The organism is Myxococcus guangdongensis, assembly GCF_024198255.1.
Classification (GTDB): domain Bacteria; phylum Myxococcota; class Myxococcia; order Myxococcales; family Myxococcaceae; genus Myxococcus; species Myxococcus guangdongensis.
In genome coordinates this window covers 173015-285740 of record NZ_JAJVKW010000013.1, presented here as the reverse complement: position 1 = coordinate 285740, position 112726 = coordinate 173015, and the positions used below count along the sequence as shown (strand labels likewise).

The window sequence follows — 112726 nt, the reverse complement described above, 5'->3', positions numbered from 1 at the left end:
AGCGCCAGCGCGGCGCTCCGGCCCAGGCCTCGGCTGGCGCCGGTGATGAGGGCGATGGGGACCTGCTTCGTGGCTTCGGACATGGGCGTATTCCTCTCTTGCCGGGTGACTGCTGGCCTGAGTTGTAAATACGCCCCGCCCCGGGAACTATAGACCTTTTCCCCCTCTACGGACGTCTTCGTTCCCAGGGAACCTGGAGGTAACCATGCCCATCGTGAAGGAGCTCCCGCTGGTGCCCGCGGAGCGCGCGCTGAAGGTGATTGGAGGGCGCTGGAAGATCTTCGTCCTGTACTACCTCTTCGAGGGACCCAAGCGGCTGTCGGAGCTGCGGCGGGTGATTGCCGGCGTGAGCCAGAAGGTGCTGGTGCAGCAGCTGCGCGAGATGGAGCTGCACGGCGTCGTCGAACGCGAGGTGTTCGCGGAGGTTCCGCCGCGCGTCGTGTACACCGCCACCGCGATGGGGCTCAGCCTGCGCCCCATCGTGGGAGCGCTGTGTGATTGGGGCAAGCGCCACGCCACCGAGCTGCGCGCCCTCGATGAGCCGGTGGCGCCCGAGGTCCGCAAGCCCCGCTCCGTCCGTCCGAGCGCGCTCGCGGCCTCCAAGTCCAGTCAACCCGGGCGTCAGTAGTAGTCGCGCAGGGTGAGCTTGCGCTGCTCTCCACCCTTCACCGTGAGGACCACCGTCTGGCCGCCGGCGCGATACCGCCAGCTCGTCCGCGCCTGGTTCGACGCGTCGGGGCCGAGCGGCTTGCCGTCGATGGCGACAATCTCCTCGCCCACCTTCCAGCCCGCGGCCTCGGCGGGGCTCCCGGGCGCCACCAGCTGCACCGCGAGCCGGCCCTCCGAGGAGGGGAGCACGAGCAGGCCGGAGCGGTCCTTGCGGAAGGGCTGGCGAAGCGCCCGGGCATCGGGGACGAGCATCAACGTGTCCATCTGGTAGTCGGTGAGCATCCGGAAGCGCGCGAGGACGCCGAGGCCCAGGTTGCCGAGCAGCCGGTCCGACGTGGAGATGCTGTTGCCGGCGTCGTCGAACACCGTGGGCACGTTCTCCAGCGTGACGCCCGCAAGCTCGATGCGCTTCAACGTCGCCACGTCCCGCTCCCTGAGGCCTCCCACGGCGCCGGACAGCGTCTTGGAGCTGGGCCGGCCCTCCAGCAACCGGGCCTGCTCCCAGTACGCGGGGAAGAGCGAGAGCGCGCCGCCGTTGCCCACGTCGAACAACACGGGGATGGCGGGCCGCCCCTCGATGGAGAGCTGCACCGCGCGCTGACCACCCGCCGACTCCACCAGCGGCAGCCGCACCGCCTTCGCGGGCGGCTTGAAGTGGGCGCGGTCATGGAAGGCGACGCGGCGGTTCGGGAAGTCCACGTCCACCACGAGCTGATGGAAGGCCTCCTTGCCCAGGATGACGGGCAGCGGGTGTCCCAGCATCCGCGCGACGGGGGCCAGGTCGATGACCGCCACCGTCAGCCCCTTCAACCGCAGATTGCCCATCGCGATGTCCACGCCCGACGCGAACTGCGCCTGCGCCTGTCCACCGCTGCCCACCGCCGCGACCTGCCCCTCCGTCTTCAGCCCCAGCGCGCGCGCATGGGCCGTGTCCACCACGGTCATCTCCGCGCCGCTGTCGAGCAGCACCTGCGTCGGCTTGCCGTTCACCTGGGCCGGGATGAAGACGCGGTTGTCGTCGAAGAACTCGAACGGGATGAAGCCCGTGGTGTGGCGGCCGTTCGCGAAGCTCGCCTTGCGGACGTCCTGGGGACGCTCGAACACGGCGGGAGCGATGGGCCCGTTCAGCTCCAGCGTCTCCACCACCGTGCGCGAGTCGGAGTCCACGTTGTCGGTGAACTCCTCCTCCAGGAAGGGCATGCGCACGCCCTCCACCTGCCGCCAGTCGCCCAGGCGCACGAAGCGCGTGACGTTGTTCTCGCGGATGCGCAGGCCGTGGAGGGCTCCGTCGGCGTCATCGAGGAACAGGTCATACAGGTCCTCGTCGCCGAAGGTGACCCGCACCACCTTCCAGGCGCGGCCATCCCGGGACTCGTCCGCGCGCGGCTCGAGCTTCGCGCCGTCGCCGCCTCGCAGCGCACTCCCGAGCTCCAGCGCCAGCTGGTGCCGTGCATCGCGCGCGTCGGTGGACGAGGCATCCTCCACCTGCCCGCTGGCGTTCAGCTTCCAGCCTCCTTCGGGGGTGAAGGCCATCGAGTGGCGCACCACCCCGAAGTCCTCGTCGTGGCGGACGCGTCCGTCCCGATGACTCCAGGACTCCATCGTCCCCTGGAGCCCGGAGGTCGAGGTCTTCCCGCGGACATGGAGGCTCTCCAGGCGCGTGAAGGCGTCCCCGCCGCGCCACGCGAGGTGCCGCTCGATGAGCGTCCGCGTCGCCTCCGCGGTGGCGGTGAGGGGGAGGAGCACGAGGGCCAACAGGAGCAGGAGGTGTCTCATGGGGTGTTTCCGCGCTGGGGGGTGGAGGGCTGGCCCACGAGCTGTCGCAGGCCGGGCGGGCTCGAGCCGACGAGGGAGAAGGCGCGTGACAGTCGCGCGCGCGCGGCCGGGGGCGCGCTCAGCCGCACCTCCGCGGACAGCCCGCTGTGCTGCAGACAGGAGAGGTAGCCGCTGTCGCTCCAGAGGGCCTGCCGGAGGCCCGCGCCGTCCGGGGTGAGCAGCGCGACCAGGAACTCGCGCGCGTCGACCACGAGCGTGAGCTGGGCGCCCGGCCAGCGCTCGCGCACGAACGCCGCGTTGGAGGACAGCACGCAGTCGAAGGGGACCTTGGGCGTCTCGTCGTAGACGAGCCCCGCGATGGCCACGCTCCGGGCGCTCGCCTCCGTGAGCGCCGGGACGAGCGCGGTGAAGGGCGGTGGGAAGAGGTCGAAGAGCACCTGCTCGGTGGCCGAGGCAATCATCGTCCTCGCGCGCTCCATCACCTGCGCGGTGCTCTTGAGATGGTAGATGCGGTCGTCCTGCGCGGGCGTGTGCAGCTTGCGCAGCGCGCTCGCCGCCTCGCTCCTGCGCGTCTCGAAGCCCCGCTGCAGCGCGGCGAGCACCTCGTCCGGGGGCACGGGACGAAACGAGCGCGGCTCGCCTTCCTCCACCAGCACCGCCCCCTTGTGCTCGAGCGACGACAGCGCCTGGTAGATGCTCGGCGGCGCCTTCCCCAGCGCCTGCGCCAGGCGGTACCCGGTGGCCGGCGCCCCCTTCAGCAACTCGCAGTACACCCGCGCCTCGACCTCGGTGAACCCGAGCGCCACCAGCCCTTCATCCGCGTTCATGGGGCTGTTATTACTCGCGGATAATAATAGTCAAGGCGGTGAAGCGGGGCGGCGCCGCTCGCTCGCCTTCCTGGGGGAGGGCTTTCGCGTCCTGGCGCGCCTGCTTAGAGGGGCCCGAGGGCCGCGCGCGAAGCCGTGCCCCGGACTCCCCGCTGTGCTAATCCGTCCTGGCGGTACGGCGGCATCCCACACCTCCCCGGGAAGACACTTCATGGCTGGCAGCAGTCTGATTGCGCTCATCGACGACATCGCGACCATCCTGGATGACGTCTCCATCCTGACGAAGGTGGCGGCGAAGAAGACGGCAGGCGTGCTCGGAGACGACCTGGCGCTCAACGCCCAGCAGGTGACGGGCGTGAACGCGGACCGCGAGCTGCCGGTGGTGTGGGCGGTGGCGAAGGGCTCACTGGTCAACAAGGCCATCCTGGTGCCCGCGGCGCTGGCCATCAGCGCGCTGGCGCCCTGGCTGGTGACGCCGCTCTTGATGCTGGGCGGCGCCTACCTGTGCTTCGAGGGCTTCGAGAAGATCGCCCACAAGTTCCTGCACGGCGCGGAGGACGAGGCGCACAAGGCGGAGCTGCGCGAGGCGCTGGCGAACCCGGCCGTGGACCTGGTGGCGATGGAGAAGGAGAAGATCAAGGGCGCGGTGCGCACCGACTTCATCCTCTCCGCCGAAATCATCGCGATTACGTTGGGCACCGTGGCCGCGGCGACCTTCGCCACCCGCGTCTCGGTGCTGGTGGGCATCGCCGTCATCATGACGTTGGGCGTGTACGGGCTGGTGGCCGGCATCGTGAAGCTGGACGACGTGGGGCTCTACCTCAGCCGTCAGGCCGGTGGCTTCCAGCGCAGCCTGGGCGGGGGCATCCTCCGCGCGGCGCCGATGCTGATGAAGTTCCTGTCCGTGGCGGGCACGGCGGCCATGTTCCTGGTGGGCGGCGGCATCCTCGTGCACGGCGTCTCCACCCTGCATCACCTGGAGGAGTCGTTCACCACCTGGGCCTCTTCGGCGCCCGGCGTGGGCAGCATCCTGGGCGGCCTTGCCCCCATGCTGCTCAACGGCGCGGTGGGGCTGGGCGCGGGCGGCGTGCTGGTGCTGCTCTTCACGCTGGGCCAGAAGCTGGTGAAGAAGAAGTCGTAGCGGCGCGCTCGGAGCCCTCGACGACGCGCGTCAGGTCCGCGTCGTCCGAGGGAGCGCCCCGGTGGTTGCGTCACGCGTGCGAAGTCGGGTGAGCTGCGCGAAGTTCGCACGCTCCACCCCCGAAGTCGGGAGGATGTCCCGATGACGCACGCGCTGCCCCGGCGAATCGCCCTGTGGTCGCTGGCCCTCTTGTGTCTCACGGCAGGCGCGCCGCCGGCCGCGGCCCCCGTCGACACCGCCGCATCGCTCCGCGCGGAGCGCCGGGTTCGGCTGGTGAAGTTGTGGGGCGAGGTCCGCTTCCGGCACCCCTGGGCCTTCTCCCTGCCCGCGGAGTGGGACGCGGCCTTCCTCGCCGCGCTCCCCAAGGTGGAGGCCGCGCGGGATGCGCGCGAGTACGCCGCCGCCGTGCAAGGGATGCTCGCGGTGCTCGGTGATTCGGCCACGCTGGTGGAGCCCGAGACGCCCGTCGTGCGCAAGGATCCCGCGCCGGCGCTGCGCCCGCTCAAGAGCTGGGAGAAGGACGTCCTGGTCCTGGACCTGCGCAACCTCTTGGGGCCCGAGGCCTTCGCGACCTTCCGCGAGCTGACCACCACGCTCGACGTGGAGGCCGCCCGGGCGCGCGCGGTGGTGCTGGACCTGCGCATGCGGGGGCTCGAGCGCCATGGCGCCTCGTGGGTCTTGCCGAGGCTGCTGCCGCACTTCATCGAAGGTGAGCTGAGCGTGCCGGGGCTGCGCGAGGTGGCCCACGCGGGGCTGCGCGCTCAGGACGGCACGGACGGCCTTTATCGCACCGAGCTCGTCGCCGCCTCCAGTGAGCTGCTCGCGGGCACGCCGGGCCGGAAGCCCGCGCGGCTCGTGGTCCTGGTCGATGAGGACTCCGTGCTCGACGTCGCCATCCTGGCGCTGCGCGCCCAGGGCAAGGCGCTCCTGGTGGCCGAGGGCCCGCTGAGCATCGCGTCGCTGAATCACCAGCTCCCCGTGCCGCTGGGCGAGGGCTACCAGGCGCTGGTGAGCATGGACGAGCCGGTGTTGCCGCTGGAGGCGGACGTGAAGCGGCCTTCGCGCGCGACGACGACGGGACCCGACGAGGGGATGCGGCAGGCGCTCGCGCTGGCGAACCGGCCCCCCAAGGCCTCGGCGGCGGCGCAGGTCTCCAGGCCCGTCCCCGCCTGGCGTCCCGAGCCGGCGTATCCGGATGCGCTCCATCCCGCACGGGAGCTGAGGCTGCTCGCGGGGGCCAAGCTCTGGAACGTGGTGCAGTACTTCTTCCCCTACCACTCGCTGCTGAGCCGTCCCTGGGAGGAGCGGCTGCCCGCGCTGCTGGAGAAGCTGGAGGCCGCGAAGGATGCCCAGGCGTATGCGCTGACGTTGGCGGAGGCCGCCACGTGGCTCGAGGACGGGCACGCGCAGATGCGAGGACACCCCGAGCTCGAGCGCTTCTTCGGCTTCCCGCTGCCCATCTGGGTCTCCGACATCGACGGCAAGGCCGTGGTGCTGGAGGTGTTCGTCCCGGAGGCCGTGCCGGGATTGGCCGTGGGGGATGTCATCGAGACCTTCAATGGCGAGCCCTTCGAGGCGAGGGCCCGTCGCTTCGCGCCCTACGTGGCGGTCTCGACGCCGCAGATGCTGCGGGACTTCCGCCTGCGTCGCGCGGCGTCGGCGCCGGACGGCACCGTGTCCACGTTGGGGGTGCGGGGCCCCCAGGGCTTCCGGGAGGTGAAGGGCACGCATCGGCGCGGGATTCCGCCCCAGGCGCAGGTGGGCAGCCCCTGGCGGATGCTGGAGGGCAACATCGGCTTCGTGGATCTGGGGCTGCTGGAGGAGCAGCAGGTGCCCGCGATGTTCGAGGCCCTGAAGGACACGCGCGGCATCGTGTTCGACCTGCGCGACTATCCGCGCGGCACGATGTGGGCGCTCGGGCCGTACCTCGACGTGAAGGGCTCGCGTCCGTATGCCGTGTACGAGTGCCCCGTGGTCCGGGGCCTGCGCTCGAGCCACCTGAAGTCCAGCGACGCCGTGCCTCGACGCCCGGGCCCGAAGTACCGGGGCCGCACGGTGACGCTCATCGACGCGCGCGCCATCAGCCAGGCCGAGCACACGGGCCTCCTGCTGGAGGCCACCACGGACACCGTCTTCGTGGGCAGCCCCACCACGGGGACGGATGGCGACGTCACCCGGGCGGTGCTGCCCGGAGGGGTGTCGTTCTCCTTCACCGGGCAGGCGGTGCTGCACGGCGATGGGCGGCAGCTCCAGAAGAAGGGACTGGAGCCCCACGTCAAGGTGAGGCCCACGCTCGCGGGGCTCCAGGCGGGACGGGACGAGCTGCTCGAGCGCGCCCTGCAGGTGCTGCGCGAGGAGCCTGCGCCGAAGTCCGCCACCCGGAAGGAGTGAGGGCGGCTCTCGCGGCTACTCTTGCAGGTAGCCGGAGGCCTGGATGAAGGCCTTCACCGCGGCGACGTCGCCGTAGTCGAGCTGAATCATCTCCCGGAGGGCCGCGCGCTTGTCGGCGGCCCGCTCGTGGTAGCCCCGGGCAATCTCGTAGCCCACGTAGTAGCCGAGGTCCGACACGCCGAAGGTGTTGGTGGGCGCGTTGTAGAGCCAGTCCTTCGTCGACGCGCCGTCCATCTGCGCCACGAAGTGCTCGCGGACGGCGTCCGCGTGCGCGGGGCCGTAGCGGTACATCTCCAGCGGGGGCCGCTTGCCGGTGACCTGCTCCGCGACGAACTCGGCCACGCCCTCGTAGACGACGCGCGAGGCGAGCACGTCCGCCATGTCGCGCTGCTGGGTGTGCACGTATTCGTGGACGTTGTTCTGGCCGTTGTTGTCGATGGGGCGCGTGGCGAAGAAGGCGCCCAGGCGGGTCTTCATCGGCTCGGGGAGCTCGGACACGTCGACCGACGCGTCCGTGAGGGCAATCTCCGCGCCGATGAGCACCTTGCGGCCGAGCGTCGTCCCGCCGGTGCGCATGGCGCCGATGGCGTAGGTGATGGTGGCGGGCTGGAGCTCGGGGTACAGCTTCCGGAAGGTGGCCAGGTCCTGCTCCAGCGACGAGGCCGCGCTCCGGGCCCGCGCCGTCAACGGGCGGACGGAGGCCCAGTACTTCGGATAGCGGGTGATGACGTCCGCGTAGGCCTGGGCCGTGTAGTCACGCGCCTCCATCAGCGCGTGCAGCCCGGGGCTCCCCGGGTCGATGTAGAGGCGCTGGAGGATGGCGGCGCGCTCGGCGACATCCGGGGTCGCCACCGCGGCGTCGTGGGCCACCCAGAAGCGCTCGATGTCCTCGGTCACCACGGCGGCGGACGCCGCGACGGGCGAGGTGGGGAGGGACGTCTCGGGGGGCTTCAACGTGGGGGCACATCCGGTGAGGAGGGCCGCCAGGACCGCTGTTCTCCACTGCATTCGTTGCTCCAGGAATCCCCTTCGAGGTGTCACCCCTATACCCGGGCTGTGCTGTCTCTGCATGGACGCGCTTCCCGGTGGAGGCGAATCGTGCCGGGGGTGTCAGGAGTTTCGTGGTCTGCTGGCCCTGTCATCGGGAACTTGGAGGAGACATGGCGGCAAGCAAGCGATGGTGGGTGATGGGCCTGCTGGGTGCGTGGGTGGCCTGCCTCGGCTGTGGTGACTCGACGTCAGAGGACGCCTGTGTCGGCCCGCCGCCGGGGGGGGTCGAGTGCAGGACGGGGTGCAGCTACCTGTGCGGACAGCAGTGCGCGGATGTCTGCGCGGCGGGAGGCTGTTGGTCCTGCGTGGCGGGGGTGTGGAGCAACACCGCCATCGACTGCGTCCCTGCGTGCCCCTGAGGGGCGTCATCCCCGAGGCCCATCGTGACGAAGGAGCGCGCCTGCGTCCCTTCGTTTGACGATTTATATGCGCGGTTATATAAGTGGTTAATGGAGAGAGGGCTGGGTACGAGGCTGCGTCACCTGCTGGAGCTGTTGGATGGCGCGGTGGGCGCGGAGTACGAGGCGGACGGGCACACCTATCGGCCGCGCTACACGCCGGTGATGCGGGCGCTCCTGGCGCGGGAGCCGTCGACGCTGGGACAGATTGCCCAGGCGGCGGGAATCACCCAGCCCGCGGCGACGCAGACGGTGACGCTGATGGTGCAGGAGGGGCTGCTCTCGTCAGAGCCGGGGCCCTCCGACGCGCGTCAGCGCTCGATTCGGCTCACGGAGGCGGGGCGGGCGCTGGTGCCCTGGCTGCAGGTGCGGTGGGCCGCGACCGCGGACGCGGCGGCGCGGCTGGACGAGGAGCTGCCCGCGCCCTTGTCGGAGGTGCTCGACGCGGCCATTCGCGCGCTGGAGGCGAAGCCCTTCGGCGCGCGCATCGCGGAGTCGAGGGAGCGGTTGGAGAAGTCGCAGAAGAAATCACGCAAGCCATCGATGCGCTGACAGCGAGAGGAATCATCATGCGGTCTGTTTTTCGTGACGCGAGCGGTGGTGTGCGCAACGGGTGGAAGATTTTGGGCTGCCTCGCGCTCACCGGGGCGTTGCTGGCGGCGTTGTCCTTCGTGCAGGGGCTGTTGCCCAAGTCGGTGCGGTGGTTCTTGCCGGGGGCGCACTGGGCCTTCGCCGCGGCGCTGCTCGCGAGCTGGGCGTGCGTGCGGTGGGAGCGGGAGCCGCTGGCGTCGTTGGGGTTGAAGCTGGATGGGCGGTGGGTCCGTGACATGGTGGTGGGGACGTCGGGCGGCACGGCGCTGCTCGGCAGCGTGGCGGCGGGCGTGTGGCTCGCCGGTGGGTTCGAGCTGACGCGCACGCAGGACGCGGGCCTGGGGCTGGTGCTCCGCGCGGCGTGGATGATGTGGGGCGCGGCGCTGTTCGAGGAGGTGCTGTTCCGGGGCTATGTGTTCCAGCGGCTCATCCGTGGGGTGGGCGAGCGCTGGGCCCAGGGCGTGGTGGCGGTGCTCTTCTGTCTGGCGCACCCGTTCCAGGCCCAGATGAGCGCGAGCACGCAGGCGTTGGCGATGCTCAACACGTTCCTGGCGGGGTTGCTGCTGGGGTTGTGCTACCTGCGGACGCGGAGCCTCGCGTTGCCGGTGGGGGTGCACCTGGGTTGGAACTGGGCGATGAACTGCCTGGGCTTCAGTGTGAGCGGCAACTCGTTCAAGGGCTTCTGGACGCCGGTGTACCTGGACCGCCCGGAGTGGCTCACGGGCGGCGAATACGGGCTGGAGGGCTCCGTCATCGGCGTGGTGCTATTGCTGGTGGCGGTGGTGGCGATGGCGCTCTGGAAGGGCACGGCCTCCGCGGACGTGTCACGAGGCGGGAAGCACGAGGCCGACCAGGCCGTGGGCCACCCAGTGACCTAGCAGCGGGCCCGGCAGGAGGACCCAGAGGCCCGCCGCCACGTAGAGCCATCGTATCCGGAGCGGGGAGCCGCTCCCCAACCTCCTGAAGCCCATCGCGAACAGCACGCCCAGCCCGAGCCCCAACAGCAGCCCCAATCCCAGCCGGGCGAATCCTCCGCCGGCGGTCAGGGCGCCGCCCAGCGTTCCTCCGACGGTGGAGGCAACCAACAACAGGCTCAACATGTCCCACAGGCTCACCATGAATGACCTCGGCGCTGCGAATCATGGCCCCTGACCCGGGTCTAGTTCAGCCCGGGGTGTGAGTGAAGTGGGATGTGCTGGGCGCTCACCCTGTGCAGGGATGGGGCGTGTCGTGCTCGCGGCGTCACAACCCCTGTGCCACGCATTGCACGCCGTGCAGCGGCTCTCCGGGTGCGCGCAATGGGCATACGGATTGCTGTGCGGCCGCCCGTGGCTGGCCGGAGCTCTTTGACCCGGGACGGGATGATGCTTCAGGTGCATGCGCGCGGCTTCGCGGCCACGCTGTTGTGGGGATGGATGGTGCTGTGCGCGGGGTGTGGCTCGGAGGGAGGTGACAGGCGCCCTCCGCCGAAGCCGGGGCCCGAGGTGACGTTGCCGGGAGCGCCGACGGACGTCCAGGCGTTGGCGGGTGTCCGCTCCGCACAGGTGAGCTGGACGGCGCCCAGCTCGAATGGTGGCAGTGCCATCGTGAAGTACACGGTGACGTGCTCCGGAGGTGTCACCACCACGACGACCGGTGCCACGAACGTGGTGGTGTCCGGGCTCGTCGACGGCACGCGCTACACCTTCCAGGTCCGCGCCACCAACGCCGTGGGGGACGGGCCGGAGTCCGGCTCTTCGCCCTCCGTGACGACGCTGTCCCCGCCGGGCGCTCCGCGAATCCTCGACGTCATCCCTGGCAACTCGACGCTGCGGGTGAGCTGGGCGCCGCCCGACGCGGATGGCGGGGCGGGGGTCCCGTCGTATTCCGTCGAGCTCCTCGACGCCGCCACCCCTCGCTCCCAGACGACGATGGACACCGGCGTGGAGCTCACCGGGTTGACGCCGGAGACGGAGTATCAGGTCATCGTCCGCGCGGTGAACGCGGTGGGGATGGGGCCACCCTCGGAGCCCCGGCTGTCGAAGACCCGGTGTGACCACGTCGGCTGGACGAAGCTCCCGTCTGTCCCCGTGGAGGCGGAGCTCCGGGCGCTGGTGGCGGGGGACTTCGACCCGGATGGGAAGCCCGACCTCGCCGGGACCCGGATGGCCGAGACGACCGTGGCGAGCTACCTCGGACAGGGAGAGGGGCGCTTGCGCAAACAGGGCGAGCTCGTCGTCGGCGCGGAGCCCCAGCGACTCCTCACCGGTGATTTCAACGGCGACTCGGTGCTGGACCTGGCGGTGCTCAACACGCGGAGCATGACGGTGAGCGTGCTGCCTGGGTTCGGGGACGGCGCCTTCTCCGCGGGGCGCAGCGCACTCACGGGGGCGGGGCCCTGGTCGATGACGACCGCGGACCTCGATGGTGATGGGGCCCTGGATGTCCTCACCGTCAACACGAGCCTCGCGACGGGAAGCTCGACGCTGAGCTGGATGCAGGGCAATGGATTCGGGTCCCTCACCCGGCAGGACTTCAACCTGTCCTTCGTCGCGCTCACCGTCACCACGGCGGACTTTGATGGGGACGGGCACCTGGATGTGGCGCTCCCCGCGTCGCTCGGCTCCGACGTCTATGTCTACTTCGGCTCGGGGGACAGCAACACGTTCCGCTCCGGCGCTCGCTACTCGGCCCAGAACCAGCCCAAGCACGTGGCGGCGGCGGACTTCAATCACGATGGCAGGGCGGACCTGTTGGTGACCAGCAAGGGCGATGGCTTCAACGCGCCCGCGGTGAGCGTGGGCCTGGGCCGCGGCAACGGCACCTTCGATGCCGCGAAGCGCTTCAACGTGCTGGGCGAGGTCGGGGAGCTGCTCCTGGCGGACTTCGACCGGGATGGCCACCTGGACGTCGCGGTGACGCACGATGCGTCGAAGACCGTCAGCTTCCTACGCGGCCTGGGCGATGGCTCGTTCGCGGCCAGGCAGGACGTGGTCCTGGACGCCATTCCGCGCGGGCTCGCGGCCGGGAACTTCAGCGGTGGTGACAGGCTGGAGTTGATGGTGAGTCAGCTGGGCTCGACGTCCCTCTCGCTGTTGACGACGGCCTGTCTGCCCTGACGTGAAGCTCCGCTCCGGTGCGGTGTGTGCCGGAGCGGAGTCATCCCGGAGCACGGCTTCAGCCCATGTGGCTGCCGTCCCCCTCCTTGTCCCACTGACGTCGCAGCGCGAGCATCGGGTGGGCGAGCAGCCCCGCGATGGAGTCCGCGTAGAACATGCCCTCCGGCGTGAGGTGCGCGACGGGGCCCTCCCTCCGGAGGAGCCGCGCCTCCTCGAACAGCTCGAAGCTGGAGGCGAAGTCCTCGAACGGACTGCTCCCGAAGACGCGCTCGTACGCGGCGCCGTCAATCCGGAGTCGGGCCAGGTTGCGCGTGAGGTGGAGCAGGCTCAGGTCCAGGGGCAGGTAGCTGAACGTGGTGGCGACCGCGCGCTGGTACTCGGTCATGGCGCGGCTGTAGCCGTCGCTCGTCGGTTGGTTCATCCACTTGATGGCGCGGACCACGGGCTTCGGGTCCGCGCGGGTGAAGGTGGAGAGGGCGCCCGGGCCGAAGCCCAGCGCATCCCGGTGCTCGGGGTCGAAGCTCGCGAGCTCATACGTGAAGCGCCGAGGGGTGCTCGCGACCTCCGCCCGCTCGAAGTTGGTGAGCGTGGTCTGCACATAGCCCTGCTCCAGCAGCAGGTCGCGGACGGCCAGCCAGGTCTCCACCGCCTTGTCCCCCGTGGGCATCGCGTCGAGCAGGCCCACGTTCCTCGCCCACACGGTGGGGAGCTTCTCCGTGAGGACCAGGTTGTAGACGCAGACCTGGTCGAGTCCGAGCGAGACGGCCTTGCGCACGTCCTCCAGCGCGTGTTGGAGCGAGGCCCCTGGCAGGTTGAAGAGCATGTCCGCGGAGACGGTGAACCCGCGTCGATGCGCGCCCTCGATGACCCGACGGATGTCGCCCTCGTCCCCGAAGGCGTCGCGTCCCATGCGCTTGAGCCAACCCGGGTCGAAGGTCTGGACGCCCATGCTCAGACGCCGGTGCCGGACGCCGGCCCCCGCCAGCAGGTCGAGGAGGGCTTCGTCATGGAGCAGGAAGTACCGGGGGACGCCCTCGAGCGTGAGCTCCGCGCCGCGCAGGTCGAAGGCGCTCCCGAGCGCGGAGAGGAGGCGCTCGAATCCTTCGGGCGGCGTCAGGTTGGCCGTGCCTCCACCGAAGTAGACCGCGTCGATGGTGCGCGCCTTCAGCGATGGATGCCTTCGGACGGTGCGCTCGATTTCGATGGCGACCTGCTCGACGGTGCGCCGCATGGGGCCGTTGGCGAGCTTTTCGTGGGGAAAGGTGCAGAAGCCGCAGCCCTTCACCTTGGGATTGCAATAGGTGTGGGGAAGCACGCCGATGATGAGCGACCGGGAGGGGTCGACGTCGAACTCGTGGAGCGGGTCATGGGCGACATGTGCTTCCTCCATGACAGGGGCCATGGGGTAGCCCTGCAGCAGGCGATGCCGCTGGGGGCGTGACATCCGGCGTCGCAGCTCGAGGCTCAATTCCTCCCGAGACATCTCGGGGCTGGGAAAGGGGGCGGGGCTCACGTGACATCCTCCAGGGTGACGACACGAAGAAGCGCTGATGCCGAGCAGGGGAACAGGTAATCCACCGAGGACTTCCGTGCCACCGAGTCAGCGCCTGGGACAGGAGGTTCGACGTGGACGGTGACATTTGTCATCGGGTAGAGGTTGCTCCTGGAACCACATCGGGGTGCTGCGTGCGAATCCAGGGGATGACCGGGCTGGCGGTGGTGATGACTGTCGCCCCCTCCGTGCAGAAGAAGTGGAGCGCCAGTCATCTGGAGGGAGGGCGTGGTCCTGTCGTGGAGCTGCTCTTCGACCTGGTCGAGCGCCCCCTGTTCGACATGGCAGCCACCCTCAATCCCGTCGAGCTGCGCGGCGCCGTTCCCGACGCCGAGGCGCCGGAGCTGCGCGCGTTGCTCGAGTCGATGCTCGATTTGACGGTGAAGTTGGGCGGGAGGGGCACGCTGGCGGAGTTCGCCCTCGACGGTGAGGTGCGGTGCTTCCTGTGGGAGGGGAGCCAGCGGGCGCTCCCGGTTCCCCATGAGGACCGTCGGGTGAAGACGGACTTCGTCCTGCTCCAGAAGGACCTCCGGGAAGAGGTGCTCCGGTACGAGCCACCCGAACCCGAGGTGGGCAACCTGCGTTGTTCGTGTGGCGCTCCCGTCTCGCCGGACGACGAAACCTGTCGGGCCTGCAAGCGCGACTTCACCGCGCCGCTGGGCATCGAGTCACGTCCCGAGGACCCTGAGCACCTTCGGCCCCTTCGTACCCGGCTGATGGAGTTGAACGTGCGGCTGCCGGACAAGGACGTGTTCCGGGCCAACGTGTTCCGGCCGAGCAACGCCTTCGAGATGCTGACGCTCGAGGAGCTGCTTCCCGAGGCGGGGCTGGAGCTGACCGAGCCGGGCGAGCTGCGTCGGCGCGTGGAGCTGCTCCAGGAGGTCGAGCAGTGGCCCAAGCGCTACCGTCTCCCCGGAGTGCCGGCCACTTCGGCCTTCGCTTCGTGGTGCGATGCCCTGGCGGCGCTGAAGAAGCCCGCCGTGAGCAAGGTCCTGGAGCAGCTGGCCCGGGAGCAGGAGCCTCGCTTCAAGGAGATCGCCGACATCGTCCCGGATGCGCCGGGCTGGCATGCCGCGGGGGAGCTCAGCTTCAGCTCATTGCCCATCCTGTTCGAGTACAAGCGTGAGCAGATCCTCGATGCGCTGGACTTCGTCCGTCGCTTCGCGGGAGCGCGTGTCGCGCTGTCCGAGCGGTTTCTGGGTGTCTTGCTGCGCATCGCGCCCGAGCGCGCCCTGGAGAAGGAGCGCAAGCCCCACTGAGGCGCGAGAAGCCGGATGTGCGGACCGAGCGCGACGACTGAGGTGTGGCCTCGCCGCGAAGTGGCGGTGGCACCCGCGTAGGGGACTCTCCATGACGACCCTGTCACGAAAGGGCGCGACCCGCTTCACGCCTCCAGAGGGAGCGGACCCTGCGCCCGATTTTGCAGTGAGGCCCCGGCTCATTGTCGAAGGGGGTTCTCATGCGGTGGTTTCGCGCGTTGACACTGGGTGGTTTGACGTGGGTGGTCGGCTGTACCGAGAGCAAGGTCGCGGATGACCTGGACATCGTCCTCAAGGGGCGCGTGGTCGACGAGGCCGGCGCGGCGCTGCCCGAGGCGATGCTGAAGGTCTACCGCAGCGACAACTCGTCGTGTGCGTTCGCGGGGTTCACGGCGAGCTGGAAGTCGGTGAAGGCCCGCACGGATGGCACGTTCGAGTTGGACTTGCTGGGCGCGGACACGCGAAACGGGAGCATCGCGCGCTGCTTCGTCCTCCGCTCGCCGACGCAGCGTGAGGGGCGGAGCGTCTCCGCGGCCTTCCTCATCCAGGAGTCGGAGGTCGCGCTGCCCGTGCTGCAGGAGTGGACCGGTTCGATGTCGGCCACCGAGGAGGCGGGAGGGCTGAGCGTGGGGTTCCGCTCCCTGCGCGCGACGCACGGACTGGAGAGCGATGCGCACGTGCTGTCGGTGCGCCGCTCCCTGCGTGAGGCCTGGCGCGTGTCGGAGGCCGCCTCGCCCGTTCGCTTGAGTGACGCCGTCCTCGAGGACGCGGAGGGGCTGGAGGCCTTCGTCAGCGTCGAGCGTGACGCGCGGGCGGGCTCGGAGTCGGTGCGGGTCACCTACGTCAGCGATGAGCGGGCCCTGCCTCGCCGGACGCTCGTGCCCGTGAGCCGTGGCGCCACGTGCACGTACCTGAACGCGGAGACGCCGTGCCGACTCACCCAGGGAGAGCTGGATGGGCTCGTGCTCTTCCAGACGGGTGTCCAGGAGGTCGTGGTGCAACTGGCGAGGCCCGTGGTGCCGCGCAAGGCGGTGCTGCGCAACTTCGAGGTGTCCGGCGCCATGAGCGAGCTGGTGCTGGAGGGCAGCGCCGACGGCGCCCAGTGGGTGCCCCTGGCCAACCTGCTCGAGGGCACGGGCGCGCGGCCCTTCGTGGAGGTGGACCTCACGGGCACGACGTCCGTGTCCCGGGTCCGTGTCCGCGCGGTGCCGCGCGAGACGACGGGACAGCTGCGCTCGCTGGGACAGCTCTCCCTGTTCGAGTAGCGATGGAGGGAGAGGTGCGCGGCGGACCGCGTCTTGTCATGCTCTGTTAATTCGTGATTTGCGAGAGTTGCTCGGCTGTTGGTGCCAGGCCGGGCAACCCCCTCCGGACCGGGAGCCGAACGTGAAGCCTCCTTTCCTTCGACGTGTCCTCGAGAAGACCCTCGCGACCTCCGCCGGGTCGCTCGCCGTGGTGGCCTCATTGAGTTGTTCGGGGGGTGGGCCTGAGGCGCAGGACGCATCATCCGCCTTGGCGCGGAGCGCGCTGTCGCCAGCCATCGTCGAGCAGGGCATGGTGCCTCCCCTGACGAACTGGAACCTGGCCACGGCCGCCCAGCGCACGCCGAACACGGAGATGCCGTTCTTCGCCGTCGAGAAGTTCGATGTCGACAACTACGCCGACATCATCTTCGAGGAGAGCCTCAACCCGCGCGCCCAGATTCTCCGGCGCTCGCACACGACGGTGAATTGCTACAGCGGGGGCTGTGCCCGCTTCGACGTGCGGCCCGGCTACGTGGCGCAGGGCGACACCGGCATCCTGCTCAACCACCAGAACGGTCAGCGGGCGAACGTGGGCTACATGGTTTATTACGGGCGCGACTGGCCCGCGACGATGCGCGGCGCGGGCCACAAGCACGTGCTGGTCTACGACGACGTCTCCAACGGCGGCAGGAACATCCGGCCGATGGTGACCGAGAGCGGACTCGAGACGAACGCGGGTGCGTACGCCTATCGCGGCTTTCGTGCCTGCAACAACGCCGCGGGCATCTGCGCCGATGAGTTCAGCTCCCACTGGGCGCCGTCCACGCCGACCACGTCGCACGCCTTCAAGATGGAGCAGTTCCTGGAGCAGTGGCTCTACGTGGAGTTCGAGGTCGTCATCGGCGGCCTCAACACGCTCTACATCTGGTCGCGGGACGGGCGGCTCCAGCACCGCATCGGCTTCTGCAACGGCGGAGTCACCACCGAGGGCTGGGACTGCCGCAACCTCAACGTCGCCGCGCAGCCGCTCGACTACAGCCGCATCCTGGCCTACTTCGGAGACCGCCCGAACAACGCCATCACCACGAACAGCTACGTGTTGATCGACAACATCCGCGTCGGCGATGCGTTCATGGGGCCGCCGGCCGGCTTCATCCAGACGCCCTGAGTCCCGGGCGGGGCGCACCGGCCGCCCCGAGGGCCCCGGTGCGCCCGAGGACGTCGTGGCAGCTCAGCTCGCGCGTGTCGAGGGTGCGACGGGGAGGCTCGACAGGATGCTCAGCGCCTCGGGTCCACCGAAGACGGACGCGGGCACGCCGAGGACACCTTGCTCCAGCAGCGCGTCAAACGAGCACTGTGACGTGGCGAAGTAACCGACACAGCGCGAGGCCCTCAGCCCGGGCCTTCGGGAGGTGAGGGCGTCCAGGGCGCGCGCGTGCTCGGCGAGGCGTGCCCGGACCTCGGCGGGACGCGCTGCGTGTTCGGTGAGGGCCGCGTAGCCGATGCGCAGCTTGCCCTCGTCCTTCGGCAGCGGCGCGAAGGCGGCGCGCATGTCCTCGCGCCACCGAGACGGCGTGATGCACAGCCCCGCATGGTCCGGGATGAGCCAGCCCTTCGACAGGGAGACGAGGACGAACGCGAGCTCCTCCTGTATGAGCCGCAGGACCCACGGAGTCGGGGGCGTCGCGTACGCGGAGTCGATGAGCAGCACCCGCTTCCCCGGCTCGGCGCGAACCCACGCTTCCACCTGCTCGGCCTCCTCGCGTCCGGGCTCGCGGCCCCAGGGCTTGAGCGGCTCGCACAGCAGGAGCGCGTCGCAGTCCTCGAGGACGGGCAGGCCCTCGCGCGCGGAGAAGCGAACGACCTGGGCGCCTGCTTCCTCTGCGAGCTGCTGGTACACCGGGTACACATCCTCGGGGACGCCGAGGCGCGCCTGCCGGGACGCGAGCCAGCCGAACAGCGCACGCAGCGAGCGCCGCACCCCGTGACTGACCTGGGTCCGCGCCTTGAGCCCCGCCTCGAGCCCGAGGTGCGAGAGATAACGCTCGGCGAGGTGACACCGGTACGGAGCCTCCGCGTGGGTCGACGGTTCGATGGGGGCGAAGGCGGGCGCGAGGCTCCGGTAGACGTTGAGCTCCGCCAGGTCGATGAGCTCGGGCCGCTTCGCGCGCCACGTGCCTCGCAGCGCGAGGAAGTCCTCGTGTCTCATCCGCGCAGCTCCGAGGTGGGGTCCTCGAGCGAGGCGAGGCAGGCCCCATCGCTCATGAGGTTCCACGAGCGGACCCTCCGGTGCGTCCGCTCCCAGCCGACGGAGGGCTCCGTGTAGGCCGCGACGCGCAGCACACGTCCGGCGATTTCTCCCTCGAACACGGGGCTGCCCCACGGCAGCGCGTCGACCTGCGTGAACCCTCCGGTGTCCATGGCTCGGAGTACCACTTCGAGCGGCACCTGATGCTCCGCGCAGAACTGGTTCGCGGCGCTCGGCGCCCACGTGTTCTCGGAGAGGCTGGAGACGTAGAGCTCCTTGAAGCAGACCTCGTGGAACCCGTCGCGCGCGCTGCGCTCCAGGTAGGCGAGGACCTTGGGGACGTCATCCACCCCACCGCGCTGGAGGACGCAGATGGCGCGGCTGCGCAGCCCGAAGGCCCGCGCGAGCGCCCCCGAGTCCACCGACAGACCCATGATGCGCGCGTCGTCCTCGCGCGTGACGCCGTGGCGACTGACGGCCAGCGTGGTGAGGCCCTCGTCGCGCAGGGCGTGCAGTTGTCCCGCGTCCAGGCGCGCGCCGTTGGTGATGAGGAGCGTCTTCGGGAAGCGCTCGGCGAGGCCGCGCACCAGCGAGCGCAGCTGCCCGGGGGCCAGCAAGGTGGGCTCGCCTCCACCGGTGATGACCGCGCGCTCCGCCCCTCGCGCCCGGGCGAGGTCCGCCCAGTGCAGCTGATGCTCGAGGGACGCGCTGCGCTGTCGTGCCAGGTCGGAGACGCTGGCCTTCGAGAAGCAGAACGCGCACTTCGCCTGACAGGCCTTCGCCACGGGCAGCACCGAGAAGGAGCGAGGGCGGCAGTCGGCCCACGACGCGAGCCCCGTGTCGTCCAGCTGGAACGCCTGCGCGGTGACCTCCTCGTGGAGGGTGGGGCGCAGCGTGCCGTCGTCCTCGACCCACGCGACGCCGCTCAAGGGGACCTCGGGCGAGGGCCATCGCCAACCGATTCCCGTGCCGGTGGTGTCATTGGGACGCATCGCTCGTGTGCCCGACGTCGGCAGCCGGGCGCGCAGCGCGACGACGCGGTCCTTCGCGCGGCCGAGCTTCGCGACCAGCCGCCGCGCCTTCTCGAGCCCCGGCGTCCACGGCTCGTCTTCCCTCAACATGTAGAACGCGTCGGGGAACGTCGACTCGGCGATGGACGCTTTCGAGTACCGCATGCGGTAGCGATCGAATCCGCGGAGCCAGTTCGAGAGCGGAATGAAGGCGACGAAGGCGGTGTCCATGACGCTGTCACTCTCCCAGTGTTCAAGCTTCGTGTCAAATTGACACAAAGCACGGGCCAGGGAGGGAGCGCCTGACAGGTTGCCTTGAGTGTTCGGGTGGGCACCTCTACGGTGGGCGGATGAGGACCGTGGGAGACTGGAAGACGCGGCTGCGTGCCGCGCTCAAGGATGCGTTGCGAGACAGGAACGCGCCGGCGGTGGCGGTGCTGCGGGAGACGCTGGCGGCCCTCGACAACGCCGAGGCGGCGGACCTGAGCGTCGCGCCCAAGGCCGTCACGGGGGTCGTCGCGGGTGGAGTGGAGGGGCTGGGGAGTGGAGACGTGCCGCGTCGGCTCCTGTCTCCGGAGGCGGTGGAGGCCCTCCTCCAGAAGGAGCTCCAGGAGCGACGGGACGCGGAGGCCCTCTACGTCCAGCTGGGCAAGCACGAGGAGGCAACGACGCTGCGGGCCCAGGTGGAGGTGCTCGTCACGTTGCGGGCGGAGCCCACGGGCGACTGACCTGCGTCAGCGCATGCCATCCAGGAGCCCGGCGAGCGCCTCCGGCTGGGATGCGAACGGCGAGTGGGAGGACTCCAGGGACTCGACGGTGAAGACGTTGCCCGGCGTGAGGGCATCGGCCTCGCGAATCATCAGGTCCTGGAGCGCCGGAGCGAGGGCGCGGTCCTGGGTGCAGCGGATGTAGCCGCGAGGAACCCGGCCCCAGCGCTCCTTCGTCGCGCCCGTCTTGGAGGTCCAGAGCGACAAGGGCAGGTCGGGCGTCAGGCTGAGCGCGAAGGGCAGGAAGCCCGCCGTGGGCACGTCCTGGTAGTACGCCGCGCGCAGGGCCTCCAGGTATCCGGCATCGCCGCGCGGGTTGATGCGCACCGCGCCCAGCTTCGCCGGGTCCCCGACGAACAGCGTCTCGCCATAGCCCGTGCGCGCCTCGGGCAGCGCTCCGTAGGCGCTGGCGCTCCCCAGTCTCAGGGGGCAGAACGCGCTCAGGTAGACGAGCCGGTCGATGAGCTGGGGCGCCAGCTCCGCCGCGCGGGTGATGACGGCGCCGCCCACGCTGTGCCCCACGAGCACGGGCTTCGTGCCGCCCTGACGCAGCTTCTCCAGCGCGGAGACCACGGCGGTGGCGCAGTCCTCCAGCGTGATGTCCGCCTGCGCCGAGCGCTCCTCACGGAAGCGCGCCGTGGCGCCTTCCACGTAGCTCGAGGGGAAGCGCGCGTTGAGCCCATGACCGGGCAGGTCGATGGCCACGACGCGGTGGCCCCGGGCGACGAGCGCCTCGGTGACACGCGCCCAGTGGAGGGCGTTGTGCCAGGCGCCGTGCACCAGCAGGAAGGTGCGATGCGGACGCTTGCCCCGCTCGGTCGAAGCGGCGAGGGCACCTCGCAGCGGGAGCATCCCCGCCCCCGCGAGGGCGGTCTTCATCAGGTCGCGACGATTCATGGGTTCCTCACTTGATGGCGCGCACGGGCCGGACGTTGGCGCCGAGCGCGCTGGCGAGCCGCTCCCGGCGCTCCGAGAGCGTGCGGAGTTGTTGGTCGAGCTCCGCCAGTCGCGCGAGGTGGAGCTCGAGCGCTCGCGGACAGATGGCGGCCGTGATTTCACGGAGCATGCAGGGCGGAAAGGTGGAGATGTCCACGAGCGCGAAGCCCTGCCGGATGAAGTGGGCCACCTGAATCACCTGGGACACCGCGTCCGCATCGAAGTCCCGGTAGCCGTTGGCCCGGCGACTCGACGCGAGCAGCCCCGCCTTCTCGTAGTGGCGGATGGAGCGCGCGCTGCAGCCCGTGCGACGGGCGAGTTCTCCGATGTTCATCCGGCTCTCCTGGACTCGAACGCTAGCCCCTGACACCAGTGGCAAGGTCAAGGCCTCCTGTTAACGGGCCGAGGAGCTTTGTGCTGGAGGGGAGGTTGCGCTGGCCGCCTCGCCGTGGTTCGTTCGGCCCAGACGCCCAGGAGGTTCCCGCGTGCTGCAACTGCGCCCCGGCTGTGAGTGTTGTGACCGTGACCTGCCGCCCGACGCTCCGGACGCGTTCATCTGCACCTTCGAGTGCACGTTCTGCGCGGACTGCGTGACGGAGCGCTTGAAGGGCATCTGCCCCAACTGCGGTGGTGGCTTCACGCCGCGTCCGCGCCGGCCCGCCAACAAGCTCGCCATGTTCCCCGCGTCCACGGTGCGGGTGTTCAAGCCGGAGGGCTGCGCTCCACGCTGAGGCGCTGTGGGCCGGAGCCGTCAGCGGGACTTCGGCTTCCAGCGCTCGACCATCAGGTCGATGAGGCACCGCACCTTGGCGGGCAGGTGCGTCTTGCTCGGGTAGAGCGCGGTGATGCGCACTGTGCCCGTCTCCACGGAGGGCAGCAGCGCCCGGAGACGTCCTCGCGCCAGGTCCGCGTCGACGAGGAAGCCAGGCAGGAACGCGATGCCCATCCCGGCGACCGCGGCGTCACGCAGCGCCTCGCCGCTGTCGAGCCGGAGGCGGCTGCGTCCCTCCACGTGGACCCAGGCGCCCCCGTGCTCGCGCAGGCGCCAACGCTGTCTGCGCGCGCGGCTGCTGAAGAACAGGCAGTCATGGCCCGCCAACTCCTCCAGCGTCCGAGGCTCGCCCCGCGCCGCGAGGTAGGTGGGGGAGGCGCAGAGGATGGCGGGGTACTGGGCCACGAGCCGGGAGACCAGGCGCGTGTCCGTATGCGTCGCCTGGATGCGCACGGCGAGGTCGTAGCCCTCCTCGATGACGTCCGCGACGCGGTCGCTGAAGCTCACCTCCGCCTGCACCTCGGGCCACATTCGCAGGTAGTCCCGCAGCACGGGGAGCACCAGCAGTCGGCCGAACGCGTCGGGCACGGTGAGGCGCAGGACGCCGCGCGGAGTCCCCGTGTGCTGGCCGACGCTGGCCTCCGCTTCGTCCAGTGCGGCGAGGACCTGCAGGCAGTGCTCATGGAAGACGCGGCCGTCGTCGGTGAGGCTCACGTGGCGCGTGGTGCGGTGGAGCAGGCGCACCCCGAGCCGTGACTCCAGCCGGGCCAGCGCCTTGCCCGCGGCCGAGCGCGTCAGGCCGATGGCCCGTCCCCCCGCGACGAAGCTGCCCGCGTCCACGACGGCCATGAAGGCGAGGATTTCGTCGAGGCTGGCGCGCTTCATGGGCTTCGTGATTGTAGCGAGCCCATCGCTGGAGTGGGGAATGCCGTTCGTCAATCCTGCCGGTATAGGGGTATGAACTTCACCACTCACAGGAGAACCCCATGCCCGTCACGCTGCTCAATCCCGATGGAATGATGAAGCCGGAGATGTACCACCAGGTGTCCATCGCCACGGGCACCCGGCAGGTCCACATCGCCGGCCAGGTCGCCTACGACGCCGAGGGGAAGCTCGTCGCGCGAGGAGACCTGGCGGGACAGGTGGCGCAGTCGCTGCGCAATGTCGGCATCGCGCTCGCGGCGGCGGGCGCCACGTTCAGCGACGTCGTCCGCTTGAGGTTCTACGTGGTCGGCTGGAAGCCCGAGCAGCTCTCCGCTTTCGGCGCGGGCGTTCAGCAGGTCGCACAAGAGCTGAAGTTCGTCCCGGCGCCGGCCTCGTTGATTGGCGTCAGCGTGCTCTTCGAGCCGGACATCCTCGTGGAGGTGGAAGCCACCGCCGTCCTGCCCTGAGCCGTGACCGCTGGCTCCGGAGCGCAAGGCTCCGTGTCCCTCACGTCGGGAGCACGGAGCCTTCGTGGGCGTCAGCGACTACGAGCGCCGCGCCGCGCGCTTTGGAGCGGCATCGACCTTCGAACTCGCGGTCCCGCCGACATACGCCGCCAGGTGCTTGCCGGTCAGCGTGGCCTTCGCGGAGACAAGCTCCGTCGGCGGCCCCTGGAACACGATGGTCCCACCGTCGTGCCCCGCGCCCGGCCCCAGGTCGATGATCCAATCCGCGTGCGCCATGACGGCCTGGTGGTGCTCGATGACGATGACCGACTTGCCCGAGTCGACCAGCCGGTCCAGCAGCCTCAAGAGATTCTCCACGTCTGCCAGGTGCAGGCCCGTGGTCGGCTCGTCGAGCACGTAGACGCCGCCCTCCTCACCCATGTGCGTCGCGAGCTTCAGCCGCTGCCGCTCGCCACCCGACAGCGTGGTGAGGGGCTGGCCGAGCCGCAGGTAGCCGAGCCCCACGTCGTCCATCCGCTTCAGGATGTCATGCGCGGCCGGCGTGCGCGCCTCCTTGGAGCCGAAGAAGCTCGCCGCGTCCTTGACCGGCAGGTCGAGCACCTCCGCGATGTTGAGCGCGCCCAACCGGTACTCCAGCACCGCCGCCTGGAAGCGCTTGCCCTCGCACTCCTCGCAGAGCGTGCTGACGCCCGCCATCATCGCCAGGTCCGTGTAGATGACCCCGGCGCCGTTGCACGTGGGGCAGGCGCCCTCCGAGTTCGCGCTGAACAACGTGGGCTTCACCCCGTTCGCCTTGGCGAAGGCCTTGCGAATCGGGTCCAGCAGGCCCGTGTAAGTCGCGGGGTTGCTGCGCCGCGAGCCGCGAATCGCGCTCTGGTCGACCGTCACCACGCCTTCCCGGCCCGACACCGAGCCGTGAATCAGCGAGCTCTTCCCCGAGCCCGCGACGCCCGTCACCACCACCAGCACCCCCAGCGGGATGTCCACGTCGACGCCCCGCAGGTTGTGTGCCTTCGCCCCGCGCACCTTCATCGTCCCCGTCGGCTTTCGCACCGAGGGCTTCAAGGTGGCGCGGTAGCCCAGGTGTCGTCCGGTGAGCGTGTCGCTGGCGCGCAGGCCGTCGACCGTGCCCTCGAACACCACCCTGCCACCGGCGGTTCCGGCGCCGGGACCGATGTCGACGACGTGGTCCGCGATTTCGACGACCTCCGGCTTGTGCTCGACGACCAGCACGGTGTTGCCCTTGTCGCGCAGCCGCAGCAGCAAGTCGTTCATCCGCTGGATGTCATGCGGATGCAGTCCGACGGTCGGCTCGTCGAACACGTACGTCACGTCGGTGAGCGAGGAGCCCAGGTGGCGAATCATCTGGATGCGCTGGGACTCGCCGCCCGACAGCGTCCCCGACGGACGGTCCAGGCTGAGATAGCCCAACCCAATCTCCACGAACGAGTCGAGCGTCTGGCGCAGCGAGGCCAGCAGCGGCGCGACGGAGGGCTCGTTCAAGTCGCGCACCCACTCGGCCAGCTCATTCACCTGCATCGCGCACGCCTCGGCGATGTTGATGCCCTTCACCTTGGAGGACCGGGCGGCCGCGTTGAGCCGGGTGCCGCCGCACTCGGGGCAGGGCGTGAACGTCACCGCGCGCTCCACGAAGGCGCGGATGTGCGGCTGCATCGCCTCCTTGTCCTTGGACAGGACCGACTTCTGGATGCGGGGGACCAGGCCCTCGTAGGTGAGGTTCAGGCTCTCGAACTTCACCTTGGTGGGTTCCTTGTAGAGGAAGTCCTCGAGCTCCTTCTTCGTGTACTTGCGGATGGGCTTGTCCGGGTCCAGGAAGCCCGAGTTCGCGTAGATGCGCACCTGCCACCCGTCGGCGTTGTAGCCGGGGATGGTGAGCGCGCCTTCATTGAGCGACTTGGAGTCGTCGTAGAGCTGGCGCAGGTCGATGTCCGTCACCGAGCCCATGCCCTCGCAGCGGGGACACATGCCGCCGGAGAGGGTGACCACGCGCTCCTCGACCTGACCCTCGCCCTTGTCGACGGTGATCTGCCCCGACGCGCGCGCCGACGGGATGTTGAAGGAGAACGCGTTGGAGGAGCCGATGTGCGGCTTGCCCAGGCGGCTGAACAGCACCCGCATCCTCGCGTTGGCGTCCGTCGCGGTGCCGACGGTGGAGCGGGAGTTGGCGCCCATGCGCTCCTGGTCGACGATGATGGCCGTCGTCAGGCCCTCCAGCACGTCGACCTCGGGCCGGCCCAGCGACGGCATGAAGCCCTGGACGAACGCGCTGTAGGTCTCGTTGATCATCCGCTGGGACTCGGCCGCGATGGTGCCGAAGACCAGCGACGACTTGCCCGAGCCCGACACGCCGGTGAACACCGTCAGCCGGCGCTTGGGTATCTCGACGCTCACGTCCTTGAGGTTGTTCTCCCTGGCGCCCCGGACGCGGATGAGGTCGTGGCGGTCCGCGGGATGCGCGGGGGTGGAGTGCTTGGGCTCGGTCATGACAGGGGCACCGACGGCGAACGGGTGGGGTGTGGGGACGACAGGGGCGCGCGGGCTCGGTCAGCCCTGGCTGATGCGGATGAGGTTGCCGGCGGGGTCTCTCACGGCGCAGTCGCGCACGCCCCAAGGCTGGTTCGTGGGCTCCTGCACCACGTCCGCACCCGAGGCGCGCAGCTTCTCGAAGGTCTCCGTGAGGTTCTTGCTGCTGAAGAGCGCGCCGCCCAGCGTGCCCTTGGCGAGCAGGCGCGCGATGGCGTCACCATCCTCCTTCGTGCGCCCGGCGTGCGGCTGGCTCAGGACGACCTGGATGTCCGGCTGCGCGGGAGGGGAGAGGGTGAGCCACCGGAACGCCTCGTGGGAGACATCGCCGATGAGCTTCAGGCCCAGCAGGTCGCGGTAGAACGGCAGCGCCTTGTCCGGGTCGTCGACAATCAGGTGAACGGTCGTGAGCTTGAGGGTCATGGCTCCACTGTGGGTCAACGGGTGGGAGGGTGCTTCTCGAATCCTGCTCGGCGCGGGCGCGTCCGCTCCTTCTGGATGCAGGCGGGCAGCACCTGGTCCTCGGTGTGCTCCTTCGCGCGGTAGTCCGACGGCGGCATGCCCACCAGCCGGGTGAAGCTCGCGCTGAACGAGCCCAGCGAGGAGCAGCCCACCGCCATGCACACGTCGGTGACGCTCTGGTCCCCGCGCCGCAAGAGCGCCATGGCGCGCTCGATGCGCCGGGTCATCAGGTAGGCGTAGGGGCTCTCGCCGTATTCCTTCCGGAAGCGGCGTGAGAAGTGGGCCGGAGACATGGCGGCCTCCCGGGCCACCGACTCCACGGTGAGTGGACTGTCGAACTCACGGTCCATGAGGTCTCGGGCGCGCCGCAGTCGCACGAGCTCCGCGAGCTCGCACGCCACGTCATCTGGGGTGGCCATGGCGCCGGAGGCTACGTCGCGCGAGCGGCAACCCGAAGCCCAAACCCGAGCCTCTCCTGACAAGGTCCTGTCATATTTTAGTATATGCCTTGACGGGTATATGAATCGATGGGTATATATCCGGCATGGAATCCTCGTTCGGAATCATCGCGGAGCCCAACCGGAGGAGCATCCTCAGCCTGCTGGCTGCGTCGGAGTGCTCCGTCGGTGAGATCGAGCGGGAGCTGCGGATGTCGCAGCCCTCGGTGTCCAAGCACCTGCGGGTGCTGCGTGAGGCGGGCTTCGTGGAGTCCCGCGTCGAGGCCCAGCGACGCGTCTACCGGCTGCGGCCCGAGCCGCTCATGGAGGTCGACGAGTGGCTGACGCCGTTCCGTCGCTTCTGGACGGCCCATGTCGACGCGCTCGAGCGCCATCTGGACCGGATGGAGCAGACCTCCAGCAAAGGAAAGAAGCGATGACTCACCGTGCGAAGTACACGCCCGGCCGCGCGGCCGGAGCCCACATCCAGAAGGAGGCCGAGCGCTGGACGCTCGTGCTCGTGCGCGACCTGCGCCACCCGCCCGCGAAGGTCTGGGACGCGCTCACGGACCCCGAGCAGCTGCGGGAGTGGGCGCCGTTCGATTCGGACCGGAGCCTGGGCGCGGTGGGCACCGCGATGCTCACCACGGTGGGCGCGCCCAAGCCGCTCGTCGCCGAGACGCAGGTGAAGCGGGCCGAGGCGCCGAAGCTGCTGGAGTACACCTGGGGTGGGAACGACGTGCGCTGGGAGCTGGAGCCGCGCGAGAGTGGCGGCACGCGGCTGACGCTCTGGCACAACATCCACCGGGGCTTCATCGCGATGGGCGCTGCGGGCTGGCACGTCTGCTTCGACGTGTTGGAGGGGCTGCTGTCGGGCGAGCCGCTGGGTCGCCTGGTCGGCCCGGAGGCGATGCGGTTCGAGGGTTGGCAGCGGCTGCACGCCGAGTACGCGGAGCAGTTCGGAGTCGAGGTCCCTGGACGTCCTTCTTCCCCGAGGAGCGGAACATGACGCGCTCGAAGAGAATCACCATCGGCTTCTGGGTTGTCACCGCGGTGTTCTGCCTGCAGATCGGCTTCACCGCGTATGCGCAGCTGAGCCTGCCGCAGGTGGCGGAGGCGTTCACCCACCTGGGCTTCCCCGACTACTTCCGGCAGGAGCTGTCGTGGGCGAAGCTCGTCGGGGTGTTGCTGCTGCTCGCGCCCGTGCCGGCGCGGCTCAAGGAGTGGGCCTACGCGGGGTTCGCCATCAACCTGGCCTCCGCGTTCATCGCGCATCGCGCGGTGGGGGATGGTCCGGAGGCGTGGGGTTGGGTGGTGGGGACCAGCGTGCTCTGGGGGTTGTCGTACTTCTTCTGGCGCCGTCTGCAGGCGGCGCCGGTCTCGGCCCAGGCGCCGGTGCTGGCCGGAGGTCACTCATGAAGAAGGGAGAGGGGCAGGCGAGCGGGGAGGTCGCGTCGCGACTCATCGACCAGCGCATCCTCGACCTGGAGGACTGGCGGGGGGAGACCCTGGCGCGGATGCGGAAGCTGATTCTCGAGGCCGTCCCGGAGACGACCGAGGAGTGGAAGTGGGGCATTCCGGTGTGGTCTCACAACGGGATTGTCACGACGGGGGAGTCGTACAAGAAGGTCGTGAAGCTCACCTTCATCAAGGGCGCCCACGTCCCCGACCCGACGGGCATCTTCAACTCCAGCCTGGAAGGCAACGCGCGCAGGGCCATCGACATCCGTGAAGGGGAGAAGGTCGACGCGAGCGCGTTCAAGGCGCTGGTGAAGGCCGCCGTGGCCCTGAATGGCGCGGCGAAGAAGAAGGCCCCGGCGGTGAAGAAGGCCGCGCCGGTGGCGAAGAAGGCGGCGGCGGTGAAGAAGGCCCCGGTGGCGCGAAAGAAGAGCGCCGTGAAGAAGGTCGCGACGCCCAGCGGTGCGAAGGCGAAGAAGCGATAGGGTTCGGGGCGTGATGGCGCCCCATCCCCGTCATCCAGGAGTGAGCACCATGGTTGGCAAGACGGCCCGGAAGCCCGCGGCGAAGAAGACCACGGCGAAGAAGACCACGGCGAAGAAGGCCACAGGTCGCAAGGTGACGTCCGCGCCCACGGCGAAGAAGGCCACGACGAAGAAGGCCACAGGTCGCAAGGCGACGTCCGCGCCCACGAAGAAGAAGACGACGGGTCGCAAGGCGACCTCGGCGCCGGCGAAGGCGCCAGTCCTCCTCTCCGGGGGCAATCCGCAGATCGCGAAGGGTTACGGTGAGGAGCCCATCCAGGCCTACATCGCGGCGATGCCGGGCTGGAAGCGCGAGGTCGGTGCCCGTCTCGACGCGCTCATCTCGCGCACCGTCCCGAGCGTGTCCAAGGCGGTGAAGTGGAACTCGCCGATGTACGGCGTCGAGGGGCAGGGCTGGTTCCTCGGCATCCACTGCTTCGCGAAGTACATCAAGGTGGCCTTCTTCCGGGGCACGTCGTTGCGTCCCGTGCCTCCGGGTGAGTCGAAGAGCCAGGACACGCGCTACCTCGACATCCGCGAGGGCGACGCGTTCGACGAGGCCCGCTTCGTCTCCTGGGTGAAGCAGGCCAGTCAGCTCCCAGGCGAACGGATGTAAGTCGTTGCGGTGGTAGAGTCGCTTCCCATGAAGCGGCTCCTCCCCGCCTGCCTCATGGTCCTCGTGGGTTGCGCCACCACGAAAGCACGCCTTCCCGAGCACGCGGCGTTCATCCAGAACGACTACGCCGCGGCGCTCGCCCAGGCCCGGGCCGAGCGCAAGCCGCTCTTCATCGACTTCGGCGCGGTGTGGTGTCCGCCGTGCCGGACCATGGAGGCGCAGGTCTTCGCCGCGCCTGGATTCATCGCGAGGGCGAAGGACTACGTCCTGCTCGCGGTGGATGTGGATGACCCCATCAACGAGCCGCTCCTCGAGCGCTTCCCGGTGGACAACCTGCCCACGTTGCTGGTGCTCGACTCCGAGACGGAGACGCCCGCGCTGCGCTGGATGGGAGGCGCCGGGCTGGAGGATGTCCTGTCGCTGCTCGACGATGCCCAGCGTGCGCTGAGTGCCCAGGTGTCGGGGCCGGAGCTGCTGCTGCTCGAAGGCGACCGCGCCTATGCCAGGCGGGAGCATGAGCTGGCGGCGCGCAAGTACCAGGAGGCGGTGGCGCAAAGCGCCAGGGGTTGGAGCCGCCGGGCCCGGGCGGTGGAGTCCGCGGTCAATGCCCTGTGGAACGCCGAGGCCTTCCAGGCCTGCGCGGAGTACGCGGTGAAGGAGGTCCCCCGTCTCGAGGAAGGGGAACGGGCGGGAGCGGCGAGCACCGCCTACGCCTGTGCGCGCTACGCGAACGAGCCCAAGCCCTGGGCCGCGCCGGCCATGAAGGCGTTGGAGGGCTCCTTCGAGAAGGCCTTCGAGCAGCTCCGGAAGAACGACGCGAAGGAGCAGACCTGGCTCTATGGCTCCATGGCGGACCTGCTCGAGGAGCGAGGTGACAAGGAAGGGGCTCGGAAGCTCTTCGAGGAGTACTACGCGAAGGTGCTCGCGTACCGCGCCGAGGAGACCACGGCGCGGGGGCGTGCGGCGTGGGACCCGCCGCTCTACGGCGCCGCGGAGTCGAGCGGGCACCTGGCGGAGACCCTGGCGCTCTTCGTCCAGACGGAGCGCGAGCTGCCTGACGACTTCTCCGCCAGCGCACGGGTGGCCGCGAACCTTCGAGAGCTTGGCCGCTATGACGAAGCGCTCGCCGCGACGGACCGCGCGCTGAAGCAAGCCCAGGGAGGGCGCCGGCTCGCGGTGTGGCTGAGCCGGGCGCGGACGCTGGAGCGCGCTGGCCGGAAGGACGAGGCACGCAAGGACCTGGAGACGGCGCTCGCGGAGGCGGAACGGCTGCCCAGGATGCAGCGGGAGTTCTCCCAGTACGCGGTGGACGCGGTGAAGGCCGCGCTGTCCGCGCTCGACGCCGGGAAGTAGCGCCCGTGCCCGCCGAGCGCGCCACGTCTTCCCCTGTAGTGGGGAAGAAGCCCTTCGCGGCCCTTTTGTGTCCGTGCGCGGTGCTGAGGAGGGGCGCCCCTTCGCCTGCGGGACGCGCCATTTCTGCACGACGTGTTGGGGGGGGTGCCCTCGCGGCCTACTGTCTCCGCGCTCGATGCTGGGAAGGCGGGCCCGCGCGCTCGCCGGGCGTGCCACCTCGAAGCGTGGTGGGCTGGCGGAGGCCGCGCCACGAACGCTGGCGGCCCGCCGGGGCTGAGTCACGCGCCCATTCGAGCTGGAGCGAGGCGCTACCCGCGCCGACCCGAGACGTGCCTCCGGGTCGGCGCGGATGTCAGCGCGTCAGCGGACCTCGAACTCGTAGATGCGCATCGCGGGTGAGGCGTCCTGCGTCGGCAGCGTCACGTGGAGCCGGATGTAGCGCGCGGACGTCGCGGTGATGGGGTGGGTGGAGACGTTGGCGGTGTTGGCGCTCACCGTGACGGCGGTGCTCCACGTCGTCCCGTTGGTCGACGTCTGGATGGTGAACGCCTTGCTGTTCCAGGTCGCCGTCTCACCGCCGGCCCCCGCGTGCTTCACGGTGAAGCTGCTGACCGTCTGGGCCGAGCCCAGGTCGACATCCATCCACGCCGGGGACGTCAGGGAGCAGAACTTGTCGGTGGTGCCCCCGGAGACGCTGCCGTTGACCGCCTTCGCCGCCGTCTCGTTGCTGTTGCAGGGCGTGGTGCTGCTCGTCGGCTTGTTCAGCGCCAGGTTGATGAAGCCCGTGCCGACGGAGACCGTCTGGCTCTTGCTGTGGCTCGCCCCTCCGTTGTCCGTCACCGTCAGCGTGACGTTGTAGTTCCCGCCGCTCGCATACGTGCGCGCCGGGTTCGTCGCGGTGGACGTGGTGCCGTCGCCGAAGCTCCAGCTGCGCGAGGCGATGCTGCCATCGGCGTCCGTGGACGCGTCGCTGAACGTCGCGGTGAGTCCGCTGACGGTGACACCGAAGTTCGCCACCGGCGGCGTGTTGCCGCTGACCGCGGCGTTGATGGCCGCCGCGTACTGCGCGCTCGTCCCCTGCGCGGAGCACCGCTGGATGTCGTCGTACAGCCACATGAAGCCGCCCGGGATGCCCGCATTGGCCTTCCAGTTGGTCATCTTGGTCTGCACCGACGCAGGGCTGTCACCGGACGCGCAGTTGGTGCCGTGCCGGGACCACAGGCCCGGGCTGACCGTCATGCCCATGGCGGTGTTCCAGCTCGCCGGGTTGTTGCCCGCGCCGCCGTCGTAGACCTGGAGATAGATGCGGTCCACGGCGCTCCCCAGGTTGTTCCGGAGGTTCCGCCAGAACGTCTGCTGTGTGTACGGGACGAAGGCAATCTTGTAGCCCAGCCCAATCAGCATCTGCCCGAAGGTCGTCGTCGGAGCGAGGTCATAGGCGCTCTCGTCGTCGAAGTTCACCGCGTCCGCGCCCGTGATGGACTTCAGCACCTGGAAGTTGCGGTACAGGATGCTGTTGCTCCCGGTGCCGCAGACCAGCGTGGTGCCGCAGCCGGTGGCGGTGCCGTTGACCAGCCTCGCCATGCGCTCGAAGTCTGGGACGCTCCAGGCGCCGATGGACACCTCGATGCGGTTGACGGACGTGGGCGCCCGCTTGAGCGTGGCCAGTCGCGTGGGCCACGCCGCGTCGCCGATGTACGCACCATTCCGGACCACGGGGATGTCGTTGTAGACGAGGTCGCCGTTGTCCTCGATGTGGAAGCTCCACAGAATCACCGTGGTGAACCCCGAGGCGCGCAGGTCATTCATCACCGCGGTGCCCCCGGAGTAGAAAGGTCCACCACCATAGACAGCCGAGTGTGCCTGGGCGGCGGGCGCCATGAGCACGCCCCAGAGCGTGGCGAGGGTGAAGAGCAGACGGCTGGATACATTCGATGGGTTGGATTTCGACATGGAACAATCCTCGGCATGGGAATGACGCGATGGACTGCGATGCGTGTCTGGGCGTGAGAGGCATTGCGCCCGCCCACACCCTCACGTGCTCCAGGTCGCCAGCGTCGGCGACGGCCCACCTTGGGAGGGGCGGGTTCACGGTGTCAATTCAACGTCGAGGATGTCTGGCGATGGTTCGCTGCCGCACGACGTGAGTCCGATGCCCCCGTCTTTTTCCTCGTTGGCGGTTCTCCACGGGCCCTGGTAGGGTTCCGCGCGGGGCGGCTTTGGGTGTGCTTCCTTCTCACTCCTATGAGGTAGCTCATCCGCTCTCCGCCCCGCTTTTCCCCTCTCTCAGGGAGTCACCATGGGCGCCCCTTCGCTCGAACTCACGGGCGATTCCGCCGCGCTGTTGCTCTGGACCACGGGGCTCGTCTTTCCTCCCACGGGACTGGCCTCTGACGGCCAGCTGAAGGCGCGAGAGGAGGCCCTGGTCGCCCTGGACGCGGACCTGGTGGGCGTCGGCTATGTGCTCGCGGGCGAGCTCCGGGAGGTGTTGCTCGCGCTCCCCTCCGAGGCCCTGGCCGCGACCGGCCAGTTCCTCTACGAGAATTGTGCCGCGACCGTGGGCAAGGACCGCCCCTTCGTCCCGCTGTTCCGCGACTTCCCCCAGAGCGTCCCGCGCGACACGCATGAGCTGTTCGTGCAACGCATGCTGTCGTGGCTGTACCAGAACCCCGAGCAGCCGTGCATCCACTGCGGCACCCTGGGCTCGGTGCGCGCGCTGTCTCCGTGCGCCCACCTGGTCTGTGAGCGGTGCTTCGACGGCAAGGACTACTCAGCCTGTCCCATCTGCCGACGACGGCTGTCGCCGACAGACCCCTTCCTGAAGCCCCAGCAGCTCGTGTCGCCCCCCCGGTCCGTCTACAGCGTGCGCCGGAGTCAGCTGACGCGGTTGTCATTGGGCACGGACCCCGAGGCCGCCGCGAGCGGGCTGATGCGGCGACTGGCGTCGCGGTCCACCGTGCTCAGCCCTCGCGACCTGGAGATCCTCAAGCGGCTCGTCTCCGTCTTCGGCCCGCGGGTGCTGGGCTGGCTGCCTCGGCGCATCCCGGTGAAGGAGACCCTGGCGCTCATCGTGGGGCTCCTGCTCCGGGACCCTCGGACGGCGGGAGACGTGCTGGCCGGCGCCGCGGCGCACGTGAAGACCGCCACGGATGTGCTCCGCGTGTTGGTGGCGTGGGCGGGTGGCAACCCCGACCTCTCCGTCAAGGTCCCCTTGAAGAGCCCTCCGCGTCAGGTGCGGCGCGCCGTCCTCCGGATGATGGAGGGCTTCTCCCTGTTGAACCTCACCGAGGACGTCGGTCGCAACCCGGGCCTGTGGAAGGCCTTCGGCGGGCTGCTGCACGTCTTCGAGGAGTGGCGGCGCCATCCCAAGGTCTCGCTCGCGTTCGCCGTGCTGCGCGGGACGGTGCTCTCCGAACAGACGCCGTTCGGCGCGACGTTGCTGGGGCTCGCCCGCGAACATCCCGAGTCCTTCCAGCCGCGCGACGTCGAGGGCGGCGTCGTCGTGGAGTTCCGCTCCTGGACCTCGCGTGTCGAGGAGGCGCTGCGCGCGAAGGTGCTTCCGGACGCGCTGGGGCTGCTCCGACAGCGGCCCGGCGAACTGCTGCGCAGGTTGGACCATGTGAGCCGGCTCTCGGTGGCGCGCTCGGGTGACGCGCGGCTGGAGCCGGAGGTGCTCGCGACGCTCGAGTCCGTGCTGCCCCGGGCCTCGCCCGCGTTGCTGCTCGCCGCCTCGGCGCACCTGCGCAAGCGGCACCAGCCGTTCGCCCGGCGCATCTTCTTCCCCAAGGGCGAGGCCACCCACGCCTGGGGCATGGAGGACCGTCGTCCGCTGCTCCCCGGGGATGTGATTGGCCAGCTGGTGGCGCCGCTGGAGCGGGAGCTGTTGCGCCGGGCGGAGGCCCTGCCGCCCTTCCCCCAGGCGGTGGTCGACGAGGCGCTCGCCGACCTCCTGGTGCCGATGGCGGAGAAGACCGCGTCGAAGGCGCTGGTGGCGGTGCCTCGCGGCAGCCTGCTGCCAGTGCCGGAGGGGAAGACCCTCCGCTTCTTCGTCCACTGGACGGAGCCCCAGAACACGTACGTGGACCTGGACCTGTCGGTGGCGCTCTACGACAAGAACTGGTGGCTGGTGGACCGGTGTGACTACACCAACCTGCGGCTGGACGACGACGCCGCGGTGCATTCGGGGGATGTCACGTCGGGCTCTCCTCCGCTGGGGGGCGCCGAGTTCCTGGACGTGCACGTGGAGCGCCTGCTCGCCCAGGGCGTGCGCTATGCCATCCCCGTGGTCTTCTCCTTCAACAGCGTCTCGTTCGACCGGATGGAGGACGCGTTCGCGGGCTTCATGGTCCGGGACGGGGACGAGGGCGAGCACTTCGATGCGCGCACGGTGGAGCAGCGCTTCGACTTGCAGGGGAGCGCGCAGATTTCGGTGCCGCTCGTCATCGACCTCGTCGAGAAGCAGCTGCGCTGGGTGGACGTGAAGGTCCCTCCCGAGGATGGCTTCCAGAGCGTGGCCCGCTCACGCGGCGGCCTCGCGCACCTGGGCAAGGACACCCTGGCCTACTTCGGCACCGGCGCCCGTCCCACGCTGTGGGACCTGGCGTGTCTGCATGCCGCCGCGCGCAGCCGCACCGTGCACGTCCGGCGTCGGGATGGCTCCGTGTCCGTCCTGAAGCGGGCCGAGGGCGAGGACACCGCCTCCTTCCTGCGCAGGCTGCGGGCCCTCGAGGCGGACTCCACCGCGCAAGGCTTCGTGCCCGGCAAGGCGCCCACGCTCTTCGCGGGACTGACGGATGTGCCCACGCTCCCTCCGGGAAGCGAGGGGTATGCCCTGCGCTTCCTGTACACCTCCGCGGAGGAGGTCACCCGGCTGGGGGCGGGCGACCTGGTCTCCGCGCTGAAGAAGGCGTAGCGGAGCCTCGGTCGAATCAGAAGGTCGGCAGGTCGTTGGCGAGATGGGAGGACAATCCCCCGTCGACGACCAGCGTCGTGCCGTTGATGTAGCCGCCGGACGGGCCCGCGACGAACGCCACCAGTCGGGCCACCTCGTCGGGCGTGGCGAACCTCCCGGCGGGAATCCTCCGCAGCAGGGCTTCACGCAGCGCGGGCGGCGCCTTCGCCAGCATCTCCGTGTCGACGTAGCCGGGGCAGATGGCGTTGCAGGTGATGCCGTGCGCGCCCCACTCCGCGCCGATGGACTTGGAGTAGCCCACCAGCGCGTGCTTGGTGGCCGCGTAGGTGGAGGAGAGCGCCCCACCGAAGAGGCCGAGCGAGGAGGCGATGTTGATGATTCGCCCGAACCTCGCCGCCTTCATGCGCGGAAGCACCCACCGGCAGAGCTGGTGGACGGCGTGCACATTCACCTGGAACAAGGCCTCCCACTCGCTCCGGGAGACCTCGTCGGCGCGGTGGAAGGGCCCACCGAAGCCCGCGTTGTTCACGACGACACCGGGGATGCCCAGCGTGGCCTCGAGCCGCTCGAGCGTCGCGTGCAGCGAGGCCTCGTTCGTCAAATCACACACGAAGGACCACGCCTGGGCTCCGGAGGCACGCAGCCGCTGCTCCTGCCGCGCCAGCGCCTCCGGGTCGCGCGCCAGGAGGACGACGCGCCGCCCCTGCCCGGCGAGCACCTCCGCGATGGCCGCGCCGATTCCCCGGCTGGCGCCCGTGACGAGCGCCAGGTCCGCGTTCGAGGACGGCGTCATCACAGGACTCCCTTGGAGGGGACCAGGCGCAGCTCGTCGACGCGCACGTGCAAGGGCTTGCGGGTGATTTCCCAGATGGACTCGGCCACGTCCTCCACCGACAGCATGTCGGAGGGGCTGAACTCCGGACGCGTCCTCCAGAAGGCGGTGTACACGGCTCCCAAGGAGAGGAGCGTCGCCCGGATGGCGTGGTCCTTCCCCTCTTCGTTCAACACGCCGGTGAGCCCCCGGAGGCCGTGCTTGGAGGCCGCGTACGCGCCATTCAGGGACAGGGTGAGGTGGTCGCTCACCGAGCCGATGTGGATGATTCTCCCGCCGCCGTGCGCCTTCATCCGCTTGAACGCCTCGCGCGCGCACAGGAACGCCCCCGTCAGGTTCACCTCGAGGCTCCTCCGCCAGTCCTCGAGCGACGTCTCCTCGATGGGCGTGAAGGCCCCGAAGCCCGAGCAGTTGACCAGCAGATGAAGGGGCGCCGCCTCGGACGCCTTGTCGAACAGCGACCTCACGGAGTCCTCATCCGTGACGTCCACTCGCAGCGACTCGGGCGACTCCCGGGTCACATCCACGGATGCACAGACGACGCGCAGTCCCTCGGCCCTCAGTCTCTGGATGACGGCGGCGCCGATGGTGCCCGTTCCGCCGACGACGATTGCATTCCGAGCGCGCATGCCGGACGGATACGGACGGTCGTGCCCCGGGACCAGCGTCCTCCCGGGGCAGTGTCCAGTCACGCCGGGGTTCCTCCGCGATTGGCGCGATTGGATTGGGCGCGCAGTGTCGTGCCCGTTACGCTTCGACGATGAGCGGAGATTTCGTCCACCTCGCGCCCGATGTGGGCGAGCGCCTTGCCCGGCTCGGCGCGAACGTGGCCCATGCCACCGCCGCCGCGCGGGTGCCTCCTGTGGGAGCGATGAGCACCGCGCAGTTCTTCCGCTTCTGGGAGGTGCTCGGGGAGTCGTCGCCCGCGGACATCGGCTTGCGCCTCGCGCGCGAGACGCAGGTGCACGAGTACGACATCTCCTCGCTGGCCGCGTTGCACTCACCGGACCTGGCCACGGCCCTGGGCAAGATTGCCCGCTACAAGCGGCTGTGTGGCCCCAAGGACATGGCCGTCGAGACCCAGGGGGGCGAGGTCACCGTCCACACGACCTATCTGCATGCCTCGAGCCCCGCGCCCGCGCGCCTCGTCGACGCCTCGCTGGCCTCTCTGCTGGTGCTGCTGCAGCGCGGGAGTGGCTTGTCCCTGGCGCCCAAGCGGGTGGAGCTTCTCCGGGCCCGCGCGGACGAGCCGATGCTGATGCGCTTCTTCGGCTGTCCGCTGCGCTTCCGGGCGCGGCGTGACGCGCTCGTCTTCGACGCGAAGGTGCTCTCCACGCCCTTCGTCACCCACAACGCCAACCTGCTGCGGGTGCTGCTCCCCAGCCTGGACGAGCGGCTCGCGCCCGTCGAGCAGGACTCGCTCGTCGACCAGGTCCGCTCGGTGGTGGCGCGGCGCATGGCGGGGGAGCGGCCCAGCGTGGCGAAGGTGGCGCGAGAGCTGGCGCTCAGTGCCCGGACGCTCCAGCGTCGGTTGGAGGAGCACGGGCTGAGCTATCAGCAGGTGCTCGATGACGTCCGGCATCGCACGGCGCTGCGGCTGTTGCGCACCGAGCAGGTGGGCGTGGACGAGATTGCCTTCCTGCTCGGCTTCGAGGAACTCAACTCCTTCACGCGCGCGTTCCGCGGCTGGGAGGGCACCACGCCGCACCGTTGGCGCGATTCGATGAGATAGTGGCGCGTCTGGATTTGGAGCGCGCGGGCTCACGCACCATCTTCAGGGCATGACCCAAGACACTTCGCAGGTGTGGTTCATCACGGGCAGCTCGCGTGGCCTCGGTCGCGCGCTCACCCTCGCCGTGCTCGCCGCCGGGCACCGCGTCGTCGCCACCGCGCGCAACCCCGAGTCGCTCGCGGACCTCGTCCACGAGCACGGCGCGCGAATCAAGGCGGTGTCCCTCGACGTCACCCAGCCCGAGCAGGCCGCGCGGGCGGTGCGCGAGGCGGTGGAGGCCTTCGGCCGCATCGACGTGCTGGTGAACAACGCGGGCTACGCCAACATCGACTCGGCGGAGGACCTGGCGCTCGACGACTTCCGCGCGCAGATGGACACCAACTTCTACGGCGTGGTGCACGTGACGCGGGCGGTGTTGCCGGTGATGCGCGCGCAGCGGCACGGGCGCATCCTGCAGATCAGCTCGATTGGAGGGCGGCGCGGCGGCACGCCGGGGCTGAGCGCCTATCAGGCCGCGAAGTTCGCGGTCGCGGGCTTCAGCGAGGTGGTGATGAACGAGGTGGCGCCGCTCGGCATCCAGGTGACCCTCGTCGAGCCGGGTGGCTTCGCCACGGATTGGGCGGGCGCGTCGATGACGATTCATCCCTCGAAGCCCGACTACCAGGGCACGGTGGGCGCCTTCAACGCGAGCGTGAGGGCCCACCCCGGCGCCGCGCGGGGGGTGCCCCAGAAGGCCGCGAAGGCGTTGCTGCGGCTCGCGGCGATGGAGAAGCAGCCGCGACGGTTGCTCCTGGGGAGCGATGCCTATGCGCTGGCCAGGCTGACGCTGCGCGAGATGGGGGAGAGTGACGACGCCCAGCGTGCGCTCAGCGTCAGCACGGACGCGGACGGGCTGCCGGACTTCGCGGACACGGAGGTGGGCCGGCGGATGCTGAAGCTTCACGGCACCTGAGCGGTGGCGTGGGGAAAGAAGGCGGGGACGGAGCGGCCCGAGCAGGAGTTGCCGCCCGGGTGGCCGGGGCGCAAGACGCTCCGCGCACAGAGGCCGAGCCGCTGCCGCAGCAGGTCCAGGGGCTCTTCCAGCAGGGACTCCAGACGTGCGCCCAGGAGGGCGGTGGCGGCGACGCCCCGGACGAAGTCGTGGGCCTGGATGCGCCCTTCGTAGATGTCGCGCAGGTGCTTGTACCTGTCGCGGAGGATGTCCGGGTGCACGGAGGCGGCGGCCAGGAACAGGGCGAGCGCGGAGGGGGCGAGTCCGAACACGAAGGACTGGATGGCGACCTCGTCCGCGTCCGACGTCTCGTAGGCGCCCAGCACGTGGAAGAAGTCGTGGCACTTGTTGAGCCGGTGGACGGCGTAGCGGGTGGGCGTCGCCTCCGGGTCGAGCTCCGACTGGATGGGGAAGAAGTCGGGAGACAGTCGGTAGTGCGCCATGTAGGCCGCGTAGCAACGGCCGAACGAGCCTTCCGGCAGGGTGGCGAGGGCCTCGGGTTCGGGGAGGGCGGGGTCCCAGGACTCGGCATGCAGCGCGCGGAACCCGGGCACCGACAGCAGCAAGGCGTCACTGGCCGCGAGCAGCTCGGGCTGGGTGAGGACGGGGATGACCTCTCCCAGCGTCACGCGCTGGTTCACCAGGTCGCGGGCCTGCTCGATGAGCGTGGTCGGCTCCGCCAGGGGAGCTCCGAATGACAGACGGTCCGCACGAGAGTGCATGCCTTCCCCCCACTTGCACACGATGCGCCACCCTCCCGTTGCCTGTCATTCCGGGGGGATGGGAGGTGTTCGAGGGAGGATGCTTCGGGCCTACACGTCAAGGCGCATGGCCTGACACGTCAATGGGGGCGGGTTGTCGTGTCAGCCGAGGGGCCTGGTGCTCCCGGTCGAGAGTGTTTTCCTCCTGACAGCAGGGATGGGTTTGCCCGCGGTGCATGCTCGCGGTGGCTGGCCGTCGCCCGAGAATTCCCGGGCGAAGGGGGGCGACTCATGGATTTCGTTGCACGTGCGTTTCGGCGCCAGACGAAGCAGGGCGCTCGGGGTGCGTTGACTCTCCTCGGGCATGCCTGCGCGCCCCACCGCTCCAGCGCGGAGGTGGTGGGGTGATTGCCAGCACGTTTTTCGACCTGGTGATTGGCGTGGACATCCATTTCGAGATGGTCCCCACGCCTGCTCTCGTGCCCACCCCCTTCCCGCATCCCTTCGTGGGGATGGTGTACGACCCCTCGGGCCTGGTGACGGGGCTGCTCGTCTCGAATGCGGTGGGCCTGGTGATGGGGTCGCCGCCCACCGGCCCGGTCCTCGTCAACTGCGTTCCCGCGACGAACACGGGCACGGAGGTGAAGAACTCCATGGTGCTCCCCCACATCGTCATCCCGCCCGGGACGATGTGGACCCCGATGCCCAAGGCGCCGAAGCCGAAGATTGGCAAGCACGGGGTGCCGCCGCCGGACCCGCCGGTCAAGCCCGCGGGAGACGCGGTGCTGATGATGGGCTCCAAGACGGTCACCCTCATGGGGTCGAACGCCGTGCGTCTGGGGGACCTGGCCATGAGCTGCAGCGAGCCCCTTCGCCTGCCGTCCTCCATGGTCCTCGCCATCCCCAAGGGCCTGCCCGTGCTCGTGGGCGGGCCGCCCGCGATTGATTGGCAACAGGCGCTGGGCGCGCTCCTGCGCTCCAAGTGGGTGGCCAATCACCTGCACGGGTTGATGTCGCGCATCCGGAACGTGCGGCTGCGAAACTTCCTGCACTCCGCGGTGTGCTTCCTGACGGGACATCCGGTGGATGTGATGACCGGGCGCGTGCTGACGTCCGCCACGGACTTCGAGCTCCCCGGTCCGCTGCCGCTGCGCTTCGAGCGCAACTACGCCTCCAGCTGGGCGGGTCGTGACTCCGTCCTGGGGTACGGGTGGAGCCACTCGTTGGACCAGGCGGTCTGGCTGGAGCGTGGCAAGGTGGTGTACCGCGCGGAAGATGGGCGGGAGATCGAGTTCGACACCTTCGACTTCCCGGACCATGTGATGCGCAAGGGGGACCGGTGCTGGGACCCCTACAATCGCCTGACGCTGAGGTGCCTGGGCGCGTCGCACTGGGAGGTCGAGACGGCCAAGGGCCTCACGGGGGTGTTCGCGCCCGTGCGTGGAGACACCCGGACCGGACAGGCGCGCCTCGTGTCCCAGCGGACGCGGGAGGGACATCACCTCCAGCTCGGCCATGACCAGGATGGGAACCTGGAGTGGGTGACGGACAGCGGAGGGCGCAAGGTCCTCTTCGAGCATGACCCGCACGGCCGGCTCGTCAGCGTCTCGCTTCCGCGTCCACGCGAGCGCGGCTGGGTCACGCATGCGCGGTATGTGTATTCACCCGAGGGAGACCTGGTGGAGGTGCATGACGCGCTGGGGAACGTCACGCGCTGCGCCTACGAGGCGCACCTCCTCGTGCGGGAGACGGACCGGACGGGGCTCAGCTTCTACTTCGGCTACGACGGCCTGGGGGCTGACGCGTACTGCGTCCGGACCTGGGGGGACGGCGGCATCTACGACCACGTGCTGGATTACGACCCGCGAAACCACGTCACCTGTGTGACGGACTCGCTGGGCCACGTGACGACCTACCAGGCCAACGCGGTGAACGCGGTGGTGAAGGTGGTGGACGCGCTGGGCGGTGTCACCCGCTACGAGTACGACGACTTCCTGCGCAAGACGGCGGAGGTCGACCCGCTGGGCAACACCACCCGCTACGAATACGACGCCCGAGGCAATCGCACCAGGACGACGGGGCCGGAGGGCGCCGTGGAGGTCGTGCGGTACGACGCCTCCAACCAGCCGCTCTCGGCCATCGACGTCAATGGAGGCGCCTGGGCATGGCGCTACGACGACCGCGGCCTCTTGTTGGAGGAGGTGAACCCGCTGGGGCAGAGGCGGGGGTTCGCGTACAAGGACGGGCTGCTGACGGCTGTCGACGACGGTGATGAAGCGTCGCGGACGGAGTTTGGCTACGACACCCAGGGCAACCTCGAGCAGGTCCGCCTCGCGACCGGCGCCCAGGCGCACGTCGCCTTCGACCGGTTGGGGCGGCCCGTCCATTGGCGGGATGCGGGCGGAGCCGAGGGGCGCCTGACCCACGACCCGCTGGGCCGTCTGCTGCGCGTGGAGACCCACTCGGGGGCCTGGGAGTGGCGGTATGACGCCGAGGGATGTCTGGTGGAGGAGCAGGGGCCCTCCAGGCATCTCCGGATGGGGTACGAGGGCTACCATCACCTCGCGTGGCGCGAGGAGGCGGGCGCCCGGGTCCTGCTCCAGCACGACACGGAGGGGTGGCTCACGGCGGTCGTCAACGAGGCGGGAGAGCGCTACGAACTCGTTCGGGATGCCCTGGGACAGGTGACGCGGGAGCGGGGCTTCGACGGCGCGGAGCGGCACTATCGCCATGACGCCGTCCGGCGCCTCGTGAGCGTCCTCCATCCCAGCGGGCGCTCGGAGAACCTCCGCCACGATGTCGCGGGGCGGCTCATCGAGGTCACCTACTCGGACGGCGCCTTCCGTCGCTTTCGCTATCGCCAGGATGGCCTGCTGATGGAGGCGCAGAGCGAGTCAGGGTCCGTCGCTCTCGAAAGAGATGTCCTCGGGCGCGTCATTCGCGAGCGGCAGGGGGAGTGCGTCGTGGCCTCCCATTACGCGCGAGGGGGCCAGCGCTTCCTGCTGGAGACCTCCCTGGGCGGGCGCGAGGTCGTCTTCCGCGACGGACTCGGAGAACTCCAGGGACTCCACCTGGGGCAGGCGCACGTCGATGAGCCCGGGGTCCGCTTCGAGCGGGACGAGGCGGGCTGCGAGACGGCGCGGCGGCTCCCTGGGGGCGTCGAGGTGTGGTGGCGACGCGACCAGGAAGGGCGGCCGCTCCAGCGTCGAATCGTGAAGCGGGCGCGGGGCGCCACGCGAGAGCAGCAATCGCTCTCCTATCAATGGGAGCACGAGGACCGCCTGGTCGCCCTGGGGGACGCCAGGTCTGGCACGCGGCACTACGCGCATGACGAGCGGGGCCGCCTCGTGGGCTCCCGGGATGCAGGGGGGAGCGTGCACCGCGGTCTGGATGTCGTTGGCAACCTCTACCGCACCCCGGAGCGGACGGACCGACGGTACGGGGCTGGAGGTCTTCTTCGCGAGGCGGACGGCACCCTGTTCGAGCACGACCTGGATGGCAACGTGACGCTCAAGCGCCTGCCGACCGGGGAGACCTGGAGATACGCCTGGAGCGGCGCGGGGCTCCTGAAGGAGGTGGTACGCCCGGACGGGCTGCGCACGCGCTTCGAATATGACGCCCTGGCGCGGCGCACCCGGAAGCAGACGGTGCACGACGCCGGAGGCGAAGGCGAGTCGACGACGTCCGAGACCCGCTTCATCTGGGATGGTGACGTCGTCGTGCATGAGTTGGTGGACACCGGAGCGCAGGTCACCTGGTACTGGGAGCCGGGGACCTTCACGCCCGTGGCGAAGGAGGTGGGGGGACGCTGCTTCCACGTCGTCTCGGACCACCTCGGCACGCCCACCGAGCTGTATGACGACCAGGGAGAGCTCGCCTGGCGGATGCAGTTGGACATCCTCGGGGTGGGGCGGGCGGACGTGGCGCTGGAGTCCTGCCCCTGGCGTTGGCCGGGCCAGTACGAGGACCCGGAGACCGGGCTGTATTACAACCGGTTCCGCTACTACGACCCCTCGACGGGGCGCTATCTCAGCCAGGACCTCCTGGGGCTGAAGGGCGGGCTGGACCTGTATGGCTATGTGCCGGATCCGCTCATCTGGCTGGACCCGCTCGGACTGCTCTTCGGGCTGTACCAGTTCGTGGAGGGCGGGAAGACATACATCGGGTCCTCGGTGGACACCTTCAGGCGACTGGGTGAGCACGTCCGCGCGGATCGCCTCGCGAGCCGGTCCGCGGCGACGGAGATCGCCGTGGATGTGTTCGGGGCGACGGGCCGGGATGGTCGACGACTCTTGCGGTTGGCGGAGCAGGAGGCCATGGAGGCCGCGGTGGACTCGGGCCTGACCCTCAGCAATGAGATTCGGGCCGTGGGTCGCCGAAGGGCATTCTACGAGCGGCTGCGCAACTGGTACAGGGACGGACAGCAGGGCCCCAAACCTTGTAAGTGAGCGGTGGTCCTCTGCGCGAGGGAGGAGGGCGTCATGGACTTTGTCGACCTGGGCAAGCGAACCGTTCTCGAGGTCGCCGACGATGTGGTGGACCTGGAGCTTCCGCGGCTGGACCGCGGGGGCCAGTACGCATCCCTGGGCGAGAAGCTGCAACGGTTGTCGAAGCTCGAGTCCTTGCGGCTCCACTCCGAGCAGTCGCCAGAGGGCCTCGAGGCCCTTCGAGGGCTGAGCGGGTTGAAGGTGCTCGGGCTCACGGGGCTCACGTCGGACCACGACCTCGCGCCGCTGGCGACGTGTTCGAACCTCCGGACGCTCCGGCTCGTCAGGATGGAGAAGGTCGATCTTGCTCCGCTCGAAGGACTCACCCGGCTCGAGACGCTGGTGCTGTTCGGCTCGGCCAAGAACCTCAAGGCCCTGGCTGGCCTCACGAAGCTGTCTGAGGTCCAGATTCTCTTCAACCCTCGAGTCCCCCTGGAGGTGTTGTCGAAGTCGAAGGGACTGAAGCAACTCAGCCTTCGTGGGTCCAAGGCGACAGGCTGGGAGCACCTCTCGCGGCTCGAGCACCTGGAGGTTCTGGACCTCGGGAACACGAACATCACCTCCATCGGGGAGCTGCCGGGGCTGCCGGGGCTCCGGACGCTGGAGGTCGATGGATGTCGGGCCCTGCACAGCCTTGCCGGCGTGGAGCGCTTCCCTGGCCTGACACGACTGTCCGCCGAGAACCTCAAGAAGCTGGACACGCTGAAGCCCGTGGCCGCGCTGAAGAAGCTGGAGGTCCTCTGGCTCATCGGTACGCCGCTCGCGGAGGGAGATGCAGCCGTCCTCGCGCAGCTCCCGCTCCTGTCGGAGGTCCGTGGCGTGAAGCGGCGGCCGGAGGTGGCCGAACAGCACGGGAGCATCTCCATCCTGAAGGACACGGAGGATGGCGCCCCGGTGTACCGGGTCGACCAGATGCTCGCGCCGCAACTCGAGCTCGACGACCACGAGGAGGTCGAGGAGTGGCTCCAGCGCGAGCTGGGGCAAAGCGCTCCAGGTTCGCTCGAGGCCCTGGAGTTCGACTCGGAGGGGGAGCACCTCGTCGTGCGCTCCTCCTCGCTGGAGGCCCTCCGGACAGTGGCCATGACACTGGACGCGCGGCTGCGGGGCGCTGACGCGAGCAAGCGCGCCGCGCCCAAGCCCCGGAAGCGAGCGAAGCGGTGATGGGGGCCTGCGGCTCTCAGTTCTCCGGGGACAGGTCCGCGGGCAGGCGCATGGAGGACAAGAGCTCGCGGAACACCTGCCAGCGGCGCTCGGGCGAGGTGTCGGCGCCCATGTGGCGCTCGACGTACTGCTTCACCAGGTCCTGGCCCAGGTTGTAGTTGATGACATACGCGCGATAGGCGTCGATGAACGACATCTTCTGCGTCGCCCGCTCCTCGGACACCAGGCCGTAGCGCACGAACCAGTCCCGCGTCGCCTCGCGGCTGAGGTGGCCGTCGAGGTAACGACGCGCGCCCTCGTTGGTCGCATAGGACAGCTTCGCCGCCAGCGCCTCCACGGCCACGTAGGTGGCCGCGCGCTTCGGGTCGAGCCCCGCGAGCGGGAAGAGGACGTCCCGCAGGTACGCCTCCGCGTCCGGGAACGCCACGTCGATGCCGTAGTTCGCGCTGCCCTCGGCGATGAGCGACATGGGCGAGTTGAGCGGATACACCGTCAACTCCACCCACCCGCGTCCGCGCACCAGGTGCTGCTCCAGCAACGCGTTGTAGACGTGGTGCCCCGGATAGCCCTCGTGCGCCGCCAGGTCGATGGCGCGCAGGATGTAGAAGGGCAGGTCCGTGTTGATCTGGATGACGCTGGTCGCGTTGCCCTTGTACCAGTTGTACCCGCTCCACGGCTTGTGGGTGACGTACTCCAGCGTGAAGTGCTCGTTGGCGGGAAGCTCCACGTGCTGGAGCGTGCGGCGCCGGGCCTCCTGGATGGCGACGCGGAAGACCTCGTCCAGCTTCTCCTTGGGGATGACGAACTCGCTGCGGAAGCGGTCCAACCGCTCGACCAGCGGCCCCTGTCCGGGCAGGCGCTTCTCCAACTCGGCGAGCACCGCCTCGAACTCCGCGTCGGTGTGTCCGGGGTCCTTCGCGCCGTAGAGCGCCTGGCTCTCCTCGTCGAACTTCAACTTCTCGCCGGACAGCATCCGCACCCGCGCCTCGAGCGAGCGCAGCTGGGTCAGCAGGAAGCGGTGGCGCATCGCGAGCAGCTCATCGGCGGGCACCGGCGTCGCCTCCACCGCCGCCACCATCGCGGCGGCGCGCGCGGCAATCTCGGGCAGGGGCCGCTTCGTGGCCTCGGCCTCCTTCGCCCATTCCTCCGGTCCGTAATAGGCGTCCACGTAGTTGCCGTCGTGCTGCCCCACGGCGAGGGCCAGCTTCACGTATTGCTCGGCGGAGGCGTCCAGCGGGGAGGGCGTCGTCATGGAGGTTCCTGGGGAGGTCGCCGCACCTCGCGTCGAGCAGGCGAGCGTCAGCGAGGTGAGGACGAGAGCGGTCAGGCGGCGGAGGCTCGAGTGCATGGCGAGGCCCGTTGTAGATGGCCCCGGCCATGAGTTCCAGCGCCCGCGCTCACGAAGGCCAGGTCAGTCGTACCTGTGTGCCTTGTGGCTCCACCGCGCGGATGTCCAGCGTCCACTGGAACCGGCGCGCCAGCCGCTCCACCAGCGACAAGCCCACGCCGAAGCCTCGCTGCCCGGGCTCGCTCCGACCGAAGCCCACCCCCGTGTCGACGATGCTCCACGCCTCGGGCGTGACGCGGATGACGATGCGCCCCTTCTCCGTGTACGCGAGCGCGTTCTTGATGAGGTTGCCCAACATCACCCGCGCCACGGAGCCAGGCAGCGGCACAATGACTTCGTCTCGCGCCTCGAGGACCCACTCCACGTCGCCCCGCGCGAGGTGGTCGCCGTACAGCGCGAGCAGCTCGCGCGAGATGCCCACCAGTCCGCATGTCTCGTCCGAGCGCCCCGTCCGCGCCAGCCAGAGGAGGCCCTCCGTCAGCAGGCCCATCTGGTGGACCGCCTGCCGCAGCCGCTCGAAGGTCGCCGAGTCCGAGGGCGGGTCCAGCTCCAGTATCTCCACCGCGCCCTGGGCCACGGCGAGCGGCGTGCGCAGCTCATGACTGGCGTCCCGGTTGAAGGCCCGCTCCCGCTCCAGCAACTCCTGGATGCGGACATCCCGGGCGCTCAGGGCCTGGGACAGGGCCCGCACCTCGGTGACGACGACTCCCTCTTCGCGCGGCGCCTGGCCTGACTGGACCTGCGCCGCGAGCCGCTCCAGCGGAACCCCCAGCCGCCTCGCGACCAGCACGGAGAGCCCGGCGGCGCCCAGCAGGGCCAGCGCGGCGCTCACCAGCAAGAGGCCCGACGTGCGACGCAACTGGCGCGTGGTGCGGGTCAGCTCCGTCGTGTCGAGGACGCCATAGCGCGTGGGTCCCGTCGATGCGTCCGGCCGCACCGCGACATGGAAGTGTCCACGCCCGGGAGGGAAGAGCTCGTACTCGCCACGGCGCGCGTCCGAGGGCACCTCCGCACGGAGCCACGGCGGCAGGCTCTCGTGGCCCACATAGGTCCTGACGCCGAGTGGCATCGCCGAGTCGGCGCCGCGCCCGTCCATCGCGGTGGCGACGAGCCGCGCGAAGAGGGTGTCCTCGAGGTCGTAGCTGAAGAGCGTGAAGAACGCCCCCATGAGGACCAGCGAGAGCGCCGCGGACGACACCATCGCCCATAGGAGGAGCCCGCGTATCGACCTAGTCCTCACGCGCCTCCAGGCTGTAGCCCTTGTTTCGGTGGGTGGTGATGCAGTCGCCCATCCCCAGCTCGGCGAGCGCTCCTCGCAGCGCATAGACGTGCGTGCGCAGGGCGCTGGACTCCGGTGCGTCGTCTCCCCAGAGCTGATGGGCGAGCGTCGCCGTCGAGACGGGCTCCGGCGCGGACTCCATCAGCAATTTGAGGAGCAGGGCCTCGGTGCGGTTGAGCCGCACGCCGCGCTCGCCACGCCGGGCCTGGCCCGTGTCGGGCTCCAGGGTGAGCGGGCCCACCGTCAGACGTCGCCCGCTCGGAGGCACCGGGCGCCGCGCCAGGGCCTCGAGCCTCATCCGCAGCTCCCGCAGTGAGAACGGTTTGACGAGGTAGTCATCCGCGCCCGCCCGGAAGCCCTCCTCCTTGTCCTCGAGCGTGTCGCGCGCGGTGAGCATGAGGATGGGCACCAGCCGGGCGGCGAGCTGCCGGTAGCGCTGACACAGCTCGATGCCGCTCATCCCCGGCAGCATCAGGTCCAGCACGATGACGTCGTACTCGTGGCTCAGCGCGAGCGTGAGCCCCTGGGGGCCGGTGGCGGCGAAGTCGAGCTGGAAGTCCGCGCCCAGGAACCTCGCGATGTTGGCCTGGAGGTCACGGTTGTCTTCGACGACGAGCACTCGCATGAGCGGGCAGGGGACCTCGGGGAGGCAGGACGGTCGCAGGCTACCCGACGCAACGTCAATCGAACGTCAACCGCGGGTTGACGCCTGTCCGACACAGCGGAGGGCAGGGTGACGGTGAAGCTCACCTCCAGGAGTCCACCATGTTCCGCTGGCTGTCGCTGTGCGCATTGCTGCTGTCCGCCCCCCTCGCCCGGGCCGACGACCCGACGACGTCGTTGGACGTTCGCGGCGCGGATGGAGAGCGCATCCCCACGCGGGTGCTCGAGCCCGAGGGAGGCGCCGCGAATCCACCCATCGCCGTCCTGCTGCACGGCCTCACCCGCCGCAAGGAGGACTGGCTGTCGGACGCGGGGCCCACGCATGGCGGACTCCTGAAGGACGACCTGTTGCGAGCCGGCTACCGCGTCTATCTGCTCGACGCGCGCCTGCACGGAGAGCGGGCGAACCCCGAATCGAAGCCCGGTGCGCTCGCGAAGCTGGCCCACAAGGGCGAGCCCGCGCGGTACCTGCGCATGATTGCCGACACCGTGCGTGATGCCCACGCGCTGCTGTCCGCGGTGCTCGCGCAGGGCAAGCCACCCCGCGTGCTCGTCGTCGGGTACAGCATGGGCGCGCAGGCGGGGCTCCTGCTGGCGGCGCGTGAGCCGCGCGTCACCCACCTCATCACCATGGTTCCGCCGCACATCGACCCGTCGATGGAGGAGGTCGCCCCCTCGCGGCACATGTCGACGATTCGCCAGGACTGGTTGCTGCTGACCGCGAACCAGGACGACTTCGCGCCCGTCGCGGACAGCCGCGCCCTGTTCGAGTCCGCGCCGTCCGTGCGCAAGACGCACAAGACGTTCGACAGCGGGCATGCGCTCCCGAAGGAGTACCTGGACGAGGTGCGACGCTGGCTCCAGCCGGCCCCGCGCACGCCCGGGCGCAAGTCGCCCTGATTCAGTCCGGGCCCGCCTCCCACGACAGCGCGAGCTCGCTCAGCCATGTGACGCCCTGGACCGAGTCCACGCGCAGGTAGGTCTCGCGGAGGGGGACGCTTGGCGTGCGCTCCTTGGCGTGGAGGCGGGCGAAGAGGCGGGCCCAGGAAGGGTCCACGGAGTGCGGCGGTCCGGAGTGCGCGAGCGTGACGCCCCGCGAGGCCAGCACCTGCGCCACGGTGCCGGGTTGGAAGAGGGCCCGCCGCCGTGCGCTTCCTCCGAGACATGTCCGTGGGTGACATGCCCGGAGGGTGGCGCTCCCCCCAGGGGGAGAGTCATGCACGGAGGCTATTGGACGGTGACGGGCGGCGCCTTCTGCGTCATCTGCTGGGCGTAGTCGGACGCATGGTCCCGCATGTAATCGATGGGGTTCGCGAGCACGCCCAGGCCATTCGTCTTCGAGCGTCCCGTGTAGACGAGCTCGCCGCTCTCGTTGACGTAGTGGACGAAGAGGCCCGCGGTGCCATCGGCGCCGAAGCGGTCCGTCTCCACGCTGCCGATGGGCGACCCGTCAGGGCCCAGGACATCCTTCATGATGGGGGAGCGGTACAGGTGCGCGACCGGGATGATGACACCCTTCGCGCCGGATTGTTTCACGTACTCGGCCAGCTCCTTCTTCATCCGAGGCGGGACGATGAAGCGGTCCGAGGCGATGTTCGGGAACGCGTCACACCATTCGCTGTCGCCCTTGAGCTTCTTCACCTTCACTTCGGACGTGTCCTTGCCGTACGCGCTCCAGATGGCGGGCGCGAGGTGGTCTTCGAGGTTGCGATACACCTTGTCGTTGCCCTCCGCCGGAAAGGCGCACGCGAGCATGGGCGTGAGGGAATAGGGGCTGTCCAACGCGTTCCATTTCCCGTCGGTGAAGTAGCGCGGGTTGGATGTCGCGAGGCCGCCGCCACAGCCGGACAGCAAGGCGAGCACGACCGTGGCGCACGATGTGGTGGAAAAGAGGGATACACGGAGAGCGGGCATGGGAACTCCTCGAGCAAGTCGATGAACTCACGAAAAATTCGTGAGCTGCTTCGACAACTCATGGCGCGCCAGGGGTTCCAACTATCTGGGAGGGAGGGCGTGCTCTATCCTCCGCGCGCATGAGTTCCGCATCGACTCCGGAGGCGCCACGCGCGGACATCGACCCGAGCTGGCGCTATCCCGCTCCTCGCCCTGGCCAGGGGACATCGCGGGCCCGCAGTCTGGCTCCTCCTGTTCCTTCCGCTGGTGCTCATCGGTGGCGGGGCCTACGGCATCCGTCAGCGGCGCAAGCAGCACGCGAAGAAGCGGGAGGTGGTCGAGGCGGGCGTGCGGTGTTGGGGGCGGATTCTGAGCGCCGTCCACTGGGGCGAGAGCCCCTCCGTCAACGGCGGGTCGTGGGCGGTGGTTCGACTCACCATCGAGGCCTTCGTCGCTCCCCAGCCATGGGGTGTGCAGGTCCACGCGGTAGGCACCCGGGTGGCGGACAAGGTGGTCCTCGACGCCCAGGTCTCACCCCTGGAGCTCCCGCTCCTCATCCCCGGTCGATACTGCGCGTTGCTGTTGCATCTGGAGGGCACGGGTCACGCGGTGGTCGATGGCTTCGTGACGGCCGAAGGGCGCGTCCTCGGAAGGCACTAGCGCGAGCTCAGCGCGGGAGCTGCGCCTTGACGAAGGTGAGCTTCGGGCTGCGAAAGCCCATCCCCACCCACGCGCCGAGCAGCTTGATGAAGAACGCGACGGATTGGTGTCGGCTGTTGGGGACGTCCGTGGGGAGCGCCGTGCCCGGTGGCAGGTCGGAGGTCATCGTCCGCAGCTCCAGTGGGGGCAGGGTTGCCTCGGGCCAGAGGCCACCATAGAGGCTGAGCCAGTGGCCGTTCTGGAACTCCAGGAACACGGGCGTGTTGCAGCAGGTGGCGACGACGCGGCGGGTCTTCGACTCCGGCGTGAGCCGGAACTCCGCGAGGCGGTCCGTGCCCTGGAGGAAGTGGACGCGGTCCTTGCGGTAGAGCACGAAGCGCGACGCGTCCCGAGGTCCCAGCAGCAGTCGTGAGGCGGGGAGCTTCTGGAGTCGGGCGGCGGCCGTCCGGCAACTGGTGCAACAACACTCGGCGCTGATGATGGGCGCTCCCTCCACGCGCAGGGAGACTTCTCCGCAGGCGCAGCCGAGCGGTGGGGGCTGGGTCATGGTGAGGCTTTCTCCGGAGGGAGTTGCTTGAAGAGGAGGCGGATGTAGCGGTCCAGGTGGTCCAGGCTCTCGCGTGCGAGGGCCGCATCGTTCGCCGCCTTGGCGAGCACGAAGGCGCCCTGAATCACCGTCTGGGTGTGGCGGGCCAGGCTCTCGGCCGTCCAGCCTCCCGAGACGCGGCGCTTGCGCATGGCGGCGGCGATGTCCGCCTCGAGCGTCTGGGCATGACCGAAGATGCTCGCGGCGCAGGCCTCCCGGATGTCGGGCGAGCTCGCGTGGACCTCCTGCGCCAGGGCCCCCACCAGACAGCAGAACTCGGCGGGGCTCCCGGTGATGATGGACTTGCGGAAGGCCACGTACGCGAGGACCCGCTCGAGCGGGTCCGCAGGGGCATGGTAGGGCGCGCTCGCGAAGAAGGCGGTCGTCGTCTCCCGCCAGTGCTCCGCGGCGGCCACGCCGAGCCCCTCCTTGCTCTTGAAGTGATGGAAGAAGGCGCCCTTCGTCACCTCCGCGACCTGACAGAGCTCGTCGACCGAGGTCGCGGCGAAGCCCTTCGCGCGAATCGTGTCGCGCGCGGCCTCGAGCAATCGCGTCCGGGCGTCACCGCGCTCGGGCGCGTGCTTCGGTGGGCGTGGCATGGGGGTGTCATACCGTACAGTCGGTATGACGGCAAGCGGGGCCTCGGGATAGGATTCACGGATGCGCGATCTGCAATCCCACCGGTGGATGTGGGTGAAGGCCCTCCTCTTCGTCGTCATCGGCCTGGTGTCGTCGGCGCTGCTCCTCATGGAGGCGCCCGACTGGCGCGTCCTGCTCCTGTTGATGCTGGCCATCTGGGCCTTCTGCCGCGCCTACTACTTCGCCTTCTACGTGCTCGAGAAATACATCGACCCGTCGTTCCGCTTCTCCGGACTCACCTCGGTCCTGCGACATCTCGTCAACAAGCGATAGGGCGCAATTCCTGCGCGCCTTGGAGTGGATGCGCAAGAATTGCGTGTCATTGCCCGGTGGGCATGGCGCGGATGGCTCGAAGTGGTGATGGTTTTCATTCGAAGGTTCACGCGCCCTCATGAGGCCTGTATAGGTGTAGGGCGAGGTTCCGCCTGCCCACCCTGTTGATAGTGATTGTCATCGCCGTGGCGGTCCTGGTCGCCTTGATTGCGTCCGCGGCGGGAGTCCTGAGCGCGAGCCATCTGGGGCGGCTGGTGTTGCTCGCGGGCCTGGCCATCCTCCCGCTGGTCGTCACCGGCGCGGGTGTCGCCGTGGGCGTCCGTGAGTCCTCCCAGACACAGTTCTGCATGGGCTGTCACGAGATGGAGCCGTACGGGCAGAGCCTCTTCGTGGACAACGCCGCGTCGCTGGCGGCGGTGCACTACCAGAAGCGGCTCATCAGCCGGGACACCACGTGTTACGCGTGCCATACGGACTACGCCCTCTTCGGTGACGCGAAGGCGAAGTTCAATGGGCTCAAGCACGTCTGGGTCCACTACTTCGGCACCATCCCCGAGCGGCCGAAGCTCTATCAGCCGTATCCCAACTACAACTGCCTGCACTGCCACGGCGACGCACGGAGCTTCCTGGAGGCGTCCGCGCACCAGGACATCCAGGCGGAGCTCCAGGGCGGCGCGCGCTCGTGTCTCACGTGTCACGACGTCGCGCACGACCTGGAGGGCGTCAAGGCGCGGAACTTCTGGCTGCCGGAGCAACGCCCATGAGTCACGAGAAGCGCATCCGGAGGGCGGCCCTGCTGGTGCTCGCGGGGCTGTGCGTCCAGCTCTTCACCACGCTGTTCTGGTCACCGCTCACCTTCGTGGTGTTCACGGCGGTGGGCGTGCCCCTGGTGCTGCTGGGGGTGGGCCTCTACGTGGTGACCGTCTGGAAGGTTCTCAAGGAGCGCAAGGCGCTATGAGCACTCCGCCCTCGGGGCCCTGGCGCGCGTGGGCCGTGCTCCATCGTTGGCGCTGGCGGGTGGTGCTCGCCGTGCCGCTGCTCTTCGCGCCGCCCATCCTCGCGGTCAACGCGCCCCAGGACGTCCGGCTCCCTCCGCTGAAGGAACGCAAGACACCGGCGCCGGCCTTGTTCTCGCACTGGGCCCATGATTCGCGGCGTTGCTACAGCTGCCACCCGGGGGTGTTCCCCCAGGCCCCGCTGGGTTTCACCCATCAGGACATGCGCGAGGGCCGCTACTGCGGAAGCTGCCACGATGGCCGCGCCGCCAAGGCACCGAGCTCCATGCGCTGCGAGGCCTGCCATGCGCCTCGCTGACCTGGGCCGGCTGGTGATGGGCGTGCTCCTGGTGGCCGCGGTCGTACCCGCGCGCGCACAGACGCAGGAGGAGCGGCGCCGCAAGCTCCAGGAGCGGCTGGGCATCCAGCGTCCGCCGACGCCGCCACCTGCTCCAGAGGGCAGCGCCGATGCGGGGGCTCCCGACACCTCCGTGACACCCACCACGCCCACGAAGGCGACACCAGCACCGGTGGCGACTCCGTCGGGGCCGCGGACGGGAGGGGCGCCGAAGCCTCGTGGGCCCACCTTCGCCGCCGACGCCCGGCCCATCCTCGTGGCCCGGTGTCTGTCGTGTCATCGCCCGGAGGGCATGGCCGGCAGGTCGAAGTGGGTGCTGCGTGGCGATGGCACGGACTACGAGACCACGCTGCGATTCGTGAAGCTGGACGCAGCCGCGCAGAGTCCTCTGTTGAGGAAGGGGACTGGCGCTGTCCTGCACGGGGGCAAGAAGTCGCTCGCGGCGGAGTCACCGGAGTACGCCACGTTGCTGAAGTGGGTCGAATCCGGCGCGCTCCCAGGACCTTCCCCCGCAGCGACCGTGCCGCCACCGTCGTCGACGGTGGCGACGTCTTCGGGGGCTCCAGCTTCCGCGCGCGTGGGCGAGGAGCCCAAGGCGCCATCCTCGACGGCGGCAACACCTTCGGAGGCCCTCGCCGCCGCGCGCGTGGGAGCGGGGCCCGCGTCGACACCCTCGATGGCGGCAATGCCTTCGGGAGCTCCGACTTCCGCTCGCGTTGGGGAGGCGCTCGCATCGCCACTCTCGACGGCGGCAATGCCTTCGGGATCTCCGACTTCCGCTCGTGCAGGGGATGCGTCCGCGTCGCCACCCTCGACGGGGGCGACACCTTCGGAACCTCCGGATGTCGCTCGCGAGGGGACGACGCCACCTGCGTCGACTCAGGTCGCGTCAGGGGCGCAGCCCGTGCATGCGTCTGCCGTCGCCTCGAACACGCTGCGCTTCGCTCCCCGCATCCACGAGCAGCTCCTCGCGGGATGTGCGAGCTGCCATGCGGCGGATGGGTTCGCCGGGTCCACCCGCTATGTCGCCCACGCGGAGCCCGAGGCCCATCTGCGCACGGTGCTGGCGCTGGTGACGCCTGGCTCGGCCGACACGAGCCTCCTGTCTCAGCGCGCGCGAGGTGACTCGCACCAGGGCGGCGCGGTGTGGGAGCCCGGGAGCGCGGAACTCGCGCTCCTGGCCCGTTGGATTGACGAGGGCGCACGTGGGGCGGAGGCACCATTCGAGGCCCCCGTCGTGGCCACCACCGCTCCCCCGGCGCCGATTCCCGCCGAGCGCCCCGCCGCGTCGTCGGGTGGACCGCCGCCAGGTGTCCAGCTCGGCACCTTCCCCGTGCTCGGCTCGCTCACGCTCAACGGGCGCTTCGACCTCAACTACGAGCGCCTCGGCTACAACGACCAGCCCTTCCAGAAGGGCGCCTCGAACGCGCTACGCAGCTACCACCACTTCCTCTTCCTGACGCGCCAGTCCACCGAGGACCCGGTGACGCTGACGCTGGAGATGTTGTCGCTCCAGTTCTGGGAGGTGGGCTACCGGCTCAGCGGCGAGGACTGGCCGGTGCGGCTCTCCGCCAAGGTGGGCAAGGTGCTGGTGCCCTTCGGCGCGGAGCCGCTGTTCCATCACAGCTATGGCGGCCTCGCGGGCTTCGACCAGAAGGTGTTGCCACCCGTCTTCGCTCGCGAGGGGCTGACCGCGAACGTGCAGCGCCGCGAGGGACCGTTCCTGCTCTCCGCGGATGTCTACGTCATCGCTGGCTATCAGCTCCGGCGGGCCGATGCCGTGCTCAACCTCCAATCGGACTTCGCGCCGTTGGAAGAGACGCGGTTGGGCGTGGGGACGAGACTGGGGGGGGCCTGGGGCCCGCTGAGCCTCTGGTATTCGGCCTACTACAATCCGCTGGGGTATGGCCGGAGGCTGTTCCTCCAGGCGTTGGATGTCGCCTCGTGGCGGCCCCGCGGTGTGCCGGTGCTCGAGCGCTTCTCGTTGGGCGTCGGTCTGCTGCGCGCGGACGTCTCCGGCGGCGAGGCGGAGGGGTACGGCGGTCCGGGCGCGGACTACTACCACTTCGCCAGCTACCTCCAGCTCCGCTTCCATCCCACCGACTGGCTCTACCTCCAGTATCGACAGGGCCTGCGCACCTTCGGCAACCAGCGCGGGCGGATACTCGACACCACCGCGCTCACACGCGAGGACGCCTCCGCTCACAACGTGGGCGCCGTCGCCCGATGGAAGGGCTTGAGCGTGGGCCTCTTCCAGTTCTGGAACCTGGAGAAGGTGGACGAGGTGCCGGACGACTTCACGCGACTGGTGGTGGCGTATGAGTTCTAGGCTCGGACTCCTGCTCACGCTCCTGCTCGTCCCGGGCTGCGCGGACTTCCACCGCGGAGACGCGAGCCCCGACGCGGGCACGCCCTCCAGCGGTGACGGCGGCGGTGGGAGTGACGGTGGTGGAGACGCTCCCTCGTTCGCCACGGACGCGCATCCCTTGCTGCTATCAGGTTGTCAGTCCTGCCATCGCGCTGGAGGCGCCGCGGGCAACACGGGCTTCGTGTTGACGGGCGACGCGGACGCGGACTTCCAGGTGTCGAACGCGCTGACGGATACGGCTGCGCCGGCTGGCAGCCGCCTCTTGCGAAAGGCCGCCGGCGCAGGACACGGCGGAGGGGCCATCTACGCGGACGGCACCCCTGAGTACCAGAAGCTCCTGGCGTGGATCGCTGGAGGCGCGTTGCCATGACCCACACATCTCCCAGGAGGGACCCGATGAGACGAATGACGTTGCTCCTGGCCACCGGGCTGTCCTGCCTCCTCACGCTGGGAGCCTGCGCGAAGCTGGAGGCCGCCAACCCCGGCATCACCACGAGCGGGGCGCATTCGGTCCTGGTGGGACAGACGCTCCAGCTCACCGCCGCCACGCGCGAGGCCACGGATGACGGCTACACGTGGGAGAGCGAGGACCCGGCCATCGCCACCGTGGACGGCTCGGGGCTGGTGACGGGTGTCAGCGTGGGCGAGACGGCGGTGAAGGTCGTCGGGACGCGCTCGCGGTTGGAGGGGCGTCACGCGGTGGTGGTCGTCGGCCCGTCGGCGGGGGATGCCGGCGTGGACCCGTCGCAGGTGCCCTATTACGTGGCCTGGGCGGGCTCGCCGCACGCGGACACCACGGCGGAGGCCTTCTCCCACTGGAATGAGGAGGGGATGGTGCCGGCGACGTGTGCGCGCTGCCACAGCTCGGAGGGCTACATCGACTTCCTGGGCGGGGACGGCTCCGCTCCGGGACGCGTGGACGCGCCGGGCAAGACGGAGTCCGTGGTGCGGTGCGAGACGTGCCACGACGCCGCGGCCTCGCGGCTGACGGCCGTCACGTTCCCCTCGGGCAAGGAGGTCACCGGGCTGGGTGCGGAGGCGCGGTGCATGGTGTGTCACCAGGGGCGCGCCGCGGGGAAGGACATCGACGCGCAGGTCGCCGACGCGGGAGTGGGGGAGGACACGGCCTCGGCGGCGCTGGGCTTCACCAACATCCACTACTACCCGGCCGCCGCCACGCTCTTCGCGGCGCAGGCGGCCGGTGGCTACCAGTACGCCGGACAGGTCTACGACACGCGCTTCCGTCATGTGCCGGACTTCGACAAGTGCAACGAGTGCCATGACCCGCACTCCACCCGCGTCCGGTGGGACGCCTGTGCGACGTGCCATCCGGGCGTCACCGATGTCACCCAGGCGTGGAACATCCGGCAGATTGCCTCGCGCAACCAGGACTACGACGGCGACAACAACCGCACCGAGGGCATCTACTTCGAGATTCAAGGGCTGCGCGACAGGCTGCTCGCCACCCTGCAGCGCTATGGCGCGGAGCGGGCCCAACCCCTCTGCTACGGCAATGCCCATCCCTACTGGTTCCGGGATGGGGACGGCGACGGGACGTGCTCCACGTCCGAGGTCGTGAGCACCAACGCGTACAAGAGCTGGACGCCGCGGCTGCAGAAGGCCGCCTTCAACTATCAGCTCGCGCGCGTCGACCCGGGCGCGTTCGCGCACAACGCGAAGTACATCATCCAGCTCCTGCACGACTCGGTTCAGTCGCTCAACGGCGCGCTGACAGTGCCCTTCGATACGTCGCTGCTGGTGCGCAACGACCCGGGGCACTTCAACGGGGCGAGCAAGGCGGCACGCAACTGGGACGCGAGCGAGACGGTGCAGGCGAGCTGCTCACGCTGCCACAGCGGCGCGCAGGGCTACCGGTTCTTCGTGCAGTACGGCGTGGGGCAGACGGTGCCGGAGACGGCCAACGGGCTGGAGTGCTCCACGTGCCATGAGAGCTTCGCGCCGGACTACGACGTGTTCGTCCCCACGCGCACGTGGCTGCCGGATGGCACCACGGTGAGTCTGCCGGGGCAGGACAACCTCTGCGCGAACTGTCACATCGGACGCGCGTCGAAGGCGACGCTCGACAATGCCCTGTCGGCGGGAGGCGCGCCCCGGTTCCAGAACGTCCACTACATGCCCGCGGCTGGGACGCGTGAAGGCACGCTGGCGAAGGCGGGCTACGAGTATCCGGGCAAGACCTACGCCGGGCGGCTCTCGCACATGGGGGGGGCGCAGTGCACCAGCTGCCATGTCCCCGGCGTGAGCAACCACACCTTCCGCATCGCCGACGTGTGGCGCACGCGGTGTGAGACGTGCCACGCCGACCAGGAGTCGGCGGAGCAGATTCGTAACGTCCACCTCCAGGACTACGACGGCGATGGCAACACGACGGAGTTGCTCCGGGCGGAGGTGGACGGCATGGCCGCGCGGCTGCTGGCCGCCATGCGCGCGGTGACGAGCAACGGCCTCTGCTACAACGGCGACGTCAATCCGTACTTCTTCAAGGACACGGACAAGGACGGCACGTGCAGCGCGACGGAGGCCGTCTCGGCCAACGCGTTCGCGCCGTTCACTCCCGCGCTCGTGAAGGCCACGCACAACTACCAGCTCAGTCGGAAGGACAAGGGCGCGTGGGCCCACAACTTCAACTACGTGGGCCAGCTGCTCTTCGACAGCGTGGAGGACCTCACGGGGGCTGTGCCCGTGAACATGGTGCGCCCGTAGCCCGAGCCAGAAGCCTGTCTCGGGACTTCGAGGTCTCAGCGCGCCGTGAGCGGTACGACGCGCAGGTTCTTCTCCGCGCCTCCGAGCATCATGGTGGTGCCGTCAGGCGAGAACGCGATGGCTCGATGGGAGCGGGTTCCCGCCTTGAATGCGCACCAGCGCCCATCCGTTCCGATTTCGATGACCAGGCCATTGTTGGTGCCGATGACACCCAGGCCGTCCTCGCGGAAGTGGAGGGTGTCACCGCGGGTGCTCGGTCCCGTGGTCATTCCGCGCGTGAGCTTCTCCAGGGAGTGGCGTGAGAGCTCGTCACCGCTCTTCGCATCCAGCACCAGCGTGTCATGGTCCACGCCGTTGCCCACCGTCACCAGTCGGTTCGTCGAAGAATCGAGCGCCATCGCGTAGACCGTGCCTTCCGTGACGAGCCGGGATGGCGGCCGCTGCCAGAGCAACTGCCCGTCGGAGACCCTCACCGCGGAGACGCGGGAGAAGGACGTGGCCGTGTAGAGGAGGTCTTGATCGGGCGACAGCACGGCGCAGGTCTCCTCATCGAGCAGCAGGGACGGCAGCAGCGGCTGACAGTCGAGGGAGGACAGGGAGACCCGAACCATCGACGGCTCCGGCGTCACCAGGGAGGGCACCGCGGTCGCGAGCGCCGGGTCCACGCGTCGCTTCTCCCCACGGGTCACCGCCCCATCTCCAACGGCAATCGTCCAGTTTGGCGACTGCGCGATGAAGTGCTCCTCGTCAATCCAGACGAAGGGCCGCATGAGGGGCAGGGTGTGCGCGACCTGGAAGGTGTGCAGGTCGATGAGCTGACAGGACGCCGCCTGTCCCGAGAACAGCTCCCCGCCCGTGAGCAGCCACCGCCCACCGGGCGAGAGTGCACCGGGGCCTCGCAAGCCAGGCAGCTCGGCCTCGACCTCGAAGCGTGGACCTCCGCGTCGCAACAGCCGACCCAACTGCTTGGCGACGTTGGGCGCTTCGATGACGAGCAGGGTGCCGCGCGGCTCGAAGGCGAGGAACTCGACGTAGGGGACGGTGTCCTTCGCGAGGACCGTGGACGCCGCGCGAGGCGGCGCCGGTGCGAGCTTGGGGAGCAACTCCACGCAGTCGATCAATCGCATGGCCGGGCTATATCACCCGGGTGCGAGCTGGCGGCGCCTTGCGTCAGGGCTTCTCCGAGAGCACCACGGAGAACGGATACCGCTCCTCGTCCCGGAGGTCCGGGTCATACGGCCCGGTGGGTAGGACGGTGACGATGAGGGTCCGCGTCGAATCCGCGGCGAAGCGCAGGAGCTTCGGGCCCGACGCGAGGTCGAGCGTCTCACCATCGGAGTCGGGCGTGAGCCCCGGCACGGCCTGCACGACGAAGCGACGGCGTGCATCGACCGGCGCGGCCAGGGACACGTAGAGGGTGTCCGGAGTGCCAGCGCCCTTCTTCAGCGACAGGTAGCTGGTGCCCAGCATCATCGGGGCATCCTTCGTGACCTGCAGGGAGCCCGAGGCGGCCTCCTGGTCCACGGCCAGCGCGAGCCGGGCGGCCTTCAGATTCTCCAGCCCCTGCGCGAAGTGCTGGAAGTGGCGGTCATCGACGTGGTCGCCCGTGTACCAGCGCCAGCGCGAGAACTCGGGGACGGTGTCGACGTAGCTCGAGCCCTGGTCCGCGAGCAGCGTGTCGAGCGCGTCGACGAAGTCCGGCTCGTTGAGCGTGGGGTCGGCCTCCGCTCCAGGCGGATTGCGGGACGCGAGCCACATGCGTGACACGAACCCGGGGTTGCCCCCGAAGAAGCGGTCCTTCAGGAAGAGCAGATACAGGGACGCGCCATACATGTACCAGGTCTCGTACCCATCATCGCGGTCCAGGGCCCAATCTGGATGGGACTGGAAGTCCTCGAGATAGGTCTTGATGTAGCGATTGGCATACACCTGGTCCGTGAACACGGCGGACATCTCGAAGGTGATGGGCGACTCGTACCAGTCATCCGCGGCCTGTGAGGCGTGCGCCATCTCATGGACGACGGTCTCCTCGAGCTCCGCGCCGCCATAGGGGCCCCACGGGTCCACGACCATGAAGCCGCGCCGGTCGTCATGGGGCGTGGAGGCTTCACCCGAGAGCACGTTGACCAGACAGCTCCGGTGCCCCTTCCACACGAAGACGTCGAAGGCCTCATCGGGGCCGCACTCGCCTCCATCGGTGAGGGCGGGGCGCATGCCCAATCGATTGACGTGGTAGTCCCAGCCCTTCTCCACATGCGCGAGGACCTGTCGCGCCGTCTCGCGCTCCACCTTCTTGTAGTAGTGGACGAGCACCGGCAGCGTCTTCGAGCGCAGCGAGTGGGGGAACATCGCGTCGAAGTCCGCGCGGCCGCAGATGGAGGTGCCCTCGGCCAGCGGGTGGACGTCGTCGGCGGGCTCCTCGGGTGGGTTCGTCGAACCGCAGCCGGCGAGCACGAGCGCCAGCGCAACGGGGCGGGCCCGGGACGCGACGAGGGGAGGTGACATGTCGTGGTCCTCGTGAGGGAAGACCTCCAGCATGTCGGCCGTGCCGCGCGCCGGCCATGGGCGATGGCAATGACTGCTCACCCGTGTACGCCGCGACGGCGCTCCTCGCTGTCGCGGCGCACGATGGGGGGCACGTCGGCGGCGTGAGTCCTCCACGCCCCTGTCCCGGGGTTCAGGTGGGGAAGAGCTCGACGGGCAGCGAGAGGGGACCCCGGACGTTGAGGGAGGGATTCCATTCGATGCGCTCCGTGCGCACCTCCACCCGGTCCACCCGGGCGACGAACTCCTCCAGGGCGACGCGCGCCTCCAGTCGCGCGAGCCACGCGCCGATGCAGAAGTGGGGGCCATGGCCCAAGGAGAGGTGCGGCTGGGGCTTGCGGTCCAGGTCGAAGCGCTCGCCGTCGGGGACGTGCTTCTCGTCGCGAGAGACGGACGCCAGCGACACCAACACCATGGCGCCGCGAGGCAGCGTGACTCCGGCGAGTGTCACGTCCTGGGTGCACGTGCGCAGCGTGGCCGAGATGGGGGGCTCGTAGCGCAGGGTCTCCTCGATGAAGCGGGGGATGAGCGAGGGGGTCTGCCTGAGGCGGGGCAGCAGCTCCGGGCGCATCGCGAACACCCGGGCGCCGTGGCTGAGCAGGTTGACCGTCGTCTCCAGTCCGGCGATGAGCAGCGTGATGAGGAAGCCCACCAGCTCCTGTTGGGTCAGTGATTCTCCGTCCACACGTGCCCGGAGGAGGTCACTCACCATGTCCTCGCGAGGCTCCCTGCGCCGGTCGTCCAGCACCGTCTGGGAGTAGGTCTCCACCGCGTCGAGGGCGGCGCGGCTGCGCGCCATCTGCTCGGTGTCCTCCGGCCGGACGCCGCTGATCGCGATGATGTCGGTGGCCCACTGCTTGAAGTGCGTCTGCGTGGAGTCATCCAGTCCAAGCATTCCCTCGATGGTGTCCGCGGGGATGGCGGTGGCGAGGGTTCCGACGAAGTCCACCTTCCGCTTCTCCATCATGTCATCCAGGTGCCTCCGAGCGGTGGCGCGGATGCGAGGCTCCAATCGCTCCAGGGTCGCGGGCGCGAAGGCCCGGCTGATGAGTGCTCGCAGCCGCCCGTGCTGGGGCGGGTCCAGGAACGGGAGCGAGCGGGTCGTGGGGTTGAGGCGCCCGAGCCACTCTGGTTGGAACGCCATGCGCAGCCCCTCCGACGAGAAGAGCTGTGGCGACTTGAGCACGAACTGGGCCTCGTCATGGCGGGTGACGGCCCACATGCCGCCGGGTTCCACCTGGACGACAGGCCCCTGCTGTCGGAGCGTCGCCAGGTGTGGATAGGGATTCTCGAGGAACTCGCGCGACAGGAAGTTGAGACGGGTGCTCATCGGAGATGGCCTCCATGCCCTCGGGTGGATGAGGCGGCGAAACCCTGTTCGACGCACGCCTGGAGCGCGCTCCTGCGGGGGACGTCCTCGCCCGCAGGGCGCATCAGGTGTCGTCGTGATGAGATTCTTTGTTGAAGGTGTGTCTCGGCTCTGTGTTTGTCTTTGCGGAATCTGAACATGCTGGAGCCGGGTGGATATTGCACAGGAAAGTGAAGGCGACGCAGTCCGCCACCGGCACCTTCCTGGTCCCCGTGCGCGACGATGGCCGCGGACGCGCCCTGCGGGGCGCGCAGCGGGCCTCAGGCGGGGAAGAGCTCGACGGGCAGCGTCCTCGGCCCGCGGACGACGAGGGAGGTCGTCCAGTCGATGCGCTCGGTGCGCAGCTCCAGCCGGCTCACGTGGGGGATGAGCTCCTCCAAGGCGATGCTCGCCTCCATCCGCGCCAGCATCACCCCCAGGCAGTAGTGGATGCCATGGCCGAAGCTGAGGTGCTGCGCGTTCTCCCGCCCCAGGATGAACCTGTCACCTTCGGGGAAGAGCTTCTCGTCGCGGGCCGCGGAGGCCAGGGACACCAGCACCACGCTTCCCTTGGGCAGCTCCGTGTCGGCCACCTTCACGTCCTGCAGACACGTGCGCAACAGTCCCACGACGGAGGGCTCGTAGCGCAGGGTCTCCTCGACGAAGCGGGGGATGAGCGCGGGCGTCTCTCGCAGGCGTAGGAGCAGCTCCGGGTGCAGGCAGAGCATCCGGGCGCTCTGTCCGAGCAGGTAGGTCGTCGTCTCCACCCCGCCGGTGAACAGCACGAAGAAGAAGCTCATGAGTTCTTCGGGAGTCAGGGCCTGCCCGCCCGCGCTGGCCTGGAGCAGGTCGCTCATCAAGTCGTCGCCCGGCGTCTTGCGCCGCGCGTCCAGGGCCTCCTCGACATACCGTTCCATCTCATCGAGCGTCCGACGGCACTGCTCCATCTGCTTCGTGTCCTCCGGGTGGACACCGCCGATGAGGGCGATGTCATGCGCCCAGCGCTCGAAGTGCTTCAAGAGCGCGGTGTCCAACCCCAGCAGCCAGCAGATGACGGTGGCGGGGATGGGCACGGCGAGCGCCTCCATGTAGTCCACCGTCCGTTGCTCCAGCATCCGCGCGACGCGCTCCCGGGTGATGGCGCGGATTCGCGGCTCCAAGCGCTTGAGGGCCGCGGAGGTGAAGTCCCTCAAGATGAGGGTCCGCAGCCGGCCGTGCTGGGGCGGGTCCACGAAGGGCAGGGACTCCGCCAGGGGATTCGTGCGCCCGAGCCATTCCGGCTGGAACGCCAGACGCATCCCCGTGGAGGAGAAGAGCTGCGGCGACTTGAGCACGTGTTGGGCTTCGTCGTAGCGGGTGACGGCCCACATGCCACCCGGGTCCACCTGCACGAGGGGGCCCTGGCGTCGGAGCTCCGCCAGGTGAGCGTGGGGATTCTCGATGAATTCGCGAGAAAGGCAGTTGAGACGGGTCCTCATGATGAGACGTCCTCCAGGTCCGCTGAGCGCTTCCGCGGGGGTGGGTGGTGGGGTTGTCTGGATTGTCTTTGAGGGGTCCGGGCCTGTCGTGGCTGGGTAGGGATTGCCCGGGAAACGACGGGGCACGAAGTCCACCACCGGACACCTCCCGGGTTCCCTTGCGCGGAGCCCTCCCGCGGGAAGTGCGGCTCGATGCGGCCTCGAGGCGCCCGCGCGCAAGGATTGCGTGTTCGGAGGTCCGGTCCCTATCCCTCCCAGTAGCGCAGGTCTCCACGTCGCGCCCTGCCCCCACCCGGGACGTCCTCCCCGATTGACCCTTCACCGCCACCGCTGATAGGACACGGGAGGCGTGTCAATAATGAATATGAGATTCAATATCGAAATCACCCTGGAGCCCCCACCCGCACCCCGTGAACATGCCTACACCTCGTCGCTGGCGTGGCGCCCTCGCGCCGACCTCTTCGTTCTCCGCGCTCGTGCTCCTGTCCCTGCTGTCGGTGGGGGAGGCGCGAGCCCAGGAGGCGGGTGATCCCTCGGGGGCCGCTGTCGCCGCGCCCGCGCCGTCCAGCGGCGTCGTCCCGCCGGTGCTCGTGTCCAAGCCGGAGGCCGTCTATCCGCCCGAGGCCCTGGCCACGAAGGTCGAGGGCGCGGTGAAGCTGTTGCTGACCCTGGACGAGGAGGGCCGCGTCACGCGCGCGCAGGTCGTCGAGGGGCTCGGCCATGGGCTCGACGAGGCGGCCGTGGACGCGCTGGCGAAGGCGCGCTTCACGCCCGCGATGCAGGACGGCACCCCCGTCGCCTGCCAGTTCGAGTTCATCCACCACTTCGTCCTCACCCGGCCTCCCGAGTCCGCACCCCAGGAGGTCGCCGAGACGCCCGCGACCGTGGACGAGGCACCCGAGGCCGAGGCGCCCGCGGAGCCCTCCGCCGAGTCGAAGTCGCCCGCGTTCACGTCGATTGTCCGGGGCAAGGCGACCGAGGCCCGCGTGCTGGTGCGTGGCTCGGAGGCGGTGGATGTCGTGGAGCTGGAGAAGGCCCATGCGCGCGCGGAGGACCTCGCGGAGGTGCTGACGCGCGCCTCCGCCGTGCAGGTCCAGCGGACGGGCGGACTGGGAAGCCGGACGCAGCTGTCGCTGGGGGGCCTCTCCGGCGACCAGGTGCGCGTCCTGCTCGACGGCGTGCCCATCGAGTACTCGCCCTATGTCTACGGGCTCGGGAGCGTCCCGGTCTCCCTCATCCGGCAGATGGAGGTCTTCAACGGCGTCGTCCCGGTGCGGCTCGCGACGGACGCGCTGGGCGGGGCCATCCACCTGCGCTCGGACCTGGCGGCGGCCCAGACGGGGGCGTCGCTGTCACTGCAGGCGGGCTCCTTCGGCAGCTACCGTGGCACCGGCCGGGCGACGTGGCGGGCGGGCGAGCATGTCTTCCTTCGCGCCGCGGGGTTCCATGACCGGGCCCGGAACGACTACCGAATCACCGTCCCCGTGGACGACCCCGTCACGGGGCGGGTGGGGCCGCGCTCCCTGAACCGGAGCCACGATGCCTACCGGGGCTCCGGAGGGAGCCTGGAGGTGGGCGTCGAGTCGCTCCCAGGGCTCGACCGGCTGGTGCTCACCGGCTACCTGGGCCAGTACGACAAGGAGGTCCCTCACGACCCGTTGATGATTCGCCCCTACGGCGCCGTCACCTCCGGACAGGAGAGCTACGGCGTGGGGCTGCGCTACGAGGTGTCTGCCCACGAGCGGCTCAAGGTGCTGGCCATCGCGGGATACAACCAGCGCATCGGCGAGCTGTACGATGTCTCGAATTGTCTCTACGACTGGTATGGCGTCTGCCGGGGGACCCAGGCGCGGGCGGGTGAGATTGCCTCGTCCCCGCTGGAGAACACGCAGAAGCGCCGGGCGCTGTTCGGACGTGTGCGATTGCTCGGGACGCTGTTCGACGCGGAGGACCTGGAGCTGTCGCTCGGCGCCGACGACAGCGAGCGGACGGGCCAGAACGCCTACCTCACGCGCCTGGGCCAGGAGGACCCGCTGCGGATTCCGCTCGGGCTCACGTCTGGCTTCGGGGGGCTGTCCCACCGGCAGACCGCGTGGGAGGGCCGGCTGGAGAACACGCTGTTCGTGAAGGGCTACGTGCAGCGCTTCGACTCCGGGACGAACGCTCGGCTGTCGGAGACCCGCTGGGCGGGTGGCTTCGGCGACACGCTGCGCTTCAGCCTGACGCGCTGGCTGTTGCTCAAGGCGTCCTACGAGCGCGCCACGCGGATGCCCCGGGTGGAGGAGCTCTTCGGCGACGGCGGGCTGCTGGCGGAGAACACGGCGCTGGCCCCCGAGTCGAGCCACAACGCCAACCTGGGCGTGGAGCTGCTCTCGTGGGTGACGCCCGTGGGCCGCTTCGGCGCCAACGCGTCCGCGGGTCTCCGCGACATCGAGAACCTCATCCAGCTGTTCCCCGGTGACACCACGCAGGCCTACGAGAACGTGGACCACGCCCGCTCCGTCTGCGCGCACGCGGGGGTGGACTGGGACGCTCCGGGCGACTGGGTGGGGCTCACCGGGGCCGTCACCTGGCTCCACTTCAAGAACCTGGCGCGGGAGGGGCAGTTCGCGCGCTTCCACGGCGACCGCATGCCCAACATGCCGTGGCTGCAGGCCAGCGGCACCGCGCGCTTCCAGGTGAGCCGGCTGCTCTCCCGCGACGACGCGCTCGTCCTGGAGTGGACCACCCGCGTCGTCGGCTCGTTCGACCGCTCCTGGCAGAGCGTGGGGCAGGGCGGCGCGAAGGCGGGCGTGGACACGCAGGTGCTGCACTCCACCGCGCTCACCTACCGCGCCCGCCACGAGCGGCGGGCGTACTCCTTCTCCTTCAACCTCCACAACCTCACCGACGCCGCCGCCTTCGACCTCGTCGGTGTCCAGCGGCCGGGGCGCGCCCTGTCCGCGCGCCTCACCGTCGACCTCTGAGTCGCTTCGAGTCCCCTGTCAGGAAGTCATCGCCCAAAGGAATCCCGATGAAGCTGAAGTCCGCACTGCTCGCTCTCGCCCTGTTCGCCACCGCCTGCTCGGATTCGGATGACCCGACGCCGACGCCGGATGCTGGCAATCCGACGGACCCCGACGCGGGGACGCCGGATGCGGGGACGCCGGACCCGCTCTATGCGCTCATCACCCAGGTGCCCATCGCCGGTGGCAACACCCAGAGCTACCTGGTGACGGTGGACGACATCCAGGAGTCCAAGACTGTCGGTATCGCCAACGCCATCGAGCTGCCCGCGGACGCGTACATCGTCGCGGGCTTCCCGGGCGCCGGGAAGCTCTTCGTGAGCAGCTCCGCCCAGCCGACGATGACGCCCTACGCGCTCGACGCCTCCGGGAAGCTCGTGCCGGAGGCCGCGCTGTCGTTCGCCAGCCGGGAGGTCAAGGCGACCAACGGCTACCAGTCCCAGCACTACTTCGTCAGCGAGTCGAAGGCCTATTACTTCGACCACGTGAACTACAAGCTGGTCATCTGGAACCCGAAGGACCTGGCCCTCATCGGCTCCAAGGACCTGACGTCGCAGCTCAAGGACGGCGAGTTCACGTTCCGCTATTCGCAGAGCCTGGCCGTCACCGCGGGCAATGACGTCATCATCGCCGGTGGCTGGCACTCGAGCGACGTGAAGACGATTCCGGCGAAGACGGCGTTGGTCATCGTGAATACGCAGACCGACGACGTCACCGTCAAGACGGACACGCGCTGCGGCTGGGCGCGCGACGGCGTCAAGCACACGGACGGGAAGATCTACTACGCCACCGAGTCGCTCGGCGCCGGCGCGCACTTCGTGTCGCCCACGACGACCGCGCCGCCGTGCATGATTCGCTTCGACCCCGCGACGGGCGCGTTCGACGACTGGTTCACCACGCTCGACGCCTTCGTCTCCCCCGGCACGGACGGAGACATCGCGTCCATGCTGCTGCCCGGCGCGCCCGGCAAGGGTTACGTGCGGGTGATGAACAAGACGGCCGCGCAGGCCGCGTTGGATTCCGCGGTGGCGGGTGGCCGGACCTTCCACGGGAGCCATGCGGCCACGGGCGCCTGGTGGAGCCTGTGGGAGGTGACGCTCGGCGATGCTCCGACGGCCACGGCCGTCGTGCGCGACGACCTGGTGCCCACCAACGGCCGCACCATTCCCCAGAACCCGGGCGAGTTCCTGGTGCTGCCCGAGTTCATCAACGACAACGCCCAGACGCGCTTCCGCATCATGACCCCGCAGACGGGCCTGGGTGACGCGAAGACGGTGGTCGAGGGCCAGGTGCGCGGCCTGCTGCGCATCCGCTAAGCCTCGCATCCGTCGTCCAAGGCCTCCGCCATGTCCTGGCGGGGGCCTTCTGTTTCATCGGGGCGGCGATGGCGGCGTCCCCGCGTTTTCTCCTGGAATGGACGGGTTCACCTGATGCGCATCCCCTTGTTCCTCGCGGCGGGCCTCTTGACCGCCAGCTGCTCCTCGGGGCCCACGCCCCGCGCCGATTCGATGGTCCGGGTGGACTGGGCGCCCGTGACGTTGCCGGGCGCGTTCCAGTTCGACCTGGCGTCCACGCACACCGGGCGGACCCACCGGATGTTCGTGGCCATCCCGGAGGGGCCCGCGCCCGCGGAGGGCCACCCCGTCATCTACCTGCTGGATGGGGGCTCGCACTTCCCCACGCTGGAGCGGCTGTCGCGTGCGCTCCCGAGGCTCGCGAAGGGCTTCGGGGTGCCGGCCGCGCCGCCCATCATCGTCGGGTTGGGCTACCCGGGCGACGCGGCGTCGAGCGAACAGGCGCGTGGCGAGGACTACACGCCGCCGGCCCCGGACCTGTCGAACACGGGGGACCGGTTCTCGAAGAAGCAGGGCGGGGCGGACCGCTTCCTGGACTTCGTGAAGAAGGAGCTCGAGCCCGCGCTCGCGGCGCGCCTGTCGCTGGACACGTCGCGCACGGCGCTGATGGGGCACTCCTATGGCGGGCTCCTGGTGGTGCACGCGCTGCTCACGCGGCCCGCCTCGTTCGAGGCGTTCATCGCCGGCAGCCCGTCCCTCTGGTGGAACGGGCGCTACGTGCTCACCGAGAAGCGGGCCTTCGTCGAGCAGCACGCGGCGACGCCGGTGAAGGCGCGGGTGCTGCTCACGGTGGGCGGGCTCGAGCAGACGCCTCGCAAGAGCCAGGGCGAGCGGGGCATGCTCGCCGTCGAGCGGCGGATGGTCGACAACACCCGAGAGCTGTCGGGCGAGCTCTCCGCCCTGGGCGGCGGCCTGGAGGTGCGGTTGTTGGAGTTCCCTGGCGAGGACCACTACGGCGCCTGGCTGCCCATGTTGAGCCGTGGCCTGCTGTTCTTCTCCGCGCCTGTGCTGTTGCCGGGCGCCGACTGAGGTCCGGCAGGACGTCGCAAGCCGGTGCTCGGTGAAGACGACGCCCTCGATGAAGCTCGGGGCCCTGCTCGTGGGGCCCTCCTGGCGGTGCCCGCACCCCGCGCCGCCAACCGCATGATTCTCCGTCCTTGTGGACGTCCCAGGGCGCCTACCAGGGCAGGGCCTGCCGGACATCACCTGTCAGGAGCCCGCCTTGCGGACGGGGTCATTGCACGGCTCCGAGCGACTCGCGGAGCCGTGCGATGTCCCGCGACGGAGGCGCGCCGAACATCCGGCTGTACTCGCGGCTGAACTGGGACGGGCTCTCGTAGCCCACGGAGTGCCCGGCCATCGCCGCGTCCAGGGCTTCGGAGAGCATCAGGCGACGGGCCTCCTGCAGGCGCAGCTGCTTCTGGTACTGCAGGGGGCTCATCGCCGTCACGGACTTGAAGTGGTGGTGGAGCGCGGACGGGCTCATGTGGACGGTGCGCGCCAGGTCTTCGATTCGCAGGGGCGCCGCGTAGTGCGCCTTGAGCCAGTGGATGGCGCGGGCGATGGCGTCCAGGCGGCTGTCGCCCAGGGCGATGCGCCGCAGCCTCGCGGTGTTCTCCCCGGACAACAGGCGGTAGAGAATCTCCCGGGTGATGAGCGGCGCGAGCACGGGGATGTCGCGCGGGGTCTCCAGGAGCCGCACCAGCCGCGATGTCGCGTCCAACAGCGGCGTCCCCACCGGGCCCAGCGCGAGCCCCCGGGCCACGCCGCGGTCCTCGGGCGCGTCCAGCGCCGCCTCCATCATCAGGCTGCTCAGCTGGCCGGGCTCCAGGTCCAACCGGAAGCAGAGGTAGGGCTTGTCCGGCGTCGCCTCGATGACCTGTCCGGTGACGTGGAGGTCCATGGAGGCGACCAGGCACTGGTCCGTCCCATAGACATACACGTCGTCACCGAGCAGCACCTGCTTGCGGCCCTGCGCGACGATGCACAGCGCGGCGGCCTGCAGCGCGTGGAGCTCCGGGGTGGGCTCGGAGGCGCGGATGAGCGAGAGCCGGGGGATGGCGGTGGCGTGGATGCCGTCCGTGGGCGTGTGGCGCTCGAGGAGCGTCGCCAGCGCGGCCAGGCTGGGATTCGGGGCGGGCGCTGGAGGAGGGGCGCGCTTCATGGGGGCAGTCAAACGTCCCGTGCAGGATTAGGCAAGAGCCGGCGAGCATCCGGATAACGCCTCCAGGCCCTCCGTTGAGAAGGTGTGTGTGTCCCCGGTTCCCTCCAGGCGCCGGGCAATCACTCGAGGGACATGCACATGACGACGAACATCCAGGGCAAGGTGGTGGCCATCACCGGAGCGAGCAGTGGAATCGGCGAGGCGGCGGCCCGCCTGCTTGCCCAGCAGGGCGCGAAGGTGGTGCTGGGCGCGCGCCGCAAGGAGCGGCTGGAGGTGCTGGCCGCGGAGCTGAAGGCGGCGGGCGGCGAGGCGCGGGTGCGCGCGTTGGACGTGACGAAGCGCGAGGACGTGGAGGGCTTCGTGCGCTTCACGGTGGAGGAGTTCGGGCGGCTGGACGTGCTCATCAACAACGCGGGGGTGATGCCGCTGTCGCTGCTGGAGATGCTGAAGGTGGACGAGTGGGACCGGATGATCGACGTGAACATCCGGGGCGTGCTGCATGGCATCGCCGCGGCGCTGCCGGTGATGAAGCGGCAGAAGGCGGGGCAGGTCATCAACGTGTCGTCCATCGGAGGGCACGCGGTGAGCCCGACGGCGGCGGTGTACTGCGCCACGAAGTTCGCGGTGCTGGCCATCTCCGAGGGGCTGCGCCAGGAGGTGGGCGGGGACATTCGCGTGACGGTCATCTCGCCGGGGGTCACCACGTCCGAGCTGGCGGAGAGCATCAGCGACTCCAACGCGCGCGACGTGATGCGCGAGTTCCGCAAGGTGGCGATCCCCGCCGACGCCGTCGCCCGCTCCATCGCCTACGCCATCAGCCAGCCGGCGGACGTGGACGTCAGCGAAATCATCATCCGCCCCACCGCGAGCCCGTACTGAAGACGCCGGGGCGTGAGCGGGGACGGGGTCAATTCCCGTCGCTCACGCCCCACGCGTCGTCGAGGGCGTCGACGCCGGTCGTCGCAGGGGCCAGGCTCCGAGACGACCTCCGTGGATGCGAGCTCCAGCAAGGGGACGTTGCCGTGGACCCAGGACCGCGTGCACGTCAGTCATTGAAAGGGACGTCGCACTGACCGATGACCACGCGCTTCGTCAGTCGGACGGTGACGGGCGCCAGCTGGAAGGTCGCGGGCTCGGGACAGTAATAGGCGGGAGGCATGATTCCGCTCGCCTCCAGCGTGACCTCGGCGTGGGTGAGGTACACGCCATCCTCGGGGGCCCGGTCATTGAATAGGGGCGAGTCGCGGTCCCGGGTGAAGGTGACCGTGCCGGCGGAGGCGGCCTCTCCGAAGTCGGTCCGTATCGACAGGGCGATACCAGCGGTCCCGAGCTCGTAGGTGCCGTCGCGCAAGCCCATGGGAATCTGGAGGCTGATGCCGTTGGGGAGGAACCGTCTGTGGTTGTAGCTCCAGGCCACGTTCATGGTGTCGGAGAAGTGGAGGCTGACGCCCTCGAGCGGCTCGAGCGTCGTGTGGTTTTCGGGAGTCCCTCCACACGTGAAGACGACGGACGCGTCCCCGCTCAGGTACTCCGGAGGCAAGTTCTCCTCTTTCTTCACGCACGGCTGCGTCTCGCACGCGAGCAGAGCACACGCACCCACCACGACGAGCCACCCCGCATGTCGCCACATGGCGAGTGATTCTACCCGCCGCGGGGGAGTGCTGCCGTCAAGGGCCCGCAACGTGTGTCGCTGCCTCGACACGGCGCTGACGCAACCAGGGCTCGAAGCGCATGAGCGTGAGCCCGAGGGCTTGCGCGAGCTCGGGTCGGGCGAGCACCGGGGCGACGTTCATGTAGGTCAGCCCTCTCGCCACGCCGGGATGCAGGCCCGCGGCGATGGCCTGCTCGATGCTGCTGGACTGGACGGTGTATGTCTTCCCATCGACGCGGGAGAGGACCTCGGCCAGCTGTCGGGGCGTGAGCACGTCGCCCGCGAGCTGCAGCGTGACGCCATGGAACCGCGTGGGATTCAGGAGCGCCGCCGCGGACGCGTTCCCCACGTCCTCCGGGGCAATCCAGGGGATGGGCCGGTCCGCCTCGAGCACCGTCACCCACCGGTGCCCATCGACGAAGGCGGAGGTGTCCAGCATGGCGTGGTCCATGAAGGTGGCGGGCAGGATGAGCGTCCAGTGCTTGAAGCCGGCGCCCCGGACGCGCTCGCAGGTGGCGAGCTTGTTCTCCCAGTACACCTCGTGCTCCTTCCAGCGGCCCTCCGCCCAACCCTCGATGTGGCGGTGGTCCCCGACGCCGGACGTCGCGGTGTGCACGAAGGTCTCGACGCCCTCGGCCAGCGCGGCCTCGATGAGGTTCTTGCCCTGCTGGACCTCCTTGCTGAAGTCGACGCCCGTCGCGGAGACGATGGGGGACTGCATGGAGAAGACCGCTCGGGTCCCCGCGCAGGCGGCGCGCAGTGACGGGAGGTCGTCCAGGTCTCCCACCGCGATTTCGGCCCCTGCCGCCGCGAGGGCCCGGGCATTGGGGGCCTCCGGATCGCGGACCAGGACGCGCACCGAGGTGCTGCCTTCCGCCAGCAGCGCTCGCGCCGTGGCTCCGCCCTGTCGCCCCGTGGCGGCGGTGACGAGGACAGTCGGGTGACGACGCATCGGCTGCGCTCCTTGGAAGTGGGGTGCCCCACCGTTTTGTGTTCGTGTTGAATACGGAGGGGTCCCCCGTTTGTCAAGGGAACGGGCTTCGGGGGCGTCCATCGCGTCGCGCAGCTCGCGCCCGTCCATTCATGGTCGAGGCGTCGTCCCCCTCGGCCTCCCGTGGCGTCTGCTCCGAGTGGCTCATGGCCACCCATTGTTCCGACCCCCGTCCGCTGGCAATGAAGGAAGGCCTGGATGCATGAAAGCCGGTCGCCGGAGAAAAGCCTTTCAAAATCCCGGGTGCCTGCCTCCATTCATGGGGTGACGTTGCCCATGTCGTCTGGAGGAACACCTTGAGCCTGCTGCTTGCCCTGAGTCTCGTCGCGCCCACGTCGCTTGCCCAATCACCGCCTTCGCCCCGTGATGAGACCGTGCGGGTGCGCATCGAGACGGACGCCCCCGAAGTCAGCCTCTTCCGCGTCACGAGCGAGGGGTTCGGCACCGTCGCCACCACGGACGGCGTGGGCACCGTGGGCATCGTCAACTATCAGCGCGAGTGCACGATGCCCTGTGACGTCACCCTTCGCGACCCGACGACGGACTTCTTCATCGCGGGGTCTGGGGTCACGCCCTCACGACGCTTCACGCTGTTGGACCAGGGGCGGGATGTGTCCCTGAAGGTCGACCCGGGCAGCGCCGGACTGCGAGCCACTGGCTGGCTCGCCACCCTCTTCGGCGTCTCCCTGGCGGTGGTGGGTGGAGTGGTGATGGCCATCGACGGCGCGGAGCCCTCCGATTCCGCCCTTCCGAAGGACAACACCCTGCGCAAGGTGGGCATGGGCTCGCTGATTGGTGGCGGCGCGCTGCTGGCCATCGGGCTCCCCCTCTTCATCTTCAACGGGACGGATGTGAAGCTCGCGCCGAACAAGCTGACGGGGAACGCGGGACTGGACCTCTGATACAGAAGTCACCCGGATGAGCCACCTCCAGCACGCCCGCGTGTCCTCATGACCTCGCCCCTCTTGCTGGGGGTGGTCCTCCCACTGCTCGCCACCGCTTCGCCCGAGCCTTCGTCGGCGCGGTGGGGGCTGCATTGGAACGCGCCCTCGGAGTGCATCCAGGCGGCGCCCCTGGCGCGCGCGGTGGAGGCGAGGCTGGGGCGCTCCGTGTTCGGGTCCCTGCCGGATGTGCTCGTGCATGGCGTGCTGGAGCCGGCGTCCTCGTCGGGGTGGTCCGCGAGGCTCACGCTCGTGGATGCGCGGGGCACCGTCCTGGGCAGCCGCGACATCGACTCCGCCACGCCCGCGTGCGCGGACATCGAGCGTCGGCTGGTGCTGGTCCTCGCGTTGATGATCGACCCGGAGGCCTTGAGTCCCCGGGAGCCCGCCCCGGTGCCCTCCGAGGGGGTTGCTCCTCCCGAGGAGGCACCCCCGCTCCCCGAAGCGCCCGACCCGACGGTGGAGGAGGAACTTCCCATCCAGGCCTCATCCCCGCCGACCCGCGCGGCCCCGTGGCCGGGTCGCTCGACGGTGTCCCTCACCGCGCTGACGACGACGGGGCTCTCGGACGGGCTCGCCTGGGGAGGACGCCTGGGCTGGCGGGGGGCGGGGAGCGTGACGTGGCTGGTGGGGCTCTCCGTGGTGCCCTGGGCCCGCTCGGAGCTCGAGGACGGACGGGTGGGCCTGCTGCTGGCGACACCCGAGGCGGGGGTGTGTCCGCTGGTGGGGGGCGGCTCCCGATGGGAGGTGTCCGCGTGCGCGACGGCGGCGTTCTCGTTCGTGATGGCGGACTCGACGGGGCAGACGGTGGACGAGGTGGACCTGCTCATCCGAGGCGACGCGGTGGCGCGAGCCCAGCTGGAGCTGCGATGGGGGGGCGCCACCGGGTTGCATGTGGGGGGCGGCGCCGCGGTGGGGTGGCTGCGTCCCACGTTGCCGATGACCTCCGCCTGGGAGGGGCGGCTGGGGGCGCCGTGGCGCGTGTTCGTCGAGCTGGGCCTGGTGTTCCGGGGGCCGTGAGGCACCAGGGGGCGGGTAGCGCTTCACCTGGCGCCGGCAAGCTCACTAGAGTCCGCCGGCCCCGGACTCCCGCGCGATGCCCACACCTCCCCAGGCCCTGCCCGCTCCCGATGGGGCGGAACCGCTCGACTTCGAGCGGGTGCATGCCCAGCACGCGGCCTTCGTGTGGCGCACGCTGCGGCGCATGGGCGTGAGGGAGGCGGACCTGGAGGACGTCTGCCAGGAGGCGTTCCTGGTGGTCCATCGCCGCCTCCCCGAGTTCGACCCACGCGCGCCCGTGGCCGCGTGGCTCTTCGGCATCTGCATGCGGTTGGCCTCGGACCACCGCAAGCGCGCGCACGTCCGGCGGGAGACCTCCGTCGCCGAGACTCCCGACGAGGCGCGTCCCCCCGAGCAGCTCGAGTCCGTGGCGCGCACGCAGGCCCGGGCCCGGTTGGACCGCATCCTGGATGCGCTCGACGAGGACAAGCGGGCGGTGTTCGTCCTCTTCGAAATCGAGCAGTGGACCATGGCCGACGTGGCCCAGGCGGTGGGGTGCCCCGTGCAGACCGCGTATGCGCGGCTGTACGCTGCGCGCAAGCAGGTCCAGGAGGCCGTGGCCCGGTTGCAAGGAGGCGAGAGATGAGGACGCCCGAGCCCGTGCGACTCCTGGAGGAGTCCTCCGACGCCTCGCCCGAGCTGCGTGAGCTGTTGGGGTCCGCCCTGGGCGATGGGCCCTCCGCCGCGCAGCTGGCGTCGCTCGCGGCCCGACTGGCGCCGCTCTCGCCGCCTCCGGCTCCTCCGGCTCCCGCACCGGCTCCGGTGGCGCCCACGACCGCGCCGCTCACGGGAGGCGCGACGGTGGCCACGGGCCTCAAGCTCAAGGTGCTCGTGGGCGTGGCCGCGCTCACGGGGGCGGTGGGCTCCTTCCAGGCGGGTCGGGTCTACGAGCGCGCACAGCCTCCGACGCTCGTCCAGGCGCAGCGGGAGACGGCTCCGGTGGAGTCCCCACGCCGCGACGTGCCTCCCGAGGCCGACGCGCCGGCCCCGCCCGTTGTCGAGGCTCCGCGCCCCGAGCCCATCGCTCCCGCGCCCGTCGAGGACCGCGCACCGGCGCCCGCCGCGCCCCGCGTGAATCCACCGCGCCCGCACGACCCCGTGCGCAATCCCGTCGCCGAGCCCCCTTCGGTCGCTCGCGCCCCGCGCCTCGAGGACGAGGAGCTGCTGCTCATCGACGACGCCCACCGGGCCCTCCAGGGAGGAGATGCCGAGGAGGCGCTCTTGCTGCTGAGGAGACACGCGTCCCGGTTCCAGGGGGGCGCGCTCGCGCAGGAGCGGGAGGTGCTCGCCATCGAGGCGCTGGTGCTGCTGGGCCGCCGCTCCGAGGCTCAGGCTCGCGCTCTGGACTTCCAGACGAAGTACCCGACCTCCTCGCACCTCGTCCGGCTCCAGAAGCTGCTGCGTCCGCCCACGCCGGAGTGACGCGGCGGGCCTTCCCCGGAGAACCCCATGCACAGATGCCTCACCGTCGTCGTGATGAGTCTGGCCTTGTCGAGCGGGTGTGCTTCCTCGTCACGCGCCGCCGCGCCCGTGGCCGAGGCGCCGTGCAGCGGGGCTCGGCTGGACATCGATGGCCACGGAATCTGGGTGAACAGCCAGGGCACAGGCAGCCCCGCGGTCGTGTTCGAGTCCGGCTTCGGGAATGACTCCTCCGTCTGGGCCTCGCTCGAGAAGCAGGTCCGTGAGAAGGGCTTCCGGACCTTCGTCTACGACAGGGCGGGGATGGGCAGGAGCACCCTCGACGCCTCGTCCGGATACAGCCTCGACAACGATGCTCGAATCCTGGGCACCGCGCTGGCGCGCTGCGGACTGGAGGGGCCCCTGGTGGTGGTGGGCCACTCGTACGGCGGCGCCATCGGCCTCGTGCTCGCGGAGACACACCGCAACGTCCAGGGCGTGGTGCTGCTGGACGCGGTGGTGCCGGGAGTGTGGCCGCCAGAGGAGGTGGAGAAGAATCTCATTGTCATGCGTGGCCAGTACGACGAAATCCGGAAGCAGGCGCCACAGCTGGCCCAGGTCGCCATCCCCTGGGCGGAGGCGATGCCGAAGACGGCCCAGCGGCTCGACGCCCTCGTGCTCCCCGAGTCGTTGCCCATCATCGACATCGTCGCGGCGAATGGACAGAACACCCCGGAGAGCACGGCGATATGGCGGGCGGCCCACGAGCGGTTCGCCGCCGCCTCGGCGAAGCGGACGTACATCCTCGCCGAGGGGAGCTCTCACAAGGTCATGAACGACAAGGAGCCGATGGTGCTGGAGGCCATCGCCACCCTGGTGGGCGGCGCCCGCTAGCCTCCCGCGCCCCAGGCGACGTCCTCAGTGCGCGGACTGGAGCCCCACGTCTCGGCCGTTCAACGGCTGCACGGGGCGGTTGTTCGGGTTGAGGTGCGGCAGTCGCTCGAAGGCGGCGATCTGCGAGTCGGACAGCTGGATGGGGTTCTTCATCACGAACCACTGGAGCCCCTCGCTGCACGGGGGCGTGGTGAGTGAGCCGGCGTAATGGAAGAACGCGCGGTTGAACGGCAGGAGCGCGCTGGCGTTGATGAGCGCGCCCACCGGCGTGCTCGTCTCACCCTCGTGGCGGGGCAGGTGGCGGAAGGCGGTGAAGAGCGCCGCGTTCACCAAGCCCTCCTCGATGAGCACGCCCACCACGACCTTCGGCGTCCCCGCCGCGTCGGTGTGCACCAGGTGCACCTCGAGCGGGTAGTGCTCGCCGTTCTGGGTGTGCTCGCTGGGGGTGTGGAAGTGGAACTGCGCCAGCTTGTACTCCTGGTGGCCCAGGCGCAGCGTGCTGCCCACGTCGTAGTTGAACTGCACCGTGTGGCCGTTGTTCACCATGCGCACCAGGCTGGTGCCATAGTGGAAGCTGGGCGCCTGCACGTTCGTGTGCGTGGACTCGGAGGTCGACAGCGCCACGGGGGATTGCTGGGCGCCCGTGGAACACTGCGCGCCGCCGGCGACCTCACCCCAGTGCTCGGGGTCCACGGTCTGCGCATAGCCCCAGTGCGCCTCCTCGGCGAGGGCGGGGGTGACGACGAACAACGAGGACAGCAACACGCCCCGAAGGGCGCGCACGGAGAGGGTGCGGTTGTATGACATGGGTGATGAGTCCTTGAAGGAAGACGCCAGGAGTGAGCCAGGCGCCACGACCTCAAAGCCAGGTGCTTTCGAATCCGAACGCCCGCGCCCGGCTTTGTGTCTGTCGTAGCGCTCGCGCCGATGTATTGCCGCAAAATCCGTCTAATGGGTACTGGTTTGTCTTCCTTGAAATAAAGCGAAATGAAACAATTCGTTGACAGAAATGCGCGGATGAATGGAGGTTCATGTTCTGCCATTGCGGTCGATACATGCGACAGGGGCAGGCGGGTTCCAGGCATGGCGACCCTGGGTCTCGAAACGCCCGGGTGACGGCGGCCCTCCGTGGGTGGAGGACCGCGCGCCGTTTCGTGGTTGAATGTGGAGGGCGCCCCCGCTTGTCGGGCGCGTCAGGGTGAGGAGACAGGTGTCGTGGAGCCAGTGAAGCCCTTGCGAGCGGACGGACGGCGCAACCGGGAGCGGATTGTCACAGCGGCCTCGGAGCTGGTCGCCCGGGATGGCGCGCAGGCGTCGCTCGAGGAGATTGCGCGGCGGGCGGGGGTGGGCTCGGCGACGCTGCACCGACACTTCCCGACGCGGCAGGCGCTGTTGGAGGTGGTGTTCCGGGAGGGGGTCGCGCAGCTGTGCGCGATGGCGTCCGCTCAGCCGGGCCGCAATCCCGCCGCGGAGCTGGCGGCCTGGCTGGAGGAGGTGACGGTGTACACCGCGACGCACCGCGGGCTCGCGGCCGCGCTGCTCGCGGGGCCGGAAGGGCTGGTACCCGAGGAGTTGTGCTGCACCGACATGCTGCTGGGGGTGCTGAGCGGGTTGGTGGCGCGAGCGTCCTCGGTGGGGGCGATTCACGCCAGCGCCACGGCGGAGGACCTGTTACGGCTGGCGAACGCCATCGCGGTCGCCAACGAGCAGGATGCCCCCACCGCGCGCCGGGTGCTGCGCCTGGCGCTGCTCGGCATCCGGCCGTGAGGCGCGACTCCGCTCCGACGGAATGATTGTCCAACAGGCCGTGGAACCCGAGCACTACACTCCGGGTCCCATGTCGACCCCTGCTGCAATCGCTGTGTACACGTCGGGTTCGGGGATTCCCGAGCACGTCTCCTTGCGGCCCTGGCGTGGTGTCTATCATCACTGGGATGGCTATCCCACGGGCCTCGGGCAATACCTCCTGGCGGCTGTCGAACGCGCCGGGGGCGATATCCAGGCCGTGGTGGGGCGGCTCATCGATGAATCCCCCTGGGGCTGGTCCACCTGCCTGGGTGGGAAGGACGGGGAGCGCAATCCGGAGGGGAACCCGGGCCCGCCCGTCTCACCGGAAGAGACCGGGAGCGTGGCGTACGTGTATGTCTTCGATGTGGACGCGCGGCGGCTCGACGCGTTCTCGACCTACGTGGGCGAGGACGGCAAGCGGTTCTGCTCCGTGCGCTTCTCACCCGAGGGCACGCCGGACCTCCCCGCGCTCGACCTCCTGCCGGAGGAGCGCGTCAGCGAACCGCCCCTGCCCGGCGAGACGCTCTCGGCCGAGGCGCTCCAGGCGTTCCTCGAGGGCCTGCCCAGGCTCGAGTTGGACTCGAAGCTCCTCCATTGGGTGTCCACCCAGGAGGACCCGGACCAGTGGCTCTCCATCGTCTTCCGGGTGGTCGTCTTCGAGGAGGACAAGGTCCGCGATGTGGTGGAGCGGGAATGGAGGCTCGTGCCTCCCTCCGCGCGACGGGAGCCCCAGCGGGTCCGGAACTTCCTCGAAGCGCTCGTCGACAGGATCGACGAGGAGCCGAGGATGTTCAATGCCTTCTGGATCCACGACCTCGACTCCCTGCGTCGCTCTGGGGCACGTCAACGTGAGACCTTCGTGCGAATCATGAGGGCGCACTGGGCGCGCGACTTCGGCTCCGGGGAATCGGCGTAGACTCCACCCCGCCCGTCCTCCTCGAACCGCATCGGAGTCCTCCGTCCATGCCCCGACTCAAGCTCGACAATCTCATCATCTTCGGCGACAGCATGTCGGACATCGGCAACAAGCATGACACCGGCCTTGGCACGTTCGCCAACGGCGTCAACCTCATGCAGGTGAACGAGCTGGGGCGCTTCAGTGACGGGCGGAACTGGACGGACTTCCTCTGGGAGTGGGCGGGCGGCCAGTCGATGATTCGGGGCGCGGACCCCTTCGACAAGAAGAAGACCGCCTACAGCGAGAGCATGGAGGCGACCAAGGTCCACCGCTCGCTCACCGTGGACTCGAATCAGGACTCGGGCTTCGGCCGTCCCATCACCTTCGTGAACTACGCCGAGGGTGGCGCGATGGGCGCCTCGGACCGGCCCGGCACGGGGCTGGGGACCTTCCGGCAGCAGGTGGACAAGTTCCACGCGCAGCGGGCCAAGTGTCCTCTCGTCGGGGAGACGCTGTTCATCATCTGGTTCGGCCTCAACGACCTGGTGACCAACAAGCGCGACCCGGGGACGATGAAGCAGGTGGTCCTCCACATGTTCGCGCTCATCCAGGAGCTGGAGCGGGCCATGCCGGGCAAGGCGCACTTCCTGCTCATCAACCTGCCGGACCCCGCGGACGCGGCATACTTCGCGAAGAAGAAGCTGGAGCCGACGACGTGGGGATTCACCAAGGGCGCCATGGGCTTCAACGCCGTGCTCGCCCAGTTCGCGTCCACCTATGAGGGGATGCGATTGGTGGACATGTATTCGTTCCTCAAGGGGCTCAATACCTCGCTGGCCGAGCATGGCCTGACGGCGGGAGCGCAGGGCAGCCGGCTCCCCGTGCGCTACCCCCACGTGGGTCCGCTCGCGCCACCGCCGCTCGTGTGGGGCCCGCCCGTTCCCCGGCTCCCGCCTCCTCCCTCCGACCCCGTCCGACTGGACCTCCTCCCGACCGGCGCCCGCACCTTCCAGCAGTACGCCCAACTGCCGCCGACGCCCGTGGCGACGAGCGACAAGAAGCACCCCACGGAGGCCGCCTACCGCGTCATGGCGCGGGAGATTGCCCGCAACATCTCGGCTCGGTTCGAGCTCGGTCAGCTCAGCAAGAGCCGTGAGTGCCGGGGCGTCGTGGTCGAAGCCGCCTGAGCCCGGCGCGAGAGGCGCGTGCGGACCCACGCGGTCCGCCGTGTCTGGCTCACCGCGGCGTGCATCGTCGCTCCTTCCGAGCACATCCTCCGCGCGGCCTCGGCTGCTCGCCTGTGCCTGGGAGCCGCTCTAGAGTCCGCGGGCGCTGGATGACACACGAGGAGGACTTGCATGCGGCACCATGACCTGGGCTCGAAGCTGGCACTGTGTCTGGCGGTTCTCCTGGCCTCGGGGGCGATGGCCGCGCAAGCCCCAGCGGAGCCGGAGGAGGCGCAGCAGCGGCTCCAGCGGCTCACCGCGCTGGGCGAACTCTGGGGGCAGGTGCGCTACCGCCACCCGTGGATGTTGTCGCGGCGCATCGACTGGGACGCGGCCTTCCTGTCGGCGGTGCCGAAGGTGGAGGCGGCCTCCAGCGACGAGGCCTTCGCGGAGGCCATCCAGTCGATGCTCGGCGCGCTCGAGGACCCCGCCACCCGCGTGAAGAGCGCGCGCCCGCCCGCCGCGCTGGCCCCTCCGACACTCCGGCCCCTGTTGGGCGTGGAGAAGGACGTGGTCGTCCTGGACCTGCGCAACCTCACCACGCCCGAAGGCCCACAGACCTTCTGGAGTCTGGGTGAGAAGCTCTGGGGCCCCGTGGGCAAGGCGCGCGCCGCCGTCGTCGACATGCGCGGGCGGGGCTTCGACGAGGCGGCGGCCTGGAGCGTCTCCAACGCGGTGGACTGGATGCTGCCCCTCTTCATCGACGGCGAGCTGGCCGTGCCGGGCACGCGCTCCTCGCTCCACGGCGGCTACAAGGCCCAGACGGGCATGGACTCGCCCTACACCACGGCCTTCAACCAGGACGTCAGCTCGGTGGTGGAGGGCCACGCCGGCAAGAAGTTCGCGCGCGTCGTCTTCCTCCTGGATTCGCAGAGCGTCGTCTCGCCGAAGGTGCTGGCGCTGCGCGCCGCGGGGCGCGCGCTCTTCGTGGGCGAGGGCCCCGTGGCGAACGCGCTGCTCGTGGACACGCAGGACGTGCCGCTGGGCAGCACGCTCGTCGCCACCGTCCGCACCAGTGAGACGGTGTTGCCCCTGGGGCTCGACGCGGAGGTGCCGGCGCGAGCGGACCTGTCCGCCCCGGACGTGGCCTACACGCGCGCGATGGCGCTGGCCAACGCGAAGTCCAAGCCCAAGGGCCCGAGCGCTCCGGCGCGCCCCGAGGCCCAGTGGCGTCCGGACAACGCCTACGCGGAGGCCCCGTACCCCTCGCGCGAGCTGCGCCTCCTGGCGGCCGTGCGGCTGTGGAACGTGGTGGAGCTCTTCTTCCCCTATCGCCACCTGATGGACGCGGACTGGGGCCAGGCGCTCCCCGGGATGCTGAAGCGCTTCGAGGCCGCCCAGGACGCGAAGGAGTATGCGCTCGAGGTGGCGAAGGCCGCCCGGGAGCTGCGGGACGGGCACGTCTCGCTCAGCGGCCATCCCGCGTTCAAGGAGCTGTGGGGTGGCATCGCCGCGCCCGTCGAGGCGCGAGACATCGACGGGAAGGTGGTCATCACGTCGTTGACCAACGCCTCGCTCGCGCAGGGGCTCCAGGTGGGGGACGTCATCGAGAAGGTGGACGCGGAGCCCATCGACGAGCGCATCCGCCGCATCGACGCCATCCACCAGGCCTCCACCGAGGCGGCGACCCGCCTGTTCCACATCTACCTGGCGCTCTCGGGGCCTCCGGACTCGGAGGTGACCTTCACGGTGCTCGGAGAGAAGGGGCGTCGGGAGGTGAAGGTGAAGCGGCCCGCCGCGTTCTCCCGGCCGGAGCGTCCCCATGAGCCCTTCAAGCTGATGGAGGGCAACGTCGCCCTCGTGAACCTCTCGCAGCTGGGGGCCGACGAGGTGCCGGAGGTCATGAAGAAGGTCCAGGACACCCGGGCCGTGGTGTTCGACCTGCGAGGCTATCCCCGAGGCACCGCGGGCATGCTGGCGCCGTACCTCAACGTGAAGCGCGCCAAGACCTGGTCCCGCTTCGAGGTGCCTGTCGTCGCGGGCGCCACGTTGGTGAATGGCCGGATGGCCCTGACGCAGGAGCTGCCCACCGCGGACGTGCCGGTGTACCGGGGCCGCACCGTGGCGCTCATCGACGAGCGCGCCGTGAGCCAGGCCGAGCACCTGGGGCTGATGCTGGAGGTCACCAGTGGGGTGACCTTCGTCGGGAGCCCCACCGCGGGCGCCAACGGGAACATGACGTACGCGGTGCTGCCCGGTGGCATCTGGATGAGCTTCACCGGGATGGACACCCGGCACGCGGACGGCGGTCAGCTCCAGCGCAAGGGGCTCACGCCGCACGTGGCGGTGCGCCCCTCGCTCGCGGGCGTGCGCGCGGGCCGGGACGAGGTGCTGGAGCGGGCGCTGCGGTTGCTCCAGGAGACGCCTCGGCCCGCCGCCGCGCCCATGTCCCGCCCCGTGCAGCGTCCATAGTCGAGCCGAGGGAGCCCTTCCGTTGCATGGAAGGGCCCCCGGGCTAACGGACGGCGGGCACCGGCGTGGGCTCGCGGGAGAGCCGTGCCTCCAGGCGTGTGCGCCACTTCAGCGCGGGGCGCTCCACGCCGTGGTGCAGCGCGAGCGACGCCAGCAGCACCGCCACCGCGCCCGCCAGCAGCGTGAGCGGGTGGAAGGCGTCCAGGCCATAGGGCTCCAGCGCGACGCGTGCCCCGGCCTGCAGGGCCTTGTGGGTGAGGTACACGGTGAAGCTCAGCAGCGCGAAGGTCTTCACGCCGGGGATGCGGGCGCACACGCGGGACGCGATGGGACTCGCCATGGCCACGAGCAGCGCCGCGTAGCCCAGCGACGTCAGGGGGAACGCGAGCATCGTGTGGGCGAGGTAGCGGAAGTGCTCCTCGTTCAGCCAGAACACGACGCCCAGGCACCCAAGGCCCACCCCCGCCAGGAGCCCGGCGCGTGCTCCTCGGGTCCAGCGCTCCCAGGCCTCGGGGCGGAAGACGCGCAGCGCCGCGAGCATCGCGCCACACAGGAGCCCGTCGAGGCGCGCGTACGTCGGGTAGTACAGCAGCGTGTCGTAGCCGCGCCACGCGTCGTCCTCCGGCCCGAGCATCGAGAAGTGCCGCTGCCACAGCCAGGCCCGCAGGAGCATGCCGCCGAGCATCAACCCCGCAGCGCCCACGAGCAGGTGTGCGGCCCGGACGCGTCCGCGCAGCGCGAGCACGGTGAGCGGGAGCACCAGGTAGAAGTGCTCCTCCACGCACAGCGACCACGCGTGGGAGAAGCCATTGAGGCGCAGCCCGAAGTTCTGCGTGAAGGTGAGGAAGCGCCACGCGGGCGTCTCCACCGGACGCTCGCCCCACGCGGGGACGAAGAGGTACAGCGCCAGCACGATGAGGTAGGGCGGGAGGATGCGCAGCGAGCGCCGCAGGTAGAAGCGCTTCAGGGACGGCGTCTCGCCGCGCGACACCGGCTCCAGGAGCTGCGAGCCGATGAGGAAGCCGCTCAGCACGAAGAACAGCTCCACGCCTGTCCAACCGAAGTTGGCGAGCATCCCGTAGGCCTCGTGTCCCTCGGGGCGTGGGTAGTGGAAGAGGACGACGATGAAGATGGCCAGGCACCGGAGCATGTCCAGGCCGGCCAGGTGGCGCGGTTCGGTGGTGTTCAGCGGAGTCGACCTTCAGCGGAGGGGAGGCCCGACTCTAGATTTTTCGAGGTGGGATTTCCACCCACGTTTGACTACTGAAATCCCCGCCTGGCCCGTTGATTCCGTTTCCCTGGGGCGGGACGGAATCAACGGTGCCGGTGCGTCGCGAAGGCTAGTAGCAGAGCCACTTGTTGAAGGGCGGGCGCTGACACTCGCACTCACCCAGGTTGCCGTCGGACCAGGTGCACGAGTTGAACGCTCCGGGGCGACAGAAGGTCCCGACGAGCGCCTCACAGCTTCCGGCCAGCTCCGACGACGACTGCTCGGTGGCCTCGGGCGCCATCGTCTCACCTGCCTCCACGCCCCCACAGGCTGTCAGTCCGAACGCCACCGCGATTGCCAGGATTGCTCGCATGACCATCTCCAGTTGATTCGCGCGGAATGCGCGAAATGCATGGATAGATTAGGCGAACCCTGGCGGGTTGACGACGCTAGGCCCCGTACATCGACTCGATGAGCGCCGAGTGTTGGCGCGTGACGGCGTGACGTTTGACCTTCAGTGACGCGGTGAGCTCGCCGCCATCCACGGTGAACGGGCCGGGTGAGACGCGGAAGGTCTTGATGCGCTCGAAGGACGCGAGGCCCGTGTTCGTCTCCTCGACCAGGCCCTTCAGGATGTCGTGGATTCGCGGGTGCGAGGGGTCGGCGGGGATGCCCTCGCGCCGTGCCACCACGGCGAGTATCTCCGGGTCGAGCGCGAACAGGGCCGTGCAGTAGTTGCGTCCGTCGCCCAGCACGACGGCCTCCTGGACCAACGGGTGTCGCTTGAGCTGGGCCTCGATTTTCAACGGCGCCACGTACTTCCCGCCGCTCGTCTTGAGCAGCTCTTTCTTGCGGCCCGTCACCCGGACGAAACCCTCCGCGTCGATGGAGGCGAGGTCTCCGGTCCTGAACCACCCGTCGTCATCGAACGCCTCCGCCGTGGCCTCCGGACGGTTCAGGTAGCCGCGCGAGATGTTCGGCCCGCGCGCGAGCAGCTCGCCATCGGCGTCCACCTTGAGCTCGCAGCGCGAGAACGCGCGCCCCACCGTCCCCGGACGCACGTCCTCCCTGGGGTTGATGGTCAGCCCGGGACACGTCTCCGTCAGCCCGTAGGCCTCCAGGACCGTGAGCCCGAGCGAGAGGAAGAACAGCTGCACGTCGACGCGGAGCGCGGCGGCGCCCGACAGGAGCACGGAGGCGTGGTCCAGGCCCAGGCGCGCGCGCAGCTTCGCCAGCACCAGCCGGTCCGCCAGGGCCCGCTGCGCCTCCAGCCACACAGGGCGCGCCTTGCCGTGAGTCGCGGCGCGACGTCCCACGCCCAGGGCCCAGTCCAGCATCCAGCGGCGCAAGCCCTTCTCGCCCTCGATGGCGCTCATGACCTTCGCCATCATCTTCTCGAAGACGCGTGGAGCGGCGGGGAAGAAGCCCGGGCGCGAGGCGACGAGGTCCGCGGCCAGCGTGGGCACCGACGACATCACCAGCGGCGCGCCGAAGAAGGGGCCCGCGAACTCCACCATGCGCCCGAAGGAGTGCGCGGCGGGGAGGAAGAGGAACAGGCCGTGCTCGAGCACGTTGTCATCCAGGAGCCGCGCGGCGCCGACGTCCTCGAGCATCGCCAGCATGTTGTCGTGGGTTTGAATCACCGCCTTCGGCGCGCCGGTGGTCCCCGAGGTGTACGTGAAGGTCGCGACGTGCTCGCGTCGAATCAGCGAGGCCCTGCGTCGCACCTCGTCCTCCAGCTCCGCCCGTCGGGCGCGTCCCCGGGCCTCCAGCGTCTCCAGGCTCTCCCAGTCGTCGGCGGGAGCCAGCCCGCCTGGATGGATGACCACCACCCTGGCGCGGACGGGGAGCGCGTCGGGTGCGTAGTGCCGGTCGAAGAAGGTGAAGCCCGCGCGGAAGGCGCGCACCTTGTCGAGCTGGCTCGCGTCGTCCACGACGATGAGCTGCGCGGCGGTGTCCACGTGCATGTAGCCCACCTCCTCGGGGAGCAGGCTCGCGTAGACGGGCACCGTCTTGAGGCCGACGCGCAGGGCCGCGAAGTCGACGAGACACGACGCCATCGAGGTGTTGCCGACGATGGTGATGCACGCGCCGTCGTCCACCGCGCCCGCGCTCAACAACCCCGCCGCGAGGGCCTCGATGCGCGGGAGCAGCTCCGACCAGCGGAGGTCGACATAGGTGTCGTCATGTTTTACGCGGAACGCGACGCGATGCGGCGACGTGTTCGCCCGGTCGAGAATCATCTGGGGGAGGGACGGGTGGGCAGCGGCCATGGGGCCTCCTCGGAGCGGAGCGGGCAGGTGAGCGACGTGCTTCACCGGGCCACGCTAGGTGCGGCGCCAGGAGCCGGCTTGTATGATTCTGCAGATGCGGAGCCACTTGTTGCTGGGCGGAGGTCGAGCGCTCTACGTCGGCCGCTTCCAGGAGCTGCCCCGGCATCGGTTCGCCGCCAACGCCGTGCTCGTGGGATTGGATGATGCGTTCGAGCTCGTCGCGGGGGACGGCCGTGTCGGGCAGCACGAGGCCGCCTTCGTGCCGGGGTGGCAATGGCACGCGCTCGACTTCCAGGGTGGGCGCGCCGCGGTGTTGTTCCTGGAGCCCGGCGTGAGGCTGCGCCATCAGGTCGACGCGAGCGCGGTGCGCGCGGCCGTGGAGACCGCCCTCGGTGCGCGACACCTCGAGCCCTGGACGGAGCTCTTCCAGGAGGCGCTGCATCTGGGGCCCTGTCCGCGGGAGGTCGACGCACGCATCGCGCGGGTCGCCGCGTGGCTCTCCGCTCCCACGGGTGAGGAGGCGCCCTCGGACGCGGTGAGGCTGGCGCAGCGGGTGGGGGCCTCGACTTCGCTCGTCGAGCACCGGTTCAGCGAGCAGGTCGGCGTCCCGATGGGGGCGTTTCGCGCCTGGCACCGGATGCAGGCGGCCGCGGCGCTCGCGCTCCGGGGGCGGAGCCTCACCGAGGTCGCCCACGCCGCGGGCTTCTACGACTCGGCGCACTTCTCCCGGCTGTTCCGAGGGATGTTCGGTCTGCCGCCCTCGAAGGTCTTCACCCACGGCCTCGAGGGGACCTATTTCGAGACGCGCGTCAGCGGTGCGCCGTGAAGCGCCCTCTCGCCATGAAGACGTGCTCGTCGTCGATGAGGACCTCGGTGGCCGCGTCCTTCCGCCACACGTCGATGAGCTCCCGCACCCGCTCGGGCGTGAGAGGCCAGACGTCGCCGTGGGGAGGCTTCTCCACGAGCACCCATTCGTGGACGCGCCCCTCGTCGGGCTGGGGGCCACCCACGGCGTAGATGTCGTCGCGGTCCGCCAGCGGCGCGACGAGGTTGCTGCCGAGCAGCGCCGAGCCCTCGCGGTGCTGGGTGAGCAGCGCCATGCCCCGAGCGAGGCTCGCCAGTCGCTCCGGCGTCGCGGGGCAGTGGCGCGGAGAGGTCTGCGGGGCGGTGAGGGTGCTCGTGAGCTTGCGGAGGTTCGGCTCGTTGCTGGCGAGGAGGAGGACGCCGGTGGAGGCGAGGACCCACGCGGGCAGTCTCCGGGCGCGCAGGACGGGCAGGAAGCCCATGAGGGCCGCGGCGACGAGCGACACGCCGTAGTGGAACCGCCAGGACATGCCGAGGAAGCGGATGCCCAGCATCGGCAGGAGCACCAGCAGCCAGGCCCCGTCTGGCCTCACCCGCTCGCGCCAGGCCCAGAGTCCCAGCGGAACGAACAGCAGCACCAGGGTGCCCATGCGTGACAGGTGGGGCGGCGCCAGCCGGAGCGAGAGGTAGTGCCACCAGCCACCCTCCATGCCCTGTCCCAGCCGGAAGCCGTAGTCCACGGTGGGGCCCAGGAGCCAGGGGCGCAGCCCGTAGACACCCGCGAGCCAGGCCAGTGACAGCGCGCCCACGCCGGCCGCGAGGCGCCGCTCGCCCCGCAGGAGCAGCGCGAGCGTCAACATGATGCCGCCGAACGCGAACTCCTCCTTGCAGGAGAACAGGAGGACCAGCGAGGCGAGCAGCAGCCCCGGGCGGCGCAGATGGAAGGCCACGCCCGTCAGCACCCAGGGCAGCATGGACCACGTGGTGGGGTGGGCGGGGTACTTCAGGGCCTCCACCACGCTGGGGCTCATGAGGAGGAGCGCCGCGAGCAGGACGAGGGCACGGCGGCTCAGCAGTCCCTTCGCGTGGAGCCAGAGCAGGGGCGCCACGGTGAGCAGCACGAAGAGGGCCTCCACGAGCAGCGCGGCCCACATCGGCGGGATGAGCCGCGCCAGCGGATGCGCCACCCAGAGGATGGGGTCGAAGTGGTCATTGAAGATGAAGACCTGGCGCGCGCTGATCCACGGGTTGGGGTTGGACAACGACAGACGCGCTACCGCCTGGGTATAGATGCCCAGGTCGAAGTTCGGGAAACAGGCCCGCGCGGCCTGAAGCCAGACAGGGGCGACGACGAGCACCAACCAGAGGAGGACCACGAGCGGCAGCGCGAGCGGTGCCAGTCGACTCGGTGGGCGCCCGGCGCCCGGCTCAGGTGTGGAGGTGGCCATGGTGGCGGTGTCGAAGGTGTGCTGGCCCGGGGCGGGCATGGGCTCCGCGACGTCCAGCCCGTCGAGTTCGGCCCCGTGAAGTTGACGGTCCCGCGGAGACCTCCGCTAACGCAGCCGGCGACGCAGGCTCAACGGCAGCAGCAGCACCAGGAGCAGCGGCCACAGGCCCGGGCTGGCGCCGCAACCGCCGCTGTCCTTCTCCGTGTCGGGGGTGCCCGTGCCAGGACCCGCATCCGGGGGCGTGCCCGCGTCCGTCACGCCGCCGCCCGCGTCCGGGGTGCCGCCGCCCGCGTCCGGAGTCCCGCCGCCCGCGTCGGGAGTGCCCGCGTCGGGCTGCTCCGTGACGGGCGCGCAGTTGCCCAGCGAGTGCTCCAGCGCTCCCAGCGTGTAGGACCCGGAGGTGGGCCGGGGCCGCTGGCAGAAGTCATCGGTGACGGAGGTCCGGGGAGCGGCGGCGCCCACCAGCTGCGTCACCGGGCCCTTGAGCGTCAGGTCGCCCTTGACCGGCGCCACGTACCAGGACGTCCACGTGCCCGTGGCCACGTTCGTCAGGTTCGTCCCCGCGGTGAAGCTGCCCGAGTCGCGGCTCCGGATGACGGACGACAGCACGTTGCCGTGGGCCTCTCCGGTGGAGGACGCGAAGCGGAAGTCCACGCCCGTCGTGCCGATGAAGGTGTTGAACAACACCTGCGTGCGCGCGGCCCGGTTCAGGTAGACGGCGACATCCGAGCAGTTGGCGACGATGTTGTTGCGGATGATGCCATCCGAGTGCTCGGGGTCACACGGCACCGTCGCGTCGAAGGCCGGCGCACAGAACGCCGCGCCCGTTCCTCCGCCGCCGAAGGACAGGCCGATTCGCGTGTCCGAGGCGGGCTGGTCCCGGACGCACAGGACGCGGTTGCGCTCGAAGAGCCCCCGCTTGCCGCCGCTCTTCATGAAGGCGCCGTAGGAGATGCCTCCCTGCCTGGCGAAGTCGTGCACCTCGTTGTCGCGCACCACCCAGTCGTCCCCCGTGTCGATGTTGATCTTGTTGACGGGCGTCCCCGTGACGCGCGGGCGGGTGTCGTAGATGTCGTTGCGCTCGATGAGCCCGCGGTGCGGCATCTCGAAGACGCCGCTGGCGTTCTTCGTCGCGTTGACCTTGAGCTGGGAGTTGAAGTCGCGCACGCGGCTGTTGCGCAACACGAAGCCCTCCGCGTGGCCGGTGACGTGGAAGGCGTGCTCGCAGTCCTGGTCCCGGGCGCAGATGCCCTCGAGGGTGAGCCCGTCGAAGACCCAGGCGCGCCCAGAGACCTTGAAGCCCTCGGTGGCGTTGAAGCGGATGAGCGCCGCATGTCGGTGGGCCGCGCGCACGGTGATGGGCTGGGCGTCGGTGCCCTCCGCGGCGCAGTTCAGGTTCGCGTTCACCGTGTAGGTTCCATCCGCGAGCACGATGTCATCGCCCGCCTTCGCGGAGGACAGCGCGGCTTGGAGCTCCGCCACGGTGGTCACGTTCTTCGTGGCGGCGGCGCCCGACAGCGGCAGGAGGAGGACGACGAGGGGGAGGGGTCTCATCCAGGGACTCCGAGCGAGGGGGCTTCGAGTCTACCGCGTCACGGGCAGGGCCGTGTCACGCGCGAACATCCGGGCGAGCCACGAGTCCCGCGCCGCGATGCAGGCCTGGGCCAGCGCCGACTGCGGAGCGATGTCGTAGAAGCCGTGGAAGGCGCCGCCCCAGACGTGCAGCTCGCACTCGCCTCCCGCCGCCAGAATCCTGCTCGCATACGTGACGGCCTCATCCCGGAACGTCTCCGCGCCGCCCACGTCGATGAAGGTGGGCGGCAGCCGGCCCAGGTCCGAGGCCCGCGCGGGCGCGCAATAGGGAGAGACCTCCGGTCCGCCGAGCCGCTCTCCCAGCACCGCGCGCCACGCCGTCAGGTTGCTGGTCCGGTCCCAGACGCCGACGCCTTCGTAGCGATGCGCGGAGCCCGTCTCGTTGCGGTCATCCAGCATGGGACATTGCAGCAGCTGCCCCAGCAGCCGGGGCCCCTGCCTGTCCCGGGCGAGCAGGGTGGTGCCCGCCGCGAGCCCGCCACCGCCGCTGCCGCCGAAGATGACGAGCTGGTTGGGATTGAAGCGCAGCCGCTCCGCGTTCGCCGCCATCCACTCCAGGCCCGCGTAGCAGTCCTCCACCAGCGTGGGTGCGGGATGCTCGGGCGCCCGTCGGTATTCGACGCTCACGCAGACGGCGTCATGGCGCAGCGCCCAGTCCACCAGGGGCCTGGCTCCCGCGAAGCGGGTCCCCATCACCATGCCGCCACCGTGGATGTGGAAGACGGCGGGCCCCGCCACCGAGTGGCCCTTCCGGGAGATGACGGAGACGACGATGTCGTCCCCTTGATAGCCGGGGATGGTGTGGTCGACGCAGTCCACCTGCGCGTCCCCGATGAGCGCCTCCCGCGTCACGTGGCTCAGCTGGCGGAAGTGCTCGAGCTGCTCCAGCGTCATCTTCAAGGGGACATACCCGGCGAGCGGGGCGAGGAGCGGGGCCAGCTGTGGGTCGAAGTCGGGATGAGTCATGCGTGCTGCATACACCGAACCGCCCGTGGAAAGCCCGTAGCCCCGTCACCCGGTCCAAGTGGAAATTGCTCCACACTGAGGCTGCCCGGTGGTGGGGCTCCCCCGCATCCCGGGGCAATGGCAGACGGCGACTTCGCTCCCGCGTCGCCCCCAACTGGATGCATCCGACACTGGTTTGAAGAGAGCTTGTCCAAGCTGGGAGGCAACCACAGCCTATGCGCGCAGAGCTCACTGCTCGCGAACCCATGTCAGCGCTGTGCTGAACACGCGAAAGACCACGGAAAGGACTTCCTCCATGCATCAGCTCCCTCTCGAGAAGGCGGGCTTCCACGCCGGGCACGTCCACGAATGGCGGCTTCGCCCCGCCGCGAACACCCTCACCTCGCTCTCGGCTGGCGACAGGCCCGCCTCCTTCAACCAGGAGAAGCACTTCGCGGGCGCGGTGTCCGCCCGGCAGGAGCACGTCTCGGAGAACTATTGGATTGGCCTGTCCTTCCGCATCCCCGGCGAGCTGGACCTGCCCGCGCTGGAGGCCGCGCTCCTGCACTTCGTGAAGCGTCACGAGGTGCTGCGCTGCGGCTTCGAGCAGCTCGTCGCCGGAGACCTGCGCTGCGACGTGATGACGCCCGCGGAGGTCCGGCTGGAGCGCACCGACATCGGTCACTTCGCGACAGGCGAGGCCGTGACGGCCCACATCGAGAACACGTTCAACCGGGACATCGACACGCTGTCGTGGCCGTTGTTCTTGATGGGCGTGGTGGTGGAGGCGTCGCAGGCCACCGTCTACATGGGGTTCGACCACATCCTGTGTGACGGCCTCTCCCTGGTGTACGCGGTCGAGGACGTGCAGCGCGACTACGCCGCCCTGTCCGAGGGGCTGACCCCGGCGCCCCATCCGGCGGGGAGCTATCTCGACTTCGGGGATGTGCAGCGCCACCGGTACTCCAAGCTGACCGCGGACAGCGCGGAGCTGGACTACTGGCGCGCGTTCATCGCGGACGCGGGGGACTTGTTCCCGCACATCCCGCTCGAGCTGGGCATCGAATCCGGTCGCATGTACCCGGCCGTCAACAACACCGTGCGGTTGCTCGACGACGCGGGGGCCCAGGCGTTCGAGCGCGTCTGTCAGCAGCGCGGCACGAAGCTGTTCATCGGCATGCTGGCCGTCGTCGGCATGGCCCTGCGGGACATCTCCGGCAGTCAGGTGTACCGGGGGTTCATGCCCATCGCGGAACGCAAGGACCCCCGCTGGCGCAAGTCCTTCGGTTGGTTCGTCAACACGCTGGCCATCCGCTTCCCCATCGCCGATGGGATGAAGTTCCCGGAGGTCGTCGAAGGGGTGCAGGCGGGCTTCGAGCAGCTGTTGCGCAACGTCGACGTGCCCTTCGTGAAGGTCTGGGAGCTGCTCGCGCCGCAGTACTTCCACCTGCGGACGTGGCCGTTCCCGGTCAACTTCTTCTCCTTCCTCGACTACCGGAAGCTCCCCGGCGCGGACATGCTCCACACCTGGCAGCCGAAGACGATTCCCGAGTCCTCGCACTCCAACACGGGGAACATGTGGTTCCTCCGCAACGCGGACGGGCTCTACCTCCACTCCATCATCTGCGACGTGCCTCAGAGCGTGGACGCGTTCGGCCGCTACCACGCCGCCATCGTCTCCACGCTGGAGGAGCTCATCAGCGGCTCCGTCCGAGGGGGCGTCACGCCCCGGGGAAGCGGTCAGCCCTCCGCCACGCTCTAGCGGCGAGTGGGCGCGCTCAGCGGGTGGCGGTGATGTCCGAGGGGAGGGGCTTCAGCCCGGCTCCTCCTCGTAGCAGACGCCGACTTCACGCAGCTCGACGGTGGACCACTCGGCCGCGGGACATCGGCTGGCGATGGCGAGCGCCTCGTCCCGGCTGGCGCAGTCGAAGAGGACATAGCCTCCGACGACCTCCTTGGATTCGGCGAAGGGGCCATCGCGCAAGGTGCGTTGTTGGTCGCGCACCTCGATTCGGACGCCTTCGGAGACGGACCGGAGAGAGTCGCTGCCCTTCCAGAGTCCGCGCGCCTGGAGGTCCTGGACGAAGCCGATCATCCGCTCCATCTCGCGGCGCCCTTCCTCCGGCGTCCGGCTCCGCTTGCGCTGGCTGTCCTCCATGACCAACAGCATGTACGTCATCATCGACTCCGTTCGTGGGGGCCCGCAGCGTCCTCCATCCGCCTGTCGGGCCGAAGCATTTCCTTCCGCTCGGGAGCGCTGGACTCGGGCGTGGGGGGGGCGCAAGGCTCGTGGGATGCCCCTCGACAACCTCCTGCGCATCCACGACCCCGAGTCTCTCGCGAGAGGGGAGCGGGTCTTCAGCCCCGAGTTCGCGGCGATGAGCCAGCGGGTGCTGCGCGTCACCGAGCTGACGTCGCGCCTCAACGTCCTGCCGTTCGAGGACGAGGCGGGCAAGGCGGCGCTGTTCGAGAAGATTCTCGGGAGGCCGCTCCCCAAGCGGGTCACCCTCTATCCGCCCTTCTACACGGACCATGGGCTGCGGCTGGAGCTCGCTGAGCGCGTGTTCATCAACCAGGGCTGCACGTTCCTCGACTACGCCGGCATCCGGTTGGGCGAAGGGGTGATGGTGGGCCCGAAGGTCACCTTCATCACCGTCAGCCACCCCGTCGACCCGGGAGACCGGCGGCTGTTCCTCACGGGCGCGCCCATCGAGGTGGCCGAGAACGCGTGGATTGGCGCGGGGGCGATGATCCTGCCCGGGGTCCGAATCGGCCGGGACGCGGTGGTCGCGGCCGGCGCCATCGTCGCCGACGACGTGCCGGACGCGAGCCTGGTGACGGGCGAGAAGGCCACGGTCCGCCGACGGTGGTGATGCCAGGGGCGGAGGTTCGACCCCGGCCCGCGCCTACTTCGCGGCTTCGGGTTGGAGGGCGAGCCATGCGCGCCACGCCTCGGCGGTCTCGTGCTGCTCGCCGGAGAGCCGCCGCAACACTCGCATCGCGGCGTCGCGATTGATGGGCTGCTGGAGCGCGGACATCGCCACCAGCGACTCCCCCAGTTGCCGGATGAGTCCCGCACGCTGCGCCGTCAACGTGTCCGCCGTCAGGTCCTCCAGCAGGCACGACAGCAGTTACACCGACTTGTTGCGGTCCGTCGTGGTGGGCAGCGACACCGCGTCCACCACCGGGGCCAGGTCCATCACGGGCTGGGACGCGGCCTCCTGCGTGGCGGTCAGCGCGCGCTGCGGCAGCGACACCGCCGCGTCCAGCTGGCCCGCGAGCGAGGCGCAGCCCGCGGAGCGGTAGAAGGACTCGGCGCGCTCCGCCGCGTCCGTCTCCACCTCGGCGGAGGCCTTGAATCCCTCGGCGCACGCGTCGAACGCCAGGGACTCGTAGGCCTGATTCGCCTGGGCCGACAGCTGTTGCGCCGTGGCCCCTTGCCTGGGTTCGGGGGCTCCGGTCCCGCCCGTGGAATGGGCACAGCCCGCGTTGAACGCAACCACGCCCAGCGTCATCAGCCATGGCATGGTGAGGCCTTTCCAGCCCGGGGGCAGGCTCCCGCGGGGAGTCTAACCGCCCGTGGCCTGGGTGAAGCGTCGCAGCGGATCCCAGACATAGCGCTCGGTGGGGGTGAGGCTCACGTGGGTCAGCCCGTGCTCGGTGACCAGGCGCGCGAAGCGCTCGGAGACCACCCGGACACCGGGGAGGCCGCGAGGCTCGAAGACGTCGTCGCCGTTCCAGCTCTCCGGCTCCAGGGTGAAGCCGTTGATGCCGTCCGTCCCCACGGCGCGGCAGGTGTCACAGGTGAAAGGCCCGGGCCGGAGGATGTGGCTGTGGGCCTCGTCCACCCGGGCCGAGCCGAAGGTCGCGGTGACGGCGAGGTAGCGGGGCAGGGGGGTGTCCTTGCCCTTGGAGGCGCCTTTCGCCGGTCGGACGCGGAGGACCTCCACCGGCTCGAAGCCCTTCAGGCCCGTGAGCCCCGCCGCGCGGAAGGCGTCCGCGAAGCGCTCGGAGATGATGACGTCCGAGCCCACGCCGCTGGACGGGATGAAGTCACCAGGGGCGTCTCCCAGCAGCTTCAGCTCGACGCGGTGGGGCGCGCGCCACGTCCGCATGCCGATGAAGCCCCCGCACGCCGGGCACGTCGGCGCATCGCCCCGCTCCTGGTCCTCGACCGTGGACAGCTCCGTGTCGTGAGGCGAGCCCCGTTGGCTCGTGAGGACGAAGAAGGCCGGTGCCGCGTCAGAACCCATGGGGGAATCGCTCCTTCAGGTCCTTTCGATCATAGACGTCATGCAGGTACTTCTCGAACTGCTTCGTGGTGGCCTGGGGGTTGCGTTGGAGCCACTCGACGACCTCGTCATCCACCTTGCGATGCCAGTCCTGATAGCCGCGGTGGGCGGGGAGGTCGACGGCCGTCGCGACGAAGCGGGAGTCGCGGCCCTTGTACTTCCCCTTCAGGACCGGGTGCTTGTCCAACTCGCGGGCAATCTTGTTGGAGATGATGTGGTGGACCTGCCCCGTGGGCTTCGCCTTCTGGGCCTCCGCCTCCTCGCGGGCCTGCTTCTCCTCGGCCTTCTTCAGCTCCCGGGCCTGCTTCTCCTGGTCCTTCTCCAGCTCCTTGGCCAGCTTCGGGTTGGATTTGCGCAAGGCCTTGCAGGCGGATTCTTTCCCCTGCCTGCAGTCGCACGCGTCGCGGGCTTCCCCTGGAGCACAGCGCGCGGCGGAGAGCATGATGATGAGCAGCGTCGTCAGCACGGCATGTTTCCTTTCCCCTCGTGACGGGTGGGCCTGTCGAGAGCGCGCCTCCCGTCCGTCGCGGGAAAGACTGCCATGCCCACCGTGTGGGTGTCATCACCCAGGAGACGGGGGTCAGAAGTGTGTGTGCTGTCATCCGGGACACCCCGGCGGGTGCTGTCACGATGGCGGGGTCGCCCAACCTGGATCTGTCTGGGTTCGGCGGATAGGCTTCAGCCCGTCATGGTCGGCGCATGGCGAGGTTCATCAAGACATGGGAGCCCTCGTGAAGAGCAAGCTGATGGTCGCGACGCTGTGTCTCAGCACCCTGTTCAGTGCCTCGCCTGTCGAAGCCAATGAAGCGGTGACCCGGCCCATCCGGGACTGGACCGGGAGTGGGACCGTCGACTTCTACGACGTCTTGTATTACAATGTCTTCATGTTCGACCCCATGCTGGGGTACAACGAATGGCCCCGGGATTTGACGGGCGGCTATGCGTACAGCGCCTCGAACTGCGCGGCCTGCCACAACTGAGGAGGGCAGGCCGGCAGGGGGCGACTCACTCGAAGGTGATGATGAACTGCTCCCACGCGCCCACGGCGGTGCGGTCGATGTTCACGATGTCGCCGCCGCCGAACTCGGCCACCATGTAGTAGGTGGTGAGCAGGCCGCCAATCTCCAGGGCCACGGAGTCCCCGGTGTTGATGGGGGTCAGGATGTTTCCGGAGCGCTTGGTGATGCGGAAGGACTCCCACTCGCCGGGCGCCGTGGGGGTGGCGTTCGTCCTCGAGCCGCCGCCATTCAGGGCCTGGATGTAGTTGCCGTTGTGCGTCTGCAGGTAGACGGTGTCGCCGGACATCAGCGAGTCACCGTTGCGGTCCATCAGCCGGAGCCGCTCCCACTCGCCCACGGCGGTGCGGTTGGCGTTCACCGTGCCGCCGCCGCCGTTCTCGGCCACCACATAATTGCCGTTCGAGGCGCGCAGGCTGATGGTCCGCGAGTACATCCGTGCCACGGAGGCCGCGTCCGTGATGCTCAACGCGTCGCGCTGGCCAATGGCCTGTCCGCCCAGGGGCTCGATGGTGGGCAGCCCGTTCCTCGAGAACGCCGTCCTCGAATAGTGCATGATGGAGCCATAGTCGTAGCCCAGGATGTCGTCGCCGTCGGCGATCTGCTGGTTGAAGTTGCCCTCATAGCCGGGCGTGACGTTCTCCATCCGGACGACCACGTAATTGTTGCGGTCTTCGCGCGACTGCTCGTGCCAGAGGCCCAGGGCATGCCCGATTTCATGGATGGTGTTGCCCGTGCTGCACTCGTTGGCCAGCCATACCCCTTGCGCTCCTCCGATTCGCCCGACGTGGGCGCTGCACCCCGTGCTGGTCTGGAAGCGGATGTAGTCCGGATACAGCGCCGCGTTGAGCGCGGTGCGCAGCACGAAGCGCAGATGGGTCCGGGCCTGCCAGTGATTGATGGCGTCCGTGATGCGCCCCTGGTTCGGCACGTTCGCGTCGATGGTGTAGGGCACCAGGTAGTTGGGCCAGCGGAAGTTGGCCCCGGTGATGCCCACGCCCTGGGCGTGGACCCCCGAGCCGTCGAGACCTCCCTGGGCCGCGACCTTCTGGCGGCGGGTCTCCATCTCCTCCACCGTGCCGAGCACCATGTCTCCCTCGAAGAGGGCCAGGCCCTCCACCTCGGCATACTTCACCGGCGTGAGCTTGCCACCCGGGGTCCAGGCGTAGCCCTCCCGAAGGGGGGACTCGGCCGGCACTCGGGCCTGCTCCGGATCGACGCCGGGACGCGACTGCAAAGTTTCATCACCGCAAGCGGCGAGAAACAGACACGAAACGAACAGCCCTGCCAGGACAGGCTTCGAATGGCTTCGCATGGTTGATGCCCCCTTTTTGCGCACCCTTTGGATGTGCGGCGGGACTCATACCATTTGTGAAGTGTTGTTCAATATGCCTTTGAGTGCGATTCGCGGGGGTGAGCCCGCACCCTGGGGAAGAAAGAGCGGCTCGCGCGTTTGCCTGTCTGGAAAAGCAAAGGCTCTTTTCCGGGGCTCCGCGTCCATCCTGGGTGTGGAAATTCCAATCGCAATCGACAGCAGAGGGAGTCAAACCATGAAGCGAGCGTCCATCGTTTTTCCGGCGGTGATGGTGGCGGTCGGGTTCGCCAATACGGCCCTGGCGGCGCCCATCACCGTGAACGGTTACGTCTGCGCGGCGACGTACACCCGGCAACCCAATCTCACGTATGGCCAGGGTTATGTGGTCGTGCAGGTGAACACCGGGGCGAACTGCACGGGGAGCTTCGTCGGCAACTACTACTACCTGGGCGCGAGCGCCTCCTCCGCGGGCTACCAGTACAGCGAGGCCGAGCGTCTGGGGCTGTTCGAGCGCGCCACCCAGGCGGCGACGCAGGGCACCCGCGTCACGCTGTATGTGGAGGGGGCCGGCATCGGCATCCTCGACACGACCTACCGCGGCAACTGACGTCGGACGGGCCCTGTCTTCCTCGCGCGAGTCCTGGCGTGCTGGAGAGGGGCGCCTCCACCTTCACGCTGTCGCCGATTCAAATCGGGTGAGGCGCCTGGGCGCGGACCCCCTCGGTGAAGCCAACCGAGAGGGTCCCTGCTCATGACAGGCGAGACTCACCCTTCTCCATGACATGTGGAGCAGGCGATGTTCCGACTGTAGATGGTGGTGCCGCCTGGCGTGGTGGGCCAGGCGGGATCCGTCCCGACCCGGCGAATCCAGATCTCATATCGCCACATGTCATACATGTCGATGTTCCCGTCCCCGGTCCAGTCTTGGATGGGCCAGAGGACTGTCTCGTTCGCCATCGCTCGAGGCACGGCGAGTATGGAAGCAATACCCACAGCGGCAACGACAAGATGCATCTTCATGATGGGAGACCCCGCTCGTGAATACAAAACAGGCCCATCAAGAATAACTGGAAAATCAATTTAAGCAACCAGGGGCGCTCCGCACCCGTGCGTCACGAACCTCGGTTTAGGATGAGGGGATGGGCAACCACGTCACGAGCCGACTCGAACCCGGCGCCCCGGACCTGCGCATGAGCAACGGGCTCACGTCCGTGTTCTTCGACGTGCTGTCGCTCGCGGCGAGCCATCACGCGCGCACGCCCTGGGAGCTTCGGTTGGCCCAATGGCTGGTGGAGCACGACCAGGAGCGTTGTGGGCTCGGCGTGGTGGGCTTTGACGTCTCGGAGCTGGGCTGGGTGCTGGAGTCCTTCGAGGCGCAGCGGCGCTTCCTGCTTGAGCTCGTCGACGCGGCGCTCGCGAAGGAGGGCTGGGAGCGGCTGCCCTTCCAACCGCTGGAGTCCTCTCTCTTCCCCGCGCTGCTGTGGTTCCGGGCGCGGGTGGAGCGCTTGCCCCGAGGGGACATCCCGGTGGAGGAGGGCACCTGGATTCCCGAGGACCCGCCGACCTGGGGCCTCTGCGAGGTGCACCGCGTCCACCTGCACGCGCTCGGTTGCATCCTCTGCAACGACGCGCCCCTGGATGCGCCGCCCACGCAGGCGCCCCACAGGACCTCCTCCTCCTAGGACGCGCCGGGGTCAGGTCCGCTCGGTGAGGCGGTTCAAGAGGTCCAGGTCCTCGGCGCTCAAGGAGAGCGAGGCGCTCGCGAGGTTCTCCTGGAGGTGGGCGGGGGACGACGTGCCGGGGATGAGCAGGATGTTGGGGGCGCGGTGCAGCAGCCACGCCAGGGCGACCTGCATCGGCGTCGCGCCCAGCCGCGTGGCCACGTCGTCGAGCGTGCTCGACTGCAGCGGGGTGAAGCCGCCCAGCGGGAAGAACGGCACGTAGGCCGTCCCCGTGGCGGCGAGCTGGTCGATGAGCGCGTCGTCCTGTCGGTGCGCCAGGTTGTAGTGGTTCTGCACGCAGACGATGTCGACGAGCTTGCGGCCCTCGGCGACCTGCGTCGGGGTGACATTGCTCAAGCCGATGTGGCGGATGAGTCCGCGCCGCTGGAGCTCCGCGAGCGCGGTGAGGGGCGCCTCGAGGGAGCCCTCCGCCGGGCCCTCGGCGCTGAACATGGCCCGGAGGTTCACGACCTCCAGCACGTCGAGCCCGAGGTTGCGCAGGTTGTCGTGGACCGAGCGCTCCAGGTCCGCGGGGGAGGACGCGGGCTCCCAGGAGCCTTGGGGGCCACGCACCGCGCCCACCTTCGTGGCGATGACCAGCCCGTCGCGGTACGGGTGCAGCGCCTCGCGGATGAGCTCATTGGTCACGTGCGGGCCGTAGATGTCGCTGGTGTCGAGGTGGTCGACGCCCTGGTCGATGGCCTCTCTCAGCACGGCGAGGGCGGCCTCGCGGTCCCTGGGCGGACCGAAGACGCCGGGACCGGCGAGCTGCATGGCGCCGTAACCCACGCGGCGGACCGTGTGGGAGCCGAGGCGATACGTGTTGGAGCTGGGAGGCATGGCGGAGGCCCTGGGGCTGGAGGTTCGCCCTTTCTCTAGGGCCGCCACCGCTGCGCGACAATCGGTGGCAATGGGTACGGGCTGTGCGAGAATCCGCACAGTCATGGATGAGTTCGCGGACCTGACAGCGTTCAGGGCGGTCGCTCGCGAGGGCGGATTCCGCGTCGCGGCGCGGGCGACGGGCAGCAGCGCGTCCCGGCTGGGAGACGCGGTCCGTCGGCTGGAGGCCCGGTTGGGTGTCCGGTTGCTCCAGCGGACGACGCGCAGCGTGACGCTGACCGAGGCGGGGGCCCGGTTGCTCGAGCGGCTCGAGCCCGCGCTCAGCGAGGTCCGCTCGGCGTTGGACGTGGTCAACGACTTCCGCGGCCGACCGGCGGGGCGTCTGCGGCTCAACGTCCCCATCGCGGCGGCGCGGCTGGTGCTGCCGCGCATCGTGCCGCCGTTCCTGGCGAAGTACCCCGACATCTGTCTGGAGGTCATCGCCGAGGAGCGCCTGGTCGACGTGGTGGCCGAGGGCTACGACGCGGGCATCCGCTACGAGGAGCGGCTCGCGCAGGACATGGTGGCGGTGCCCATCGGTCCGCGCGTCCAGCGCTTCGCTGCCGCGGCTTCGCCCGGATACCTGTCGCGCCGTGGGCGCCCGCGACATCCGCGCGAGCTGCTGAATCATGACTGCCTGGGAGGGCGCTTCACGAAGGGGCCGCTGCACGCGTGGGAGTTCGAGCGCGACGGGGTGACACTCCACGTCGACCCGAAGGGCCCGCTGATCACCGGTCTCGGGACGACGACGGACCTGGCGGTGGCGGCCGCCGTCGCGGGGACCGGAATCATCTACGACTTCGAGGACTGGCTTCGTCCTTCTATCGACCGGGGCGAGCTGGTCCCCGTGCTCGAGTCCTGGTGGCCGAGCTTCTCCGGGCCGGTTCTCTACTATCCCGGCCGTCACCACCTCCCGACGCCGCTGCGTGCGTTCATCGACTTCGTCCGGTCGATGAAGACCTGAGTGTGCGTCTCGGTGGGTCGCCTCTCGGGGCCGGGGTGACCCCAGGCGGGAAGCCTCAACCGAGGATGGGGAATCCACTCTCCCGCAAATCGTGCGCGGATGCGCGTGTTTGACATTGGCGTGACGCAGGCGGGCGCAAAACCTGCGTTGAGAGTGTCTGTGCTCAGGTGCTTTGTAGTGTGCATATTCTCAAAGTCGGATTGTCCGGGACTGCTCGCCCCTCCTGTCTGACAGGGCAGAAATTCATCTGGTATTGCGCGAGTTGCGAGCGTAGAGAGAGATCGCCCAGCGGCGGAGTCATGGGTTGTTGTATCCGTTGCCCGGGCATATCGGTCGCAAGGTATCTCGCTGATTCACATGGATGCGTGGGCGCATGCCTGGTGTTGGGCGTGTATGTCTTTTGCTGTTTCTAGGGTGTCTCCGGTCGTAGTCGGAGACAGCCCGGATGCCAGTGAGGCAGGGAATGGAAGAGCGGGTTGGCGACGTCGACGGGCTGCGGGCGTGGCTCGCGGTCGAGTTGTCGTCGTTGCTGGGGCGCGATGCGGGCGAGGTGGGCCTCGCGACGCCGTTCTTCCAACTGGGCGTCGATTCGCTGGTCGCGCTCAAGTTGATCTCCCGGCTCTCGCAGAGGTTGGGCAGGCCGCTGTCGCCCACGCTCATCTGGGAGCATCCGACCCCCGCGGGGCTGGCCGCCCATCTGCTGGGGCGAGACGTGGAGCCGAAGCCCGGCTGGGATGCGCCCACCCAGGAGCCCTCCGAGCCCGTGGCCATCGTCGGGCTGGCCTGCCGCTTCCCCTCCGCGCCCGATGCCGAGGGCTTCTGGCGGGTCCTCCAGGAGGGCGTCGACTGCGTGACGGACGCGCCCCCGGAGCGCTGGGCGACCTCACCAGGGGCGCGGGAAGGGCTTCGCGCGTACCCCGGTGCGTTCCTCGATACCGTCGACCGGTTCGACCCGGGCTTCTTCGGAATCTCGCCCCGTGAGGCGGGGCAGTTGGACCCGCAGCAGCGCTTGATGCTGGAGCTGTCGTGGGAGGCGCTCGAGGACGCGGGCATCGCGCCCGGGACGCTGCGGGGCTCTCGCACCGGCGTCTTCACCGGGCTGGTCTGGCGCGACTACGCCGACCTCCAGACGCTCCAGGGGGCCTCCGCCTCGCTGCATACCTGCACCGGCCACGCCGGGAGCATCGTCGCGAACAGGGTCTCCTATGTGTTCGGATTCGAGGGCCCCAGCCTGGCCATCGACACCGCCTGTTCCTCGTCGCTGGTCGCCATCCTCGAGGCGTGTCGCAGCCTGCGCGCGGGCGAGTCGACCCTGGCGCTCGCGGGGGGCGTCCAGCTGAATCTCTCTCCACGCACGCTCCAGGCGGTCTCCGCCTTCGGTGCCCTCGCGCCGGACGGGCGGTGCAAGACCTTCGACGCGCGGGCCAACGGCTACGGACGCGGTGAGGGTGCGGGTGTCGTCGTCCTCAAGCCCCTGTCGCGCGCCCTGGCGGATGGGGACTCCATCTACTGCGTCATCCGTGGCGGCGCGGTGAACAACGACGGGGCCAGCAACGGGCTGACGGCCCCGAGCCCCAAGGCCCAGGAGCAGCTGCTGCGCGCCGCCTATGGCACCTCGGGCGTGGACCCCGCGCGGGTGCGGTATGTCGAGCTGCACGGGACGGGAACCCCGCTGGGGGACCCGATAGAGGCCCGGGCCCTGGGCGCCGTGTTGGGCGGGGCGACGCGCTCCTCCGGGCAGCCCCTCCACGTGGGCTCGGTGAAGACCAACATCGGGCACCTCGAGGCCGCCGCGGGCGTCGCGGCCGTCATCAAGGTGGCGCTCTCCATCCGGAAGCGGCGGCTTCCGGCGAGCCTGCACTTCGAGCAGCCGAACCCGCACATCCCGTTCGATGCGCTGAACCTGCGCATGCAGACGGAGCTCACGGCGTGGCCCGGGGACGAGGGGCCCGTGCTCGCGGGCATCAGCTCCTTTGGCTTCGGGGGCACGAACTGTCACCTCGTCGTCGAGGAGCACCTGTCGGGGCCCCGGCGGGCCGCCGGGCCCTCCTCCGGCGCGCTCCGCCCTCGGCCGATGCTCGCTGGAGGGCCGAAGAAGGTCGCGTTCCTCTTCGCGGGCGCGGGCTCGGCGTGGTGGGGCATGGGGCGGGAGCTGCTCGCCATGCAGCCCGTCTTCCGTGCCCGCTTCGAGGCCTGTGACGCCGTGTACAGGGGGCTCGGCGGGGACTCGCTCGTGGAGGCGTTGCTCGCGCCGCGCCACCGCTCGCGCTTCGAGCGGGGCGAGGTGCAGTTGCCGGTCGTCCTCGCGCTCCAGCTCTCGCTCGCGGCGACGTGGCGGGACTGGGGCGTCGAGCCGAGCGCCGTCATCGGCTACAGCGTGGGCGAGTGGGCCGCGGCGCACGTGGCGGGAATCCTCACGCTAGACGAGGTCTTCGCGCTCGCCCGCCACTACATCCAGGTCCAGCGGAGCGTGACGGGTGGCGCGGGCATGGGCGTGGTGGCGCTCCCCGCGGCCGAGGTGGAGGCGCGCCTTTCCGCCGGGTCGGGGAGGATTGCCATCGCCTCGGTGAACAGTCCCCGGTCCACGGGCATCGGTGGGGAGCCCTCGGCCCTCCAGGACTTCGCCGCGCGGCTGGTGGCGGAGGGGCACTTCGCGCGCACGGTGGAGATCGACTTCTACGCCCACATCCCCCAGGTGGCGCCCCTCGCGCCGCTCTTCCTGGAAGGGTGCCCGGCGCTGCGGCCACTGCCGGGGCGCATCCCGATGGTCTCGACGGTGTCGGGCGCCTTCGTCGACGGTGTGTCACTGGGGCCCGGGTACTGGACCGACAACTTCCAGGCGCCCGTGCGGTTCGCCGACGCGGTGAAGACGCTGCTCGACTCCGGGCACGAGGTCTTCCTCGACGTCAATCCGCATCCCATCCACGCGCGCGCGGTGGAGGAGAACATCGCGGCCCACGCGGCGACGGCCACGGTGGTGCATGGCCTGCAACGCGGCGAGCCGGACCTGGACGGGCTTCATCGCGCGCTCGATGTGCTCGCTTCCGCGGGCCACGCGATTCGTTGGGAGCGGGTGTTCCCGGAGGCCCCCGCGCCGCTGGCCACCGATGTGCCCGCCGAGTTGTTCGTGCTCTCGGCGAGGACCGAGCCCGCGCTCCGGGAGCAGGCCCGTCGCGTCGCCGGGCAGCTTCGCGGCGCGCCCACGCCTTCGCTCGGGGACCTCTGCGCCACCGCGGCGCTCTGGCGTGACCACCATGCGCACCGGTTGACGATGGTGGCCCAGTCGCGGGCGGCGCTGGAGGACGGGCTCGAGGCGTTCGGCCACGGTGCGCCTCCGAAGGCCTTCCAGTCCCTGGGCGTGGTCCGGCAGGGCGAGGCGCCGCGCGTGGGCTTCGTGTTCTCGGGGCAGGGCGGCTTTCCCCTGGGGGAGAGCACCCGCCTGCTCGAGGAGGAGCCCCGCTTCCGGGAGATGTTCGAGCGCTGCGACCTGGCGTTCCGCGCGCGCACCGGTGGCTCGCTCGTCGAGGCGATGGAGGTTGCTCGGGACGGGGCTGTCCCTCCTCGCACGGAGGTGGAGCAGCCGCTGCTGTTCGCCTTCCAGGTGTCGCTCGCCGCGCTGTGGGCGGCGTGGGGCATCCGTCCCGACGCGGTGGTGGGGCACAGCATCGGAGAGGTCAGCGCCGCGCACGTCGCGGGCGCGCTGTCGCTCGATGAGGCGATGGCCCTTGTCGTGAGCCGCAGCCGCTTGATGGGGAAGACGGCCGGGCTCGGAGGCATGGCCACCGTGGCGGCCTCGCTCGAGCGCTTGTCTCCGCTCCTCGCGCCGCATGGTGACGCGCTGTCGGTCGCCGCGCTCAACGGCCCGGAGGACATCGTCGTCTCGGGGGCGCGCGCGTCGCTGGAGTCGCTGCTGGACGGCCTCCAGGCGCAGGGGATTCGCTTTCGGCTCCTGAACGTCGACCATGCCTTCCACAGCGCGCAGATGGACGCGCATCTGGCGGAGCTCGACGACTGCACGCGGACGCTCGCGCCGAAGGCGCTGGTGACGCCGCTGTACTCCACCGTGCGGGGCGGGCGCGTCCTGGACTCGGAGCTCGACGCCGACCACTGGCGCGCCAACATCCGACAGCGGGTCCTGTTCGCGCCGGCCCTCCAGGCGATGCTCGCCGACGGCTGCCGTGTCTTCGTCGAGGTCTCCCCGCATCCGGTGTTGTCGCAGTCGCTGGCCCGGACGTTGGAGGCGTCGGGGGTGGAGGGGACGGCGGCGCTGTTCTCCGCGCGGCGGGACCGCCCTCCTCGCGTCACGATGCTCGCCGCGTTGGGGGCGCTCCACACGTTGGGGCGTGAGCCCTCGTGGAAGGGGGTCTTCCCTCGGGGTGGCCGACGGGTGGCGCTGCCGTCCTATGCCTGGCAGCGCGAGCGCTACTGGTTCGACGTCGCGCCCGGCGCGGCGCCAGGCACGGTGCATCCGTTGTTGGGGCGCGCGGTGGAGGCTCCTCACGGTGAGGCGCGCTTCGAGTCCTCGCTTCGGGCGGACCGCGTGCGGCTGCTCGCTGACCACCGGCTCTACGGCACGGTGGTGGTCGCGGGCGCGAGCATGGTCGGCATGCTGCTCGACGCGGCCAGGGGACTCTGGGGGCCGGAGGGCTGCCGCGTCCAGGACGTGCTGTTCCTGAGTCCCATCGTGATGGAGGACTCGGAGGAGCGGGTCTTCCAGGTGTCCATCTTGGCGGGTGGCGACTTCCGACTGTCGACCCGGCCCACGAGCGACGACGCGGAGTCTCCTCGGTGGACGCTGCACGCCACCGGACGACTGGAGCGAGGCGCGGAAGAGCCCTCCTCGGCCGAGCCGCTCGCCGGGCTCGAGGCCCGCTTCGCGCCGCTCGCGTCCATCGAGCGCTTCTACGACGGCATCGACCGACAGGGGTTGGTGCTGGGTCGCCAGTTCCGCTGGCTGGAGGCTGTCTCCCGGGGCGAGCGCGAGGCGCTGGGGCGGTTGCGTCTGCCGGAGGCCGGTGATGGCGCGGAGGACTACCGGCTGCATCCGGGGCTCATCGACTCGTGCTTCCAGGTGCTGGGCGCGGTCTCCGGCTTCTCGTCCATCGACGGGCTGGCCTTCGTTCCCATCGGCATCGACCGGTTCGTGCTCCACGGGGCTCAGCGTCCGCGCTTCTGTCACCTCGTGCTTCGCTCGGGAACGGGCGCGGTCGATGAAGCCTCGACGGTGGACCTGCGGTTGCTGGACGAGGCAGGTGGGGTCGTGGCGGAGGTCCGCGGCCTGACGATTCGCCGGGCGCCCCGGGACACGGTCCTGCGACGCGACACGGGGGCGGCGCCGCTGCACTTCCAGGTGGAGTGGCAGCCGCGGCCCGTGGCGGCGCTGGCCTCCACCTCGGAGTCCCACTCCTGGGTGCTGCTCGCGGACCAGGGTGGCTTCGCTGAGTCGCTTGCCCGACAGCTGGAGCGTCATGGTGCGCGCGTGGAGGTGGTCTCCACCGGCCTCGCGCGTCCCGAGTCTCACGGAGAGGGCCTCACTTACAGCCGCGCGCATCCAGACGCTGGCGGGGAGGTGCCCTCCGCTGTGCTCGAGCTTCGTGGCGCGCGCGTGGAGGCGAGCTCCTCCGACGACCTCGGGCGTCCTGGGACTCGCGTGGAGGCGAGTTCCTCTGGCATGGACGACGAGCGGCGCCTGCTCGAACGCCTCGATGCGCTCGGTGACTCGACACAGGCTCGCGTCGGAGTCGTCGACCTCCGAGGCCTCGATACGACTGCGCCGCTCGAAGGTTTCGAGCGTGCTGTCGGGCTCGTGAAGCTCCTGGCGTCCTGCGGGGGTGGGACTTCACCGCGCCTGGTCCTGGTGACGCGGGGCGCGCAGTCGACCGGCGCGGATGTTGGCGACATCGCCATCGAACAGTCGCCGCTCTGGGGCTTGGGCCACGTGGTGGCCCTCGAACATCCGGAGCTGCGCTGTGTGCGCATCGACCTGGACCCGGCCGGAGCCGCCGATGACGCGGCGCTGCTCGCCCAGGAACTCTCGTTGTCGCACGACGAGGACCGCATCGCCTTCCGCTCGGGTCGTCGCCTCGTGGCCCGGCTCATGCGCGCGCGGCTTCCGCGCACGCTCCGTCCACCGCCGCTCGTTGCCGACGCCACGTACCTCATCACCGGAGGGCTCGGCGGTCTGGGGCTCGAGGTCGCCCGGTGGATGGTGGACCGGGGCGCGCGTCACCTGGTCCTCATGGGCCGCCGCGCGCCGGAGCCGCTCGCGCAAGCACGCGTGGACGCGCTGCGCGCCGCAGGGGCAACCGTCACCGTGGGCCAGGGAGACGTGTCATCGCGCGAGGAGGTCGCGCGGGTGCTGGCGGCGTGCCGCGCGTCGATGCCGCCGCTCCGAGGCGTGGTGCATGCCGCGGGAGTCCTCGACGATGGGCTCCTGGTGCTCCAGGACACGGCGCGGATGGCCCACGTCCTCGCTCCCAAAATCCAGGGGGCGCTCAACCTCCACCTCGAGACCCTCGAGTCGCGCCTCGACTTCTTCGTCCTGTTCTCCTCGGTGAGCGCCGTCTTCGGGACCACGGGGCAGGCCAGCTATGCCGCCGCCAATGCCTTCCTCGACGCGCTGGCCCATCACCGACGCGCCAACGGTCTGACGGCCACGAGCATCAACTGGGGGCCCTGGGCCGAGGTGGGCATGGCCGCGCGCCTGTCCGCCGACGCCGGCAGGTCCTGGTCCGGCTTCGGGCTGGGGATGCTCGCCCCCGCCGCGGCCCTCGCGTCGCTGGAAGGCATCCTCGGCGCCGACCTCACGCAGCCCGTGGTCGCGGCCGCCAGCGCGCGCCCGGTGCGCGAGGGACTCCCTCCCTTCTTCGAGGTGCTCGCGCCTCGTCGCGCCGAGCCCACCCGCCCTGCGCCGCCCTCGGTGGCGTTCGTGGGGGCCTCGCCCCGTGAAGCCCGCGCCCGATTGCTCTCGCTGCTCCAGACGCAGGCGGCGGACGTCCTCGGGCTGTCGTCCTCGTCGCCCATCGACCCTCGTCGGCCGCTCCAGGAGCTGGGGCTCGACTCCCTGATGGCGTTGCAGCTGCGCAACGCCTTGTCCGCCGCGCTCGGTCGGCCCCTGCCCGTCACGTTGTTGTTCGACCACCCGAGCTTGGAGCAGCTCCTCGACTTCCTGGCGCGTGAAATCCCCGCCGCCGACAAGGTGGCCTCGGAGCCGGCGCCTCGGACCGTGAAGGCCCGCGGGGCGGCCGTGGACGGCGCGGAGCCCATCGCCGTGGTGGGCATGTCCTGCCGGCTGCCCGGGGGCATCCGGAGCCCGGAGGACTACTGGCGCCTGCTCGCCGACGGGGTGAACGCGGTGCGCGAGGTGCCCGCGTCGCGGTGGACGCTCGACGACTGGTACGACGCGGACCCGGAGGCCCCGGGCAAGACGTACTCGCGGCACGGTGGCTTCCTCGACGACATCGACGCGTTCGACGCCTCGTTCTTCGGCATCTCCGGCGCGGAAGCCCGGTCGATGGACCCGCAGCAGCGGATGTTGCTGGAGTTGAGCTGGGAGGCGCTGGAGCGCGCGGGGATGGCGGTGGAGCGGCTCAAGGGCACCCCCACCGGGGTGTTCCTGGGCATCTGCCTGAGCGACTACGCGCTGCTGGAGCTCAATGCCTCCGATGCACGCGGCATCAACGCCTACTCGGGCTCCGGTGGCGTGCTGAGCGTGGCGGCCGGACGCATCGCGTACGCGCTGGGCCTGGAGGGCCCCACCTTCGCCGTCGACACCGCCTGCTCCTCGTCCCTGGTCGCCACACACCTCGCCTGCCAGAGCCTGCGCGAGGGGGAGTGTGACGTCGCGCTCGTGGGCGGCTCGAACCTGCTGCTCTCGCCGCGCATGACGGTCTACTTCTCGAAGCTCAAGGCGCTGTCCCCGGACGGTGCCTGCAAGGCCTTCGACAGCTCCGCCAATGGATATGTGCGGGGAGAAGGCGCGGGCGTGGTGGTCCTCAAGCGCCTGTCGGAGGCGCTCGCGGCGGGGGACCCCGTCCTCGCCGTCATCCGGGGGACGGCCGTCAACCAGGATGGCCGCTCCAACGGGCTCACGGCGCCGAGCAGGCCCGCCCAGGAGCGCGTCATCGAGAGCGCCCTGCGCCAGGGGGGCGTCGCCCCGCTCGACGTCGGCTATGTCGAGGCACACGGCACGGGGACCTCGCTCGGGGACCCCATCGAGGTGCAGGCCCTCGCGGCGGTCCTCGGTCGTGGACGCCCCGCCTCCTCGCCGCTGGGAATCGGTTCGGTCAAGACGAACCTGGGACACCTGGAGGGCGCGGCGGGAATCGCCAGCCTCATCAAGGCCATCCTCGCGCTGGGACAGGCCGAGCTGCCGCGCAGCCTCCACTTCAAGGAGCCCAGTCCCCACATCCCCTGGGCCGAGCTGCCCGTCGAGGTGATTGCCGAGCACCGCGCGTGGCGTGTCCCGGACGGAGCGCGGCGCATCGCCGGGGTCAGCTCGTTCGGCTTCAGCGGGACGAATGCCCACGTGGTCCTCGAGGAGGCCCCGAAGCGTGAGCCTCGCGCGGAGGCCCCGGCGTCCCTGGAGCGCCCCGAGCTGCTCGTCCTGTCGGCCCGCTCCGCGGAGTCCCTGCGCGAGGCCGCGGGGCGCCTGTCCGCGACGCTGACCGGAGAGGGGGGCGCGGCGTGGCGCGACCTCTGTTACTCCACGAGCTGTCGTCGGAGTCACCACGAGCATCGGCTCGCCGTGGTGGCTCGTTCCCGAAGTAGCGCCGCGGAGGCGATGGACGCCTTCCTTCGTGGCCTGTCGCATCCGGATGTCACGTCCGGCTATGCCCTTCCCGGCGCGGCTCCCAGGGTCGTCTTCCTGTTCACCGGACAGGGAGGGCAGTGGTCCGGCGCGGGGCGAGCGCTCCTCGAGGAGGAGCCCGTCTTCCGCGAGGCCCTGCGGTCCGTGGACGCCGTGCTGATGAAGCTCGCGGGCTGGTCCGTCATCGAGGAGCTGCAACGAGAGCAGCCCCGCTTCGAGCTGGCCCACATCTCCCAGCCCGCGCACTTCGCGCTCCAGGCGGCGCTCGTGGCGCTGCTGCGCTCCTGGGGCGTGGAGCCCGACGCGGTCCTGGGGTCCAGCATCGGCGAGGTGGCGGCGGCCCACGCCGCGGGAGTCCTCTCGGTCGAGGACGCGATGCGCATCACCCTCGAGCGCAGCCGCATCCTCGCGGCCATCGCGGGGACCGGCGCGATGAGCGCCGTGGAACTCTCCGAGGCCGAGGCCACCGAAGCCATCGCGAATCATGGCACTCGGCTGTCCGTCGCCGCGCTCAACAGTCCGACGTCGGTGCTCCTCTCCGGTGACGCGGAGGCGATGGAGGAGGTGCTCGGCGCCCTGTCGGCGCGAGGGGTCTCCTGTCGTCGGCTCGGCCTGGACTACGCGTCGCACAGCCACGCGGTGGAGCCCCACCTGGAGGCGCTGCGACAGGCGCTGGAGGGCCTGGCCCCACGGCCCGAGTCGCTCCCCATCTTCTCCTCGGTCAGTGGGCTGCGCGCGGAGGGCCGTGACTTCGACCGCGACTACTGGGCCCGGAACCTCCGACAGCCCGTGCGCTTCGCGCCCGCCATCTCCGCGCTCGCGAGCGAGGGCCATTCGCTGTTCGTCGAGATTGGGCCCAACGCCGTCCTGTCGCGTCCGGTGCAGCAGTGCTTCCAGCAGACGGGGCGGAGCGCGACGGTGGTGTCCGCGCTGCGGCGGGGAGAGGCCGAGCGCCACACCCTGCGCGCGCTGCTGGGCGGCCTGTTCGTCGCGGGCGTCTCGCCGGCGTGGGAGCAGCTCTTCCCGGAGGGCGGAGCGTTGGTGGCGCTGCCATCCTACCCCTGGCGCAAGGAGCGCTACTGGGTCGCGAGCCCGTCTCCCGCCGCATCGAGGCCCGCTTCCACGCAGGAGGCGTTGCCCCTTCATGGGCGCCGGGTGCGCTCTCCGCTGGCGGAGACCTTGTTCGAGG

At 69.8% G+C, this 112726-nt stretch carries 99 protein-coding genes (2 of these 99 cut by a window edge); 54 read left to right on the top strand and 45 right to left on the bottom strand.

Translation table 11 applies throughout. The features are described 5' to 3' along the window. On the bottom strand, nt 1–83 hold the 5' end (the start) of the coding sequence (locus LXT21_RS34040) for an SDR family NAD(P)-dependent oxidoreductase (protein ID WP_254042393.1). The gene continues 688 nt to the left of window position 1, outside the view; 83 of the gene's 771 nt are visible here — the first part of the coding sequence; it begins with the start codon at nt 81–83; its stop codon lies beyond the left edge, outside the window. 122 nt (nt 84–205) lie between these two features. On the opposite strand from LXT21_RS34040, the gene LXT21_RS34035 reads away from it, so the two are divergent. Next, the gene (locus tag LXT21_RS34035; protein WP_254042392.1) at nt 206–628 is read left to right on the top strand and encodes a winged helix-turn-helix transcriptional regulator; all 423 of its coding nucleotides are present in this window, start codon (nt 206–208) and stop codon (nt 626–628) included. Here LXT21_RS34035 and LXT21_RS34030 read toward each other — a convergent pair. Both LXT21_RS34030 and LXT21_RS34025 read right to left on the bottom strand, forming a co-directional pair. Beyond that, nucleotides 622–2445, bottom strand: a complete 1824-nt coding sequence (locus tag LXT21_RS34030; protein ID WP_254042391.1) for a retropepsin-like aspartic protease — start codon at nt 2443–2445, stop codon at nt 622–624. The genes LXT21_RS34035 and LXT21_RS34030 overlap by 7 nt on opposite strands. Further along, nucleotides 2442–3272, bottom strand: a complete 831-nt coding sequence (locus LXT21_RS34025) for a TrmB family transcriptional regulator (RefSeq protein WP_254042390.1) — start codon at nt 3270–3272, stop codon at nt 2442–2444. The genes LXT21_RS34030 and LXT21_RS34025 overlap by 4 nt, the downstream gene beginning before the upstream one ends. Before the next feature lie 211 nt (nt 3273–3483). On the opposite strand from LXT21_RS34025, the gene LXT21_RS34020 reads away from it, so the two are divergent. Both LXT21_RS34020 and LXT21_RS34015 read left to right on the top strand, forming a co-directional pair. After that, a complete protein-coding gene (locus LXT21_RS34020) occupies nt 3484–4413 on the top strand; it encodes a DUF808 domain-containing protein (RefSeq protein WP_254042389.1) in 930 nt (309 codons plus the stop codon). Between the two features lie 141 nt (nt 4414–4554). Beyond that, complete coding sequence (locus tag LXT21_RS34015) at nt 4555–6804, top strand: S41 family peptidase (RefSeq protein WP_254042388.1); 2250 nt, start codon at nt 4555–4557, stop codon at nt 6802–6804. A 15-nt stretch (nt 6805–6819) separates the two neighbouring features. Here the strand turns inward: LXT21_RS34015 and LXT21_RS34010 are convergent, their stop codons facing one another. Further along, nucleotides 6820–7812 carry a hypothetical protein gene (locus LXT21_RS34010; RefSeq protein WP_254042387.1) on the bottom strand — a complete coding sequence of 331 codons (993 nt, stop codon included), beginning with the start codon at nt 7810–7812 and terminating at the stop codon, nt 6820–6822. Between the two features lie 152 nt (nt 7813–7964). On the opposite strand from LXT21_RS34010, the gene LXT21_RS34005 reads away from it, so the two are divergent. From LXT21_RS34005 to LXT21_RS33990, 4 genes are all read left to right on the top strand, one after another. Next, on the top strand, nt 7965–8213 hold the full coding sequence (locus LXT21_RS34005) for a hypothetical protein (RefSeq protein ID WP_254042386.1): 249 nt from the start codon (nt 7965–7967) through the stop codon (nt 8211–8213). 90 nt (nt 8214–8303) lie between these two features. Next, nucleotides 8304–8804 carry a MarR family winged helix-turn-helix transcriptional regulator gene (locus LXT21_RS34000; RefSeq protein ID WP_254042385.1) on the top strand — a complete coding sequence of 167 codons (501 nt, stop codon included), beginning with the start codon at nt 8304–8306 and terminating at the stop codon, nt 8802–8804. Between the two features lie 17 nt (nt 8805–8821). Then, nucleotides 8822–9721, top strand: coding sequence for a CPBP family intramembrane glutamic endopeptidase (locus LXT21_RS33995; RefSeq protein ID WP_254042384.1), 900 nt, complete (start codon nt 8822–8824; stop codon nt 9719–9721). Between the two features lie 483 nt (nt 9722–10204). After that, nucleotides 10205–11941 carry an FG-GAP-like repeat-containing protein gene (locus LXT21_RS33990; RefSeq protein ID WP_254042383.1) on the top strand — a complete coding sequence of 579 codons (1737 nt, stop codon included), beginning with the start codon at nt 10205–10207 and terminating at the stop codon, nt 11939–11941. Nucleotides 11942–11999: 58 nt separating this feature from the next. On the opposite strand, the gene LXT21_RS33985 is transcribed toward LXT21_RS33990, so the two are convergent. Next, the gene (locus LXT21_RS33985) at nt 12000–13385 is read right to left on the bottom strand and encodes a radical SAM protein (protein ID WP_254042382.1); all 1386 of its coding nucleotides are present in this window, start codon (nt 13383–13385) and stop codon (nt 12000–12002) included. A 278-nt stretch (nt 13386–13663) separates the two neighbouring features. Between LXT21_RS33985 and LXT21_RS33980 the strand changes: the two genes are divergently transcribed. The 3 genes from LXT21_RS33980 (at nt 13664) to LXT21_RS33970 (ending at nt 17164) form a co-directional block, all read left to right on the top strand. After that, complete coding sequence (locus LXT21_RS33980) at nt 13664–14752, top strand: hypothetical protein (protein ID WP_254042381.1); 1089 nt, start codon at nt 13664–13666, stop codon at nt 14750–14752. A 200-nt stretch (nt 14753–14952) separates the two neighbouring features. Next, nucleotides 14953–16017 (top strand): hypothetical protein, encoded by a 1065-nt coding sequence (locus LXT21_RS33975; RefSeq protein WP_254042380.1) that lies wholly within the window; start codon nt 14953–14955, stop codon nt 16015–16017. 247 nt (nt 16018–16264) lie between these two features. Beyond that, nucleotides 16265–17164, top strand: coding sequence for a hypothetical protein (locus LXT21_RS33970; protein ID WP_254042379.1), 900 nt, complete (start codon nt 16265–16267; stop codon nt 17162–17164). 63 nt (nt 17165–17227) lie between these two features. On the opposite strand, the gene LXT21_RS33965 is transcribed toward LXT21_RS33970, so the two are convergent. Together LXT21_RS33965 and LXT21_RS33960 are read right to left on the bottom strand one after the other, a co-directional pair. Further along, nucleotides 17228–18205: an aminotransferase class I/II-fold pyridoxal phosphate-dependent enzyme gene (locus LXT21_RS33965; protein ID WP_254042378.1), complete on the bottom strand. Its 978-nt coding sequence runs from the start codon at nt 18203–18205 to the stop codon at nt 17228–17230. Continuing rightward, the gene (locus LXT21_RS33960) at nt 18202–19485 is read right to left on the bottom strand and encodes a radical SAM protein (protein ID WP_254042377.1); all 1284 of its coding nucleotides are present in this window, start codon (nt 19483–19485) and stop codon (nt 18202–18204) included. Before LXT21_RS33960 ends, LXT21_RS33965 begins: the two co-directional genes overlap by 4 nt. A gap of 119 nt (nt 19486–19604) precedes the next feature. On the opposite strand from LXT21_RS33960, the gene LXT21_RS33955 reads away from it, so the two are divergent. After that, nucleotides 19605–19982: a GatB/YqeY domain-containing protein gene (locus LXT21_RS33955; RefSeq protein WP_254042376.1), complete on the top strand. Its 378-nt coding sequence runs from the start codon at nt 19605–19607 to the stop codon at nt 19980–19982. Nucleotides 19983–19988: 6 nt separating this feature from the next. Here LXT21_RS33955 and LXT21_RS33950 read toward each other — a convergent pair whose 3' ends face one another. Together LXT21_RS33950 and LXT21_RS33945 are read right to left on the bottom strand one after the other, a co-directional pair. After that, nucleotides 19989–20918 carry an alpha/beta fold hydrolase gene (locus LXT21_RS33950; protein ID WP_254042375.1) on the bottom strand — a complete coding sequence of 310 codons (930 nt, stop codon included), beginning with the start codon at nt 20916–20918 and terminating at the stop codon, nt 19989–19991. Nucleotides 20919–20925: 7 nt separating this feature from the next. After that, nucleotides 20926–21291, bottom strand: coding sequence for a MerR family DNA-binding transcriptional regulator (locus tag LXT21_RS33945; protein WP_254042374.1), 366 nt, complete (start codon nt 21289–21291; stop codon nt 20926–20928). 151 nt (nt 21292–21442) lie between these two features. Here LXT21_RS33945 and LXT21_RS33940 point away from each other — a divergent pair, with 151 nt between their 5' ends. Continuing rightward, nucleotides 21443–21688 carry a DUF1272 domain-containing protein gene (locus LXT21_RS33940; RefSeq protein WP_254042373.1) on the top strand — a complete coding sequence of 82 codons (246 nt, stop codon included), beginning with the start codon at nt 21443–21445 and terminating at the stop codon, nt 21686–21688. Nucleotides 21689–21708: 20 nt separating this feature from the next. Here the strand turns inward: LXT21_RS33940 and LXT21_RS33935 are convergent, their stop codons facing one another. Next, complete coding sequence (locus LXT21_RS33935; protein WP_254042372.1) at nt 21709–22614, bottom strand: LysR family transcriptional regulator; 906 nt, start codon at nt 22612–22614, stop codon at nt 21709–21711. 101 nt (nt 22615–22715) lie between these two features. Between LXT21_RS33935 and LXT21_RS33930 the strand changes: the two genes are divergently transcribed. Beyond that, nucleotides 22716–23120: a RidA family protein gene (locus tag LXT21_RS33930; RefSeq protein ID WP_254042371.1), complete on the top strand. Its 405-nt coding sequence runs from the start codon at nt 22716–22718 to the stop codon at nt 23118–23120. 78 nt (nt 23121–23198) lie between these two features. Here LXT21_RS33930 and LXT21_RS33925 read toward each other — a convergent pair whose 3' ends face one another. Genes LXT21_RS33925 through LXT21_RS33915 form a run of 3 tightly spaced genes read right to left on the bottom strand, consistent with a single transcriptional unit; the run spans nt 23199 to nt 26545 of the window. After that, a complete protein-coding gene (locus tag LXT21_RS33925; RefSeq protein WP_254042370.1) occupies nt 23199–25625 on the bottom strand; it encodes an ATP-binding cassette domain-containing protein in 2427 nt (808 codons plus the stop codon). 60 nt (nt 25626–25685) lie between these two features. Beyond that, nucleotides 25686–26087, bottom strand: coding sequence for a VOC family protein (locus LXT21_RS33920; RefSeq protein WP_046711974.1), 402 nt, complete (start codon nt 26085–26087; stop codon nt 25686–25688). 14 nt (nt 26088–26101) lie between these two features. Further along, a complete protein-coding gene (locus LXT21_RS33915) occupies nt 26102–26545 on the bottom strand; it encodes a helix-turn-helix transcriptional regulator (protein WP_254042369.1) in 444 nt (147 codons plus the stop codon). Nucleotides 26546–26670: 125 nt separating this feature from the next. Between LXT21_RS33915 and LXT21_RS33910 the strand changes: the two genes are divergently transcribed. Genes LXT21_RS33910 through LXT21_RS33885 form a run of 6 tightly spaced genes read left to right on the top strand, consistent with a single transcriptional unit; the run spans nt 26671 to nt 30514 of the window. After that, the gene (locus tag LXT21_RS33910; RefSeq protein WP_254042368.1) at nt 26671–27003 is read left to right on the top strand and encodes an ArsR/SmtB family transcription factor; all 333 of its coding nucleotides are present in this window, start codon (nt 26671–26673) and stop codon (nt 27001–27003) included. Next, nucleotides 27000–27572, top strand: coding sequence for an SRPBCC family protein (locus tag LXT21_RS33905; protein WP_254042367.1), 573 nt, complete (start codon nt 27000–27002; stop codon nt 27570–27572). The genes LXT21_RS33910 and LXT21_RS33905 overlap by 4 nt, the downstream gene beginning before the upstream one ends. Further along, on the top strand, nt 27569–27982 hold the full coding sequence (locus LXT21_RS33900; RefSeq protein ID WP_254042366.1) for a DoxX family protein: 414 nt from the start codon (nt 27569–27571) through the stop codon (nt 27980–27982). Before LXT21_RS33905 ends, LXT21_RS33900 begins: the two co-directional genes overlap by 4 nt. Continuing rightward, nucleotides 27979–28506 carry a DUF1801 domain-containing protein gene (locus LXT21_RS33895; protein ID WP_407667079.1) on the top strand — a complete coding sequence of 176 codons (528 nt, stop codon included), beginning with the start codon at nt 27979–27981 and terminating at the stop codon, nt 28504–28506. Before LXT21_RS33900 ends, LXT21_RS33895 begins: the two co-directional genes overlap by 4 nt. A 49-nt stretch (nt 28507–28555) precedes the next feature. Then, nucleotides 28556–29161 (top strand): DUF1801 domain-containing protein, encoded by a 606-nt coding sequence (locus tag LXT21_RS33890; RefSeq protein ID WP_254042365.1) that lies wholly within the window; start codon nt 28556–28558, stop codon nt 29159–29161. Nucleotides 29162–29188: 27 nt separating this feature from the next. After that, nucleotides 29189–30514: a thioredoxin family protein gene (locus LXT21_RS33885; RefSeq protein ID WP_254042364.1), complete on the top strand. Its 1326-nt coding sequence runs from the start codon at nt 29189–29191 to the stop codon at nt 30512–30514. Nucleotides 30515–30874: 360 nt separating this feature from the next. Here the strand turns inward: LXT21_RS33885 and LXT21_RS33880 are convergent, their stop codons facing one another. Next, nucleotides 30875–32467 (bottom strand): PKD domain-containing protein, encoded by a 1593-nt coding sequence (locus tag LXT21_RS33880; RefSeq protein ID WP_254042363.1) that lies wholly within the window; start codon nt 32465–32467, stop codon nt 30875–30877. A gap of 346 nt (nt 32468–32813) precedes the next feature. On the opposite strand from LXT21_RS33880, the gene LXT21_RS33875 reads away from it, so the two are divergent. After that, nucleotides 32814–35426: an MXAN_6230/SCO0854 family RING domain-containing protein gene (locus LXT21_RS33875; protein ID WP_254042362.1), complete on the top strand. Its 2613-nt coding sequence runs from the start codon at nt 32814–32816 to the stop codon at nt 35424–35426. A 16-nt stretch (nt 35427–35442) separates the two neighbouring features. Here the strand turns inward: LXT21_RS33875 and LXT21_RS33870 are convergent, their stop codons facing one another. Both LXT21_RS33870 and LXT21_RS33865 read right to left on the bottom strand, forming a co-directional pair. After that, nucleotides 35443–36219 carry an SDR family NAD(P)-dependent oxidoreductase gene (locus LXT21_RS33870; protein ID WP_254042361.1) on the bottom strand — a complete coding sequence of 259 codons (777 nt, stop codon included), beginning with the start codon at nt 36217–36219 and terminating at the stop codon, nt 35443–35445. Further along, nucleotides 36219–36887, bottom strand: coding sequence for an SDR family oxidoreductase (locus tag LXT21_RS33865; protein WP_254042360.1), 669 nt, complete (start codon nt 36885–36887; stop codon nt 36219–36221). The genes LXT21_RS33870 and LXT21_RS33865 overlap by 1 nt, the downstream gene beginning before the upstream one ends. 131 nt (nt 36888–37018) lie before the next feature. Here LXT21_RS33865 and LXT21_RS33860 point away from each other — a divergent pair, with 131 nt between their 5' ends. Both LXT21_RS33860 and LXT21_RS33855 read left to right on the top strand, forming a co-directional pair. Beyond that, nucleotides 37019–37990, top strand: coding sequence for an AraC family transcriptional regulator (locus LXT21_RS33860; RefSeq protein ID WP_254042359.1), 972 nt, complete (start codon nt 37019–37021; stop codon nt 37988–37990). A gap of 49 nt (nt 37991–38039) precedes the next feature. After that, complete coding sequence (locus LXT21_RS33855) at nt 38040–38942, top strand: SDR family NAD(P)-dependent oxidoreductase (RefSeq protein WP_254042358.1); 903 nt, start codon at nt 38040–38042, stop codon at nt 38940–38942. On the opposite strand, the gene LXT21_RS33850 is transcribed toward LXT21_RS33855, so the two are convergent. Then, entirely contained in the window at nt 38930–39703 is a 774-nt protein-coding gene (locus LXT21_RS33850; protein WP_254042357.1) for a Coq4 family protein, read from the bottom strand. The two genes, LXT21_RS33855 and LXT21_RS33850, sit on opposite strands and share 13 nt — an antisense overlap. Nucleotides 39704–40086: 383 nt before the next feature. Between LXT21_RS33850 and LXT21_RS33845 the strand changes: the two genes are divergently transcribed. Further along, nucleotides 40087–44130, top strand: coding sequence for a DUF6531 domain-containing protein (locus tag LXT21_RS33845; protein WP_254042356.1), 4044 nt, complete (start codon nt 40087–40089; stop codon nt 44128–44130). A 33-nt stretch (nt 44131–44163) separates the two neighbouring features. Then, nucleotides 44164–45330, top strand: a complete 1167-nt coding sequence (locus tag LXT21_RS33840) for a leucine-rich repeat domain-containing protein (RefSeq protein ID WP_254042355.1) — start codon at nt 44164–44166, stop codon at nt 45328–45330. Nucleotides 45331–45346: 16 nt separating this feature from the next. Here the strand turns inward: LXT21_RS33840 and LXT21_RS33835 are convergent, their stop codons facing one another. From LXT21_RS33835 to LXT21_RS33825, 3 genes are all read right to left on the bottom strand, one after another. After that, a complete protein-coding gene (locus LXT21_RS33835) occupies nt 45347–46582 on the bottom strand; it encodes a hypothetical protein (RefSeq protein ID WP_254042354.1) in 1236 nt (411 codons plus the stop codon). Nucleotides 46583–46727: 145 nt separating this feature from the next. Further along, a complete protein-coding gene (locus LXT21_RS33830; protein WP_254042353.1) occupies nt 46728–47879 on the bottom strand; it encodes a sensor histidine kinase in 1152 nt (383 codons plus the stop codon). Between the two features lie 28 nt (nt 47880–47907). Further along, nucleotides 47908–48582, bottom strand: coding sequence for a response regulator transcription factor (locus LXT21_RS33825; protein WP_254042352.1), 675 nt, complete (start codon nt 48580–48582; stop codon nt 47908–47910). 140 nt (nt 48583–48722) lie between these two features. Between LXT21_RS33825 and LXT21_RS33820 the strand changes: the two genes are divergently transcribed. Further along, on the top strand, nt 48723–49520 hold the full coding sequence (locus LXT21_RS33820; protein ID WP_254042351.1) for an alpha/beta hydrolase: 798 nt from the start codon (nt 48723–48725) through the stop codon (nt 49518–49520). Nucleotide 49521: 1 nt separating this feature from the next. Here the strand turns inward: LXT21_RS33820 and LXT21_RS33815 are convergent, their stop codons facing one another. Together LXT21_RS33815 and LXT21_RS33810 are read right to left on the bottom strand one after the other, a co-directional pair. Then, nucleotides 49522–49737, bottom strand: a complete 216-nt coding sequence (locus tag LXT21_RS33815; protein WP_254042350.1) for a hypothetical protein — start codon at nt 49735–49737, stop codon at nt 49522–49524. Between the two features lie 110 nt (nt 49738–49847). Continuing rightward, the gene (locus LXT21_RS33810) at nt 49848–50534 is read right to left on the bottom strand and encodes an endonuclease Q family protein (RefSeq protein WP_254042349.1); all 687 of its coding nucleotides are present in this window, start codon (nt 50532–50534) and stop codon (nt 49848–49850) included. A 246-nt stretch (nt 50535–50780) separates the two neighbouring features. Between LXT21_RS33810 and LXT21_RS33805 the strand changes: the two genes are divergently transcribed. Then, a complete protein-coding gene (locus LXT21_RS33805; RefSeq protein ID WP_254042348.1) occupies nt 50781–51173 on the top strand; it encodes a hypothetical protein in 393 nt (130 codons plus the stop codon). 7 nt (nt 51174–51180) lie between these two features. On the opposite strand, the gene LXT21_RS33800 is transcribed toward LXT21_RS33805, so the two are convergent. Beyond that, a complete protein-coding gene (locus LXT21_RS33800) occupies nt 51181–51720 on the bottom strand; it encodes a GFA family protein (RefSeq protein WP_254042347.1) in 540 nt (179 codons plus the stop codon). Continuing rightward, complete coding sequence (locus LXT21_RS33795; RefSeq protein WP_254042346.1) at nt 51717–52358, bottom strand: TetR/AcrR family transcriptional regulator; 642 nt, start codon at nt 52356–52358, stop codon at nt 51717–51719. The genes LXT21_RS33800 and LXT21_RS33795 overlap by 4 nt, the downstream gene beginning before the upstream one ends. 61 nt (nt 52359–52419) lie before the next feature. On the opposite strand from LXT21_RS33795, the gene LXT21_RS33790 reads away from it, so the two are divergent. From LXT21_RS33790 to LXT21_RS33760, 7 genes are all read left to right on the top strand, one after another. Next, on the top strand, nt 52420–52671 hold the full coding sequence (locus LXT21_RS33790) for a hypothetical protein (protein ID WP_254042345.1): 252 nt from the start codon (nt 52420–52422) through the stop codon (nt 52669–52671). 185 nt (nt 52672–52856) lie between these two features. Continuing rightward, nucleotides 52857–53435 (top strand): NapC/NirT family cytochrome c, encoded by a 579-nt coding sequence (locus LXT21_RS33785; protein WP_254042344.1) that lies wholly within the window; start codon nt 52857–52859, stop codon nt 53433–53435. Further along, on the top strand, nt 53432–53629 hold the full coding sequence (locus LXT21_RS33780; RefSeq protein ID WP_254042343.1) for a hypothetical protein: 198 nt from the start codon (nt 53432–53434) through the stop codon (nt 53627–53629). Before LXT21_RS33785 ends, LXT21_RS33780 begins: the two co-directional genes overlap by 4 nt. Continuing rightward, nucleotides 53626–53985 (top strand): c(7)-type cytochrome triheme domain-containing protein, encoded by a 360-nt coding sequence (locus LXT21_RS33775; protein WP_254042342.1) that lies wholly within the window; start codon nt 53626–53628, stop codon nt 53983–53985. Before LXT21_RS33780 ends, LXT21_RS33775 begins: the two co-directional genes overlap by 4 nt. 943 nt (nt 53986–54928) lie before the next feature. Continuing rightward, on the top strand, nt 54929–56353 hold the full coding sequence (locus LXT21_RS33770) for a hypothetical protein (protein WP_254042341.1): 1425 nt from the start codon (nt 54929–54931) through the stop codon (nt 56351–56353). Continuing rightward, nucleotides 56343–56762, top strand: a complete 420-nt coding sequence (locus tag LXT21_RS33765; RefSeq protein ID WP_254042340.1) for a hypothetical protein — start codon at nt 56343–56345, stop codon at nt 56760–56762. The genes LXT21_RS33770 and LXT21_RS33765 overlap by 11 nt, the downstream gene beginning before the upstream one ends. Before the next feature lie 26 nt (nt 56763–56788). Next, nucleotides 56789–59116: an Ig-like domain-containing protein gene (locus LXT21_RS33760; RefSeq protein WP_254042339.1), complete on the top strand. Its 2328-nt coding sequence runs from the start codon at nt 56789–56791 to the stop codon at nt 59114–59116. A 35-nt stretch (nt 59117–59151) separates the two neighbouring features. Here LXT21_RS33760 and LXT21_RS33755 read toward each other — a convergent pair whose 3' ends face one another. From LXT21_RS33755 to LXT21_RS33740, 4 genes are all read right to left on the bottom strand, one after another. Continuing rightward, nucleotides 59152–60243, bottom strand: coding sequence for a PQQ-like beta-propeller repeat protein (locus LXT21_RS33755; protein ID WP_254042338.1), 1092 nt, complete (start codon nt 60241–60243; stop codon nt 59152–59154). 43 nt (nt 60244–60286) lie between these two features. Then, nucleotides 60287–61621, bottom strand: a complete 1335-nt coding sequence (locus LXT21_RS33750) for a hypothetical protein (RefSeq protein ID WP_254042337.1) — start codon at nt 61619–61621, stop codon at nt 60287–60289. A 172-nt stretch (nt 61622–61793) separates the two neighbouring features. Next, nucleotides 61794–62990: a cytochrome P450 gene (locus tag LXT21_RS33745; protein WP_254042336.1), complete on the bottom strand. Its 1197-nt coding sequence runs from the start codon at nt 62988–62990 to the stop codon at nt 61794–61796. Between the two features lie 299 nt (nt 62991–63289). Beyond that, entirely contained in the window at nt 63290–64486 is a 1197-nt protein-coding gene (locus tag LXT21_RS33740) for a cytochrome P450 (RefSeq protein ID WP_254042335.1), read from the bottom strand. A 416-nt stretch (nt 64487–64902) separates the two neighbouring features. Between LXT21_RS33740 and mxcH the strand changes: the two genes are divergently transcribed. The 3 genes from mxcH to LXT21_RS33725 all read left to right on the top strand — a co-directional run bounded on the left by mxcH (nt 64903) and on the right by LXT21_RS33725 (nt 69875). Continuing rightward, on the top strand, nt 64903–67452 hold the full coding sequence (mxcH, locus tag LXT21_RS33735) for a TonB-dependent siderophore myxochelin receptor MxcH (protein ID WP_254042334.1): 2550 nt from the start codon (nt 64903–64905) through the stop codon (nt 67450–67452). 47 nt (nt 67453–67499) lie between these two features. Continuing rightward, nucleotides 67500–68807 (top strand): hypothetical protein, encoded by a 1308-nt coding sequence (locus LXT21_RS33730; protein WP_254042333.1) that lies wholly within the window; start codon nt 67500–67502, stop codon nt 68805–68807. A gap of 114 nt (nt 68808–68921) precedes the next feature. Continuing rightward, nucleotides 68922–69875 carry an alpha/beta hydrolase gene (locus tag LXT21_RS33725; protein ID WP_254042332.1) on the top strand — a complete coding sequence of 318 codons (954 nt, stop codon included), beginning with the start codon at nt 68922–68924 and terminating at the stop codon, nt 69873–69875. A gap of 205 nt (nt 69876–70080) precedes the next feature. Here LXT21_RS33725 and LXT21_RS33720 read toward each other — a convergent pair whose 3' ends face one another. Continuing rightward, entirely contained in the window at nt 70081–71010 is a 930-nt protein-coding gene (locus LXT21_RS33720) for an AraC family transcriptional regulator (protein WP_254042331.1), read from the bottom strand. 138 nt (nt 71011–71148) lie between these two features. Here LXT21_RS33720 and LXT21_RS33715 point away from each other — a divergent pair, with 138 nt between their 5' ends. Further along, complete coding sequence (locus tag LXT21_RS33715) at nt 71149–71889, top strand: SDR family oxidoreductase (RefSeq protein WP_254042330.1); 741 nt, start codon at nt 71149–71151, stop codon at nt 71887–71889. Between the two features lie 166 nt (nt 71890–72055). Here LXT21_RS33715 and LXT21_RS33710 read toward each other — a convergent pair whose 3' ends face one another. Both LXT21_RS33710 and LXT21_RS33705 read right to left on the bottom strand, forming a co-directional pair. Then, nucleotides 72056–72640, bottom strand: coding sequence for a hypothetical protein (locus LXT21_RS33710; RefSeq protein WP_254042329.1), 585 nt, complete (start codon nt 72638–72640; stop codon nt 72056–72058). 37 nt (nt 72641–72677) lie between these two features. Further along, nucleotides 72678–73613 carry an NmrA family NAD(P)-binding protein gene (locus LXT21_RS33705; protein WP_254042328.1) on the bottom strand — a complete coding sequence of 312 codons (936 nt, stop codon included), beginning with the start codon at nt 73611–73613 and terminating at the stop codon, nt 72678–72680. 335 nt (nt 73614–73948) lie between these two features. On the opposite strand from LXT21_RS33705, the gene LXT21_RS33700 reads away from it, so the two are divergent. The 5 genes from LXT21_RS33700 (at nt 73949) to LXT21_RS33680 (ending at nt 77944) form a co-directional block, all read left to right on the top strand. Continuing rightward, a complete protein-coding gene (locus LXT21_RS33700) occupies nt 73949–74554 on the top strand; it encodes a hypothetical protein (protein ID WP_254042327.1) in 606 nt (201 codons plus the stop codon). 48 nt (nt 74555–74602) lie between these two features. Beyond that, complete coding sequence (locus LXT21_RS33695; RefSeq protein ID WP_254042326.1) at nt 74603–75613, top strand: hypothetical protein; 1011 nt, start codon at nt 74603–74605, stop codon at nt 75611–75613. 76 nt (nt 75614–75689) lie between these two features. Then, nucleotides 75690–76238, top strand: a complete 549-nt coding sequence (locus LXT21_RS33690; protein WP_254042325.1) for an RNA polymerase sigma factor — start codon at nt 75690–75692, stop codon at nt 76236–76238. Next, a complete protein-coding gene (locus LXT21_RS33685; RefSeq protein ID WP_254042324.1) occupies nt 76235–77074 on the top strand; it encodes a hypothetical protein in 840 nt (279 codons plus the stop codon). Before LXT21_RS33690 ends, LXT21_RS33685 begins: the two co-directional genes overlap by 4 nt. Nucleotides 77075–77101: 27 nt before the next feature. Further along, on the top strand, nt 77102–77944 hold the full coding sequence (locus LXT21_RS33680) for an alpha/beta fold hydrolase (protein WP_254042323.1): 843 nt from the start codon (nt 77102–77104) through the stop codon (nt 77942–77944). A gap of 24 nt (nt 77945–77968) precedes the next feature. Here the strand turns inward: LXT21_RS33680 and LXT21_RS33675 are convergent, their stop codons facing one another. Further along, on the bottom strand, nt 77969–78751 hold the full coding sequence (locus tag LXT21_RS33675; RefSeq protein WP_254042322.1) for a carbonic anhydrase: 783 nt from the start codon (nt 78749–78751) through the stop codon (nt 77969–77971). A 408-nt stretch (nt 78752–79159) separates the two neighbouring features. Here LXT21_RS33675 and LXT21_RS33670 point away from each other — a divergent pair, with 408 nt between their 5' ends. From LXT21_RS33670 to LXT21_RS33655, 4 genes are all read left to right on the top strand, one after another. Beyond that, nucleotides 79160–79711, top strand: a complete 552-nt coding sequence (locus tag LXT21_RS33670) for a TetR/AcrR family transcriptional regulator (protein ID WP_254042321.1) — start codon at nt 79160–79162, stop codon at nt 79709–79711. Between the two features lie 133 nt (nt 79712–79844). Then, nucleotides 79845–80648, top strand: coding sequence for a hypothetical protein (locus LXT21_RS33665; RefSeq protein ID WP_254042320.1), 804 nt, complete (start codon nt 79845–79847; stop codon nt 80646–80648). Between the two features lie 47 nt (nt 80649–80695). Further along, nucleotides 80696–81817, top strand: a complete 1122-nt coding sequence (locus tag LXT21_RS33660) for an SGNH/GDSL hydrolase family protein (RefSeq protein WP_254042319.1) — start codon at nt 80696–80698, stop codon at nt 81815–81817. A 171-nt stretch (nt 81818–81988) separates the two neighbouring features. Further along, nucleotides 81989–84268, top strand: a complete 2280-nt coding sequence (locus LXT21_RS33655; RefSeq protein WP_254042318.1) for a S41 family peptidase — start codon at nt 81989–81991, stop codon at nt 84266–84268. Between the two features lie 43 nt (nt 84269–84311). On the opposite strand, the gene LXT21_RS33650 is transcribed toward LXT21_RS33655, so the two are convergent. The 3 genes from LXT21_RS33650 to LXT21_RS33640 form a co-directional block, all read right to left on the bottom strand. Continuing rightward, a complete protein-coding gene (locus tag LXT21_RS33650) occupies nt 84312–85418 on the bottom strand; it encodes an acyltransferase family protein (protein ID WP_254042317.1) in 1107 nt (368 codons plus the stop codon). 190 nt (nt 85419–85608) lie between these two features. Further along, nucleotides 85609–85851 (bottom strand): hypothetical protein, encoded by a 243-nt coding sequence (locus LXT21_RS33645; RefSeq protein ID WP_254042316.1) that lies wholly within the window; start codon nt 85849–85851, stop codon nt 85609–85611. A 76-nt stretch (nt 85852–85927) separates the two neighbouring features. Continuing rightward, nucleotides 85928–87751 carry an AMP-dependent synthetase/ligase gene (locus tag LXT21_RS33640; protein WP_254042315.1) on the bottom strand — a complete coding sequence of 608 codons (1824 nt, stop codon included), beginning with the start codon at nt 87749–87751 and terminating at the stop codon, nt 85928–85930. An 82-nt stretch (nt 87752–87833) separates the two neighbouring features. On the opposite strand from LXT21_RS33640, the gene LXT21_RS33635 reads away from it, so the two are divergent. Next, nucleotides 87834–88577: an AraC family transcriptional regulator gene (locus LXT21_RS33635; RefSeq protein WP_254042314.1), complete on the top strand. Its 744-nt coding sequence runs from the start codon at nt 87834–87836 to the stop codon at nt 88575–88577. Here LXT21_RS33635 and LXT21_RS33630 read toward each other — a convergent pair. From LXT21_RS33630 to LXT21_RS33620, 3 genes are all read right to left on the bottom strand, one after another. Beyond that, nucleotides 88561–90042, bottom strand: a complete 1482-nt coding sequence (locus tag LXT21_RS33630) for a DUF2079 domain-containing protein (protein ID WP_254042313.1) — start codon at nt 90040–90042, stop codon at nt 88561–88563. The two genes, LXT21_RS33635 and LXT21_RS33630, sit on opposite strands and share 17 nt — an antisense overlap. 66 nt (nt 90043–90108) lie before the next feature. Further along, entirely contained in the window at nt 90109–91557 is a 1449-nt protein-coding gene (locus tag LXT21_RS33625) for a chondroitinase-B domain-containing protein (RefSeq protein WP_254042312.1), read from the bottom strand. 30 nt (nt 91558–91587) lie between these two features. Then, nucleotides 91588–92562 (bottom strand): alpha/beta hydrolase, encoded by a 975-nt coding sequence (locus LXT21_RS33620; protein WP_254042311.1) that lies wholly within the window; start codon nt 92560–92562, stop codon nt 91588–91590. Nucleotides 92563–92857: 295 nt separating this feature from the next. On the opposite strand from LXT21_RS33620, the gene LXT21_RS33615 reads away from it, so the two are divergent. Continuing rightward, entirely contained in the window at nt 92858–94303 is a 1446-nt protein-coding gene (locus LXT21_RS33615; RefSeq protein WP_254042310.1) for a condensation domain-containing protein, read from the top strand. Between the two features lie 51 nt (nt 94304–94354). Here LXT21_RS33615 and LXT21_RS33610 read toward each other — a convergent pair whose 3' ends face one another. Beyond that, on the bottom strand, nt 94355–94723 hold the full coding sequence (locus LXT21_RS33610) for a YciI family protein (RefSeq protein ID WP_254042309.1): 369 nt from the start codon (nt 94721–94723) through the stop codon (nt 94355–94357). 112 nt (nt 94724–94835) lie between these two features. On the opposite strand from LXT21_RS33610, the gene LXT21_RS33605 reads away from it, so the two are divergent. Further along, nucleotides 94836–95414, top strand: a complete 579-nt coding sequence (locus tag LXT21_RS33605; protein WP_254042308.1) for a DapH/DapD/GlmU-related protein — start codon at nt 94836–94838, stop codon at nt 95412–95414. 33 nt (nt 95415–95447) lie between these two features. Here LXT21_RS33605 and LXT21_RS33600 read toward each other — a convergent pair whose 3' ends face one another. The 4 genes from LXT21_RS33600 to LXT21_RS33585 are packed head-to-tail and all read right to left on the bottom strand — an operon-like array spanning nt 95448 to nt 97299. Then, the gene (locus LXT21_RS33600) at nt 95448–95633 is read right to left on the bottom strand and encodes a hypothetical protein (protein ID WP_254042307.1); all 186 of its coding nucleotides are present in this window, start codon (nt 95631–95633) and stop codon (nt 95448–95450) included. Between the two features lie 39 nt (nt 95634–95672). Then, nucleotides 95673–96068: a hypothetical protein gene (locus LXT21_RS33595; protein ID WP_254042306.1), complete on the bottom strand. Its 396-nt coding sequence runs from the start codon at nt 96066–96068 to the stop codon at nt 95673–95675. Between the two features lie 42 nt (nt 96069–96110). After that, on the bottom strand, nt 96111–96794 hold the full coding sequence (locus LXT21_RS33590) for a hypothetical protein (RefSeq protein ID WP_254042305.1): 684 nt from the start codon (nt 96792–96794) through the stop codon (nt 96111–96113). Continuing rightward, nucleotides 96784–97299, bottom strand: coding sequence for a Wall-associated protein precursor (locus LXT21_RS33585; protein WP_254042304.1), 516 nt, complete (start codon nt 97297–97299; stop codon nt 96784–96786). Before LXT21_RS33585 ends, LXT21_RS33590 begins: the two co-directional genes overlap by 11 nt. 253 nt (nt 97300–97552) lie before the next feature. Here LXT21_RS33585 and LXT21_RS33580 point away from each other — a divergent pair, with 253 nt between their 5' ends. Further along, the gene (locus LXT21_RS33580; RefSeq protein WP_254042303.1) at nt 97553–97813 is read left to right on the top strand and encodes a hypothetical protein; all 261 of its coding nucleotides are present in this window, start codon (nt 97553–97555) and stop codon (nt 97811–97813) included. A 25-nt stretch (nt 97814–97838) separates the two neighbouring features. Here LXT21_RS33580 and LXT21_RS33575 read toward each other — a convergent pair whose 3' ends face one another. Next, nucleotides 97839–99047, bottom strand: coding sequence for a M12 family metallopeptidase (locus LXT21_RS33575; protein WP_254042302.1), 1209 nt, complete (start codon nt 99045–99047; stop codon nt 97839–97841). A 352-nt stretch (nt 99048–99399) separates the two neighbouring features. Here LXT21_RS33575 and LXT21_RS33570 point away from each other — a divergent pair, with 352 nt between their 5' ends. Further along, entirely contained in the window at nt 99400–99771 is a 372-nt protein-coding gene (locus LXT21_RS33570) for a hypothetical protein (RefSeq protein ID WP_254042301.1), read from the top strand. Nucleotides 99772–100303: 532 nt separating this feature from the next. Beyond that, nucleotides 100304–100846 carry a hypothetical protein gene (locus tag LXT21_RS33565; RefSeq protein WP_254042300.1) on the top strand — a complete coding sequence of 181 codons (543 nt, stop codon included), beginning with the start codon at nt 100304–100306 and terminating at the stop codon, nt 100844–100846. A 12-nt stretch (nt 100847–100858) separates the two neighbouring features. On the opposite strand, the gene LXT21_RS33560 is transcribed toward LXT21_RS33565, so the two are convergent. Further along, the gene (locus LXT21_RS33560; protein ID WP_254042299.1) at nt 100859–101725 is read right to left on the bottom strand and encodes an aldo/keto reductase family oxidoreductase; all 867 of its coding nucleotides are present in this window, start codon (nt 101723–101725) and stop codon (nt 100859–100861) included. 103 nt (nt 101726–101828) lie between these two features. Here LXT21_RS33560 and LXT21_RS33555 point away from each other — a divergent pair, with 103 nt between their 5' ends. Then, nucleotides 101829–102728 (top strand): LysR family transcriptional regulator, encoded by a 900-nt coding sequence (locus LXT21_RS33555; RefSeq protein WP_254042298.1) that lies wholly within the window; start codon nt 101829–101831, stop codon nt 102726–102728. Between the two features lie 463 nt (nt 102729–103191). Continuing rightward, a protein-coding gene (locus LXT21_RS33550) for a type I polyketide synthase (RefSeq protein ID WP_254042297.1) crosses the window boundary here: on the top strand, nt 103192–112726 show its 5' portion. Its footprint extends 2618 nt past the window's final position; the window shows 9535 of its 12153 coding nt (coding positions 1–9535); the start codon lies at nt 103192–103194; the stop codon falls past the right edge of the window.

Coding starts and splice junctions, on each gene's coding strand:
- LXT21_RS34035 (WP_254042392.1), top strand. CDS start 206: ATGCCCATCGTGAAGGAGCTCCCGCTGGTGCCCGCGGAGCGCGCGCTG.
- LXT21_RS34030 (WP_254042391.1), bottom strand. CDS start 2,445: ATGAGACACCTCCTGCTCCTGTTGGCCCTCGTGCTCCTCCCCCTCACC.
- LXT21_RS34025 (WP_254042390.1), bottom strand. CDS start 3,272: ATGAACGCGGATGAAGGGCTGGTGGCGCTCGGGTTCACCGAGGTCGAG.
- LXT21_RS34020 (WP_254042389.1), top strand. CDS start 3,484: ATGGCTGGCAGCAGTCTGATTGCGCTCATCGACGACATCGCGACCATC.
- LXT21_RS34015 (WP_254042388.1), top strand. CDS start 4,555: ATGACGCACGCGCTGCCCCGGCGAATCGCCCTGTGGTCGCTGGCCCTC.
- LXT21_RS34010 (WP_254042387.1), bottom strand. CDS start 7,812: ATGCAGTGGAGAACAGCGGTCCTGGCGGCCCTCCTCACCGGATGTGCC.
- LXT21_RS34005 (WP_254042386.1), top strand. CDS start 7,965: ATGGCGGCAAGCAAGCGATGGTGGGTGATGGGCCTGCTGGGTGCGTGG.
- LXT21_RS34000 (WP_254042385.1), top strand. CDS start 8,304: ATGGAGAGAGGGCTGGGTACGAGGCTGCGTCACCTGCTGGAGCTGTTG.
- LXT21_RS33995 (WP_254042384.1), top strand. CDS start 8,822: ATGCGGTCTGTTTTTCGTGACGCGAGCGGTGGTGTGCGCAACGGGTGG.
- LXT21_RS33990 (WP_254042383.1), top strand. CDS start 10,205: ATGATGCTTCAGGTGCATGCGCGCGGCTTCGCGGCCACGCTGTTGTGG.
- LXT21_RS33985 (WP_254042382.1), bottom strand. CDS start 13,385: ATGTCACGCCCCCAGCGGCATCGCCTGCTGCAGGGCTACCCCATGGCC.
- LXT21_RS33980 (WP_254042381.1), top strand. CDS start 13,664: ATGACTGTCGCCCCCTCCGTGCAGAAGAAGTGGAGCGCCAGTCATCTG.
- LXT21_RS33975 (WP_254042380.1), top strand. CDS start 14,953: ATGCGGTGGTTTCGCGCGTTGACACTGGGTGGTTTGACGTGGGTGGTC.
- LXT21_RS33965 (WP_254042378.1), bottom strand. CDS start 18,205: ATGAGACACGAGGACTTCCTCGCGCTGCGAGGCACGTGGCGCGCGAAG.
- LXT21_RS33960 (WP_254042377.1), bottom strand. CDS start 19,485: ATGGACACCGCCTTCGTCGCCTTCATTCCGCTCTCGAACTGGCTCCGC.
- LXT21_RS33955 (WP_254042376.1), top strand. CDS start 19,605: ATGAGGACCGTGGGAGACTGGAAGACGCGGCTGCGTGCCGCGCTCAAG.
- LXT21_RS33950 (WP_254042375.1), bottom strand. CDS start 20,918: ATGAATCGTCGCGACCTGATGAAGACCGCCCTCGCGGGGGCGGGGATG.
- LXT21_RS33945 (WP_254042374.1), bottom strand. CDS start 21,291: ATGAACATCGGAGAACTCGCCCGTCGCACGGGCTGCAGCGCGCGCTCC.
- LXT21_RS33935 (WP_254042372.1), bottom strand. CDS start 22,614: ATGAAGCGCGCCAGCCTCGACGAAATCCTCGCCTTCATGGCCGTCGTG.
- LXT21_RS33930 (WP_254042371.1), top strand. CDS start 22,716: ATGCCCGTCACGCTGCTCAATCCCGATGGAATGATGAAGCCGGAGATG.
- LXT21_RS33925 (WP_254042370.1), bottom strand. CDS start 25,625: ATGACCGAGCCCAAGCACTCCACCCCCGCGCATCCCGCGGACCGCCAC.
- LXT21_RS33920 (WP_046711974.1), bottom strand. CDS start 26,087: ATGACCCTCAAGCTCACGACCGTTCACCTGATTGTCGACGACCCGGAC.
- LXT21_RS33915 (WP_254042369.1), bottom strand. CDS start 26,545: ATGGCCACCCCAGATGACGTGGCGTGCGAGCTCGCGGAGCTCGTGCGA.
- LXT21_RS33910 (WP_254042368.1), top strand. CDS start 26,671: ATGGAATCCTCGTTCGGAATCATCGCGGAGCCCAACCGGAGGAGCATC.
- LXT21_RS33905 (WP_254042367.1), top strand. CDS start 27,000: ATGACTCACCGTGCGAAGTACACGCCCGGCCGCGCGGCCGGAGCCCAC.
- LXT21_RS33900 (WP_254042366.1), top strand. CDS start 27,569: ATGACGCGCTCGAAGAGAATCACCATCGGCTTCTGGGTTGTCACCGCG.
- LXT21_RS33895 (WP_407667079.1), top strand. CDS start 27,979: ATGAAGAAGGGAGAGGGGCAGGCGAGCGGGGAGGTCGCGTCGCGACTC.
- LXT21_RS33890 (WP_254042365.1), top strand. CDS start 28,556: ATGGTTGGCAAGACGGCCCGGAAGCCCGCGGCGAAGAAGACCACGGCG.
- LXT21_RS33885 (WP_254042364.1), top strand. CDS start 29,189: ATGAAGCGGCTCCTCCCCGCCTGCCTCATGGTCCTCGTGGGTTGCGCC.
- LXT21_RS33880 (WP_254042363.1), bottom strand. CDS start 32,467: ATGTCGAAATCCAACCCATCGAATGTATCCAGCCGTCTGCTCTTCACC.
- LXT21_RS33875 (WP_254042362.1), top strand. CDS start 32,814: ATGGGCGCCCCTTCGCTCGAACTCACGGGCGATTCCGCCGCGCTGTTG.
- LXT21_RS33870 (WP_254042361.1), bottom strand. CDS start 36,219: ATGACGCCGTCCTCGAACGCGGACCTGGCGCTCGTCACGGGCGCCAGC.
- LXT21_RS33865 (WP_254042360.1), bottom strand. CDS start 36,887: ATGCGCGCTCGGAATGCAATCGTCGTCGGCGGAACGGGCACCATCGGC.
- LXT21_RS33860 (WP_254042359.1), top strand. CDS start 37,019: ATGAGCGGAGATTTCGTCCACCTCGCGCCCGATGTGGGCGAGCGCCTT.
- LXT21_RS33855 (WP_254042358.1), top strand. CDS start 38,040: ATGACCCAAGACACTTCGCAGGTGTGGTTCATCACGGGCAGCTCGCGT.
- LXT21_RS33850 (WP_254042357.1), bottom strand. CDS start 39,703: ATGCACTCTCGTGCGGACCGTCTGTCATTCGGAGCTCCCCTGGCGGAG.
- LXT21_RS33840 (WP_254042355.1), top strand. CDS start 44,164: ATGGACTTTGTCGACCTGGGCAAGCGAACCGTTCTCGAGGTCGCCGAC.
- LXT21_RS33835 (WP_254042354.1), bottom strand. CDS start 46,582: ATGACGACGCCCTCCCCGCTGGACGCCTCCGCCGAGCAATACGTGAAG.
- LXT21_RS33830 (WP_254042353.1), bottom strand. CDS start 47,879: ATGGTGTCGTCCGCGGCGCTCTCGCTGGTCCTCATGGGGGCGTTCTTC.
- LXT21_RS33825 (WP_254042352.1), bottom strand. CDS start 48,582: ATGCGAGTGCTCGTCGTCGAAGACAACCGTGACCTCCAGGCCAACATC.
- LXT21_RS33820 (WP_254042351.1), top strand. CDS start 48,723: ATGTTCCGCTGGCTGTCGCTGTGCGCATTGCTGCTGTCCGCCCCCCTC.
- LXT21_RS33810 (WP_254042349.1), bottom strand. CDS start 50,534: ATGCCCGCTCTCCGTGTATCCCTCTTTTCCACCACATCGTGCGCCACG.
- LXT21_RS33800 (WP_254042347.1), bottom strand. CDS start 51,720: ATGACCCAGCCCCCACCGCTCGGCTGCGCCTGCGGAGAAGTCTCCCTG.
- LXT21_RS33795 (WP_254042346.1), bottom strand. CDS start 52,358: ATGCCACGCCCACCGAAGCACGCGCCCGAGCGCGGTGACGCCCGGACG.
- LXT21_RS33790 (WP_254042345.1), top strand. CDS start 52,420: ATGCGCGATCTGCAATCCCACCGGTGGATGTGGGTGAAGGCCCTCCTC.
- LXT21_RS33780 (WP_254042343.1), top strand. CDS start 53,432: ATGAGTCACGAGAAGCGCATCCGGAGGGCGGCCCTGCTGGTGCTCGCG.
- LXT21_RS33775 (WP_254042342.1), top strand. CDS start 53,626: ATGAGCACTCCGCCCTCGGGGCCCTGGCGCGCGTGGGCCGTGCTCCAT.
- LXT21_RS33765 (WP_254042340.1), top strand. CDS start 56,343: ATGAGTTCTAGGCTCGGACTCCTGCTCACGCTCCTGCTCGTCCCGGGC.
- LXT21_RS33760 (WP_254042339.1), top strand. CDS start 56,789: ATGAGACGAATGACGTTGCTCCTGGCCACCGGGCTGTCCTGCCTCCTC.
- LXT21_RS33755 (WP_254042338.1), bottom strand. CDS start 60,243: ATGCGATTGATCGACTGCGTGGAGTTGCTCCCCAAGCTCGCACCGGCG.
- LXT21_RS33750 (WP_254042337.1), bottom strand. CDS start 61,621: ATGTCACCTCCCCTCGTCGCGTCCCGGGCCCGCCCCGTTGCGCTGGCG.
- LXT21_RS33745 (WP_254042336.1), bottom strand. CDS start 62,990: ATGAGCACCCGTCTCAACTTCCTGTCGCGCGAGTTCCTCGAGAATCCC.
- LXT21_RS33740 (WP_254042335.1), bottom strand. CDS start 64,486: ATGAGGACCCGTCTCAACTGCCTTTCTCGCGAATTCATCGAGAATCCC.
- mxcH (WP_254042334.1), top strand. CDS start 64,903: ATGCCTACACCTCGTCGCTGGCGTGGCGCCCTCGCGCCGACCTCTTCG.
- LXT21_RS33730 (WP_254042333.1), top strand. CDS start 67,500: ATGAAGCTGAAGTCCGCACTGCTCGCTCTCGCCCTGTTCGCCACCGCC.
- LXT21_RS33725 (WP_254042332.1), top strand. CDS start 68,922: ATGCGCATCCCCTTGTTCCTCGCGGCGGGCCTCTTGACCGCCAGCTGC.
- LXT21_RS33720 (WP_254042331.1), bottom strand. CDS start 71,010: ATGAAGCGCGCCCCTCCTCCAGCGCCCGCCCCGAATCCCAGCCTGGCC.
- LXT21_RS33715 (WP_254042330.1), top strand. CDS start 71,149: ATGACGACGAACATCCAGGGCAAGGTGGTGGCCATCACCGGAGCGAGC.
- LXT21_RS33710 (WP_254042329.1), bottom strand. CDS start 72,640: ATGTGGCGACATGCGGGGTGGCTCGTCGTGGTGGGTGCGTGTGCTCTG.
- LXT21_RS33705 (WP_254042328.1), bottom strand. CDS start 73,613: ATGCGTCGTCACCCGACTGTCCTCGTCACCGCCGCCACGGGGCGACAG.
- LXT21_RS33695 (WP_254042326.1), top strand. CDS start 74,603: ATGACCTCGCCCCTCTTGCTGGGGGTGGTCCTCCCACTGCTCGCCACC.
- LXT21_RS33690 (WP_254042325.1), top strand. CDS start 75,690: ATGCCCACACCTCCCCAGGCCCTGCCCGCTCCCGATGGGGCGGAACCG.
- LXT21_RS33685 (WP_254042324.1), top strand. CDS start 76,235: ATGAGGACGCCCGAGCCCGTGCGACTCCTGGAGGAGTCCTCCGACGCC.
- LXT21_RS33680 (WP_254042323.1), top strand. CDS start 77,102: ATGCACAGATGCCTCACCGTCGTCGTGATGAGTCTGGCCTTGTCGAGC.
- LXT21_RS33675 (WP_254042322.1), bottom strand. CDS start 78,751: ATGTCATACAACCGCACCCTCTCCGTGCGCGCCCTTCGGGGCGTGTTG.
- LXT21_RS33660 (WP_254042319.1), top strand. CDS start 80,696: ATGCCCCGACTCAAGCTCGACAATCTCATCATCTTCGGCGACAGCATG.
- LXT21_RS33655 (WP_254042318.1), top strand. CDS start 81,989: ATGCGGCACCATGACCTGGGCTCGAAGCTGGCACTGTGTCTGGCGGTT.
- LXT21_RS33650 (WP_254042317.1), bottom strand. CDS start 85,418: ATGCTCCGGTGCCTGGCCATCTTCATCGTCGTCCTCTTCCACTACCCA.
- LXT21_RS33645 (WP_254042316.1), bottom strand. CDS start 85,851: ATGCGAGCAATCCTGGCAATCGCGGTGGCGTTCGGACTGACAGCCTGT.
- LXT21_RS33640 (WP_254042315.1), bottom strand. CDS start 87,751: ATGGCCGCTGCCCACCCGTCCCTCCCCCAGATGATTCTCGACCGGGCG.
- LXT21_RS33635 (WP_254042314.1), top strand. CDS start 87,834: ATGATTCTGCAGATGCGGAGCCACTTGTTGCTGGGCGGAGGTCGAGCG.
- LXT21_RS33630 (WP_254042313.1), bottom strand. CDS start 90,042: ATGCCCGCCCCGGGCCAGCACACCTTCGACACCGCCACCATGGCCACC.
- LXT21_RS33625 (WP_254042312.1), bottom strand. CDS start 91,557: ATGAGACCCCTCCCCCTCGTCGTCCTCCTCCTGCCGCTGTCGGGCGCC.
- LXT21_RS33620 (WP_254042311.1), bottom strand. CDS start 92,562: ATGACTCATCCCGACTTCGACCCACAGCTGGCCCCGCTCCTCGCCCCG.
- LXT21_RS33615 (WP_254042310.1), top strand. CDS start 92,858: ATGCATCAGCTCCCTCTCGAGAAGGCGGGCTTCCACGCCGGGCACGTC.
- LXT21_RS33610 (WP_254042309.1), bottom strand. CDS start 94,723: ATGATGACGTACATGCTGTTGGTCATGGAGGACAGCCAGCGCAAGCGG.
- LXT21_RS33605 (WP_254042308.1), top strand. CDS start 94,836: ATGCCCCTCGACAACCTCCTGCGCATCCACGACCCCGAGTCTCTCGCG.
- LXT21_RS33595 (WP_254042306.1), bottom strand. CDS start 96,068: ATGCCATGGCTGATGACGCTGGGCGTGGTTGCGTTCAACGCGGGCTGT.
- LXT21_RS33590 (WP_254042305.1), bottom strand. CDS start 96,794: ATGGGTTCTGACGCGGCACCGGCCTTCTTCGTCCTCACGAGCCAACGG.
- LXT21_RS33580 (WP_254042303.1), top strand. CDS start 97,553: ATGGGAGCCCTCGTGAAGAGCAAGCTGATGGTCGCGACGCTGTGTCTC.
- LXT21_RS33570 (WP_254042301.1), top strand. CDS start 99,400: ATGAAGCGAGCGTCCATCGTTTTTCCGGCGGTGATGGTGGCGGTCGGG.
- LXT21_RS33565 (WP_254042300.1), top strand. CDS start 100,304: ATGGGCAACCACGTCACGAGCCGACTCGAACCCGGCGCCCCGGACCTG.
- LXT21_RS33560 (WP_254042299.1), bottom strand. CDS start 101,725: ATGCCTCCCAGCTCCAACACGTATCGCCTCGGCTCCCACACGGTCCGC.
- LXT21_RS33555 (WP_254042298.1), top strand. CDS start 101,829: ATGGATGAGTTCGCGGACCTGACAGCGTTCAGGGCGGTCGCTCGCGAG.